This window comes from Ekhidna sp., assembly GCF_964218185.1.
Lineage (GTDB): Bacteria > Bacteroidota > Bacteroidia > Cytophagales > Cyclobacteriaceae > Ekhidna.
Genome location: NZ_CAXPLV010000008.1, coordinates 288,358 through 403,700 on the forward strand (window position 1 = coordinate 288,358; position 115,343 = coordinate 403,700).

At 40.7% G+C, this 115,343-nt stretch carries 112 protein-coding genes, 1 tRNA gene and 1 riboswitch (2 of these 114 only partly in view); of the genes, 74 read left to right on the forward strand and 39 right to left on the reverse strand.

Annotation, left to right across the window (positions count from 1 at the left end; translation table 11 throughout):
• The 6 genes from ACEQZT_RS14010 to ACEQZT_RS14035 form a co-directional block, all read left to right on the forward strand.
• On the forward strand, positions 1-15 hold the end of the coding sequence (locus tag ACEQZT_RS14010) for a DUF4270 family protein (RefSeq protein WP_370090077.1). Its footprint begins 1,350 nt before the window's first position; only the last 15 of its 1,365 coding nucleotides appear in the window; the start codon falls outside the window, past its left edge; the stop codon is at positions 13-15.
• A gap of 12 nt (positions 16-27) precedes the next feature.
• Positions 28-1,866 (forward strand): glutamine--fructose-6-phosphate transaminase (isomerizing), encoded by a 1,839-nt coding sequence (gene glmS / locus ACEQZT_RS14015; RefSeq protein ID WP_370090078.1) that lies wholly within the window; start codon positions 28-30, stop codon positions 1,864-1,866.
• Between the two features lie 9 nt (positions 1,867-1,875).
• On the forward strand, positions 1,876-2,253 hold the full coding sequence (locus ACEQZT_RS14020; protein WP_370090079.1) for a RidA family protein: 378 nt from the start codon (positions 1,876-1,878) through the stop codon (positions 2,251-2,253).
• Between the two features lie 71 nt (positions 2,254-2,324).
• A complete protein-coding gene (gene gltX / locus ACEQZT_RS14025) occupies positions 2,325-3,854 on the forward strand; it encodes a glutamate--tRNA ligase (protein ID WP_370090080.1) in 1,530 nt (509 codons plus the stop codon).
• A gap of 16 nt (positions 3,855-3,870) precedes the next feature.
• Entirely contained in the window at positions 3,871-4,053 is a 183-nt protein-coding gene (locus tag ACEQZT_RS14030; protein ID WP_370090081.1) for a hypothetical protein, read from the forward strand.
• A 62-nt stretch (positions 4,054-4,115) separates the two neighbouring features.
• A complete protein-coding gene (locus ACEQZT_RS14035) occupies positions 4,116-5,321 on the forward strand; it encodes an NAD(P)-dependent oxidoreductase (RefSeq protein WP_370090082.1) in 1,206 nt (401 codons plus the stop codon).
• 55 nt (positions 5,322-5,376) lie between these two features.
• Here ACEQZT_RS14035 and ACEQZT_RS14040 read toward each other — a convergent pair whose 3' ends face one another.
• Entirely contained in the window at positions 5,377-6,441 is a 1,065-nt protein-coding gene (locus ACEQZT_RS14040; RefSeq protein ID WP_370090083.1) for a hypothetical protein, read from the reverse strand.
• Between the two features lie 107 nt (positions 6,442-6,548).
• On the reverse strand, positions 6,549-8,138 hold the full coding sequence (gene rho / locus ACEQZT_RS14045) for a transcription termination factor Rho (protein ID WP_370090084.1): 1,590 nt from the start codon (positions 8,136-8,138) through the stop codon (positions 6,549-6,551).
• Positions 8,139-8,381: 243 nt separating this feature from the next.
• On the opposite strand from rho, the gene serS reads away from it, so the two are divergent.
• The 3 genes from serS to ACEQZT_RS14060 all read left to right on the forward strand — a co-directional run bounded on the left by serS (position 8,382) and on the right by ACEQZT_RS14060 (position 12,385).
• Entirely contained in the window at positions 8,382-9,665 is a 1,284-nt protein-coding gene (serS, locus tag ACEQZT_RS14050; RefSeq protein ID WP_370090085.1) for a serine--tRNA ligase, read from the forward strand.
• 73 nt (positions 9,666-9,738) lie between these two features.
• Positions 9,739-11,877: a prolyl oligopeptidase family protein gene (locus ACEQZT_RS14055; protein ID WP_370090086.1), complete on the forward strand. Its 2,139-nt coding sequence runs from the start codon at positions 9,739-9,741 to the stop codon at positions 11,875-11,877.
• A gap of 61 nt (positions 11,878-11,938) precedes the next feature.
• Positions 11,939-12,385, forward strand: coding sequence for an N-acetyltransferase family protein (locus ACEQZT_RS14060; protein WP_370090087.1), 447 nt, complete (start codon positions 11,939-11,941; stop codon positions 12,383-12,385).
• Here ACEQZT_RS14060 and ACEQZT_RS14065 read toward each other — a convergent pair.
• Positions 12,382-12,687 carry a DUF4286 family protein gene (locus ACEQZT_RS14065; RefSeq protein WP_370090088.1) on the reverse strand — a complete coding sequence of 102 codons (306 nt, stop codon included), beginning with the start codon at positions 12,685-12,687 and terminating at the stop codon, positions 12,382-12,384. The two genes, ACEQZT_RS14060 and ACEQZT_RS14065, sit on opposite strands and share 4 nt — an antisense overlap.
• Positions 12,688-12,780: 93 nt before the next feature.
• On the opposite strand from ACEQZT_RS14065, the gene ACEQZT_RS14070 reads away from it, so the two are divergent.
• The 6 genes from ACEQZT_RS14070 (at position 12,781) to ACEQZT_RS14095 (ending at position 17,708) form a co-directional block, all read left to right on the forward strand.
• Positions 12,781-13,671 carry a MerR family transcriptional regulator gene (locus ACEQZT_RS14070; RefSeq protein ID WP_370090089.1) on the forward strand — a complete coding sequence of 297 codons (891 nt, stop codon included), beginning with the start codon at positions 12,781-12,783 and terminating at the stop codon, positions 13,669-13,671.
• Positions 13,672-13,789: 118 nt separating this feature from the next.
• Complete coding sequence (locus tag ACEQZT_RS14075) at positions 13,790-14,296, forward strand: RNA polymerase sigma factor (RefSeq protein WP_370090090.1); 507 nt, start codon at positions 13,790-13,792, stop codon at positions 14,294-14,296.
• A complete protein-coding gene (locus ACEQZT_RS14080) occupies positions 14,286-15,788 on the forward strand; it encodes a phytoene desaturase family protein (RefSeq protein WP_370090091.1) in 1,503 nt (500 codons plus the stop codon). The genes ACEQZT_RS14075 and ACEQZT_RS14080 overlap by 11 nt, the downstream gene beginning before the upstream one ends.
• Entirely contained in the window at positions 15,785-16,627 is an 843-nt protein-coding gene (locus tag ACEQZT_RS14085) for a phytoene/squalene synthase family protein (RefSeq protein WP_370090092.1), read from the forward strand. The genes ACEQZT_RS14080 and ACEQZT_RS14085 overlap by 4 nt, the downstream gene beginning before the upstream one ends.
• Positions 16,628-16,667: 40 nt before the next feature.
• Positions 16,668-17,117 (forward strand): sterol desaturase family protein, encoded by a 450-nt coding sequence (locus ACEQZT_RS14090; RefSeq protein ID WP_370090093.1) that lies wholly within the window; start codon positions 16,668-16,670, stop codon positions 17,115-17,117.
• A gap of 99 nt (positions 17,118-17,216) precedes the next feature.
• Positions 17,217-17,708, forward strand: a complete 492-nt coding sequence (locus tag ACEQZT_RS14095; RefSeq protein WP_370090094.1) for an NUMOD4 domain-containing protein — start codon at positions 17,217-17,219, stop codon at positions 17,706-17,708.
• 140 nt (positions 17,709-17,848) lie between these two features.
• On the opposite strand, the gene rpmA is transcribed toward ACEQZT_RS14095, so the two are convergent.
• Together rpmA and rplU are read right to left on the reverse strand one after the other, a co-directional pair.
• Positions 17,849-18,109, reverse strand: a complete 261-nt coding sequence (gene rpmA, locus ACEQZT_RS14100; RefSeq protein ID WP_370090095.1) for a 50S ribosomal protein L27 — start codon at positions 18,107-18,109, stop codon at positions 17,849-17,851.
• Between the two features lie 6 nt (positions 18,110-18,115).
• Positions 18,116-18,427: a 50S ribosomal protein L21 gene (gene rplU / locus ACEQZT_RS14105; protein ID WP_348282004.1), complete on the reverse strand. Its 312-nt coding sequence runs from the start codon at positions 18,425-18,427 to the stop codon at positions 18,116-18,118.
• 415 nt (positions 18,428-18,842) lie between these two features.
• On the opposite strand from rplU, the gene ACEQZT_RS14110 reads away from it, so the two are divergent.
• The 3 genes from ACEQZT_RS14110 (at position 18,843) to ACEQZT_RS14120 (ending at position 23,096) form a co-directional block, all read left to right on the forward strand.
• Positions 18,843-19,835 (forward strand): ribonucleoside-diphosphate reductase small subunit, encoded by a 993-nt coding sequence (locus ACEQZT_RS14110; RefSeq protein ID WP_370090096.1) that lies wholly within the window; start codon positions 18,843-18,845, stop codon positions 19,833-19,835.
• A 36-nt stretch (positions 19,836-19,871) separates the two neighbouring features.
• Complete coding sequence (locus tag ACEQZT_RS14115; RefSeq protein ID WP_370090097.1) at positions 19,872-22,265, forward strand: ribonucleoside-diphosphate reductase subunit alpha; 2,394 nt, start codon at positions 19,872-19,874, stop codon at positions 22,263-22,265.
• A 138-nt stretch (positions 22,266-22,403) separates the two neighbouring features.
• On the forward strand, positions 22,404-23,096 hold the full coding sequence (locus ACEQZT_RS14120; RefSeq protein ID WP_370090098.1) for a hypothetical protein: 693 nt from the start codon (positions 22,404-22,406) through the stop codon (positions 23,094-23,096).
• Here the strand turns inward: ACEQZT_RS14120 and acs are convergent.
• On the reverse strand, positions 23,093-24,988 hold the full coding sequence (acs, locus tag ACEQZT_RS14125) for an acetate--CoA ligase (RefSeq protein ID WP_370090099.1): 1,896 nt from the start codon (positions 24,986-24,988) through the stop codon (positions 23,093-23,095). The two genes, ACEQZT_RS14120 and acs, sit on opposite strands and share 4 nt — an antisense overlap.
• Positions 24,989-25,145: 157 nt before the next feature.
• Between acs and rpsT the strand changes: the two genes are divergently transcribed.
• From rpsT to lysA, 9 genes are all read left to right on the forward strand, one after another.
• Positions 25,146-25,397 carry a 30S ribosomal protein S20 gene (gene rpsT / locus ACEQZT_RS14130; RefSeq protein WP_089357503.1) on the forward strand — a complete coding sequence of 84 codons (252 nt, stop codon included), beginning with the start codon at positions 25,146-25,148 and terminating at the stop codon, positions 25,395-25,397.
• A gap of 70 nt (positions 25,398-25,467) precedes the next feature.
• Positions 25,468-26,160 (forward strand): DNA repair protein RadC, encoded by a 693-nt coding sequence (gene radC, locus ACEQZT_RS14135; RefSeq protein WP_370090100.1) that lies wholly within the window; start codon positions 25,468-25,470, stop codon positions 26,158-26,160.
• A gap of 25 nt (positions 26,161-26,185) precedes the next feature.
• Positions 26,186-26,782 (forward strand): DUF1684 domain-containing protein, encoded by a 597-nt coding sequence (locus ACEQZT_RS14140; protein ID WP_370090101.1) that lies wholly within the window; start codon positions 26,186-26,188, stop codon positions 26,780-26,782.
• A 69-nt stretch (positions 26,783-26,851) separates the two neighbouring features.
• Positions 26,852-29,263: a phenylalanine--tRNA ligase subunit beta gene (gene pheT, locus ACEQZT_RS14145; RefSeq protein WP_370090102.1), complete on the forward strand. Its 2,412-nt coding sequence runs from the start codon at positions 26,852-26,854 to the stop codon at positions 29,261-29,263.
• A 1-nt stretch (position 29,264) separates the two neighbouring features.
• A complete protein-coding gene (locus ACEQZT_RS14150; protein WP_370090103.1) occupies positions 29,265-29,561 on the forward strand; it encodes a hypothetical protein in 297 nt (98 codons plus the stop codon).
• 16 nt (positions 29,562-29,577) lie between these two features.
• Positions 29,578-29,862 carry a cell division protein ZapA gene (locus ACEQZT_RS14155; RefSeq protein ID WP_370090104.1) on the forward strand — a complete coding sequence of 95 codons (285 nt, stop codon included), beginning with the start codon at positions 29,578-29,580 and terminating at the stop codon, positions 29,860-29,862.
• A 62-nt stretch (positions 29,863-29,924) separates the two neighbouring features.
• On the forward strand, positions 29,925-31,490 hold the full coding sequence (gene rny, locus ACEQZT_RS14160) for a ribonuclease Y (protein WP_370090105.1): 1,566 nt from the start codon (positions 29,925-29,927) through the stop codon (positions 31,488-31,490).
• Between the two features lie 26 nt (positions 31,491-31,516).
• Positions 31,517-32,041 (forward strand): hypothetical protein, encoded by a 525-nt coding sequence (locus ACEQZT_RS14165; protein ID WP_370090106.1) that lies wholly within the window; start codon positions 31,517-31,519, stop codon positions 32,039-32,041.
• A gap of 177 nt (positions 32,042-32,218) precedes the next feature.
• The gene (gene lysA, locus ACEQZT_RS14170; protein WP_370090107.1) at positions 32,219-33,427 is read left to right on the forward strand and encodes a diaminopimelate decarboxylase; all 1,209 of its coding nucleotides are present in this window, start codon (positions 32,219-32,221) and stop codon (positions 33,425-33,427) included.
• Positions 33,428-33,516: 89 nt separating this feature from the next.
• On the opposite strand, the gene ACEQZT_RS14175 is transcribed toward lysA, so the two are convergent.
• Positions 33,517-34,557: a bifunctional transcriptional activator/DNA repair enzyme AdaA gene (locus ACEQZT_RS14175; RefSeq protein WP_370090108.1), complete on the reverse strand. Its 1,041-nt coding sequence runs from the start codon at positions 34,555-34,557 to the stop codon at positions 33,517-33,519.
• Between the two features lie 147 nt (positions 34,558-34,704).
• On the opposite strand from ACEQZT_RS14175, the gene ACEQZT_RS14180 reads away from it, so the two are divergent.
• Together ACEQZT_RS14180 and ACEQZT_RS14185 are read left to right on the forward strand one after the other, a co-directional pair.
• Positions 34,705-35,046, forward strand: coding sequence for a TfoX/Sxy family protein (locus ACEQZT_RS14180; RefSeq protein WP_370090109.1), 342 nt, complete (start codon positions 34,705-34,707; stop codon positions 35,044-35,046).
• Positions 35,047-35,130: 84 nt separating this feature from the next.
• Positions 35,131-35,580 (forward strand): SRPBCC family protein, encoded by a 450-nt coding sequence (locus ACEQZT_RS14185; protein ID WP_370090110.1) that lies wholly within the window; start codon positions 35,131-35,133, stop codon positions 35,578-35,580.
• Positions 35,581-35,691: 111 nt separating this feature from the next.
• Here the strand turns inward: ACEQZT_RS14185 and ACEQZT_RS14190 are convergent, their stop codons facing one another.
• Both ACEQZT_RS14190 and ACEQZT_RS14195 read right to left on the reverse strand, forming a co-directional pair.
• Positions 35,692-36,891: an alpha/beta hydrolase-fold protein gene (locus ACEQZT_RS14190; protein ID WP_370090111.1), complete on the reverse strand. Its 1,200-nt coding sequence runs from the start codon at positions 36,889-36,891 to the stop codon at positions 35,692-35,694.
• Entirely contained in the window at positions 36,872-38,545 is a 1,674-nt protein-coding gene (locus ACEQZT_RS14195; RefSeq protein ID WP_370090112.1) for an alanine/glycine:cation symporter family protein, read from the reverse strand. Before ACEQZT_RS14195 ends, ACEQZT_RS14190 begins: the two co-directional genes overlap by 20 nt.
• Before the next feature lie 175 nt (positions 38,546-38,720).
• Here ACEQZT_RS14195 and ACEQZT_RS14200 point away from each other — a divergent pair, with 175 nt between their 5' ends.
• Positions 38,721-39,551 (forward strand): mechanosensitive ion channel family protein, encoded by an 831-nt coding sequence (locus ACEQZT_RS14200; protein WP_370090113.1) that lies wholly within the window; start codon positions 38,721-38,723, stop codon positions 39,549-39,551.
• A 65-nt stretch (positions 39,552-39,616) separates the two neighbouring features.
• Entirely contained in the window at positions 39,617-39,994 is a 378-nt protein-coding gene (locus ACEQZT_RS14205; protein WP_370090114.1) for a RidA family protein, read from the forward strand.
• Positions 39,995-39,996: 2 nt separating this feature from the next.
• Here ACEQZT_RS14205 and ACEQZT_RS14210 read toward each other — a convergent pair whose 3' ends face one another.
• On the reverse strand, positions 39,997-40,917 hold the full coding sequence (locus tag ACEQZT_RS14210) for an aldo/keto reductase (RefSeq protein WP_370090115.1): 921 nt from the start codon (positions 40,915-40,917) through the stop codon (positions 39,997-39,999).
• Positions 40,880-42,169 carry an NTP/NDP exchange transporter gene (locus tag ACEQZT_RS14215; RefSeq protein WP_370090116.1) on the reverse strand — a complete coding sequence of 430 codons (1,290 nt, stop codon included), beginning with the start codon at positions 42,167-42,169 and terminating at the stop codon, positions 40,880-40,882. The genes ACEQZT_RS14210 and ACEQZT_RS14215 overlap by 38 nt, the downstream gene beginning before the upstream one ends.
• Positions 42,170-42,277: 108 nt before the next feature.
• Here ACEQZT_RS14215 and ACEQZT_RS14220 point away from each other — a divergent pair, with 108 nt between their 5' ends.
• From ACEQZT_RS14220 to ACEQZT_RS14230, 3 genes are all read left to right on the forward strand, one after another.
• Positions 42,278-43,306: a helix-turn-helix transcriptional regulator gene (locus tag ACEQZT_RS14220; protein ID WP_370090117.1), complete on the forward strand. Its 1,029-nt coding sequence runs from the start codon at positions 42,278-42,280 to the stop codon at positions 43,304-43,306.
• Between the two features lie 81 nt (positions 43,307-43,387).
• The gene (locus tag ACEQZT_RS14225) at positions 43,388-43,921 is read left to right on the forward strand and encodes a hypothetical protein (RefSeq protein WP_370090118.1); all 534 of its coding nucleotides are present in this window, start codon (positions 43,388-43,390) and stop codon (positions 43,919-43,921) included.
• A gap of 88 nt (positions 43,922-44,009) precedes the next feature.
• A complete protein-coding gene (locus tag ACEQZT_RS14230; protein WP_370090119.1) occupies positions 44,010-44,609 on the forward strand; it encodes a hypothetical protein in 600 nt (199 codons plus the stop codon).
• On the opposite strand, the gene hutG is transcribed toward ACEQZT_RS14230, so the two are convergent.
• Both hutG and hutI read right to left on the reverse strand, forming a co-directional pair.
• Entirely contained in the window at positions 44,606-45,538 is a 933-nt protein-coding gene (gene hutG / locus ACEQZT_RS14235; protein WP_370090120.1) for a formimidoylglutamase, read from the reverse strand. The two genes, ACEQZT_RS14230 and hutG, sit on opposite strands and share 4 nt — an antisense overlap.
• A complete protein-coding gene (hutI, locus tag ACEQZT_RS14240) occupies positions 45,531-46,757 on the reverse strand; it encodes an imidazolonepropionase (protein WP_370090121.1) in 1,227 nt (408 codons plus the stop codon). Before hutI ends, hutG begins: the two co-directional genes overlap by 8 nt.
• Positions 46,758-46,823: 66 nt before the next feature.
• Between hutI and ACEQZT_RS14245 the strand changes: the two genes are divergently transcribed.
• Positions 46,824-47,597, forward strand: a complete 774-nt coding sequence (locus ACEQZT_RS14245) for a hypothetical protein (protein WP_370090122.1) — start codon at positions 46,824-46,826, stop codon at positions 47,595-47,597.
• Here the strand turns inward: ACEQZT_RS14245 and ACEQZT_RS14250 are convergent.
• The gene (locus ACEQZT_RS14250) at positions 47,594-48,862 is read right to left on the reverse strand and encodes a replication-associated recombination protein A (RefSeq protein ID WP_370090123.1); all 1,269 of its coding nucleotides are present in this window, start codon (positions 48,860-48,862) and stop codon (positions 47,594-47,596) included. The two genes, ACEQZT_RS14245 and ACEQZT_RS14250, sit on opposite strands and share 4 nt — an antisense overlap.
• 108 nt (positions 48,863-48,970) lie before the next feature.
• Between ACEQZT_RS14250 and ACEQZT_RS14255 the strand changes: the two genes are divergently transcribed.
• The 4 genes from ACEQZT_RS14255 to ACEQZT_RS14270 all read left to right on the forward strand — a co-directional run bounded on the left by ACEQZT_RS14255 (position 48,971) and on the right by ACEQZT_RS14270 (position 54,220).
• Positions 48,971-49,861, forward strand: coding sequence for a DMT family transporter (locus tag ACEQZT_RS14255; RefSeq protein WP_370090124.1), 891 nt, complete (start codon positions 48,971-48,973; stop codon positions 49,859-49,861).
• A gap of 50 nt (positions 49,862-49,911) precedes the next feature.
• Positions 49,912-51,825 (forward strand): tetratricopeptide repeat protein, encoded by a 1,914-nt coding sequence (locus ACEQZT_RS14260; RefSeq protein WP_370090125.1) that lies wholly within the window; start codon positions 49,912-49,914, stop codon positions 51,823-51,825.
• Complete coding sequence (locus ACEQZT_RS14265; protein WP_370090126.1) at positions 51,826-52,524, forward strand: LytR/AlgR family response regulator transcription factor; 699 nt, start codon at positions 51,826-51,828, stop codon at positions 52,522-52,524.
• Positions 52,525-52,621: 97 nt separating this feature from the next.
• Entirely contained in the window at positions 52,622-54,220 is a 1,599-nt protein-coding gene (locus tag ACEQZT_RS14270) for a T9SS type A sorting domain-containing protein (protein ID WP_370090127.1), read from the forward strand.
• Between the two features lie 58 nt (positions 54,221-54,278).
• Here ACEQZT_RS14270 and ACEQZT_RS14275 read toward each other — a convergent pair whose 3' ends face one another.
• Both ACEQZT_RS14275 and ACEQZT_RS14280 read right to left on the reverse strand, forming a co-directional pair.
• A complete protein-coding gene (locus ACEQZT_RS14275; RefSeq protein ID WP_370090128.1) occupies positions 54,279-55,295 on the reverse strand; it encodes a low specificity L-threonine aldolase in 1,017 nt (338 codons plus the stop codon).
• Positions 55,288-56,607 (reverse strand): HTTM domain-containing protein, encoded by a 1,320-nt coding sequence (locus ACEQZT_RS14280; RefSeq protein ID WP_370090129.1) that lies wholly within the window; start codon positions 56,605-56,607, stop codon positions 55,288-55,290. Before ACEQZT_RS14280 ends, ACEQZT_RS14275 begins: the two co-directional genes overlap by 8 nt.
• Positions 56,608-56,963: 356 nt before the next feature.
• Here ACEQZT_RS14280 and sucD point away from each other — a divergent pair, with 356 nt between their 5' ends.
• Complete coding sequence (gene sucD / locus ACEQZT_RS14285; protein WP_370090130.1) at positions 56,964-57,836, forward strand: succinate--CoA ligase subunit alpha; 873 nt, start codon at positions 56,964-56,966, stop codon at positions 57,834-57,836.
• Positions 57,837-57,893: 57 nt separating this feature from the next.
• Here the strand turns inward: sucD and ACEQZT_RS14290 are convergent, their stop codons facing one another.
• On the reverse strand, positions 57,894-58,355 hold the full coding sequence (locus ACEQZT_RS14290; RefSeq protein ID WP_370090131.1) for a MaoC family dehydratase: 462 nt from the start codon (positions 58,353-58,355) through the stop codon (positions 57,894-57,896).
• Between the two features lie 230 nt (positions 58,356-58,585).
• A riboswitch (SAM riboswitch) is annotated at positions 58,586-58,692 on the forward strand.
• 288 nt (positions 58,693-58,980) lie between these two features.
• On the opposite strand from ACEQZT_RS14290, the gene metX reads away from it, so the two are divergent.
• Both metX and ACEQZT_RS14300 read left to right on the forward strand, forming a co-directional pair.
• Positions 58,981-59,949: a homoserine O-acetyltransferase gene (metX, locus tag ACEQZT_RS14295; protein ID WP_370090132.1), complete on the forward strand. Its 969-nt coding sequence runs from the start codon at positions 58,981-58,983 to the stop codon at positions 59,947-59,949.
• Positions 59,946-60,923, forward strand: coding sequence for a homoserine dehydrogenase (locus ACEQZT_RS14300; RefSeq protein ID WP_370090133.1), 978 nt, complete (start codon positions 59,946-59,948; stop codon positions 60,921-60,923). Before metX ends, ACEQZT_RS14300 begins: the two co-directional genes overlap by 4 nt.
• A 54-nt stretch (positions 60,924-60,977) precedes the next feature.
• On the opposite strand, the gene lpdA is transcribed toward ACEQZT_RS14300, so the two are convergent.
• A complete protein-coding gene (gene lpdA, locus ACEQZT_RS14305) occupies positions 60,978-62,372 on the reverse strand; it encodes a dihydrolipoyl dehydrogenase (RefSeq protein WP_370090134.1) in 1,395 nt (464 codons plus the stop codon).
• Between the two features lie 137 nt (positions 62,373-62,509).
• Between lpdA and fabG the strand changes: the two genes are divergently transcribed.
• The 6 genes from fabG to ACEQZT_RS14335 all read left to right on the forward strand — a co-directional run bounded on the left by fabG (position 62,510) and on the right by ACEQZT_RS14335 (position 71,127).
• On the forward strand, positions 62,510-63,256 hold the full coding sequence (fabG, locus tag ACEQZT_RS14310; RefSeq protein WP_370090135.1) for a 3-oxoacyl-[acyl-carrier-protein] reductase: 747 nt from the start codon (positions 62,510-62,512) through the stop codon (positions 63,254-63,256).
• A 146-nt stretch (positions 63,257-63,402) separates the two neighbouring features.
• Positions 63,403-65,175, forward strand: a complete 1,773-nt coding sequence (locus tag ACEQZT_RS14315) for a DUF1800 family protein (protein ID WP_370090136.1) — start codon at positions 63,403-63,405, stop codon at positions 65,173-65,175.
• Positions 65,176-65,184: 9 nt separating this feature from the next.
• A complete protein-coding gene (locus tag ACEQZT_RS14320) occupies positions 65,185-66,888 on the forward strand; it encodes a DUF1501 domain-containing protein (protein ID WP_370090137.1) in 1,704 nt (567 codons plus the stop codon).
• On the forward strand, positions 66,857-67,720 hold the full coding sequence (locus tag ACEQZT_RS14325) for an outer membrane beta-barrel protein (RefSeq protein WP_370090138.1): 864 nt from the start codon (positions 66,857-66,859) through the stop codon (positions 67,718-67,720). The genes ACEQZT_RS14320 and ACEQZT_RS14325 overlap by 32 nt, the downstream gene beginning before the upstream one ends.
• Positions 67,721-67,830: 110 nt before the next feature.
• Entirely contained in the window at positions 67,831-68,973 is a 1,143-nt protein-coding gene (locus ACEQZT_RS14330; RefSeq protein ID WP_372530165.1) for a hypothetical protein, read from the forward strand.
• Between the two features lie 123 nt (positions 68,974-69,096).
• Positions 69,097-71,127, forward strand: a complete 2,031-nt coding sequence (locus ACEQZT_RS14335) for a hypothetical protein (RefSeq protein ID WP_370090140.1) — start codon at positions 69,097-69,099, stop codon at positions 71,125-71,127.
• A 7-nt stretch (positions 71,128-71,134) separates the two neighbouring features.
• Here the strand turns inward: ACEQZT_RS14335 and ACEQZT_RS14340 are convergent, their stop codons facing one another.
• The 7 genes from ACEQZT_RS14340 to ACEQZT_RS14370 all read right to left on the reverse strand — a co-directional run bounded on the left by ACEQZT_RS14340 (position 71,135) and on the right by ACEQZT_RS14370 (position 78,879).
• Positions 71,135-73,222 (reverse strand): carboxypeptidase-like regulatory domain-containing protein, encoded by a 2,088-nt coding sequence (locus ACEQZT_RS14340; RefSeq protein ID WP_370090141.1) that lies wholly within the window; start codon positions 73,220-73,222, stop codon positions 71,135-71,137.
• Complete coding sequence (locus ACEQZT_RS14345; RefSeq protein ID WP_370090142.1) at positions 73,219-73,920, reverse strand: tetratricopeptide repeat protein; 702 nt, start codon at positions 73,918-73,920, stop codon at positions 73,219-73,221. Before ACEQZT_RS14345 ends, ACEQZT_RS14340 begins: the two co-directional genes overlap by 4 nt.
• Before the next feature lie 53 nt (positions 73,921-73,973).
• Entirely contained in the window at positions 73,974-74,261 is a 288-nt protein-coding gene (locus ACEQZT_RS14350; protein WP_370090143.1) for a winged helix-turn-helix domain-containing protein, read from the reverse strand.
• Entirely contained in the window at positions 74,258-74,830 is a 573-nt protein-coding gene (locus tag ACEQZT_RS14355) for a hypothetical protein (RefSeq protein ID WP_370090144.1), read from the reverse strand. The genes ACEQZT_RS14350 and ACEQZT_RS14355 overlap by 4 nt, the downstream gene beginning before the upstream one ends.
• 103 nt (positions 74,831-74,933) lie before the next feature.
• Positions 74,934-77,495: an ATP-dependent Clp protease ATP-binding subunit gene (locus ACEQZT_RS14360; RefSeq protein ID WP_370090145.1), complete on the reverse strand. Its 2,562-nt coding sequence runs from the start codon at positions 77,493-77,495 to the stop codon at positions 74,934-74,936.
• Positions 77,496-77,638: 143 nt separating this feature from the next.
• Positions 77,639-78,256, reverse strand: coding sequence for a WbqC family protein (locus ACEQZT_RS14365; RefSeq protein WP_370090146.1), 618 nt, complete (start codon positions 78,254-78,256; stop codon positions 77,639-77,641).
• Positions 78,253-78,879 carry an L-threonylcarbamoyladenylate synthase gene (locus tag ACEQZT_RS14370; RefSeq protein ID WP_370090147.1) on the reverse strand — a complete coding sequence of 209 codons (627 nt, stop codon included), beginning with the start codon at positions 78,877-78,879 and terminating at the stop codon, positions 78,253-78,255. The genes ACEQZT_RS14365 and ACEQZT_RS14370 overlap by 4 nt, the downstream gene beginning before the upstream one ends.
• 200 nt (positions 78,880-79,079) lie before the next feature.
• Between ACEQZT_RS14370 and ACEQZT_RS14375 the strand changes: the two genes are divergently transcribed.
• Entirely contained in the window at positions 79,080-80,393 is a 1,314-nt protein-coding gene (locus ACEQZT_RS14375) for an inositol-3-phosphate synthase (RefSeq protein ID WP_370090148.1), read from the forward strand.
• Here ACEQZT_RS14375 and ACEQZT_RS14380 read toward each other — a convergent pair whose 3' ends face one another.
• Complete coding sequence (locus ACEQZT_RS14380; protein WP_370090149.1) at positions 80,394-81,128, reverse strand: NTP transferase domain-containing protein; 735 nt, start codon at positions 81,126-81,128, stop codon at positions 80,394-80,396.
• Between the two features lie 102 nt (positions 81,129-81,230).
• Here ACEQZT_RS14380 and ACEQZT_RS14385 point away from each other — a divergent pair, with 102 nt between their 5' ends.
• Genes ACEQZT_RS14385 through ACEQZT_RS14415 form a run of 7 tightly spaced genes read left to right on the forward strand, consistent with a single transcriptional unit; the run spans position 81,231 to position 87,287 of the window.
• Positions 81,231-82,436, forward strand: coding sequence for an aminotransferase class I/II-fold pyridoxal phosphate-dependent enzyme (locus ACEQZT_RS14385; RefSeq protein WP_370090150.1), 1,206 nt, complete (start codon positions 81,231-81,233; stop codon positions 82,434-82,436).
• 1 nt (position 82,437) lies between these two features.
• On the forward strand, positions 82,438-83,391 hold the full coding sequence (locus ACEQZT_RS14390) for an NAD-dependent epimerase/dehydratase family protein (protein WP_370090151.1): 954 nt from the start codon (positions 82,438-82,440) through the stop codon (positions 83,389-83,391).
• The gene (locus tag ACEQZT_RS14395; RefSeq protein WP_370090152.1) at positions 83,391-84,509 is read left to right on the forward strand and encodes a hypothetical protein; all 1,119 of its coding nucleotides are present in this window, start codon (positions 83,391-83,393) and stop codon (positions 84,507-84,509) included. Before ACEQZT_RS14390 ends, ACEQZT_RS14395 begins: the two co-directional genes overlap by 1 nt.
• 23 nt (positions 84,510-84,532) lie before the next feature.
• A complete protein-coding gene (locus tag ACEQZT_RS14400) occupies positions 84,533-85,312 on the forward strand; it encodes an SDR family oxidoreductase (protein WP_370090153.1) in 780 nt (259 codons plus the stop codon).
• Positions 85,309-85,752, forward strand: coding sequence for a 3-hydroxyacyl-ACP dehydratase FabZ family protein (locus ACEQZT_RS14405; RefSeq protein ID WP_370090154.1), 444 nt, complete (start codon positions 85,309-85,311; stop codon positions 85,750-85,752). The genes ACEQZT_RS14400 and ACEQZT_RS14405 overlap by 4 nt, the downstream gene beginning before the upstream one ends.
• Positions 85,753-85,755: 3 nt before the next feature.
• Positions 85,756-87,042 carry a beta-ketoacyl synthase gene (locus ACEQZT_RS14410; protein ID WP_370090155.1) on the forward strand — a complete coding sequence of 429 codons (1,287 nt, stop codon included), beginning with the start codon at positions 85,756-85,758 and terminating at the stop codon, positions 87,040-87,042.
• Positions 87,039-87,287, forward strand: coding sequence for an acyl carrier protein (locus tag ACEQZT_RS14415; RefSeq protein ID WP_370090156.1), 249 nt, complete (start codon positions 87,039-87,041; stop codon positions 87,285-87,287). The genes ACEQZT_RS14410 and ACEQZT_RS14415 overlap by 4 nt, the downstream gene beginning before the upstream one ends.
• Positions 87,288-87,291: 4 nt before the next feature.
• Here the strand turns inward: ACEQZT_RS14415 and ACEQZT_RS14420 are convergent, their stop codons facing one another.
• From ACEQZT_RS14420 to ACEQZT_RS14435, 4 genes are read right to left on the reverse strand one after another with little or no spacing between them, the layout of a single operon-like run.
• Positions 87,292-88,203 carry a CDP-alcohol phosphatidyltransferase family protein gene (locus ACEQZT_RS14420; RefSeq protein WP_370090157.1) on the reverse strand — a complete coding sequence of 304 codons (912 nt, stop codon included), beginning with the start codon at positions 88,201-88,203 and terminating at the stop codon, positions 87,292-87,294.
• 3 nt (positions 88,204-88,206) lie between these two features.
• Positions 88,207-89,139 carry a fatty acid desaturase gene (locus ACEQZT_RS14425; RefSeq protein ID WP_372530166.1) on the reverse strand — a complete coding sequence of 311 codons (933 nt, stop codon included), beginning with the start codon at positions 89,137-89,139 and terminating at the stop codon, positions 88,207-88,209.
• Between the two features lie 33 nt (positions 89,140-89,172).
• Positions 89,173-90,267, reverse strand: a complete 1,095-nt coding sequence (locus ACEQZT_RS14430) for a phosphatidylserine/phosphatidylglycerophosphate/cardiolipin synthase family protein (RefSeq protein WP_370090159.1) — start codon at positions 90,265-90,267, stop codon at positions 89,173-89,175.
• Positions 90,268-90,300: 33 nt separating this feature from the next.
• Positions 90,301-91,068 (reverse strand): DUF3108 domain-containing protein, encoded by a 768-nt coding sequence (locus tag ACEQZT_RS14435; protein ID WP_370090160.1) that lies wholly within the window; start codon positions 91,066-91,068, stop codon positions 90,301-90,303.
• A gap of 23 nt (positions 91,069-91,091) precedes the next feature.
• On the opposite strand from ACEQZT_RS14435, the gene ACEQZT_RS14440 reads away from it, so the two are divergent.
• Entirely contained in the window at positions 91,092-92,192 is a 1,101-nt protein-coding gene (locus ACEQZT_RS14440) for a glycosyltransferase family 4 protein (protein ID WP_370090161.1), read from the forward strand.
• Here ACEQZT_RS14440 and ACEQZT_RS14445 read toward each other — a convergent pair.
• From ACEQZT_RS14445 to aepX, 4 genes are all read right to left on the reverse strand, one after another.
• The gene (locus ACEQZT_RS14445) at positions 92,183-93,286 is read right to left on the reverse strand and encodes a fatty acid desaturase (protein WP_370090162.1); all 1,104 of its coding nucleotides are present in this window, start codon (positions 93,284-93,286) and stop codon (positions 92,183-92,185) included. The genes ACEQZT_RS14440 and ACEQZT_RS14445 overlap by 10 nt on opposite strands.
• A 104-nt stretch (positions 93,287-93,390) precedes the next feature.
• The gene (locus ACEQZT_RS14450) at positions 93,391-94,482 is read right to left on the reverse strand and encodes a 2-aminoethylphosphonate aminotransferase (protein ID WP_370090163.1); all 1,092 of its coding nucleotides are present in this window, start codon (positions 94,480-94,482) and stop codon (positions 93,391-93,393) included.
• A 4-nt stretch (positions 94,483-94,486) separates the two neighbouring features.
• Positions 94,487-95,605, reverse strand: coding sequence for a phosphonopyruvate decarboxylase (gene aepY / locus ACEQZT_RS14455; protein ID WP_370090164.1), 1,119 nt, complete (start codon positions 95,603-95,605; stop codon positions 94,487-94,489).
• A 2-nt stretch (positions 95,606-95,607) separates the two neighbouring features.
• Positions 95,608-96,900, reverse strand: coding sequence for a phosphoenolpyruvate mutase (aepX, locus tag ACEQZT_RS14460; protein ID WP_370090165.1), 1,293 nt, complete (start codon positions 96,898-96,900; stop codon positions 95,608-95,610).
• Positions 96,901-97,063: 163 nt separating this feature from the next.
• On the opposite strand from aepX, the gene ACEQZT_RS14465 reads away from it, so the two are divergent.
• On the forward strand, positions 97,064-97,783 hold the full coding sequence (locus ACEQZT_RS14465) for a phosphocholine cytidylyltransferase family protein (protein WP_370090166.1): 720 nt from the start codon (positions 97,064-97,066) through the stop codon (positions 97,781-97,783).
• Positions 97,784-97,814: 31 nt separating this feature from the next.
• Positions 97,815-98,663: an aspartyl/asparaginyl beta-hydroxylase domain-containing protein gene (locus tag ACEQZT_RS14470; RefSeq protein ID WP_370090167.1), complete on the forward strand. Its 849-nt coding sequence runs from the start codon at positions 97,815-97,817 to the stop codon at positions 98,661-98,663.
• Here ACEQZT_RS14470 and ACEQZT_RS14475 read toward each other — a convergent pair.
• Complete coding sequence (locus ACEQZT_RS14475) at positions 98,660-99,256, reverse strand: LicD family protein (RefSeq protein ID WP_370090168.1); 597 nt, start codon at positions 99,254-99,256, stop codon at positions 98,660-98,662. The genes ACEQZT_RS14470 and ACEQZT_RS14475 overlap by 4 nt on opposite strands.
• Positions 99,257-99,289: 33 nt before the next feature.
• Here ACEQZT_RS14475 and ACEQZT_RS14480 point away from each other — a divergent pair, with 33 nt between their 5' ends.
• The 14 genes from ACEQZT_RS14480 to ACEQZT_RS14545 all read left to right on the forward strand — a co-directional run bounded on the left by ACEQZT_RS14480 (position 99,290) and on the right by ACEQZT_RS14545 (position 111,784).
• A complete protein-coding gene (locus tag ACEQZT_RS14480) occupies positions 99,290-100,204 on the forward strand; it encodes a Stealth CR1 domain-containing protein (RefSeq protein WP_370090169.1) in 915 nt (304 codons plus the stop codon).
• A 74-nt stretch (positions 100,205-100,278) separates the two neighbouring features.
• Positions 100,279-101,892: a cyclic peptide export ABC transporter gene (locus ACEQZT_RS14485; RefSeq protein ID WP_370090170.1), complete on the forward strand. Its 1,614-nt coding sequence runs from the start codon at positions 100,279-100,281 to the stop codon at positions 101,890-101,892.
• A 9-nt stretch (positions 101,893-101,901) separates the two neighbouring features.
• Complete coding sequence (locus tag ACEQZT_RS14490) at positions 101,902-102,741, forward strand: DUF1647 domain-containing protein (protein ID WP_370090171.1); 840 nt, start codon at positions 101,902-101,904, stop codon at positions 102,739-102,741.
• Complete coding sequence (locus tag ACEQZT_RS14495; RefSeq protein ID WP_370090172.1) at positions 102,738-103,676, forward strand: hypothetical protein; 939 nt, start codon at positions 102,738-102,740, stop codon at positions 103,674-103,676. The genes ACEQZT_RS14490 and ACEQZT_RS14495 overlap by 4 nt, the downstream gene beginning before the upstream one ends.
• Entirely contained in the window at positions 103,667-104,413 is a 747-nt protein-coding gene (locus tag ACEQZT_RS14500) for a hypothetical protein (RefSeq protein ID WP_370090173.1), read from the forward strand. The genes ACEQZT_RS14495 and ACEQZT_RS14500 overlap by 10 nt, the downstream gene beginning before the upstream one ends.
• Before the next feature lie 106 nt (positions 104,414-104,519).
• A complete protein-coding gene (locus tag ACEQZT_RS14505; RefSeq protein WP_370090174.1) occupies positions 104,520-105,119 on the forward strand; it encodes a hypothetical protein in 600 nt (199 codons plus the stop codon).
• A 14-nt stretch (positions 105,120-105,133) separates the two neighbouring features.
• A complete protein-coding gene (locus ACEQZT_RS14510) occupies positions 105,134-105,649 on the forward strand; it encodes a 4'-phosphopantetheinyl transferase superfamily protein (protein WP_370090175.1) in 516 nt (171 codons plus the stop codon).
• Between the two features lie 32 nt (positions 105,650-105,681).
• Entirely contained in the window at positions 105,682-106,716 is a 1,035-nt protein-coding gene (mltG, locus tag ACEQZT_RS14515; protein ID WP_370090176.1) for an endolytic transglycosylase MltG, read from the forward strand.
• Entirely contained in the window at positions 106,716-107,126 is a 411-nt protein-coding gene (locus ACEQZT_RS14520) for an acyl-CoA thioesterase (protein ID WP_370090177.1), read from the forward strand. Before mltG ends, ACEQZT_RS14520 begins: the two co-directional genes overlap by 1 nt.
• 73 nt (positions 107,127-107,199) lie before the next feature.
• Positions 107,200-107,284, forward strand: a tRNA-Ser gene (locus ACEQZT_RS14525).
• Between the two features lie 209 nt (positions 107,285-107,493).
• The gene (locus ACEQZT_RS14530; RefSeq protein WP_370090178.1) at positions 107,494-107,979 is read left to right on the forward strand and encodes a nucleoid-structuring protein H-NS; all 486 of its coding nucleotides are present in this window, start codon (positions 107,494-107,496) and stop codon (positions 107,977-107,979) included.
• Positions 107,980-107,991: 12 nt separating this feature from the next.
• Positions 107,992-108,564, forward strand: coding sequence for a hypothetical protein (locus ACEQZT_RS14535; protein WP_370090179.1), 573 nt, complete (start codon positions 107,992-107,994; stop codon positions 108,562-108,564).
• On the forward strand, positions 108,561-109,397 hold the full coding sequence (locus ACEQZT_RS14540; RefSeq protein ID WP_370090180.1) for a hypothetical protein: 837 nt from the start codon (positions 108,561-108,563) through the stop codon (positions 109,395-109,397). The genes ACEQZT_RS14535 and ACEQZT_RS14540 overlap by 4 nt, the downstream gene beginning before the upstream one ends.
• Positions 109,394-111,784, forward strand: a complete 2,391-nt coding sequence (locus ACEQZT_RS14545) for a leucine-rich repeat domain-containing protein (protein ID WP_370090181.1) — start codon at positions 109,394-109,396, stop codon at positions 111,782-111,784. Before ACEQZT_RS14540 ends, ACEQZT_RS14545 begins: the two co-directional genes overlap by 4 nt.
• 5 nt (positions 111,785-111,789) lie before the next feature.
• On the opposite strand, the gene ACEQZT_RS14550 is transcribed toward ACEQZT_RS14545, so the two are convergent.
• The 4 genes from ACEQZT_RS14550 to ACEQZT_RS14565 are packed head-to-tail and all read right to left on the reverse strand — an operon-like array spanning position 111,790 to position 114,270.
• A complete protein-coding gene (locus ACEQZT_RS14550; RefSeq protein ID WP_370090182.1) occupies positions 111,790-112,578 on the reverse strand; it encodes an amidohydrolase in 789 nt (262 codons plus the stop codon).
• Positions 112,575-113,126, reverse strand: a complete 552-nt coding sequence (gene def / locus ACEQZT_RS14555) for a peptide deformylase (RefSeq protein WP_370090183.1) — start codon at positions 113,124-113,126, stop codon at positions 112,575-112,577. Before def ends, ACEQZT_RS14550 begins: the two co-directional genes overlap by 4 nt.
• Positions 113,123-113,536 (reverse strand): Holliday junction resolvase RuvX, encoded by a 414-nt coding sequence (gene ruvX, locus ACEQZT_RS14560; protein WP_370090184.1) that lies wholly within the window; start codon positions 113,534-113,536, stop codon positions 113,123-113,125. The genes def and ruvX overlap by 4 nt, the downstream gene beginning before the upstream one ends.
• Positions 113,536-114,270: an iron-sulfur cluster repair di-iron protein gene (locus tag ACEQZT_RS14565; RefSeq protein ID WP_370090185.1), complete on the reverse strand. Its 735-nt coding sequence runs from the start codon at positions 114,268-114,270 to the stop codon at positions 113,536-113,538. The genes ruvX and ACEQZT_RS14565 overlap by 1 nt, the downstream gene beginning before the upstream one ends.
• Positions 114,271-114,349: 79 nt before the next feature.
• Here ACEQZT_RS14565 and ACEQZT_RS14570 point away from each other — a divergent pair, with 79 nt between their 5' ends.
• Positions 114,350-115,343 carry the 5' portion of a S41 family peptidase gene (locus ACEQZT_RS14570; protein ID WP_370090186.1) on the forward strand. The gene runs 638 nt beyond the window's last position, so only the first 994 of its 1,632 coding nucleotides appear in the window; the start codon lies at positions 114,350-114,352; the stop codon falls past the right edge of the window.

Below are 115,343 nucleotides of genomic sequence, written 5' to 3' on the forward strand. Positions count from 1 at the left end.
GAAGTTGATCAATAATCCGAACATCAAATGTGTGGAATCGTTGGATATTTAGGAAAGCAGGAAGCATACCCAATTCTTATTAATGGATTAAGAAGACTTGAGTACAGAGGGTATGACAGTGCTGGAATTGCCGTAATTGAAAATAAAGAGATAGATGTCTTTAAGAAGCAAGGTAAAGTATCTGATCTCCAAGCAATCACCTCCAATCAGAGTTTGAAAAGCCATATCGGAATAGGTCATACGCGATGGGCCACCCATGGGGAGCCGAACGATGTAAATGCACATCCCCACCTATCCAATAGCGGTGAATTGGCTCTGATTCATAATGGTATTATTGAAAACTATGGTGCTATTAAGGAAGATCTTATTCATAAAGGATACACCTTCGAAAGTGAAACAGACACTGAGGTTTTTGTCAATTTTATAGAGGATATCAAGAAAAAGGAAGATATCCCATTGGAAGATGCCTTAAGAATAGCACTTTCTAAGGTCATAGGCGCATATGCAATTGCAATTATTTCTAAGGCGAATCCAAATAAAATGGTGGCTGCCAGAAAAGGCAGTCCACTTGTTTTAGGACTAGGGAAAGATGAGTTTTTCCTCGCTTCAGATGCCACGCCTATTATCGAACATACGAATGAAGTCATCTATTTGAAGGACGAGGAAATTGTCGTCATAGAGGGCAGTGAGTATCATATCAAGGATTCAAAGGACATTCCCCAAACTCCATACATACAGACGTTGGAATTAGAGCTGGAAGCCATAGAGAAAGGTGGTCATGAGCACTTTATGCATAAGGAAATCTTCGAACAACCAATCTCAATAGCCGACTGCATGCGCGGAAGACTAAATAGCAAAAGTGGAGAATTGGTTCTCGGCGGTATTCGAAACTATGCTAAAGCACTAGAAAATGCCGAGCGAATTATAATTATAGCATGTGGAACCTCATGGCATGCTGGGCTAGTTGCTGAATATATATTTGAAGATCTTTGCAGAATACCTGTTGAGGTTGAGTATGCATCCGAATTCAGGTATAGAAATCCGGTTATCAAGGAAGGTGACATTGTTATTGCTATTTCCCAGTCAGGAGAGACAGCCGATACATTAGCAGCTATAGAGCTTGCTAAAACTAAGGGGGCAATCGTATTAGGAGTTGTAAATACTGTTGGGTCCTCAATTTCCAGGGTATCCCACGAGGGAGCTTATCTTCATGCCGGACCTGAAATTGGTGTGGCGTCTACCAAAGCATTCACTGCGCAGCTCACCGTCCTTTATATGATTGCTCTTCGAGCAGCTAAAAACAAAGGCACTATTGCGGAAAGTAGATTCAGAGAACTGTTGACTGAACTTAGTCTAATTCCACAAAAAGTAGAAAAAGCCTTAAAGTCCAACGACCAGATTGAGGAAATATCAGACATGTTTAAAAATGCCAGCAACTTTCTTTATCTAGGTCGAGGCTATAATTTTCCTGTTGCCCTTGAAGGTGCCCTTAAACTGAAGGAAATATCTTATATCCATGCCGAAGGATACCCAGCTGCTGAAATGAAGCACGGCCCTATAGCCCTCATTGATGAAAACATGCCAGTGGTGGTAATTGCAACTAGAGACAGCAGCTACGATAAAATTGTCTCCAATATCCAAGAGGTAAAAGCGAGAAAGGGTATTGTGATTGCTGTTGTAACAGAGGGTGATTCATTGATTCCTAAGATGGCAGACTTTACTATAGAGGTTCCGGCAACTCATGAATCTTTAATGCCACTTGTTTCTGTGATACCACTACAGCTTTTAAGCTATCATATAGCTGTAATGAGAGGCGCGAACGTAGATCAGCCCAGAAATTTGGCAAAATCGGTGACAGTGGAATAACTTTCCAAAATGAAGGAAATTATTAACTCACAAAAAGCACCTGCTCCAATCGGGCCATATTCTCAAGCGGTAAAATCAGGAAACACACTGTATGTTTCAGGTCAAATCCCTATCGATCAATCGACCGGAAACCTCATCGAAGGATCAATAGAAGAAGAAACAGAACAGGTAATGATGAACCTGAGCTATATTCTGGAGGAAGCAGGGTTATCATTTGAACATGTTTTAAAATGCTCCATCTTCGTTTCCAGCATGGATAACTTTGCCCGCATTAATGATGTTTACGGAAAGTACTTCCAGAAAAATCCACCAGCCCGGGAAACAGTAGAAGTAAGCAAGCTTCCTAAAGGAGTTAATGTGGAAATCTCCTGCATTGCTACATTCTGAGTAATACATGCCGTCTGGCTTATCTTTCAGTCTTCTGATTCTTATTTTTGCGCTCCAATTCAAAAGTATAGATGGAAAACGTAAGAGTAAGATTTGCCCCAAGCCCCACTGGAGGCCTCCACATTGGAGGAGTTAGAACTGCCCTGTTCAATTATTTATTTGCCAAAAAAAATAATGGCACATTTATACTACGAATTGAGGATACTGACCAAACTCGTTTTGTAGAAGGCGCTGAAGATTATATAAAAAAAACACTGGATTGGTGCGGGATAGCTCCAGACGAAGGCCCTGATCAGGGAGGCGAATACGGTCCCTATCGGCAGTCTGAAAGGAAAGACATCTACCGAAAGTATGCAGAAAAACTCATCGAGGATGGTAATGCATACTATGCTTTTGATACACCTGAGGAACTCGAAGCAATGAGGGAGCGACTCAAAGAAGCAAGGGTCGTCAACCCACAATACGACACGATTACAAGAACTACCATGAAAAACTCTTTGACACTTGACAAAGAGGAAGTGCAACGACGACTGGACAATGGTGACCCTTACGTAATTAGAATTAAAATACCTAAAAAGGAAGAGGTCCGACTCAATGACATGGTTCGAGGTTGGGTCATGGTTCACACTGAAGTGCTCGATGATAAGGTCCTTATGAAATCAGATGGGATGCCTACTTATCATCTGGCTAACATTGTTGATGATCATTTGATGAAAATCACTCATGTTATACGAGGCGAAGAATGGTTACCTTCAGCACCACTTCATGTGCTGTTATACAGATTTTTAGGTTGGGAAGATGAAATGCCCCAATTCGCGCACCTCCCACTTATTCTCAAACCTGATGGAAATGGGAAGCTAAGCAAGCGTGCAGCTGACAAAGCTGGCTTCCCAATTTTTCCATTGAACTGGGTAGATCCTGAAACCTGCGATCTCTCTCGGGGATTTAAAGAGACTGGTTTTTTACCAGAGGCATTAATCAACTTTTTAGCATTTCTGGGATGGAATCCTGGAACGGAGCAGGAGATATTTTCGCTTGAAGAGTTGACCAAAGAATTTTCTGAGAAAAGGATTAACAAGGCAGGCACAAAGTTCGATTTTGATAAGGCCAAGTGGTTTAATCAACAATACATCAAAGCGACTGATTCCAATGTTTTCGCTGCTGATCTGGTTAAAGAATACAAGCAGAAATACAATATTGATTGCCCATCCGAAACAGCCATTCAAATTGTAGACTTACTCAAAGAGCGTGTCACTTTTCCAACAGAGTTTGCAGATGGAGGACTGGCTATTTTCCAAGCACCAACTTCTTTTGATGAGAAGGTGTTGAGTAAAAAATGGAATGAAGAATCGCCAAAAGCGTTGACTCTGTTTGCTGATACCCTCGAAAATCATGAGAATATCAGCGCCGAATCAGCGAAAACCTTGTTTTGGGAAACTCTTGAAAGTGCGGGATACAAGCCGGGTCAGTTTATGCAGACACTGCGCCTGGTTCTTACCGGCGAAGGTTCTGGTCCTGACCTAATGACAATGATTGAGATTATGAGCGGAAAAAAGGCCGCTTTGCGAATTAAATCGTCAATAGAAGCGTTAGAAAAGTAGAAAAGACTAAAAGGCTATGAGCAAAAAAGAAAAGGCCCGTGTACATAAGGATCTGGATGGACTAGAGCTAAATGTAGATTCATTTGGTGAAATCTCGTCCAATATGCCAATTGACAAACTCAACCAGTTTCTCAACAAAAATGTGAAAGATAAAAAACTGAAGGATCGAGATGATTTGGATGACATAAAAAAAGACTAGCAAGCTGCTTCATCAGCTACCAGCCAATTGACTAATTTCGCACCAATTACTACTAAGCGATTATGACTAAAATTGGCATTATCAAAGAGGGAAAAATTCCGATAGACAGGCGTGTACCTCTCACTCCTATCCAAGCAAAACAAATCACAGAAAATTTTGATGTTGAACTAGTCGTTCAATCCAGTGATATCAGGTGCTTTTCAGATGACGACTATCGAAATGCCGGTCTCAGAGTGGTAGATTCTATTGATGATTGTGATATCATTCTTGGGGTTAAAGAGGTGCCAATACCCAAGTTAGTTCCTAATAAAACCCACTTCTTCTTCTCTCACACCATTAAAAAGCAAGATTATAACAGAGATTTGCTACGATCCATTCTGGATAAACAAATCCGTCTGATAGATTGGGAAACACTTACAAATGAGAGTGGTAATCGAATTATTGCTTTTGGTAGGTGGGCTGGTATAGTAGGTGCGTATAATGGACTTTGGACCTATGGCAAACGGTACAATCTTTTTAACCTAAGAAGAGCTCATGAGTGCTTTGACTATGATGATCTGAAAACTGAGTTTAGCAAAATCAAACTTCCTAATATCAAGATTGCTCTTACAGGAGGTGGGCGTGTTGCCAAAGGAGCTATGGAAGTATTATTAGGTGCCGGCATCAGTCAGGTTACTCCTTATGATTTTTTAACTCAACGATTCAACGAACCTGTCTTCACTCAACTCAACTCCAGAGATTATAACAAACGAATAGACGGTGGCGCGTTTCATCGAAACGAATTCTATAAGAATCCTGAATTATATGAAGGTGATTTTTTAAAATATTCGAAGGTCACGGACATTTTAATCGCATGTGCATTTTGGGATCCGGCTGCTCCTGTACTTTTTCAAAGACAGGACATAATCCGAGACGATTTCGATATTAGAGTAATTGCCGATATCACCTGCGATATTGAAGGCTCTATTCCTTCGACAAAAAAGCCCAGCACTATAGACGACCCGATCTATGATTACAATCCAACTGATGATGAGGTAGAGCAGGCGCTTACGGATGAAGGAAACATCACAGTGATGGCAGTAGATAATTTGCCATGTGAGCTGCCCAGAGATGCTTCAGAAAGCTTCGGAAATGAATTGGTAAATAATGTAATACCTCATTTGCTCGGAAATGATGAGAAAGGCATTATTGAAAGAGCGACCATTACCAAAGATGGAAAGCTGACTGACAAGTATTCCTACTTGCAGGATTATGTTGATGGAAAATAAAAAACCATCCGCCATTGTCGGATGGTTTTTATTAAATGAAAGCTATCGCTATTTGTTAGTTTTCAAATTCTGCAAAGAGTTCTTCAATCTCAGCTAAAACCGGCTCCATAATCTCTTCAAGATTTTCAGTGCTGCCATCTGCATATTTTACATATGGCACATAGTCATTAAATCCTGGCTCAACTTCTTCCAACTCGAAGATGATATCCCCCAATTTAGAATTGCCGGAGTAAAGGTCTAGATTGATATAATCGTTAGGATCAGAATCATCGGTGATTTCACTCAGATCAACATTTCCAACGATTTTTAAATCTCGGTATTGAACATAGCCCTCAAATTCAAGTGGATTCTCTTTAGCATCAGATTCAAAAGTTACCTCTACATCAATTCCGACGATCACCTCGTCATCAATTGAGATACTGGTAAGGAGAGAGGTCTTATTCGCAAATGTGTTTTTAAAGTCCAGCACAAAAGTGAACGGCTTTATGAAAAGAGAAACTTCAGCCTCTTCAGGATTCCCAGTACTAGACCAGTTTGCTGCAAAATCAAGCTCTATAAGCGTAACGTCATCGACTTTAACATAACCCACAATGACCGTTGGCAACTCATATTGATCTACAAACTCTCCATGATCCTCTGTAATCGTAACAAACTCTAGTTGCGATATCTTCAGTTCAGCATTATTGGTTTCTGAACCTTCAGTAGGAAATTTTACTATGAAATATTCAGAAGCCTCCTTATCAAAATCCTGGGTTTCCGGATTCCACTCATACAGTCCTTTTATTTCATCAAAGGAAGTAGGTTCGGTATTATTCGTTCTTGCTGCCGGGCCATTCACGAAATATTGAATAATTAAATCCAATCGTTCCTTGGTCCAGGCCTTTTGACTTTTTCTTCCACCTATTACCGAAGACCCTTCGACTAAATTCGCAAAATCAAGGAGAGCATGCGCACCGTCTGATTCTACCAGTGCTATAATATCATCTCCCATCTTATCAGCCGTAGCATTGATAGCCGCTGATGCCTCTTCTGGTGTTAGGTCTACAGTTTGTTCATCATCATTTTGGCATCCGGTAAGAACAAAAAGTCCTAAAAGTGATGCAGCAAATAGTTTTTTCATAGTGATAGAGTTTACCTATTTAAAGATTTATTGTAATTATTCGTTGAGGCACATAAAAAAAGCCAGACCCCTAAGTCTGGCTTTAGATTTAATTTTTGTTCGACGAACTAGCCATTCATGCTGACCAGGAACTCATCATTATTGGCCGTACCCTTCATTTTGCTTAGCAAAAATTCCATCGCTTCATTGCTATTCATGTCCGACATGAACTTGCGAAGTATCCAAACTCGCTTCAGCTCTTCAGGATCCATCAATAGATCTTCACGTCTGGTTCCTGATGCAGGCACGTCAATCGCAGGATATACGCGCTTATTCGAAAGTTTTCTATCCAATTGAAGTTCCATGTTACCGGTTCCTTTGAATTCTTCAAAGATTACCTCATCCATTTTTGATCCAGTCTCAATCAATGCAGTAGCTATGATCGTTAGTGACCCACCATTCTCTACATTTCTGGCTGCACCAAAGAATCGCTTAGGTTTATGAAGTGCATTAGCATCCACACCTCCGGAAAGAATTTTTCCTGATGAAGGCACTACTGTGTTGTGAGCTCTCGCCAATCGTGTGATTGAATCCAGAAGGATCACCACATCATGACCACACTCCACCATTCGCTTAGCTTTCTCAAGTACCATGTTTGATACTTTTACGTGCTTATCAGCTTGCTCATCAAAAGTTGAAGCTATTACCTCGCCTTTAACCGAACGCGCCATGTCTGTCACTTCCTCCGGACGTTCATCAATAAGCAATACCATCAAATAGCACTCAGGGTGATTCTCAGCAATTGCATTAGCAACATTCTTCAAAAGAACAGTCTTACCGGTCTTTGGCTGAGCTACAATCATCCCTCTCTGCCCTTTTCCTATTGGAGAGAAAAGGTCAAGAATACGAGTTGAATAATTATCTGGCTTAGTGCTTAGGTTTAATTTTTCCTGTGGAAAAAGTGGAGTCAGGTACTCAAACGCAACTCGATCTCTTACTTCTTCAGTGGTTTTACCATTTACAGTCTCCACCTTTAAAAGTGCGAAGTACTTCTCACCGTCTTTCGGTGGTCTGATTTGACCTTTTACGGTATCTCCGGTCTTTAGGCCAAAAAGTTTGATCTGTGATGGAGATACATAGATATCATCCGGACTTGCCAGATAGTGATAATCGCTAGATCGAAGGAATCCGTAACCATCTTGCATGATCTCCAGCACGCCTTCGTTTTCAATTACACCATCAAATTCTTTGATTTCCTCGTTGTAAGCTTCTTTTTTTCTTCGCTTCTCCTGACGCTCTGCCTCACGCTCTGCTCTCTGGCTGTCTCTCTCCTGACGATCCTTGTTGTCGCCATCTTTCTTCTCTTTATCTTTATCGTCTCCTTTCTTATCATCGCTCTTCTTATCATCACGACGCTTATTATCAGGGCGATCTTTGCTTTCTTTCTTATCTGACTTATCGTCTTTCCTGTCCTTGTCAGATTTTTCCTTTTTAGGTGCTGCTTTTTTCTCAGCTTTTGGCTCCTCTGCCAATGCTCCGCCTAAAGTTTCATTCTTGATTTTTTTGATCTCGCCTTCCGGCATACTTGCCTGCTGATCGAGGATAGCGTAGATAAGGTCCTGCTTTGCAAGTTTCTTGTGGTTCTTAATTCCTAGCTTCTCTGCTATCTCCTTCAATTCGGATAGCAGCATTACACTAAGATCATCTAAAGTGTACATAACTGTGTATAAAAGTGGGTTTCAAAATTTAATTGTAAAATGATTCCGAAGAATACGTGGTAATCGCTTGTTTGCTTTGTTAAGCTGAAAAACCCGGATGAGTTTTTCGTGGATTGCTTCGCAATGATAGACTATCCCCCACTATTTCACAAATAGCAACTAAAAATTTACTAAATATAAAATCTGGGGTTATTTCAGTTCAAAATCATTTTTCTTTGCGACCTGAAAGAAAATTACAATCCAATGTTGCAGGTTGCTACTATAGAAAAAGATTTTGGTCGCTGTGTAAAAGGACTGGAAAAAAGAGGTATAGAGGGTGCTGAAATGCTACTCAAAGATGTACTAAAGCTTGATGATCAGCGCAAAAAACTCCAGGGCGAGCTTGATGAAATCCTGCACGAATCAAATAAGTTGGCTAAAGAGATTGGTCAGCTATTTCAGCAAGGAAAAAAAGATGAGGCAGAGGCTGCTAAAGCAAAAACCTCTGATCTGAAACAGAAAAGCAAAATGCTGGGAGAAGAACTCAGCGGTGTTGAGGTTTCATTATCTAAGCATCTGTATAATATCCCGAATATTCCTCATGAGTCTGTACCGGCCGGCAAATCTGATGAAGATAACGAGGTTGTAAAAACGGTTGATGATACTATTCCTGACCTTGGTGAGCACAAGAAGCCACATTGGGATCTGATTGAAGAATTTGACATTGTGGATTTTGAGCTTGGAAATAAGGTGAGCGGCGCTGGATTCCCTTTTTATAAAAAGCAGGGAGCCAGATTGGTACGTGGAATGATCAATTATTTTCTAGACAAAGCTGCCGAAGCAGGATATGAAGAAGTACAACCTCCTGTGGTAATTAATGAAGCTTCGGGTCTTGGTACAGGACAGCTACCAGATAAAGAGGGTCAGATGTATCATATGGAAGCAAACGACCTTTATTTAATTCCAACGGCTGAGGTTCCCATCACCAACATGTATAGAGATGTAATCCTGAAGGAAGATCAACTACCTATCAAGCATGCCGGACATACACCTTGTTTTAGGAGAGAGGCAGGATCATGGGGCTCGCACGTTCGGGGACTGAATAGACTTCATCAGTTTGACAAAGTAGAAATTGTTCAAGTGGTGGAGCCATCCAAATCGTATGAAGTACTGGATCAGATGGTAGAGCATGTTGAGGAATTGATTAAGTCTTTGGGGCTGCCTTACAGAATCCTTAAGCTTTGTGCGGGTGATCTTGGATTCACATCTGTGATAACCTATGATTTTGAAGTGTACTCTGCTGCACAGGAAAAGTGGCTGGAGGTGAGTTCTGTATCAAACTTCGAGACCTTCCAGGCGAATAGACTCAAACTCAGAATCAAGAATGCAGAAGGTAAAAAAGAACTGGCGCATACTTTAAATGGTAGTGCCTTGGCGCTCCCGAGAATTATGGCGGCACTGCTGGAAAACAATCAGGCAGGAGATCATATCAAAATGCCGGAAGTTCTGCATCCATACCTCGGATTTAAGGAGATTAGAAAAAGCTAGCAACCTCTGATGTAAAGTAGTTCGGTGATTTCTTAGCGGATGCTTAAATTCATAGCTCAATAAATTGAAAGCTATGAAAAAATTAACCTACCTAGTGGCGATTGCTCTTCTATGGGCTTGCCAACCACAAGAAAGACAGGCTCTTGATCTTAACTATCCGGAGACTAAAAAAACAGATACCACAGATATCTATTTTGGTACTGAGGTTTCTGACCCCTATCGCTGGCTTGAGGATGATACTTCCGACGAAACAGCAAATTGGGTGACCGCCCAAAATCAGGTAACCAACGCATACCTCAGCAATATCGATTTTAGGGATGAGGTGAAGGCGCGCCTTACAGAACTCGAGGATTATGAGAAAGTGAGTGCTCCTTTCAAAGGAGGAGATTATTACTATTTCTACAAAAACGATGGCCTTCAAAATCAATCGATACTCTATCGAGTGAAAAATTTTGAGGATGAGCCTGAAGTATTCTTAGATCCAAACTCTTTCTCGGATGATGGCACAACTGCTCTTGGTGGGCTTAGCTTTTCAGATGACTACAAATACACAGCTTACAGTATCTCAGAGGGTGGATCGGACTGGAGAACGGCATTCATCATGCATACGGAAACCAAAGAATTGCTAAGTGATAAAATCAAGTGGATCAAGTTTTCCGGAATGAGTTGGTATAAAGATGGCTTTTACTATCAACGATTTGATGAACCCAAAGAGGGCGATGAGCTCTCAGCTGCCAATCAATACGGGAAGGTTTACTATCACAAAGTCGGAACGGATCAATCGAAGGACAAATTGATCTACTCCAACCCTGATAATCCTGAAAATCGATTTGGCGCAAGTGTGAGTGAAGACGAAAGATTTCTTTTCATCTATTCTTACACAGGCACTAGTGGCAATGAACTATATGTAAAGGATCTCTCTGACCCTGCCAGTGACTTCCGGCCTATCATTACCGGATTTGAGAATGACCATTATATCGTAGACAATGATGGCGATGATTTGATTATCCACACCAACCTGGAAGCACCAAACAACAGAATTGTGCGAGTGAATTACAAAAATCCTACTTCGGAAAATTGGGTGGACATGATCCCCGAAACCGAAAATGTGATGACAGCTAGCACCGCAGGGGGAAATATTTTCACTTCTTACCTCATAGATGCTAAAACTGCAATTAAGCAATACGACTATCAGGGAAATTTGATCAGGGATGTGGATCTACCAGGCATTGGTACTGCAAGTGGATTTGGGGGTGCACTTGAAGATGAAGAACTCTTTTACAGCTTTACTTCCTTCACCGTTCCATATTCTGTTTACAAATACGATATATCAAGTGGTGAATCAGAACTACACAGAAGACCGGAACTGGATTTCAACCCGGACGAGTATGAAACCAAGCAAGTCTTCTACACCAGCAAAGACGGCACGAAAGTTCCCATGTTTATTGTCCACAAAAAAGGTATTGAAATGAATGGCAAAAATCCAACGTGGCTCTATTCTTATGGTGGATTCAACATTAGCCTGAAGCCTTCATTTAGTACTTCACGACTGGTATGGCTTGAAAATGGTGGAGTGTTTGCCATGCCAAATATCCGTGGTGGTGGTGAGTACGGTGAGGAATGGCACAAGGCTGGCACCAAGCTTCAAAAGATCAATGTGTTTGAAGACTTTATAGCTGCAGGCGAGTATCTGATCAATGAAGGATATACTTCTTCAGATTACCTCGCTCTTCAGGGAGGATCCAATGGAGGACTGCTTGTAGGCGCCACTATAAATATGAGACCTGACCTGGCCAAGGTGGCTTTCCCAATGGTGGGTGTGATGGATATGCTCCGCTATCAGCACTTTACCATCGGACGAGCGTGGGCGGCAGACTATGGCACCTCTGAAGACTCAGAGGAAATGTTTAAATACCTCTACTCCTACTCTCCTGTTCACAATATTGATCCTGATGCAACATATCCGGCAGTTATGGTAACTACGGCTGATCATGATGACAGAGTAGTGCCAGCTCATTCATTTAAGTATGCTGCTACACTTCAGGAAAAAAATCCTGACAACCCTAATCCGCTGCTTATTCGAATTGAAACTAAAGCAGGGCATGGAGCCGGGATGTCCACTGAAAAACGCATCGAACTGAATGCCGATATGTACTCATATGCCTGGTACAATATGGGTGTGATCCCTGAATTGGCTAAGAAAAAGATGTAATCGAAATTATCAGTACTCAAACCCTGCTCCTCACAAGTGCAGGGTTTTTTAATTTTATACCATGTTAGAAATCAGAAAAGGAGAAAAGAAAGATCTGCCCAAAATCCTGAACTTAATAAAGGAGCTTGCTGAATATGAAAAGGCGCTTGATCAGGTAGAAAATACAGTTTCAAGAATGGAAGAAGATGGTTTTGGAGACCAGCCTGTTTATGGATTCCTTGTTTGTGAAGAGAATGGCAATCTTATCGGAACATCAATCTATTACTATCGCTACAGCACCTGGAAGGGGAAGAGACTTTATTTGGAAGATCTTGTCGTGACCGAATCAAGGCGTGGCGTTGGAGCTGGCAAGCTGCTTTTCGATGCAACCTTGGAAATCGCCAAAGAAACCAGCTGTACCGGCATGATGTGGCAGGTGCTGGACTGGAACGAGCCAGCCATCAATTTCTACAAGAAGTACAATACCAGGTTTGAAGATGACTGGATCAATTGCAACATTGACTTTTAAACCTCTTCCAGCACAGTTCTGAAAGCAGCCATTTTCGTTCCATACCGAATGATTGATTTCTTTTGAATTTTTGGAGCCACCGTGTTTAAGTAAGTTTCCAAATGTCCTAATGTTTCTGCCATGTATTGAATTGCATAGGTAGCTCCAGTATCATCCTGACCTTCAGAAAGCATCTTCATCATGCGATGCTCTACAAAAAAACCTGTATCCATAACTTCAGGAATATGCGTTTCCTTCATCCATTCCACCCAGTCCTGCTCCACATCAGCATCTATATTGACAGTCACATTGTATAATATCATTCGTTGTTTTATTAGGTTTGGCAAAGTAAGGAAACGAGAAACTAACATATCTAGGTTTCAAACAATTTTATCTAACTGCTGGTTATTGTGGGCATGAGCGTCTATTCCATCAAAGACCTGGAGCATCTATCAGGCATAAAGGCACATACAATCCGGATATGGGAACAGCGCTATAATTTATTTTCGCCTCAGCGAACAGCAACAAATATTCGGTTTTATAATGACGATGACCTAAAGCTGATCCTAAACATAGCATCCCTAAAGAATCATGGGATCAAAATCAGCAAGATCGTTGCGTTACCGAAAGAGGCATTAGCCCAGGAGGTAGAAAAGATCGGAAGAGAGCAACTTTCTCATGAGGATCAAATAAGCGCACTCACCATAGCTATGATCGATCTGGATGAGCGAAGCTTTACATCCGTCCTTGATGAATGTATTGGCAAATTGGGCTTTGAGCGAGCTATGCTGGAGATAGTCTATCCTTTCATGAGAAAAATAGGGATTCTATGGATGATAAACTCAATCAATCCCGCACAGGAACATTTCATCTCTCACCTGGTTAGGCAAAAGCTAATTGTAGCAACTGACGAAGCTCAGGTAAATGAAAGTAGTCCCTTGTTTCTTTTATTCCTCCCAGAGGGAGAATTGCATGAATTGGGAATTCTCTATGCTAATTTTTTGCTTAGATCTCAGGGATTCAGAACCGTTTTTTTTGGTCAGACGGTTCCGTTAGAAGCACTGGAAGAAGTATATCACAAGCTCAACCCAGACTACCTAATGACGGCCATGACCACCGCGCCTGACCCCAATGAGGTGCATCAGTTTGTAAAGCAGCTTGGTGGTAAGTTTAAGGACAGCAAAGTATACATTACTGGTAGCCGTGTCATAGATGAAGAAATAGAACTTCCTTCAAATGTGAAAATCCTGCGACAATTTGAAGACTTATCTCAGCTCACCCGAGCAATCACTTTAGACGAAGCTTAATTAGTCACTTTTTTTCAGCTCTGTCAGATTTGAAATAATAATGTTTAACATTTTTATTTTTTTATTAAACAAAATATTCATAACTTCGTTTAATATTCTAATCAAAAAATTAAACAAAATGACAGCTTTAGAATTCGGATATAAGATTGAAAACCTAACAAGTTTGCTTAAGCCCTATGCTATGAAGTTGACGAAGGATACTGAAGAAGCCAATGATTTACTTCAGGAAACCGTATTCAAGGCTTTCAACAATAGAGATAAATTTCAGACAGGCACTAACCTTAAGGCATGGATGTACACAATCATGAGAAATACTTTCATCACCAACTATCAGCGAATGGTCAGAAGAAATACGTTTATCGACACTACTGAAAACAGTCATTTTCTAAATTCCTCAAGTACCGCAATAGAGAATAATGCAACTGGTAATTTTATCATGAGAGATATTAAAGGGGTAATGGATGAATTGAAAGACATGTACAAAGTACCTTTTAACATGTATTTTAGAGGGTATAAATATCATGAAATAGCCGATAAGCTTGGCATTCCTATTGGCACTGTTAAAAACAGAATCCATATTGCCAGGCAAGAACTCAAGAAGGGATTAAAAGTGTATGCCAACTAAAAATTTCCATAGTAGTAGAGTAGTTGTGATAGGGGCCGGGTTTTCCGGCCTTTCTTGTGCTTGCCACTTGGCAAAAATGGGCTATCAGGTTACACTACTGGAAAAAAATGACCAGCCGGGTGGAAGAGCCAGAAGCTATTCAGATGCTGGCTTTACCTGGGACATGGGACCTTCCTGGTATTGGATGCCAGATGTTTTCGAAAAGTTTTTTGGCACATTCGGAAAGAAGGTTTCTGACTATTATCAGCTCGACCGATTGGATCCCTCCTACAGAATCAAGTTCAAAAATGATGTTATAGACATTCCTGCCAGCATGGAGGAGCTTGAAGCACTTTTTGAAAAAATTGAGCCGGGGAGCAGCACTAAACTCCGATCCTTTTTAAAGCAGGCAAAATTCAAGTACGATGTTGGGGTCAAAGATCTTGTGTACAAGCCCAGCCGATCTTTGCTTGAGTTTGTTGATCTTAAGCTTCTGCTTGGAATGTTTAAAATGGATGTGTTCACTTCCATCTCCAAGCATGTAAGAAAGCACTTCAAAGATGAACGACTCATTCAGTTGATGGAGTTTCCTATTCTTTTTTTGGGTGCTACGGCAGAAAACACACCAGCCCTTTACAGCCTAATGAACTATGCAGACCTCTCTCTGGGAACTTGGTATCCAAAAGGTGGAATGAATTCCGTAGTAGAAGCAATGGTAAAACTTGCAACAGAACTTGGCGTGGATATGAAACTGGGTGAAGAAGTAACTCACTTTTCATTTCATGGAAAGAGAATTTCATCAGTAAACACTCCCCTTGCTTCGTATGAGTGTAATATGGTGGTGACGGGAGCCGATTATCACCACATCGACCAACATATTTTACCTGAGGAGTTTCAGAATTACACCAAAAAATATTGGGACTCTCGCGTACTCGCCCCATCGTCTCTTCTGTTTTATATTGGGGTAGATAAAAAGCTCCCAAACCTTGAGCATCACACCCTCTTTTTCGATGAAGACTTTAGGCAGCATGCCAGCGAAATCTATAACTCTCCTCAGTGGCCAAGTAAGCCTTTGCTCTATGTCTCTGCGACCTCTAAAACTGATAACTCTGTGGCACCAAAAGGAAAAGAAAATTTAGTTGTTCTGATCCCTGTTGCTCCGGATATTGAAGACAAACCGGAAACTAGAGAAAAATATTTTCAGCTGATCATGGATAAACTTGAGGCTTTTACTGGAGAAAATATTCGCGATCATATCTTGACCAAGCGCAGCTATGCACACAAAGAATTTATTGAAGATTACCATTCGTTCAAAGGCAATGCCTACGGACTTGCAAATACTCTCCGTCAAACCGCTATTCTAAAACCAACGCTAAAAAATCGGAAACTTAAAAACCTATACTACACCGGCCAGCTAACAGTGCCTGGGCCCGGTGTACCTCCCTCGCTTATTTCAGGAGAGGTGGTAGCGAAAGAAATAGGCAAAGATTTCCCTATTTTTAAAAATTCATGACGGATCTCTACACACAAACCGCTTTCGATTGTAGTAAGCTAATTACGAAAACCTATAGCACCTCATTTTCATTGGGGATACGTACACTGCATAAAAGATATCACGAGCCGATTTATGCGATTTATGGGTTTGTGAGATATGCTGATGAAATAGTAGACACATTCCACAATCACGACAAAAAAGAACTTCTTCAGCGATTTAAGACAGACACCTATAAGTCGATTGAAGAAAAAATAAGTTTAAATCCGGTACTTCACTCATTCCAAAAGGTGGTAAATCAGTATCAAATAGATCATGACCTGATCGAGGCTTTCCTGGTAAGCATGGAGATGGATTTAAGCAAAACAGACTATGCAGATCCTGAATATAAAAAATACATCTACGGAAGCGCTGAGGTGGTGGGGCTCATGTGTCTCAAAGTTTTCTGTGATGGAAATAACAAACAATACCAGGATCTCCTCACCCCTGCTAAGCATCTTGGCTCAGCTTTTCAAAAAGTAAATTTTCTACGCGACATCAAAAGTGATTATGATGAAAGAGGAAGAGTCTACTTTCCAGGAATTGATTTTCGAAGCTTTAGTCGAGAAGAAAAAAAGGAGATTGAACTAGATATCAAAGATGAATTCGACAAAGCATTAATTGGAATAAAAAAGTTACCCAAAGGAGTTCGTGCGGGGGTCTATTTAGCTTACATCTATTATTCTGTGCTTTTCAAGAAAATAATGAGACTTTCACCAGAGCGAATAAAATCCGAAAGAATCCGAATTCCGAATTTTAAAAAATTCTTACTTCTCATCAAATCTTACCTACTGCATAAACTAAACTTCATTGTTGGGTGAACAAGAGTACCTTTACCAAAGTTATTAGTGCAGACAGATAATGGGAATACTAATTAACATATTGATCGTAATAGGCACATTTCTATTCATGGAAGGGGTAGCATGGTTTACCCACAAATACATTATGCACGGACTTTTATGGAGCTGGCATAAGTCACACCACAAAGTCCACAATCATGCGTTGGAAATGAACGATCTATTTTCGGTAGTTTTCAGCATTCCGTCCATACTCACAATTTACCTTGGGTATAATAATTACGATGAATATTGGTGGTTGCTTTATATTGGAATAGGTATTCTTTGCTACGGCGTATTTTATTTCATCTTTCACGATGTGATCGTACATAGAAGAATTAAAGTGCCCTTCAAGGCTAAGAGCAAGTACATGAGGCGCATTATGAAAGCGCACTACGTACACCATGAAAAACATACCAAAGAAGGAGCTGAAGCATTCGGATTTCTATACGCTCCTAAGAAGTATCAAAAATAACGTTTCTTTATTATCATTTGATAATTTACGTAAAATCGTTACATTTGATCATCATTAAAAGAATCAGCTTCTTTTATCAAACCAAAAAAAGCGAGCTAAATGGCAGAACAGAAAAAAGAAGAAGAGTGGGGCCCTATTGAAGGGTTCTCAAATTACGAGATTTCTAACCGAGGAAAAATACGCAGTAAGAGCAGAAAAGTGTGGCATAAAGGAAGTAAAACGCACATGAAACTGCGTGGCAAACTTATGCGTCAGCGTTGGAATAAAATATGCAAATGCTACTTCCTTGATCTAATAGATGATAACGGAAAGCGAAGAACTGTTTATCCTCACAAAGAAACAGCGAAGGTTTTTGTGAAAAACAAGGATGCTGAGAAGACCATGATCATTCACAAAGACAACAATCCAAGAAACAACTACTTCGAAAACCTGGAGTGGATGACCCCATCCGAGCATATGAAGTGGCAGTTTGAAGTTGGAAATAAAAACAACTATAAAGTGTGGAAAACCAGGAAGAAGAGATATAAGAATGGCTTCAAGCCAGACACTGTACTTCCGGGAAGACCGAAAAAGAACAAAGCAAAAGCTTAACAGCGTATAAAGAGTAAGAGGGTTCCAAATGGAACCCTCTTTTATTCTCTAACTAACCTAACCTAAATCGCTTAACGCAATATCTTACTCATCCATCACATTCGCGATGGTGAAATCTCTTCTAAAAAAATGAATTGAAATTATTCAGCAGATGGCTCTACGCTCACGTAGGATCTGTCTTTTTTCCCTTTGTGGAATTTCACTACACCGTCAGACAATGCAAACAAAGTGTGATCTTTTCCAAGACCTACGTTTTCACCCGGATGGTGCTTTGTACCTCTCTGGCGAACGATAATATTTCCAGCTACAGCCTTCTGTCCACCGAAGATTTTTACACCTAGTCGTTTACTTTCCGACTCTCTTCCGTTTTTCGAACTACCTACACCTTTCTTATGTGCCATGAGATTTTATCCTTTAATGTCTTCGATCAAAATTTTAGAAAACTGCTGACGGTGACCATTCTTCACTTTGTAGCCTTTTCTTCTTTTCTTTTTGAACACGATCACTTTATCGTCTTTCACATGCTCAAGAATCTTTGCAGAAACTTTGGCTCCTTTAACTGTAGGGGCTCCTACTTTTACTTTACCATCGTTATCCACAAGTAGCACTTTATCAAAGTCTACTTTTGCACCCTCTTTACCTTCCATCAATGGAGCGTAAAGAAACTTGTCTTTCTCTGCTTTATACTGCTTCCCAGCAATGTCTACTATCGCGTACATTATTGTCTTCTTTTGAAAAAGGAGTGCAAAGATACCATTCTACTCTCAATATCCAAATAGGGAGTGTGGATAAAATGATAGAAAAATATTTTTTATTTTTTTTTCACTTTTTTTCACCCTCTATTCTGCGTGTTTTCCTCAAAGTACCAATTACAAAATTGGTTGCTAAATCTCTAAAATACAATTCGTTATAATAAATATTTAATATCCAAATTACACCTTCCGTACCCGTAATAACTGCTTGGATTTTCGCGTCATTTTAAACACATTTGTAGACAAGCCGCCGAGAAAAATAAACCACTCTTAGGGCTGTATCCCGAGACTTAAAAAGTTTTTAAAAAGCACACTTATTCGTGAGCTTAGGGACGTTTTATTGTTTATAAATAGACTAACACCTATTTGAATAACAGAAATTATGAGCGACGTAGCAGCACATGTAGAAGAACCAATCCTCAAAGAGAATAAAGACCGCTTTGTTCTCTTTCCTATACAGCATAATGACATCTGGGAGTTTTACAAAAAAGCAGAAGCCAGCTTCTGGACTGCAGAAGAGATTGACCTTAGTCAGGATTTGAAAGATTGGAGCAACACTATGAGTGATGATGAAAAACATTTCATCAAGCATGTGCTTGCCTTCTTTGCTGCCAGTGATGGAATTGTGAATGAGAATCTGGCTGAGAATTTTGTTGCGGAAGTACAATACACAGAAGCTAAGTTTTTCTACGGCTTCCAAATTGCAGTTGAAAATATACATTCTGAAACCTACTCCTTATTAATAGATACCTACGTAAAGGACCCGAAAGAAAAAGACTATCTCTTCAATGCCATTGAAACAATGGACTGTGTGAAGAAAAAAGCAGACTGGGCACTAAAGTGGATCGATGAAGGATCATTTGCAGAACGACTCGTGGCTTTTGCTGCCGTTGAAGGCATCTTCTTCTCAGGTAGTTTCTGTAGCATCTTCTGGTTAAAGAAAAGAGGCCTGATGCCTGGGCTGGCATTCTCTAATGAGCTTATCTCAAGAGATGAAGGCCTGCACTGTGATTTTGCATGCCTACTATATAACAACCATGTCAAAAATCAGCTTCCGAAAGAAACAGTACAGAAGATCATACAAGATGCTGTGACAATAGAAAAAGAATTTGTGACTGATGCACTTCCAGTAAAACTTATCGGCATGAACTCTGATCTTATGTGTCAGTATATCGAATTTGTTGCTGATCGATTATTGAGTGAGCTCGGATGCGAAAAAGTATATAACTCTTCCAATCCATTTGACTTTATGGAGATGATCTCCCTTCAGGGAAAAACCAACTTCTTTGAGAAACGAGTTGGCGAGTACCAAAAAGCAGGAGTGATGGATGGAGATAGTGGAAAATCTAAATTCTCATTAGACGAAGACTTTTAAAAAATATTATAGTAATCACCTTACCACGATAGCCCTATGTTAGTTGTAAAAAGAGACGGAAGACGAGAGTCAGTAAAATTTGACAAAATCACAGCTCGAATTGAGAAGCTGTGTTATGGTTTAAATGCAGATTATGTAAAACCTGTAGAAATTGCCAAAAAGGTAATTGATGGGTTGTACGATGGTGTTTCTACCATCGAGCTAGACAACCTTGCTGCTGAGACTGCTGCTACGATGACAACACGTCACCCTGATTTTGCCAAGCTTGCAGCACGCATCTCAATCTCCAACCTCCACAAAGTGACCGAGACTTCATTCTCTAATACTATGAAGAGAATGTATGAGTACATCAATCCTAAAACAGGTGAGAATGCGGCATTACTCTCAAAAGAAGTCTACGGTATCATTAGAAAAAATGCCAAGAGGCTAGACGATGCTGTGGACTATGATAGAGATTACAACTACGACTACTTTGGCTACAAGACACTAGAGCGTTCATACCTAATGAAACTCGACGGTAAGATTGTGGAGCGTCCACAGCATATGCTGATGAGGGTTTCTGTCGGTATTCATGGTGAGGATATTGATTCAGCTATTCAGACTTATAACTTAATGTCTGAGAAGTGGTTTACCCATGCCACTCCTACTCTTTTCAATGCTGGAACACCAAAACCTCAGCTTTCTTCGTGCTTCCTACTTTCTATGCAGGATGACAGCATCGATGGAATCTATGACACACTAAAACAATGCGCAAAGATTTCTCAATCTGCTGGTGGTATCGGACTTAGCATCCATAACGTGAGAGCAACAGGAGCCTACATTAAAGGCACCAATGGTACGTCAAATGGAATTGTGCCGATGCTCAGAAACTTTGATATGACTGCCCGATATGTAGATCAGGGCGGTGGAAAAAGAAAAGGAAGCTTTGCTATCTACCTGGAGCCATGGCATGCTGACATTTTTGACTTCCTTGATCTAAGAAAGAATCACGGTAAGGAAGAGATGCGAGCAAGAGACTTGTTCTATGCACTTTGGATTCCAGATCTTTTCATGAAGCGAGTAGAAGAAAACGGTGACTGGACATTGATGTCGCCGGACGAGTGTCCTGGATTATTTGAAGCGTACGGTGATGAATTTGAAGCACTGTATGAAAAATATGAGCGTGAAGGAAAAGGAAGAAAAACCATAAAGGCACAAGATCTTTGGTTTGAAATCCTTGAAGCGCAAATCGAGACAGGCACACCTTATATGCTTTATAAGGATGCAGCAAACAAAAAATCGAATCAAAAGAATCTTGGCACCATTCGATCTAGCAATCTATGCACAGAGATCATGGAGTACACTTCTAAAGATGAAGTGGCTGTTTGTAATTTGGCATCAATCGCACTTTCAAGATTCGTAATTGATGGCAAATTTGATCATCAAAAACTATATGAAATCACTAAGGTGGTGACACGAAACCTGAATAAGGTGATCGATGTGAACTACTACCCGGTACCAGAAGCAAGAAATTCCAACATGAAGCACCGCCCTATCGGTATCGGTGTGCAGGGACTGGCAGATACGTTCTTGCTTTTGAAAATGGCTTTTGAATCTAACGAGGCAAGAAAACTAAACAAAGAGATTTTCGAGACCATCTACTACGCTGCGATGGAAACTTCCATGGAGATTGCGCAAGAAGATGGAGCATACGAAACATTCAAAGGCTCACCAGTTTCAAAAGGCATTTTCCAGTTTGACATGTGGGGTGTGACTCCAGATTCCGGAAGATGGGATTGGATTGATCTAAAGCAAAAAGTGAAAAAGCATGGAGTGAGAAACTCATTACTTCTTGCCCCTATGCCAACAGCTTCCACTTCTCAAATCCTAGGAAATAATGAGTGCTTTGAGCCGTACACCTCTAACCTATACTTAAGAAGAGTGCTTTCAGGAGAGTTCATTGTGGCGAACAAGCACCTGATGAGCGAACTGATCGATCTTGGTTTGTGGGATGAGCGTATGATGAATAGAATCAAAGCGGAGAATGGATCTATTCAAAATATCGCTGAGATTCCGGATGACATCAAAGAGAGATATAAGACTGTTTGGGAGATTTCGCAAAAAGCAATTATTGATATGTCTGCTGACAGAGGAGCTTACATCTGTCAGAGCCAGAGCTTAAACATCCACCTTCAGGATGCAAACTTCGGTAAGATGACATCAATGCACTTCTACGCATGGAAGAAAGGATTGAAGACAGGCATGTACTACTTGAGAACAAAGGCAGCTACCGATGCAATCAAGTTTACCGTATCAAAAGAAAAGGAGGAGCAGCCAAAGGAAGCTACAGCCGCTCAGACGGCAGCAGCAACGCAAGCACAGATTGATCAACAGGCAGCAATGCAATGCTCGCTAGATGATCCGGAAGGATGCGAAATGTGCGGCTCTTGATGAAGTAATATTTTATAAGTGTAATTCTTGGAACCCTATCCGCTCACGGATGGGGTTTTTTATTATATACCTACCATAAATTATCCTATTTCATCTATATATATTTATGTAAATTGCTTTTCATAAAAATCACACACTATGAAAAAGCTTTTCACACTCATTTTCGCACTCTGCACGATTTCTGCATTTTCTCAATGCGACGATTCTTTTTTCCCATTCAAAGAGGGCGTAAGCTTCGAGCAAACGGCCTATGATAAAAAAGGGAAAGAGCAAGGAAAAACATCTAGCACAATACTTTCTGTAGAGGCTTCATCTGCCACCGTAAAGAATGTCTTCTATGATAAAAAAGGTGAAGAGGTTGCCAATGGTGACTACACGATCATCTGTGAGGGCAATACCCTAAAGTTTGATTTCAACAACTTCATTCCAGAAGAAATGCTGAATCAGTATGGTGATGCAGATGTAACCGTGGAGGGAGACTTCATTTCCATTCCAAATGATCTTCAGCCTGGTCAAACCCTTCCTGATGGCTCTGGGACAGTTACCATCAAAATGTCGGGTGCTGCGGGTATGACTATAAAGATGGACATGACCATTACTGATAGAAAAGTGGAAAAATCAGAATCCCTTGACACTCCGGCAGGCTCATTTGATACTTTTAAAATCACTCAAAAAACCATCGTGAAAATGAACATGATGGGAATGAACAAAACCACAGAAAGTTTTTCTGCTTCCTGGTTTGCAAAGGAGGTGGGAATGGTGAAAAATGAAAACTACAATCAAAAAGGTGATTTGATGGGTTATTCCCTTCTCACTGCATTCAAAAACTAAGAAGCTCCTTTTATAATCTCATCCACAACCTCCGGATTTAGCAATGTGGAAGTATCTCCCATATTGGAAGTGTCTTTGCTGGCAATCTTCCTAAGAATACGTCGCATGATTTTACCCGAACGTGTTTTGGGCAGACCTGAAACCAACTGAATATGATCGGGCTTAGCAATGGGTCCGATCATTTTACTTACTGTTGCTCTGATTTCTTCTTCAATTCCGTCTTCCTCTGCTATCACGAAAGCATAAATGCCTTGTCCTTTTATATCATGAGGAAAACCAACCACAGCAGACTCCACAACCTTCGGATGTTCATCTATGGCATTCTCTACCTCTGCAGTACCCATTCTGTGGCCCGAAACATTGATTACATCATCCACCCTTCCAAGTATTCTTAAGTAACCATCATGGTCTCGCTTGGCGCCATCTCCTGTGAAGTATTTGTTTTCATAAGTCGAGAAATAGGTCTGACGGCATCTTTCATGGTCACCATAAGTCGTCCTCAGAATTGAAGGCCATGGGAATTTTATGCACAGATTTCCCTCTACATTATTCCCTTCCAGTTCATTCCCATCCGCATCCACAATTACGGGTTGAATCCCTGGCAAAGGCAATGAGGCGTGTGCAGGCTTATTTGGAGTAATCCCTGCCAATGCAGAGATCATAATTCCACCTGTCTCCGTTTGCCACCAGGTATCTACCAATGGACATCTCCCCTTTCCAATATGTTCATGATACCAATGCCATGCCTCCTCATTAATTGGCTCGCCTACCGAACCAATAACAGTTAGTGTATCAAGTTTATGCTTTTGAACATACTCCAATCCATGTGCCTGCAAGGCTCTGATAGCCGTAGGGGCAGTATAAAACTGATTCACCCTATGTTTATCGCAAACCTCCCAAAAACGGCCGGCATCAGGATAAGTCGGCACTCCTTCAAACATAATGGTAGTAGCTCCGGCCAACAAGGGACCGTAGACAATGTATGAATGACCAGTAATCCACCCTACATCGGCCGTACACCAGTAGATATCCCCCGGCTTATACTGAAAGACATTTAGGAATGAATAATAGGTATAGACCATATATCCGCCGCAGGTATGTACCACTCCTTTTGGCTTGCCTGTAGAGCCTGAAGTGTACAGAATAAACAAAAGATCCTCTGCATCCATTTCCTCTGCGCCATGTTGCTCAGACATATCTCTAATTGCATCGTGCCACCACAAATCTCTTCCCACTTTCATCTGCACCTCGGACTTTGTACGTTGAAATACAATCACCTTTTCTACAGTATCACACTTTTCCAGTGCTTCATCTACCACCCCCTTTACGTCAATCGTTTTAGCACCTCGAAAATTTCCATCGGATGTTAAAACCATTTTTGCTTCACAGTCATTAATCCGATCGGCCAGGGCTGTAGATGAGAAACCGGCAAAAACAACCGAATGAATAGCCCCAACTCTTGCACATGCCAGCATTGCAACGGCTGCCTCGGGCACCATCGGCATATAGATAATCACACGATCGCCCTTTCCTACACCATTGGCAATCATTGCATTGGAAAACTGGCAGACTTTTGCATGAAGCTCTTTATAAGTTATAGATTGAGCAGGTTCGCTGGGCTCATTGGCCTCCCATAATATTGCAGTTTGATCTCCCCTTTCTTTCAAATGACGATCAAGAAGGTTTTCCGTGATATTCATCTTACCACCTACAAACCACTTTACATCCGGCTTTATAAAATCCCATTTCAAGGTTTGATTCCATTTCTTCTTCCACACAAAAGATTCAGCTATATCTGACCAAAATCCTTCAGGGTCATTTATACTTTGGTCATATGCTTTGGTGTATTCGCTTAATGATGAAATTCGATGGGGCTTTGTAAAGTCATTCATATTTTTAAATCTAACAAATGGTGAACTTTGCTACACATTTTAAGGAGGGATTTGACAGTATTGTTCAACTAATTTTCAATTCCGAAAAAAGCTTTTTCATTTAATAAGAAAACTCCTATCTTTGCCGTCCTAAAATTTTGGAACACAGATAAGCGTTATGGCAAACCATAAATCGGCACTTAAGAGAATTAGAAGTAACGAGGCGAAAAGGCTGAGAAACAGATACCAGCATAAAACCACTCGTACATTCATTAAAAGACTAAAAGAAACAACTGATAAAAAGGCTGGTGAAGAGCTTTTGACTCAAGTTATTTCAATGGTGGATAAACTAGCTAAGAAGAACATTATCCATAACAATAAAGCAGGGCATCTTAAGTCTCAATTGACTAAGCACGTAGCTGGCCTTTAAGTTTTATTAAAAGACATTTTTTTTACCCTGCACAAGCAATTGTGCAGGGTTTTTTATTTTACGGTTTCTTATGGAAGACAACCGTTTGACGATAAAGCGATGGGCAGAGGAAGATCGCCCCAGAGAAAAGTTGCTACTTAAAGGAAAGGCAGCATTGTCGGAAGCTGAGCTTATCGCCATTCTAATTGGGTCAGGAAATCGCGATCAAACAGCTGTAGAGCTTTCTCAATACATTCTCAACCAGTGTGAAAATGATCTATCCAATCTGGCTAGGCTCTCGGTAAAAGATCTTCAAAAATTTAAAGGTATTGGTGAAGCAAAGGCCATCTCCATTGTGGCTGCTCTTGAGATTGGACGGAGGAGAAAAAATTCCGAGCCTTTGAAAAAAGTGAAGATTGGCTCTTCAAAGGATGCTTTCCACCTTTTGCATGGCGATTTCATGGATTTAAATCATGAAGAGTTTTGGCTGCTTTTGCTTAAAAGAAATAATGAAGTCATCAAAAAAGAAATGCTCAGTAGAGGTGGAGTCTCCGGTACTGTGGTAGATGCCAAAATTATCTTTAAGAGAGCTCTGGAAGAAACCGCTAGCGGGTTAATCTTAGCGCATAATCATCCGAGTGGCAACCTGAAACCGAGTCAGGAGGACATCAACCTAACTAAAAGGATAAAAGACGCTGGTAAATCTCTAGACATCACTGTGCTTGATCATCTTATCATTACCGATCAGGGATTTTTCAGTTTCGCCGATGAGAATATGCTTTGAAGTATTTCAAACCTAAATTTGAAGCATGAAAAAGGCGTGGATACTTCTATTCCCTGTTGCGATTATTCTCTTCGTTATCACCCAATCCGGAGGTTCAAATGAAGCGTACACTCAGGAAATCAATGACTATTGGAAAGAGAGACATAACTTCTTCAGAACCTCTCAAGCAAGTCCCTTTGTACAAAAGAAAGTCGAGTATAAAGAAGTTGAATTTTTTGAGCCAGACGCTGACTATAAGGTTAATGCAAAGCTGAATCGCTTTACAAAAAGAGAAACATTGACACTCGGGAATAGTGATGGCACCACGACTACCTATCTCAAATTTGCGAATGTATCTTTCAAAATAAATGGACAGCAATGTTCACTGCTCATTCTTAAGGCTCTGGGTTTTGGCAATCAATATTTACTTGCCTTTGGGGATGCCACAAGCGGAGAAATCACCTACGGGGGAGGAAGATATCTAGATGTGGTGATTGGGAAGTCTGATCAGGTCACGCTCGATTTCAATAAAGCTTACAATCCATATTGTGCATATTTTGACGATTTCACCTGCCCGCTCCCGCCTCCCGACAACCTGCTTGAGATAGCGATTGAAGCTGGAGAGAAGAATTATCCTTATTAGCATCCAAAACCCGTTCTGCAGCTAAGTAGATTCCTTATTTTTGCTCACTTAATTCAGAGACGAGCAAGAATGAAGATTTCATACAATTGGCTGAAAGAATACATTGATTTTAAAGAGACTCCTGAGCAATTGGGGGATATTTTAACTCAAACCGGACTCGAAGTTGAGGTGATTGAAAAAGTAGAGAAGATACCGGGAGGACTAAAGGGAATTGTGGTTGGTGAAGTGATTTCTTGCGAACCCCACCCAAATGCTGACAAACTTAAAATTACCAAGGTAGATATTGGCGCTGAAAACTTATCTGATATTGTCTGTGGCGCTCCCAATGTGGCCACTGGTCAGAAAGTTTTGGTGGCTACTGTGAATTCTACCATCCACCCCACGAAAGGAGAACCATTTAAAATCAAGAAAGCTAAAATCAGAGGTGAAGTCTCCGAAGGGATGATCTGTGCTGAAGATGAATTAGGTCTTGGCACCAGCCATGACGGAATCATGATTTTGGATACAGACAAACCAAACGGAACACCTGCTATCGAACTATTCGAAACAGGAGAAGATCATATTTTCGAAATAGGACTTACCCCGAACAGAGGTGACGCAACATCTCACATGGGAGCGGCGAGGGATTTAAAAGCCTATTTCCGAAAAGAATTAATTACGCCTCAGCCAATAAAATTTGACATAAAAACTGACAGACCTATTTCTGTTGAAGTACTGGATAAGGAAAGATGCCCGAGATTTTCCGGCATTACAATCCGTGGGATGAAAGTTCAACCCTCACCCGACTGGCTACAATGGAAGCTACGATCCATCGGCCTTGAGCCGATCAATAATGTAGTAGACATTACTAACTATGTGCTTCACTCCATTGGTCAGCCTATGCACGCATATGACGCAAATCATGTGAAAGGAGATAAAATCATTGTGCAAACGTTAAAAGACAAAACATCTTTTACCACCTTGGATGGCAAGGAGCGAAAGCTTTCCAACGACGACCTTATGGTTTGCAATGGAGATGGAGAAGGTATGTGTATTGCCGGGGTGTTTGGTGGTCTTAAATCCGGAGTTACCGAATCTACAACCGACATCTTTCTTGAGAGTGCATATTGGAATGCTGACGGGATTCGGTCAACAGCTCAAAGGCATACCATTTCTACGGATGCATCTTTCAGATATGAACGTGGTGCCGATCCTGAAATGACTGTTTCAGCTATCAAGCTGGCCACTTCTTTGATTCTGGAACTTACGGGCGGATATGCCGCTTCAGAAATTATTGATATTTACCCTGCTCCAATAAAGAAAAAAGAGATTGACATTACGTTCCAGAATTTCCATTGGTTGATAGGGAAATCATTAGATAATAAACTGATCCTGGAAATACTCAATTGGCTGGACATTGAAACCAAGAACGTAACCGAGACTGGATTTAAAGCAATCGTTCCGGCATATCGCAGTGATGTCACACGCCCTGCAGATTTAGTTGAAGAGGTTCTGAGAATCTATGGGTTTAACGAAATCGAGTTGGATGAAGACTTCTCCACTGATTATCTGGCTGAGTTTAATGAGCATGAGCCTTATCGTGTGCAAGAAGACTTATCTAAATTTCTGGCTGGTAGGGGCTACTCTGAAATCTTAACCAATTCCCTCACCAATCCGAAATACTATAAGATGTTTCCTCTGGGAGGTGAGCCTGTAGAAATGCTCAATCCATCGAGTGAAGAGTTGACGATCATGAAAACGTCACCTGTTTATACAGCGCTGGAGTCTGTAGCATACAATATCAACCGCCGTAATCCAAATTTGAAGTTCTTTGAGTTTGGACGATCTTACAAGAAAGAAGATAAGGAGTATAAGGAAACTGAATGGCTATCATTTTACCTCACTGGCAACACTTCTGAGGCAAACTGGCTTGATGAGCCACGTAGAAGTTCCTTCCATGACCTGAGCACCACCGTGATGGGGATGCTAAAATATGCTGGCATCCGAAAAACTGAGATTATTCCTTCAGAGAAAGACACACTCTATGAATATGGTGTAGTCATTAAAAAAGAAGGTAAGATGCTCGGTATTCTGGGTAAACTCAAGAAAGAGTTGCTTTCGATTTACGGTATAAAGCAGGATGTTTATCATACTCAACTCAACTGGGAAACGGTTATTAGTCTATACAAATCAGACATAGCTTACGAGCCAATTCCTAAATTCCCAGAGGTGAAAAGAGACCTTTCACTTGTATTGGACAAGAGCGTTTCTTATTCTGACATTCAGCAACTTGCCTTCAATCAGGAAAAGAAATTATTGAATAGAATGAACCTTTTTAGCGTCTACGAAGGGGATAAAATAGAAAAAGGAAAAAAAGCTTACGCAATTAGTTTTTTTCTTCAAGATAAATTCAAAACTTTAACAGATAAACAGATAGATAAAAGTATGAGCGGACTCATGAGTTTGTATGAAAAAGAACTCGGGGCTGTGATACGAAAATAAGATGCCGAGCGAGAAACTATATCGTGAATTTCAAAATCTGGAGAGGCAGATTCAGCTGGTGCTTAGTGAAAACAAGCGCCTCAAAGATGAATTGATTCAAACCAGAAATGAAAACGGCATCCTGAAAGAGAAGATGAAAAGCCAGGAGGCGAATCTGAATTCTTTTCAAAACCAAATGAAAGTAAGTAAAATAGTAAATAACAAGGTAGTCAGTGAAGGGGATTCAGCACAGCTGAAGGAGACGATTGATGGCTATATCAAGGAGATAGATAAATGTATTGCCCATTTGGCAGAGTAAAAAATTAAGAAACCGAATGGCAGAACTATCCATAAAAATCAGAATTGGGAACAGGGAGTATCCCATGAGAGTGAAGGCAGAGGACGAAGAGCGAATACGTAGAGCAGGGAAATTATTAAATGAGAAAATAAAAAATTACCAAAACCAATTCGGCATAGATGATACGCAAGACTTGGTAGCCATGGTAGCTTTTGATTGTCTGGTAGAGAAATTAAAAAGAGAAGAAGCATCGGAAGCATCTGATGATTTTGCTCTAAGAGAAATCTCAAAACTTAACCAACTCATCGCAAGCACGATCTGATATTTTAGCCACTTGATATTGCACATCTGACTGTCCTGTTATTTAAAATAAATAACATACACATGGACACCACAATCGTAATAATCATTGCCGCCATAGGAGGAGTAGTTATTGGCATCCTCGTTGGTCGCGTACTTCAAGGTAAAACAGCCAGCAAAAAAGTAAAAGAGGCCGAAGAGCAAAGCAAGCTTATACTCAAGGAAGCTGAGGTCACAGCAGAAAGCATCAAGAAAGACAAGATTCATGAAGCAAAAGAAAGCTTGTTTAAAATGCGAAGTGAGTTTGAAGAAGAATCTGCTCGCAAGAAAAACATCCTGATTACCAATGAGCAAAAGCTGAAACAAAAAGAAGCTAACCTCAACAAGCAATTCGAACAGGTAAAACGAAAGGAAGATGAGCTTGAACAACTGAAGGAGACGCTTTCCAATCAGATGGAAATTGCTCGTCAGCGTAAAGATGAGTATGAAAAAATGCAAAAACAGCAGGTGGCTATTTTGGAGAAAGCCGCCAACCTACCAGCTGAAGAAGCAAAAGCTCAGCTGATGGAGGCTTTGAAAGATGAAGCCAGAACTAGTGCATCAGCTCACATTAAGGAAATTGTGGAAGAGGCCAAGATGACTGCCAATAAAGATGCTAAGAAGGTGGTCATAGATGCGATACAACGAACTGCAGCTGAAAATGCTATCGAGAATACTGTTTCAGTATTTAATATTGAGAGCGATGATATAAAAGGAAAAATAATCGGACGTGAGGGACGAAATATCCGAGCTTTGGAAGCGGCAACCGGTGTAGAAATCATCGTGGATGACACTCCTGAAGCGATCATTATTTCCGGATTTGATCCTGTTCGCAGAGAGATCGCAAGACTTTCGCTTCATAGACTCGTGCAAGATGGTAGGATCCACCCCGCTCGAATCGAGGAAATTGTAAATAAGACGGCCAAAAATATTGACGAGGAAATTGTAGAGATCGGTGAACGAACCGTGATAGACCTGGGTATACATGGGGTACATCCAGAGTTAATTAAAATGGTTGGCCGGATGAGATTTAGATCATCCTACGGTCAAAATCTTCTACAGCACTCCAGGGAGGTCGCCAACCTATGTGCAACGCTTGCCTCGGAGCTAGGCTTGAACCCTAAGCTCGCCAAGCGTGCAGGGTTACTTCATGATATTGGAAAAGTATGGCCGGATGAGCCGGAGAAACCTCACGCAATTATCGGGATGGAACTGGCTCAGAAGTATAAGGAAAACAAGGAAGTTTGCAATGCAATCGGTGCTCACCACGACGAGATCGAGATGACATCCATGATCTCACCAATTGTACAGGCATGTGACGCTATTTCCGGTTCACGCCCAGGAGCTCGGCGAGAGATCATGGAGCAATACCTCAAGCGATTGAAAGACTTGGAAAGCATTGCATTAAACTTTGAGGGAGTGAATAAATGCTATGCAATACAAGCCGGTCGTGAGCTACGTGTACTTGTTGATGCGGAGAATGTAGATGATAAAAAAGCCAGCGATTTGTCTTTCAATATTTCTCAGAAAATAGAAAAAGACATGCAGTACCCAGGACAAATAAAAGTCACTGTGATAAGGGAAACGCGTGCTGTGGCGTTTGCTAAGTAAAGATTAACTTTATTAAAAATACAATTATGAAAAAGATATTATTCTCACTCTCAATTCTCAGCATCTTGTTTATCACATCTTGCGGTAAAGATGATGGTGGGGATATTCAGATTGGCCTGAGTGGCACATTAACCTATGATGGCAATGCCATAAGCATAACGGATGGATTATTTGGTGAGCATGCAGAAGATGGATCGTATGCGGCCACCTTCTTTCTAGCTGACGGGCCATTAAGCTATGATGCATCGACAGATGAAGCTTCTTTCCAAGGAGAAATTCTAATTAGTGTGATAATTTTTTCCCAAGGAGACTCATTTCAGTCAGGAGTTTATTCACTTGATTTAAGTGGTAATAAAGGAGCCCTGGTGTTGGTGGCTGACGCCAATAATGCTGCTAATGGAGGAGCATTCGCATCGGGTGGTACTGTCAACATTACTGGATCTGGGAATGTTTATACATTAACATTTGACGTTGATATTGATACAGACATTACACTTACGGGCAGTGCAACTGGAGGGTTTGAAATAATAGATCTTTCATCCGTTCAATAATTCTTATTGTATATTTTTGAGGCCATGATCAACAACTGGACAAATAAGATTAAATCTGATAAGAAGTCTAAACGACTCCTGTAGGTCCGGCTATTGACAATATTTTCAAAAAAAAGATTTTTCAAAACCGGAGTTAGCGCTTCGGTTTTTTTGTTTAACAGATTTACAAATTTTAAAATGGAACACGCAAGCTTGATTCAAGCCACCGAAACCTACGGGTCACCTCTTTACATTTATGACGCCAACCAGATGAAGGAAAACTACAAACAGTTTACCCAGGCATTTAAGGTTGATAAATTGAAGGTACACTATGCTTGCAAAGCACTTAACAACCAAGCTGTTCTAAAACTCTTCAAATCACTCGGAGCTGGATTGGACTGTGTTTCCATTGAAGAGGTACAACTAGGCCTTCTGGCAGGATATCCCGCTGAGGACATTCTTTTCACCCCAAACAATATTTCAACGGAAGAGTATGAAGAGGCAATTGCCTTAGGAGTGAAAATCAACGTTGATAACCTCTACACTCTGGAGTATTTTGGGATGAATCATCCTAAAGTACCAATCTACATCCGCATAAACCCGCATCTAATGGCGGGGGGAAATCAGAACATTTCCGTTGGGCATATCGATTCAAAGTTTGGAATTTCAATCCATCAGGTCCCCAACATTGAAAGGATCGTAAAAAAACTAGGCATCAACGTGATGGGAGTGCATGTTCATACCGGATCAGACATCCTGGATGCTGATATTTTCATAAAAGCTGCCGAGTTGGTATTTAGTGTAGTTGAGAAGTTTGACACAGTGACTCATATTGATTTTGGAAGTGGATTTAAAGTGGCTTATAAGCCAGACGATCTCCACACCAACATTTCAGCATTCGGGAAAAAGTTTAGCAAGGCTTTTAATGAATTTTGTGAAAAACAAGGGAAAGAATACACGCTGGAGTTTGAGCCTGGAAAATATATGGTGAGCAATGCTGGCTACTTTGTTGCAAAAGCAAACCTAATCAAGCAAACCACATCGTGCACATTCGTAGGTTTAGATACAGGATTCAATCACCTTATCCGACCTATGTTTTATCATGCCTACCATCATATAGAAAATCTCTCAAATCCGGAAGGGGAAAAGAAGGTTTATAATGTCGTTGGCTATGTCTGTGAAACTGATTCATTTGCGTCTGACAGGATCATTCCTGAGGTGCGAAAAAATGATTTGCTGGTATTTAAAAATGCCGGAGCGTACTGCTCTACCATGGCTTCTAATTATAATTCTCGTCCTAGACCTGCCGAAGTTCTTTTTTATAAAGGAAAGGACTATCTAATCAAGCGTCGAGAGACAATTGAAGACATGATGAGTACACAAGTAGATGCGGAAATTGGCTTTTAGCACGTTTGTCATTCTGAACTGCAGTGAAGGATCTCTTTTTAATTATGAGATGCTTCTTACGGTAGCATGACCTCTTCTGAATTGAAGGGTCACTGATTTTCGAACTCATGCTTGAGCAACCACTGTTTGCGGTGGACACCTCCACCATAGCCAACAATGCTGCCATCTGAACCAATAATCCGGTGGCACGGGATAATGATAGAAATTCGATTTTCTCCATTAGCTCGTGCCACTGCTCTCACCGCTTTCACATCCCCTACTACATCGGCCTGCTGTTTGTATGATCGGGTTACACCATACGGAATTTTATTAAGCGCATCCCATACTCGTTGCTGAAACTCAGTACCAGGCACAACCAGAGGGATGGAAAATTCCTTTCTTTTCCCTTCAAAATATTCCTCCAGCTGTTTTTCTGTCTGATCTATAATGGGATGCTTTCCCGTCACCAATTCAGATTTCATACGCTTCTTCAACACATCCAGCTGAGTCTCTAGCATCTTTCTATCAGTAAATTCCAATAAACACAATCCCTCATCTGTTACTCCAATCATCATTGGACCAAGCGGGGTGTGAATACGATTGATAGTCACAATCTGACCTTGTTTGCCCGGAGAAAATCCTGTCAAATTTTTAAATGTTTCAGAAAAGCCACTCAGTGAGTCATACCCTTGTTCAAATGCGGATTGCGTCACAGTCTGACCTTCTTTTATCTTAAGAAATGCACCATTAATTCTACTCATCCGAAGATAGGCTTGAAATGTGATACCATGTGTTTTATTGAAATATCTTCTAATCCGAGAGGGGCTAAATCCCATCTGGGTGAGTTCATAATCCTTCCATTTCCTCTCTGGCTCAGCTTCCACTTCTTTCAAAAGAGGCACCAGCCATTCCGGAGCTGATTGATACTCTTTCATAGGTCTGCAAACTTTGCAAGCGCGATATCCATTGGTTAGCGCTTCTTTGGTGTGAGAGAAAAACTCAACATTCTCTGCTTTCGGTTTTCGAGCAGAGCAAGTAGGTCTACAAAAAATGCCTGTTGTTTTTACTCCTACAACAAAAACTCCCTCATATTGAGAGTTTTTGTCCAGAAGAGCTTGGTACATTTCGTCAAATGAGGGAAGAGTAATCATGATTCAAATGTAGAGTTGACCTGCTTAATCAAACAACCGAAAATTGAACAAGCATTTTTTCAGTACCCTATGAAGGCCATCATGTAGAAAAGAATTAGCTTCAATTTGAGCGTGCATCTCTTTAATCGCGATGTAAAAACTAAAAATATGGCATTCAACGAACAACTGGCTGATAAACTTAGGATAGAACTGGAGCGCAGAAAAGTTTCTTTCATAGAAAAAAGGATGATGGGTGGTCTTTGTATTATGGTAGATGACAAAATGTGCATCGGAGTTATCAAAGATGATTTAATGGCCCGCATCGGACCTCATGTATATGAGGAATTCCTAAAAAGACCCTCTGCTCGTGAAATGGATTTTACCAAGAGACCTATGAAAGGATATGCATATGTAAACTCAGAGGGATGGGATAATGATCATGAACTTGGGCTCTGGGTGGATCAATGTTTGGCGTTCAATAAAGAAGCTAAATCTTCGAAAAATAATTGATCATCAGTTAGTTAACTGATGATTTTCCACAAATACTTTTTAACTTTTAGAAAGCATTCCACTATTGACCTAAATATTAAAGCTATGAAGTACACCTGCGAAATAGTCATTGATAAACCTCGAGATGAGGTGATCAAGTTATTTGACAACCCTGATAATATGAAGTTTTGGCAAAAGGGATTTGTAAGCTTCGAACATATCTCCGGTGAACCTGGTAAACCCGGTGCTGAATCAATCATTAAATATGATTTTGGAAAACGAAAAATGGAATTGATTGAGACTATAACCTTTAGAAGTCTTCCGGATGAATTCCATGGAAACTACCAGACTAAAGGTGTGGTCAATATTCAGAAAAACTATTTCAAAAACGAAAATCAAAAAACAAAATGGACTTCTGAGACAGAATTTAAGTTCTCTGGATTTATGAAATTAATGGCATTCTTTATGGGCAAAGGGGCGTTTAAAAAACAAAGCATGTCTTTCATGGAAGACTTTAAGGCATTTGCTGAGGGGAATCCGAAGTATGGGAATTGAATTTGGTTTACTCGAATAAATTCAGGTTGCTTATAACTACTATTTACTACTAAATTATATGTAATTAGTAGGTTTTGCCTATTATCTACTAATCTTAAATCTGATTAGTAATTAGCTATTAAACGGGAAAAAGAACTCAAGCATATCATCGGTAGTTGCCTGCCACAAACCCCAGCTGTGTCCTTCAGGAAGCTCTTTCCAAAGGACTTCATAGCTATTCTCCTCGAGGTAATCCCTCACTCTTCGCATATTTGGCGGCAATGAACTCCCCTCGTATGTTCCCCAAATTGTAACCACTTTAATATCCTTTTTCACACCGTCCATCACTATTGAGTTGGTGTGAAAATCATTGGGCTGGAAAGCACCCGAATGGATTCCACAGTTTCCAAATATCTCCGGATTCTGAAAAGCTATGATCGCCGAAATATTTCCTCCGTACGAATCGCCAATTACAGCGCGTCCTTGGGCAGTTGAAATGGTGCTGTAGTTTGTATCGATATAGGGAACCAATTCACTTACAAAAAAATCCGAATACTTAAACCGGTCTTCAAAAGCATACTCGGTGTTTCGATTATTGGGCACCACAAACACCCCAATGGTTGGTTGAATAGATTTATCGGCAATTAAGTTATCAAGCACGTTTTTGGTACTAGCCAAATTGAGGTAATCTGCACCATCCTGAAAATATGCGACAGGATATTCATTAGCATCACCGTAGTTCGGTGGTAAATAGATATGTACCTGATAGGTCTTGCCTGTGTAAGAGCTCGGCAATTGAATTTGTGTAATCACCCCCTTATCGATACCATCTCTCGATAAAATTTCTGTAGGATGAATGTATTCTGGCATGGCCAATTCTGAATTTGGACCAAAACCACCTCCGATTTGATTAGGATTTTTTGGGTCTAGAATCCAATTTGTACCTACCACCAGCTTATAGTCAAGCCTGGCATCCTTTTCAAATACCTCCTTTCTATACCATAGATCAGTGTCTCTTAACCTTGTGAAGCTTCTTCCACCAGGATTCCAGCCAGTAAAGTCGCCAGCTACCTGAACACCGGATGCTTCACCATAATAAATGAAATAAACAACCGAATCGTCTTCGATATAGGGTGCCGTAGTTGTGTCCACAAACTGAACTACTAAAGCATACTGATCAGTAGAATCGGAAGACACCACGTCCTCGATCAGTTTTGAGAAGTTGTATATTTCAGACTCTTCCTTCTCAAGAGCCATTTGACGATCTTGTTTGCAATGAAATGCAAACAAGATCGTGCTTAAAGCAACAAGATTACTCAGGTGTCTTCTCATCAGGGAAATCCTTCTTGAATTTAACCCAATAATCATCTACCGTCTCTTTCATATCCTTTCTAAGCATAAGGATACCAAACAAGTTCGGAAGCGTCATCACCGCAATGGTAATGCCTGAGAGTGTCCATATAATGGTTGTATCGGCAAATGATGCAATGAAGAAAGCCACTACATACACCAATCGGTAGTACTTTACTGATTTGGTTCCAAATAAATAGGTCATGGCTCTGTCCCCGTAGTACGACCAACTAATAGCAGTACTAAATGCAAAGAGTAATAAGCCAATCGAAACAATGTACTTTCCTCCTTCACCAAAAAAGCTTCTCGTAAATGCTTCAGCCGTCAGCGGAGAACTGTGAACCAGTGAATTACCTTCAAAAACCATTAAAAGATCTTCCGGCTTTCCATTGATTATGTTTACTTCACCAGTCACCAATTGACCATTATTTTTCACTACAACATTCTCTGCAAGGGATCTTGCATTGATGATTGATACATTGTTTTGAATGACTCCCTCCTCAACCTGAAGCATTCCATCAAATAGTCGAAGTGGTGCCTTGCCACTGATATGTGCGGCTAACTCAGCCCGACCTTCATCAGTCTGATCTGTATAGGTGCCATCCAGTACCACCATATCTACGTAATCAAACTCATTATTTAATTTTTCTTGCCATACTCCAGAAGATAGAAGCACCAATGCAGTTACAGTACATATCACAATCGTATCAATGAACGGCTCCAAGATTGCCACAAATCCTTCCGATACAGGCTGATTTGCTCGAGCCGCTGCGTGAGCTATCGGAGCACTACCCTGACCCGCTTCGTTGGAAAACAAGCCTCGTCCTACTCCCTTATTAAATGCAAATGCAATGGATGCTCCCAGAAAACCTCCTCCAGCGGCAGAACCAGTGAAAATATCAGCGAAAATTGAGATGAACGATGGGATGATGTTTTCGTAATTGTAAAATATTACTGCAAATGCCCCAATGAAATAGATAATAGCCATGGCAGGCACGAGCCTGGAGGTCACAGCTGCGATTCTTTTGATTCCACCAATAATCACAAGTCCAAGAAGAACCGCAAGTATTCCACCCACTAACATTTCATCAAACCCAAATGTCGCATTTAGGGAGTCGGCTATACTGTTTATCTGAGGCAATGAGCCCGTACCGAACGATGATAAAACAGTAGCCCCAGCAAAAATTGCTGCAAGCCAGCCCATGTTGAGCTTATTCTTCATATAGTACATTGGCCCACCTGCCATGGTACCATCTTCAGCTTTTTGCCTGTACTTGTGTGATAGCGTTACCTCTACGAATTTGGTACACATACCTACCGCTGCAGTCATCAGCATCCAGAAAACAGCAGCAGGTCCACCGATATGCACAGCCAGTGCCACGCCTGCAATATTTCCTGTACCTACAGTGCCAGATAGTGCTGTGGTCAACGCTTGAAAGTGATTAGTATCTCCTTCGTTTCCTTCTTTGTCAAACTTTCCACGAACGACCTTAAACGCAAATCTGAAATAGCGTATTTGTGGAAACTTCAGGTAGATAGTGAAGAACAGACCGGTTCCTAAAAGAGCATAAGGAAACCATGGTGAGCTACCGATGTAGCTGTCGATTAAAGAAAGGAAATTATTTAATTCTCTCATGAATTATATTTTTCGGTTTTTCGCAATCCGACAAAAATAGCTTTTTTAATGAATCGTCAGTCATAAGGAACATTTCATTATCCAATGTGTTACATGAATTGAGCATCAAGTCTCAACACATTCATTTTTCGTATATTTCTTAAAACATTTTCAAGTTTTTAAAACCTAACAACAAATGGAAGAAGTAACCACAGAAGCATCTAAATACACTCAAATGGCAATAGACCTGGCGATGACATGGGGGCCAAAAGTTGTAGCTGCAATAGTCACATTGGTAATTGGTCTATGGATCATAGGCATGATCACGCGAGGAGTGGGTAAAACCATGCAAAAACGCAATGTCGATCCTTCGCTAAGACCTTTTCTAAAATCTTTAGTTTCAGCGGTATTAAAGGTTATGCTATTCATTTCTGTTATTGGAATGGTAGGCATTGAAGCTACAAGCTTTGTGGCTGTTTTGGGAGCGGCAGGTTTGGCTGTAGGTCTTGCACTTCAGGGAACACTACAAAATTTCGCTGGGGGAGTTATTATATTGTTGATAAAGCCTTTCAAAGTAGGTGACTGGATTGACACGCCTAGCCATTCAGGCACTGTTAGTGCGATACAGATTTTCCATACCATCTTAAAAACTCCAGACAATAAAACGATTATTATTCCAAATGGAGGTTTGGCGAATTCCTCACTTACTAACTATACCACAGAACCAAAAAGAAGAGTGGACTGGACATTTGGTGTTGGTTATGGGGATAGTGCGGACAAAACCAGAGAGACATTAATGGAACTGATCAAAGCAGATGAAAGAATTCACAGTGATCCAGAGCCTTTTATTGCACTTCATTCACTGGGTGACAGCTCAGTCAACTTTGTTGTGAGAGTTTGGACCGATGCTCCCAATTATTGGGCGGTATATTTCGATATGAATGAAAAGGTCTATAAGAAGTTTGCTGAGGTTGGTCTCAATATTCCTTACCCACAAATGGATGTGCATGTGCATAAAGATGCTTGATACTCAACAATTAATAAATGATCAAAAGTCCGGTTTTAGCGTCGGACTTTTTTATTTTTATAGTAATGAGAAAAAATATTTCATCAGGCGCTCCCTGGGAAAATCAGGTTGGGTACTGTAGAGCAGTGAGAATTGGAAATACGATAGAGGTTTCTGGTACGGCACCTGTGCGTGAAGGGAAAACTGTTGGGGAAAATGCTTACGAGCAGACCAAAGTGTGCCTGGAGATCATCAAAGAGGCAATAGAAAAGGCTGGAGGTAAAATAGAAGATGTGGTGCGAACCCGCATGTTCGTAACCGATATATCTCAATGGGTAGCATTTGGAAAAGCTCATGGAGAGGTGTTTGGTGATATAAAGCCAGCTACCAGCATGGTAGAGGTAAGATCACTCATTGAGCCTGACATGCTGATTGAAATTGAAGCTACTGCGATTATCTCATGAAATCAGCTTAGCAATTCTAACATTTTCTTTTGATGACTTTTGTTTGGCAATCTTCCAAGCCCAGCTCCCAAATTATCGCTCATATGATGTGCTTTGGAAGTTCCTGGAATAACACAAGTAACCGCATCATTGGCCAGCAGGTACTTCAGAAAAAATTGTCCCCAACTTTGACAATCGAATTCAGAGACCCAGCTCGGTAGTGACTTTCCATTGACCTTTCTGAATAGAGAGCCGCCTGAATAGGGTCGGTTTGTTAAGACTGCAACACCCCTTTCTTTCGCGGTTGGCAAAAGTGATCTCTCTGCGTTTCGATCCTTTATCGAATAATTCACCTGAACAAAATCAATTTGTTCTGACTTAATGATTCTTTCCAGATCGTCATGTGCATGATCTACATAATGCGTAATACCGATGTACCTGACCAATCCTTTTTCTTTCCAATCATACAAGGTTTTCAAATGTGTTTTCCAATCCTGAAGATTGTGAATCTGCATCAGGTCCATTGTATTAGCTTTCATTTTTTGCATTGATGCATTCATTTGATCAATTCCTGATTGCTCTCCTGATGTCCATACTTTGGTCGCGTAAAAAAGATCTTTTTTTATTCCAAGCTCCTCAGATAGATCCCCGACAACCATTTCTGAAGAGCCGTACATTGGTGATGAGTCAACAACACTTCCACCTCCCTCAACCAATACTTTTAGTACGGCTTTCAGCGGTTCTCGCGCTGATGAATTGGTTCCTACATCGAAGGTTTGCCAGGTCCCTAAACCTACGACACCAATCTTTTCACCCGTTGATGGCACAACTCTTTTCAATATTTGATTGGTTTGTGAAAGCAACAATTTTGGCATACTCATGGCTAAACACCCCGCAGCTATTTGTTTAAGCGCTTTTCTTCGTGACAACATCGTTTGATTCATAATAATCTAAGTTAATTGATCGTGAACTGAAAAATTTGCCAATTCTAAAACCAGTAACTGCCCATGCAAGACTCAGTGGAATGGCTATAAATGAAATGACCTGAAGAGAAGAAACCAATGAGGAAATCATGGTAAATAACCATCCACTTATGGCATCCCCTCCACGGTACAGGGCTGTATCAATAAAATTCTTGGCGTTGTATTTCTCCTGAACACTAACTTTGGTGAAGAGTATTTCTCTTGAAGGACGTTGAACGGAAAAATTAAAAGAACGGTATAATACCTGCACTGCCAGCAGTACCATTATCGACTGATTTAGTCCCAAAGAAAGAAATCCAAGTGAAGCAATTATCGGCACCAATGTCAGACAAAAGATAATTCCAACCTTGCGCAATAGACGCTCTGTTACAAAAAGCTGAAGGAATAAAGTACTGATATTGACAAGTAGATCCCTAAACCCAAAGTAGGCGGCTCGCTCTTCTGAAACCTCAAAAGCACTGGATATAATATGCGCTTGCTCAAAATATAAAAAAGTAGACACGCTGGTATAAAGAAGGATAAACAACCCAATATTTCTTAAATATCCTGACCGCACTACTAGCTTAACACCTTCCCATATACTTCCACGAATAGGGCCGATGATTTTTCTTTCTGATTGACTTTGCGAATGCTTCATTAGCTGAACAAGAAAGTGTGTTGCCAGCAAGAGGAAAAGAGCTGATAACAAAAGCAAATTGGTTACTCCAACATGACCAACCGTTGCAGTTATAATTATGGGTCCGAAAATAGCTCCAGAACTTCCCCCTGCTGCAATTGGCCCATACAATCTTTTAGCTTGCTCCGGAGTAAATATTTCGGAATTAAAACTCCAGAAAATAGAAATGACAAAAAGATTGAATACACTGAGCCAAATGAAGAATACAACTGAAATGAGAGGCGTATCGAAATAGAAGAATAGAAAATAAAAGGTCAAAATATTGAGACAGAAAAAGATATATATGCCCGGAACAAGCTTTTGTCTGGGGTACTTGTTTATCATATACCCGAAGATGGGTACAATTAAAAGCATGGTTCCAAAAGTCCCTGTGAACAGCCATTGCATGTTTTCAACTCCTGCCCGAATTCCCATTTCATCCCTGAGCGGACGGAGAATGAAATAGCTGCTCATCATAAAGAAGAAATAAAAAAATGAGGCTACAGCAAGATTCCACTCCTCATTAGCAATATTAAATATGCGTTTTATCAAACTCACCAAGCATTATATTTTGACTTAGAGCTATTTTACGATATCAAATCAGGTATGCCTTCCGTATTAATTAATTCGTTTGGTTTATTAATTAATTGATGTTTTTATCGCACTATGAATAGTCATTCGCTTTTGCTCATTCTATGCTGCGCTGGAATAATCCAAAGCCTCTTTTTAGCTATCTATATTTTCTCAACAAAAAGAATTCAGTTTGAAGAACGCCTACTGCTAAGTGGATTGCTTTTAGCCATTACCATTCGGTTGGTCAAATCTGTAGGCTGGTATTTCTTTGACATCACTGATCAAATATTCCTAAACATCGGATTTGCGGCCCAGGGTTTTATTGGGCCCTTGCTGGTCATCTACTTTGCTCGAAAATCTTCATTGTTAAAAAAATCAATCTACCATTTGATGATTTTGGCCCCAGCTATTTTGATACTTTTATTAGCCCCCTTTTTATCTCTTTCTAATTTTTGGTATGTGGGCGGCTATCAAGCGTTATTGTATTACACTATTTTTTCAATCGCACTGAGCGGCTATTATTTATGGATCATTTATATAGAAAAGAAAATATATTTTCCATGGTATAGAAACTTGTTTTTAGGCATTTCCATTTTCTGTATCTCTTACTTCACCAATTACATATTTGCTCTGAATCCGTACATCACCGGACCCGTCATTTATGCTCTGGTTATTTACCTGATCAGCTTCATTATGTTTTCCAATCATGAAATTTTCACCCCGCTAGGAGATAAAAAGAAATACAAAAACATCAACTTAACTCCTGACCAAATAGCACATCATCAGGAACGAATCGAACGTGTTATGGAAGTAGAACAGCCCTACCTACAAAGTGATTTTAATCTCACCGCGCTATCAGAGCTTACAGCCATTCCAAAATACCTTCTGTCAAGATTTTTTAGTGAAAACATGAATAAAAGTTTCACTGATTTTACGAATAGCTATCGAATCGAAAAGGCGAAGAGACTACTGGCAGATCCTAAATTTGATAACCATAAAATAGCCTATATCGCATATGAATGTGGGTTCAATTCGCTCTCATCTTTCAATTCTGCTTTTAGGAAAAACGTTGATACTTCCCCGTCAGAATACAAGAAAATGGTGCTATCAAACTTAGGGTAGTTTTCACAATTTATTACACCTGATTAATTAATCAAATAGGCTGGCAATCGATTTTAGCTGATAATAGCCAACAAAAAAAAGATGAAAGTATACATTTTTTCTTTGCTGACCCTATTTAGCTACTCTGTGTTTGCTCAGGATTCTTCAGAGCAATCAATTCAGGATTTAGAGTTCCTCATTGGTACCTGGAAGGTAAGAGAGGACAATAAAGAAAAGACCTGGTGGGAAGAAAGTACACGAATTGGAAGCTACATATTAGATAGTACATACATAGAGTTGAGTGCATTTGCAGTCACTTCAACCGGCAAAAAACGAACCTACCTTTGGTTAATTCACCACAACAAAAAAACACAGCAATTTGAAATGATATCAATGTTTAGCAACTGGTACAAAATGCAATTTGATAAGCTTAACTGGGATAGTAATAACCGAATATTGATCATTCAAAGTGGAGGAGATCCGGGTTCAAACGAATATCATGATAGATATGGTGAGCTTGTGTTTGATGAGGACTTTAATGGATATGTGTGGAACGGACGTAACAAGTACGGAGACGAAAGCAATCCAAGTATATGGGAGTATGTGGAAAAAGGGACTAAAGTAAAAAGTCCTTAAAGCCTTTTTGATTTAATTAATTCCTTCAATCAATTAATTAATTAACTGGATCAATAGTCAGATACCATTGATTATTGCCTAAAAAACTATGTTTAGATTCAGACTATTTTCAGTCATCATGTTCGTGAGCCTTTTTTTAAATGCTCAAGAAAAAAGTGAATTACCAACCGTTCAGAGTTTAGATTTCTTTACCGGCAGATGGGAGATCACTTTAGAAATTTACGATACGCACAAACCCAATACAGATCCAATCTTTATAGAAAAGGGATATCAGTTAACAAAATACGACCTTAGTTACAAAGGCATCCCAATGTTTTTGACAACAAAAGGCTATTTGGAAATTGTAGAAACAGACGAGAAGCGAAAGCATCTAATGGGGCGAACCAGAGAATTTCAGGAGTCTATTCGTTATGGAAAATTTGAGAACTCATTTGAGCGCGTTGGTTTATACAGCAATTGGCCGGCAACTGGAATCGAAACTTTGGAATATGATTCCATATCAAAAATGTTCATTATCCGTGGACAACTCAATGTTCAAAACAACATGTTAGAAAGATATGTCGATACCTATCAATTCAATGATGACTATACCTATTACGATCGTACCAACATTGCAAACTTCTCAGATATGCCCATTTCAGAGTATAACCTGACAGTTAAAGGGACAGGTAGGAAAGTAAAAGATTAGCCGTTATGAAGATTCACCACGTCATAAATAAAACTTGCTGCAAGTTTTGCGGTGCGGCCATCGTCATACTTTGGGCTCATTTCCGCTATATCAAAGCTCACTACTTTACCAGATTTTAAAACCTCATTCATCAAGGGTTTGATGTGATGAGGAAGAGCGCCATAAGGGTTGGCGGCACTTACACCAGGAGCTATCCCTGCAGAAAAAACATCCAGATCCAGTGTAATGCACACTTTATCCATTTCATCGACAAAAAAAAGAATTCTTGCCACAAGATCTTCCACCGGTTCACTTAAGAGTTCTTCCATGGAGATGAAGCTTTGATTCTTTTCCCTCATTAGCTCAAACATGGGTGCAATATTGACCGCTTCATTGATGCCAATAGGGAGGTAATGGAAATTCGCATATTCGTCAAACAATTGTTTTGCCCAACTACCGGAATGAGCGCCTTGTGGATATTGTCTTAAATCAAAATGAGGATCAAAATTGATCATGCCTATTTTTTGACCTTCGAATGCATCAAGAACTCCCTTCCCGTGAGCGTAGCTTATTTCATGACCTCCTCCTAGCAAAACAGGAAATGCTTTTTTGGATATCAACCTTTGCACATATCGTGCATATTCCACTTGGGCCGTCTCCAATTGATCCGCACTCACCACCACATCACCACCATCATGCAGTTTAAAACCGTCATCAAAATGAACGGCAAGATTCACCAATGCCTTTCTGATGGCGTCCGGTCCATCCACAGCGCCAGACCGGCCTAAGTTTCGCTTCACCCCCACATCTGAGCAGAAGCCGAGAAAGCAAATTCCTTCCTCGATTTCCTTGTTGAGATCAGCAGCTTGAACCACCTGATGCCATACGTCTCGTACGGATCCTTGGTCTTTCCTTCCTGTCCAAATTGATTGATTGCCTGGTTTATACATTTTCTATCCTATTCCCGTTTTTCCAGATCATAATAGGCTTGATCTTCCCTTGATTGTAAAGGATTTCTCGATAGTCATCTACAGGGAAGGAAATCATATCTACCTTCATTCCGGCTTTGATTCTACCTCTATCATGGAGGCCCAATGCTTTGGCAGCTCTAAAAGTGAGTCCTGAAAATATTTCTGCAGAAGAAAGCTTTTCATAAATACCCAAAATAGACGCCTGAACCAAAAGATCCCCCATGGGTCCGGATCCAGGATTCCAGTCGGTGGAGATAGCTAGGGATGCTCCCGCATTCAGTAGTTTTCTTGCTGGCGTGAATTGCATGCCCAAACCTATAGAAGCACCCGGAAGAGCCACAGCTACCGTATCCGATTTGGCTAAAATTTCAATTTCTTTTTCAGTGCTAGCCTCTAAGTGATCCGCACTCCTGGCTCCTAATTCTACGGCAATTTGGCTCCCTCCCGTATTAAACTGATCGGCATGAATGGTAAGGTCGAATCCAAGCTTCTTTGCTGCCAACATGTAACTCTTAGCTATCTCTACCGGGAAAGCTGAGGGTTCTACGAAGATGTCAACCCGATTGGTGAGGCCCTTAACCAAGAGCTTCGGCAAGAGTTCCTTCTCCAAATATTCGAGGAAAAGCTTTTTATCCTGAAATTCCGTCGGACAAACATGAGCAGCCAGACATGTTGGAATTAAATCAGCTTCAACTTCCGCCTTTCCAGCCTTTATTACCTCAAGAATTTTCAATTCATTGGCGACATCCAGCCCATAACCACTTTTCACCTCTATTGTAGTCACACCATCCTGAAGATGCCTGTTTGCACGCTTTATCAAACCAGATTTTAACAAATCTGCAGAAGCATTTCTGGTTTTTTCTACGGAATCAAAAATCCCTCCGCCCTGCTCCAAAATTTTCTCATATGATTCTCCAGACATCCGAAGGGTATAGTCTCTTGCCCGGGTACCACCCCATACCAAATGGGTGTGGCAATCAATCAGTCCGGGCATCAAAACCTGATCATCTCCTACCTCCTCAATCTCTGATGCCTCCATTGCTAAGTCACCAAACGCCCCAACTTTCAAAATTTTTCCATCTTCGATTAATACACCTCCATTCTGGATTATTTCTAGCTCTGAGTCGCTGAGCGTGCCTTTTTCCGGTGTATTTGCAAGTGTAATGACCTCCCTAAATGGGCCTATGAGTTTCGACATGGTACGAAAATTGAAATAAACCGAAAAGTTACGACTTTTGTCAATGTATCACGAACCACATTACTCATGAAAAAATCATTACTTACCCTCACTCTTTCCCTAGGTTTTGTTATCGCCAATGCTCAAATGGGGAGCCTTGCATTTTCGATCGGCCTCCCTCAAAATGAATTCAAAGCCAACACTGATGCAACCGGCTTTGGTGGTGATTTATCATTTGCATTTCCATTTCAAAAAGGAACCCCCGTTTATTTAGGTCTGGATATAAACTATATGGTTTATGGGAGAAACGACGAAAATTTAGATTTGTCTGCAGAGGTGAGGGATCAGAATGGAAATTTGATTGCCAGCCTACCCATCCCTCTTCGAGTAGTAAATACCAACAGTCTTTTCGGCACACATGCGTTCATAAGAGCAGTAGCTCCACTTGAGCTTATCCAGCCATATGGAGAAGTCCTTTTTGGATTCAGATATATTTCAACAAGTACTAGAATTGAAGACAGATCTGATGAAAGACGATGGGCTAAAGATCCTGATGATTCAAACCTAATATCAAGGCAGACGGTTTTAGATGATTGGATTCTGAGCTATGGTTTTGGTGGTGGGTTCTTGATTAAAGTAGCTCCAAACTTTTTCATCGATCTGCGTGCAGACTATTTCAAGGGACAAAGAGCTGAATATTTTGACAGTGAGGACACAGCGTCATGGACCGTGACATTGTCAGATATAAATAGTGATGATCCTGACTCAATTGATGGTGATAATCTTGGATTAGAAACTCAGCCAAGAGAATCAACTACAGATTTGCTTAACATCAAATTTGGGATTGCAGTTAAATTCTAATACCCATACTTATCCTTCCACCGGGTTCGCAGGAATTTTCTTAGTTCCTCCTCTCGGGCATTCTTACCTGGATCATACAGCTTGGTTTCTTTGATCTCGTCAGGAAGAAATTCCATTTCAGCAAAGTTCATGGGGTGATCGTGTGCGTATTTGTATCCTTTCCCATACCCCTGATCTTTCATGAGTTTTGTTGGTGAGTTTCTTATAGCCATCGGAACAGGTAAGTCGCCTGTTTTTTGAACCAACGCTTGTGCCTGATTGATCGCCATGTAGCTCGCATTACTTTTGGGAGAGGAAGCCAGATAAGTCACGCATTGAGAGAGGATAATCCTAGACTCAGGGTAGCCAATCATATTGACTGCCTGAAAGGCATTGGTGGCCATTACAAGGGCAGTTGGGTTGGCATTGCCAATGTCTTCTGAAGCCAAGATCACCAATCTACGAGCGATGAACTTTACATCTTCACCACCCTCGATCATCCTTGCTAAATAATAAACCGCAGCGTTTGGATCGCTCCCACGAATGGATTTGATAAAAGCTGAGATTACATCATAGTGCATCTCACCTTTCTTATCATACAGGACAGTTTTTCGCTGAGCTGCTTCGATCACCTTTTCATCAGTGATCATTTTTTGTTTTCCCTCATCACTTTTGATAACCAGCTCCAGAAGGTTGAGAAGCTTTCGACCGTCACCCCCAGATAGATTGAAAAGCGCTTCAGTTTCTTTCAAGACTACCTCTTCTTTTTTCAGATCTTCATCTTCCTGAAGTGCCTTTTCAACCAGCATCATCAAATTTTCCTTGGTCAATGCATTTAGCGTGTAGACCTGTGATCTTGAAATGAGTGCTGAATTCACTTCAAAACTTGGATTCTCGGTAGTTGCTCCAATCAGAGTGATTACTCCTTTTTCTACTGCACCAAGTAGTGCATCCTGCTGTGCTTTATTGAAACGGTGAATCTCATCGATAAACAGGATTGCTTTATTTCCTCTTCCTGCCAGCTGGATCACCTCTCGCACTTCTTTCACCCCTGCACTTATGGCACTTAAGGTATGAAACGGTCTTTTTACCTCGTTAGCAATAATATTGGCTATGGTGGTTTTGCCTGTTCCCGGAGGCCCCCACAGAATCATGGATGGAACTTGTCCTGAGTTTATCGCACGCCTTAGTACACCATTTTCACCAACTAGATGTTCCTGTCCTACCAAATCGGATAGTTTGGAAGGACGCATACGTTCAGCAAGAGGAGAGCTATCTTGAAACATGGCTTAAAATTACCAAGTATCCTAGGATGAAAATCCCTAATCAACTTGATTACTTTATTTCTTTGAAATTAAACTCCAAAAGCACTATCGCGATCTACTTTTGCCACAATGAATTCGTCTGCCTTCAATACATATTTGGCTCTTACGCTAGTAAGCCTCTTTTATGGTGTAAACTATAGTGTGCTAAAAATTGTGGTGCCTGACTATGTGGGACCGTACGGGTTCATCGTCTTTCGGGTCATCATCGCTTCAGGAGTATTCTGGATGATTCATTGTTTCAATCGTGAAAAGATAAATTGGAAAGAAGATGGCTGGACACTTGCACTATGTGCACTGACGGGGGTGGCGGTTAACCAGCTACTTTTTTACAAGGGTATCAGCTTAACATCCGCAGTAAACGGATCCATTATCATGACACTAACACCTGTTTTGGTGTTAATATGGGCATCTGTACTTATTGGTGAAAAAATCACCCGAACAAAAGTATTTGGAGTAATCCTGGGATTGATTGGAGCGCTTATCATTTTATATCAGCCAGACATTATCAAAACAACTGGAGATTGGCGAGGAGATATTTTGGTATTAATTAATGGAGCAAGCTACGCCTGTTACCTGGTCCTTGTGAAGCCCCTAATGAAAAAATATCAGCCCATGACAGTCGTTACCTGGGTTTTTACTATCGCAATTCTATTTGTCATTCCGGTTGGGTTCAGTCAGGCTACAGCTGTGGACTTTGGCTTATTGCCGGCAAAGGTTTGGTGGAGTATGGGCTATGCCATCATTATCGTCACGGTTGTCGTCTATTTTTTAAATGCATGGACACTGGTGAGAGTCAATTCATCTGTTGTGGGTGCATTCATTTACCTCCAGCCAATCTTCGCAACACTTACGGCCATACTTTTCTTTGATGAAACATTCCTGATCAAGCATCTGATTGCCGCTGTGTTTGTGTTTACTGGTGTTTGGCTGGTAACTAGCAATAAGAATCACAAGCGGTAAGCACTGCTTCATAAATTTCAAAGTGACCTTATTCGTATATTTAGGGTGATATGGTGGCAAAAACTACTAAAAATCACCTTTATCTAGCTCTAAAGTCGCTGTTAATATTAACGCTGCTTACTTGTCACATTTCAGCAGCACAAAATCAGAACAAAATTGACAGTCTAAAAAAACTCATTCATTCAAAAAATGATACCATAGCGATAGATGCACTTAATCGGCTAGGAACACAATATGCTCCGATCAATTTTGATAGCTCATTACATTATGCTAGCCTGGCACTTAATAGAGCCAAAAGGGGAAATATTAGTGATCGAATTGCTGAATCTTTTAATCAAAAAGCTTTGGCTTACGATTTCAAAGGAGCTACTGATACAGCGTTGATTTGGTACCAAAAAGCTTTTGATCAATATGCAAGCATTTCAGATAGCTCAGGGATGGCGGACATATTTTTGAATATGGGGGTGTGTTACCACTATGGCTCTCAAAATGATTCTGCACTTGCCTATTACATGAAAGCTGCCAGTCTAAAGGAGCAAATAGGATCAATAAAAAATCTGGGTTATATCTATAATAACGTCGGGATGATTTTTAGGCTTCAGTCTAACTACAAGCGGTCAATTGAATATTACAAGAAGTCACTGAAAACTAAAAGAGAAGCTGGTGATGTTCCCGGCATCATTACCACACTAGGCAACCTTGGTATTGCGTATCAGGGATTAAAGGCTTACGATTCAGCAGGTTACTTCATGGAGGAGGGATTGGAACTTGCTAAAAAACTTGACGACCAAACCTATGCCTATCGCATTTATGGCAATCTGGGCACTAATTACTACTACCTTGGCGACTATCAAAATGCACTTGATTATCAAACAAAAGCCCTAGACTGGCTTTACGACAATGGGGAGGAGCGCGATATTTTATTCAATGAAATCGCCCTAGCCAAAACTCTTGTAAAAATGAAAGCTTATGAAGCAGCAAAAGATCATCTTGGCACAGGGTTAGATATTGCTAAAAGATTAGAAATGCTTGAAGCCATGTCAAACATATACATGGTGTTGAGCGAGACATACGAACAGCAAGGAGATTCAGATAAGGCTCTATTTAATTATAAATTGTACGATAGCATATCAAACGTGCTTTTCGATCAAACAAAGGCTTCAGTCATTGAAGAGTTAGAACAAAAGTACCAGGCTGAACTGCGAGAAGAAGAGATTAATCGACTGGAATTAGAGAAAAAAGCATCATATAATCAGCGTAATATTCTATTGCTTATTGCCATACTTATTCTGATGATAGCGTTATTCCTTTTTGTGCTATTTAGAGGAAAAAGAAAAGCCAATCAGCTAATAAAGAAATCTCTGGAAGAAAAGGAAATGCTCCTCAAAGAGATTCATCATCGTGTGAAAAATAACCTGCAAATCATCTCAAGTCTACTAAGCCTGCAGTCAAGGTTCATCACCGATTCGGAAGCTAAAGCTGCTGTGGCAGAAGGACAGCATAGGGTCAAGTCGATGGCACTTATACATCAAAAGCTTTATCAACACGAAAACCTACTTGGAATTGACATCCAGGACTACATTACCAATCTCACACAATCACTGATCTCTTCTTACACTGCGAGTGACCGCATTTCACTGTCCTTAAATATTACTCCGGTTAAATTAGACGTGGATACTGTCATTCCTCTAGGACTCATTCTCAATGAGGTTATAACCAACTGCATAAAGCATGCATTTCCATCTGGTGATGGAACCATTAGTATTGTAGTAGGACTATCCAACACTCTGGATGTGACAGTTAAGGATGATGGAGTTGGATTGAAAGAAGGAGCATTACAAAATGAATCTTTCGGCATGCGGATGATAGATTCACTGAGTAAAAAATTAGATGCCACAACTAGTTTTACCAATGATGATGGTACCACCTTTAAAATGTCCATTTCCAATTATAAAGAAACCTAAATGACTACTCATATATTGATTGTGGAAGATGAACCACTCATTGCGGATGATCTTGGTTTTCATCTAAGAGATATGGGTATTCCCTCAGTTGACATTGCACTTAAGTATGAAGATGCAATCAATTTGCTGTCAACCAATTCCTATGACTTGGTTTTGCTTGACATTAACCTTTCAGGTGAAAAAGATGGTGTTGACCTGGCACACTTCATCAGGTCAAGTACTAAAAACTCTTTCATATTTATCACTTCCTACTACGACCAAGGGACCCTTGAAAGGGTAAAAGAAGTTGCGCCTGCGGCATTTATTATTAAACCATTTGATGCTGTCGATATTCAGGTAAATGTCTCATTGGCGCTTTCCAAATCCAGCCAAACCAGTTCAATAAATAAAAATCAATTCTTCGTGAAAGATGGAAGTAAAATGATAGCTGTCAATGCAAATGATATTGATTTTGTAGAAGGATTCGACAACTATAGCAAAGTACACATCGATGAAAATGAATATATCTTAAGTCATACGCTAAAGAGTGTAGAGGAAAAGTTGCCTCCCCAAATGTTCGTAAGAATTCACAAGTCCTACATTATCAATCTTACTCAAATAACCATGATTCAAGAGGGACACGTTTTTGTGAAGCAAAAGCATTTACCCATTGGAAGAGCTTTCAAAAAAACATTTATGGATCGGATTTCACTTCTTTGATGTCGATCCCTAAAAAAACTATGTCGATCCCTAAAAACCAATTGCAGCTCAAAAAGTAGAAGTCCAATTTGGTAGCTCAAACAAATTTCAAGCTGCCATGAAACGATTACTATTTCTTAATCTAATCTTCTTTATTTCATCTGTATCATTTTGTCAGCAAAATTACTATTGGGTAGGCGGAAGTGGCGATTGGTCAGATTTTGCTAACCATTGGGCAACAACCTCTGGAGGATCTGAATTCCATACCACTGCTCCTGACGAAACCAATGATGTCATTTTTGATGAAAACTCATTTGACTCTCATGGAATAGTTACTTTTCTCAACCATGCTACTTGTCGCACATTTGATGCTTCAGGTATTGATGTGACTGTCGATTGGGAAGAATTCAATAATGGGCTAAGGCTAATGATTCACGGTTCACTTTTATTATCCAATCAGGCTAGGGTTGGATTATCTACTATTGAAATGGAGGCAGATGACAGTGGTCATATCATAGATCTTGCAGGAGTTGCACTTGCAAACCTTTACTTCGACGGGCAAGGTAGTTGGGAATTGATGGATGATTTGGATGCAAACGCCCTAAGAATCAATGAATCCGGAATTCTAAACACAAACGATCACAACATCAACTTGACTACTGAATTTATAGCTCAAATACCAAGAGGAATTGGCGAGATTTTACCCGATAAAGATGAATTGATACTTGGCTCTTCTATTATTCAAACACCAAAATGGGAAGTGTTTGGAACATTATTATTGGATGCCGGAACATCAACAATTATTACGGAAGAGTTTTACCCAGGCTCAATTGGTGAGGGCAGCCCCCTAGATTACCATAACCTGGAAATGAATGGTGAAAATGGTTTCTTTTTTGGTTCTGCTAATTTCAACCAGGTTGAAATAGTCGCTGGGACAACTGTAGAATTTATTGAGGGAAGTACTATAGCAAGTAGTACCTTAATCTTAAATGGTACTGAGGTCGACTCCATTAAATTAAAGTCCATGACACTTGGGGCTGAAGGGCGCACCTCTTCGAATGAAGGTATTACCGAACTCCAGGTGACTTCTGGAGAAGTGAATGGGAGTTACTTGAGCTTAACCAATATTCACGGAACTGGTGGTGCAACATTCAATGCATATGCCTCAAAAGACAATGGAGGAAATGATGGCTGGAATTTTTTAAAGTTTGACCAAACGATAATTTTCGATCCATTACCTGTAAAAACATTTGGTGACGAAAACTTTGAGTTAATGGCTACTGGCGGAGGATCTGGCAACCCAATTACCTACACCTCTTCAAATGAATCTGTAGCTACTATTTCTGGCTCTACAGTTTCGATTGTAGGGGTGGGTAATACAATAATTACCGCAACCCAGATGGGCAATGAAGCCTATAATGATGCTACAGCTACGCAAGAGTTACAAGTCATGGAGAAGCCTCTTGGAATTCAAGGGGGTGTCAATTTCAAAATATACCCCAACCCTACTAGAGACATCCTTAAGATAATGTTGGATTTTGAAAAAGACTTTCAGGTAACAATTATTGGAATTGATGGGGGGGAAATCAGTCAACATCAGAGTAAAGAAGCTTTAAATGGTATTGAAATCGGAAATTTAAATTCAGGAGTGTACATCATTGAAGTTGCTACACCCAATATGCAAACAATAAGAAGCCGCCTGATCGTAGAGAAGTAAGGAACTCTGCGAATAGGCAGCAAAAAGGCTCTCTTTAATATAAGAGGGCCTTATTTTCTCAACCTATTGATGAAATTTTAGAGCTGAAAACAGCTAAATCATCATCACTAAAATCCAAATGGGTAACGAAGCGAATCAAACCTTTCCCAAAGCCCACTGCTAAAACATCTAGTTTTTCCAACTCCTCAAGTAACCACTTTTCAGATTTTCCATCCACTAGCTTCCCAATTACAATGTTGGTATCAACCGGCATTACCTCATCAATAAATGAACAATCTTTCAAAATCTGACCGATTTTTTTTGCTCTTTCATGATCTTCCATCAGGCGTTCTACATGATGATCCAGAGCATGAATACAAGCAGCTGCTAAATATCCAGCCTGTCGCATCCCCCCACCAAAAACTTTTCTAACCCGTCGTGCTTCTTTAATATCATTTTTCGTTCCTAATAAAACCGACCCTACCGGCGCACCTAGACCTTTTGAGAAACAGATGGAAATTGAATCAAACAACTGACCGAATACCTTGGGATCATCTCCAGTTTTTACAACCGCATTGAAAAGCCTTGCGCCATCCAGATGAAGTTTAAGGTCATGCTCATCGCATACCTTTCTGATTTTTTTGATTTCCTCAACATCATAAATAGATCCTCCACCTTTGTTCATGGTGTTTTCAAGTACCACCAGCCTGGACTTTGGAAAATGAATATCGTCAGGGTTGATACTTTCTGCCACCTGATCAGCTGTTATTCGTCCACGGTCTCCCTCTAACAGCTTAGGCGAAAGCATTGAATTGTACATCATTCCACCACCTTCATACATATATACATGAGAGTACTTGTGACAAATCACCTCGTCCTGCGGGCGGGTATGAATTCGCATGGCTATCTGATTGGTCATAGTACCCGATGGACAATAGATTGCATCCTCCATCCCAAATAGACCGGCGACTTTTTCCTGCAGCTTATTTACGGTAGGATCTCCTCCAAATACATCATCACCAACTTCAGCGGACATCATGGCATCCAGCATAGCTTTGGTCGGTTTGGTAATTGTGTCACTTCTCAGATCAATCATAAGAGTCGTAAGTTAATATCCATTCAGAATGCTTGAAGGGCTCCCAGGGAACGCTTGCTAAATCTACATTCCTGTCAATGAGTGCTACTCTTTTGTGCCCATTTAGAGAAACCTGGGCATCCACATACACCGCTATTTTTTTTCCTTCTCGAGCGTATTCCCTTTTCAGGTGCTGAGCAAACTGCCAAATCATATCGGGCTGCACAGAAACAGATGACCTTTGGTCAATAGTCAGGTAATCGCTCAGGTTGATCTTTGTCTCCTCACCACTGTGCTTGTCTACTATTTTAACTTTTAAAAAGCCAGATTTAGCCCGCAGCATCATTCGCCAGGATAGCCGGTGACCCTCCTCAGTGAAATTTACATTCCCCTCAAACAAGTGATTTCTAAGAGGTAGTAATATTTGAATGATAAAATAACATATCAAAAAATAGGTCCAGCCCATTGAAAGCTTTTTTCTGATGGGATATACCCTTTCTTTCTTTTTAAAGAATATGCTATGGATGGTTTCAGGAGGAAAAAAGAAAACCGTTAGTCCGATCATCAGGTATGGAAAGATTCCAATCTGAAAAACGAACGAATTAAAAAGGTTGAAAATGATCGAAAGGATAAACCCCAGCCTTCTGGTTTTAGGATACAAAAGAAGCCAAACAATCATTCCATCATAGACTACTCCCCCCCAGGCAATGGCATCTTGAAACCAACGCTCCTGAAGCAAAGAGCCGATAAGCCAGTAATTTGACTTATATCTAAACCATATCTCTAGTGGTCTGGCCTCCAGCCAGTCCCAATGCATCTTATGAAGACTGGCATATGAATAAACAATAATAATCTGAAGAATAAAGAACCAGTAACAAATCCTTGAACATGTTTCTTTTCTCATGGTCAATCCCCATCTGGCATCCAGTGAATGGCTTTTGTGTGCGGGGATGATCAGCATTGCTGCGCTTAGCAAGACAAGCAAATAGTAGTGGTTGTTATAATGAGTTTTTTGCATCATGTAAACCATCGTCCACATACTGAAAAAGGTGAAGGTGGATGCTCGGTAAAAAAGACCCAGCATAATGAACAGACCTGCTGTTCCCATTACCATGAAATAATAAATCATCCCATCGCCATTGAGTGGCTGCAGCCACTCAAAACCAATGACCGTGAAAGTGAACTTAGGCTGAATAAATGCTTTGTCTACCCAACCGGTAAGAATAGCTCCGTAGCTCTCAGCGGCAGCTAAAAACCCAAAGATCATTCTGAATAAAACCAGTGAGCTATTGTCTACTTCTGTCCCTAAAAATGTGCGAATGGAAGAAAGCATACTTAAGGTTTAGGGTGTGAAAATAGAAAAGGAGCTCGAAAGCTCCTTTATTCTAAACCTAAGTAAATATGAAGAGGATTAATTACTTACTAGATCATACGATCTTATCTGCCTGTGGTTTAGATGTTTAACGATCTTTAACTATTCGACAATCCAGTTCATCGAAAGTTTAATGCCACAAAGACAAAATCTGCGAAATCAAAAAGCGAAAAGCATGCCAAAGCCTAGCTGAATCAGAAGAAAATTTCATCCTGAAGTGTAAGAAAGCTGAAATTGGTTCATTTTATGAACGGCAAATTGCACAAGTAATTGGTAGACAGTTTTAATCGTATATTTTTGCGGAAAATCTAAAAGAAATGAGTGTTCTTGTAAATAAAGATTCCAAAATCATTGTACAGGGTTTCACAGGCTCTGAAGGTACTTTTCACGCCGGTCAGATGATCGAATACGGCTCCAACGTTGTTGGTGGTGTGACTCCAGGTAAAGGAGGCCAGACTCACCTTGACAAACCGGTATTCAATACCGTGAAGGAAGCTGTAGACAAAACTGGCGCTGATGTGACCATCATTTTTGTACCACCTGCATTTGCTGCTGACGCCATCATGGAGGCTGCCGATGCTGGCATCAAAGTGATCGTGACTATCACCGAAGGAATTCCTGTAAAAGACATGATGAGTGCAAAACCTTATGCCAAATCAAGAGGCGCGGTACTTATCGGGCCAAACTGTCCTGGAGTAATCACTCCTGAGGAAGCGAAAGTTGGTATCATGCCTGGCTTTGTTTTCAAAAAAGGAAAAGTAGGAATCGTTTCAAAATCAGGAACATTGACTTACGAAGCTGCTGATCAGGTAGTAAAAGCAGGCATGGGAATATCCACAGCTATTGGTATTGGTGGGGATCCTATTATTGGTACTTCTACCAAAGAAGCAGTACAGATGCTGATGGAGGATCCAGAAACTGATGGAATCGTGATGATTGGTGAAATCGGTGGTTCTTATGAAGCTGATGCTGCCAAATGGATCAAAGAAAATGGTAATAAAAAGCCAGTGGTCGGGTTCATCGCAGGACAAACCGCTCCTCCAGGAAGAAGAATGGGACATGCTGGAGCAATCATTGGAGGAAAAGATGATACAGCTGAAGCTAAAATGCGAATCATGGGCGAGTGCGGACTACACGTGGTAGACTCTCCTGCTGATATCGGAGCGGTGATGAAGAAAGCATTGTCTTAATTGACAATTAGGAATTTATAATGAATAAAAAAGGCCTCTATGGAGGCCTTTTTTATCCTATTCAAAGTGATAAAGGAAGATCATAGTAGCTTGAAAGGCCGGTTTCTTCTCTCCCTCAATCTCAAGGAGCGCATCTACCTCGGCTTTTGAAATTCCTCTTAGATTCGCCAGAGACTTAAGAGTAGCTGTTAGTTTAATCTTGTCATTCACCTTTACTGCTTGACCAAACTTCAACTTATCAATTCCATAATTCACTAACATCTTCACATTGTTGAACTCTGCAATTTGCTCCCAGAGGTACGGCATAAGTGAAAGAGTCAAATATCCGTGAGCGATGGTAGTGCCAAATGGACCATTTTTAGCTCTTTCTTCGTCCACATGGATCCATTGGTGATCAAGAGTCGCATCCGCAAACTTATTTATCTGATCCTGTGTGATTTGATGCCAATCTGAAACTCCCATTACCTTACCTAGCTGTGCCTCAAATTCTTCGTGATTGTTGATGATTAGTTTACCCATAGTTCTTCTGTTAGGTCGATTTTTAAGCGCTCAAAGGTATGACAGGATATTTAGAAAAATTCATTTTTGAATTCCAGAAAAAAAGAAGGGGCACTTCAAACAAGTTGAAGCACCCCATACATCACCACTAAAATTCGCTTAATACTAAGAATCTAAAAAATAATTCTTAAAACATTTGGAGAATCTGAAAATCCTCATCTACGTTTGCATCATCAAATCGATAAGGTATCGATTTATAAAGAAGCGCCGAGAGACAGGCTCTATGACGCGCTAGCAACCCCCAGCCAGATACTGGAACGGTGCTAATTCCTGAACGATAAATTGATTGCTATGAACACACAACATCTCATCGTCTCAAAAAGCACTGGCGAATATGCCGGGCAGGACTTTTACGTTTTCACACCTTTTCTCATGCAAGGCTGCTGTTGTAGCTGCTAAATCCAATTTGATCCATTTGGGTTTGTGATCATCTTAGGCATGAAGTGCGCTTCATCCAGAAAAATCCTTTCGCAGTTTAATATTCAGTTAATCGTGATAAATCCAACAATCAACTCCTTTTTGAGGGTTTCAGATGAATTCAAATACATAGATTCAAATCCGATTTTGAACAAGTTTTTAAAAGATTATGCAAACACGACATTCAGTTAAATCTTTTGGTTTTAAGGTTGAGGAACCTTTGGTCCTGGAGTGTGGAGAAACACTCCGGGATCTTAGGATCCAATACACCACCTGGGGTGAATTAAATACCGACAAATCCAATGTTGTCTGGATATTTCATGCGCTAACAGCCAATAGTGACCCCTCTGAGTGGTGGGAGAGTTTGTTTACAAAAGAAAGTCCAATCAATCCTGATAAGCACTTTATTGTGTGTGCCAACATTATTGGCTCTTGCTATGGAAGTACGGAACCAAAGCGTCTTGACTTTCCTCTACTCACCATACGTGATATCGTAGAGCCGCTGAAACTACTCAAACATCATCTTGGGATAGTCAAAATAAAGCTTGGAATAGGTGGGTCAATGGGCGGTCAGCAGCTACTGGAGTGGGCAGTACAAGAGCCAAATTTGTTTGAAACCATTGTACCGATCGCAACGAATGCCAAACACTCTGCTTGGGGCATTGCATTCAACGAAGCACAGCGATTGGCTTTAAAAGCCGATCCGGAAAATGGATTGGTAGCAGCAAGGGCGATAGCCATGCTCTCCTACAGACACTATCATACATATGAGAAAACTCAAACAGATAGTGATGGAAGAAGTGATGACTTTTCAGCGTCATCATACCAACGATACCAAGGAGAGAAGCTGAAAAAAAGATTTAGCCCTTTCAGCTATTACACCTTATCAAAGGCGATGGATAGCCACGATGTAGGGCGCCATTTTGGAGGGGTTGAAAATGCACTATCACGCATTGAATCAAAGACTATAGCGATTGGGCTAGACACTGATATTTTGTTCCCGGTCGCCGAACAAAAGTTTATCGCAAAAAATACCAAGCTAGGTTCTTTTCATGAGATTTCAAGCCTCTACGGACATGATGGATTCTTATTGGAAACCGATCAAATCAACACAATATTAAAAACTGAACTGTTATGAAAACACCCAAAAAAATCGGATTATTTGGTTTTGGGACTGTCGGAAAAGGTTTTTATGAAAACCTGAAAAAATATCCTCACATCTCTGCAAAGATTGCAAAGGTGTGTGTAAAACGACTTGATCTACCTCGTATAGGTCATGAATTGTACTTCACCGACAATCCCGATGAGCTGCTTTTGGATCCTCAACTGGATATCATTATCGAGCTTATTGATGATCCTGAGGCAGCAAAAACCTACATTCAAAAATCATTGCTTGCCGGGAAGGATGTGATTAGTGCCAACAAGAAAATGATTGGAGAATCGCTCCAGGAGGTGTCTTACTGGCATGATTCATTTGAAAACCGCTTTCTCTATGAGGCTGCTGTGGGTGGCGGCATTCCTATCGTACATACGGTTGATGGATTTTTAAGAGATCAGGAAGTAACGGAAATCAGGGGAATATTGAATGGATCTTCCAATTATATATTAACACAGATGCAAGCTAATAACTGGTCTTTCGAAAAAGCTTTGCGGGAAGCTCAACTAAAAGGTTTTGCGGAGCGGAATCCTACGCTGGATATCAGTGGGATAGACGCTGGCTATAAATTATCCATTCTTGCTTATCATGCTTTTGGAGAGGTGCCATCCATGAAAAGCTTTGAAATAGAAAGCATTGAGGGGGTGACCAAAGAAGATATTAAACGAGCCAAGGCGAAACGAAGAAAAATCAAATTGGTAGCCTCACTAAAGAAATCAAATCATGAAATCGTCTGCTCGGTGAAGCCGGAAGCTGTGGGAGCAAATGACGAGCTCTACTCGGTGGATTATGAAAATAATGCGGTGAGTGTGGAAACACTGATCAGTGGGAGGCATGTTTTCGCAGGCAAGGGTGCCGGATCGTTACCAACAGGTTCAGCTGTGCTGGAAGACTTGAAGAGACTCCTCGATGGCTACAGTTATCAGGTTAGTAAAAAGGTAAGGACTGTAGCATAAAAAAGCCCCAATCTGTCTGCCGACGGATGGGGCTTAAATTCTTTTCTCTGATGATTAAAGGTGAATCACCTCATCATATGCGGCAGCTGCCGCTTCCATCACTGCTTCACTCATGGTTGGGTGAGGGTGTACAGTTTTGATGATTTCATGACCTGTGGTCTCTAGTTTTCTGGCGGCTACTGCTTCGGCAATCATTTCCGTTACATTGGCACCTATCATATGTGCACCAAGCCACTCTCCATATTTCGCGTCGAATATTACTTTCACAAAACCATCTGATGCTCCGGCAGCTTTTGCCTTTCCAGAAGCTGAGAATGGAAACTTACCTACCTTAATTTCATAGCCCGCTTCTTTGGCCGCCTTTTCAGTATATCCTACAGAAGCAATCTCCGGTGAACAGTATGTACATCCCGGGATGTTGTTATAATCTAGTGGCTCTACGTGCATGCCTTTGATTTTCTCTACACAAATAATACCCTCAGCTGATGCCACATGAGCTAGAGCCTGTCCTTTTACAATATCTCCGATTGCATACACACCATCCACATTGGTTTTGTAGTAATCGTCAACAAGTACTTTACCTTTCTCAGTTTTCACTCCTACATCCTCTAAACCAAGGTTTTCAATATTGGTGGCTACTCCAACTGCTGAAAGCACAATATCACAATCAATCTGCTCCTCGCCTTTCTTGGTTTTCACGGTCACTTTACAACCTGAACCTTTGGTGTCTACTTTAGTCACTTCTGAGCTAGTCATGATCTTCATACCAGCTTTCTTATAGGTTCGCTCTAGTTGCTTGCTTACTTCCTCATCCTCCACCGGAACTATTCGATCCATAAACTCTACTATAGTCACTTCCGTGCCAATGGACTTATAGAAGTAGGCAAACTCAACGCCGATTGCGCCAGATCCTACTACCACCATTTTCTTTGGTTGCTTATCCAATACCATCGCTTCGCGGTAGCCAATGATTTTCTTTCCATCGATTGGAAGGTTAGGGAGTTCCCTTGCTCTTCCACCAGTAGCTAGTATGATGTGGTTAGCATCGTATGTAGTCACTTTACCATCGGCTGCTTTCACCTCAACCTTTTTACCTTTTTTCAAGGTTCCATATCCGGCAAGATGATCAATCTTGTTTTTCTTGAATAGAAACTGAATTCCCTTGCTCATTCCTCTCGCTACTTCACGACTTCTTTTCACCATGCCCGTGAAATCAGCTTTTGCATCCTTTACCTTGATCCCATAATCCTCCGCATGATTGATGTATTCAAAAACCTGAGCACTCTTCAATAGGGCTTTGGTCGGGATACATCCCCAGTTTAGACAAACACCACCAAGCTCAGCTTTTTCAACCACTCCTACTTTCATTCCCAGCTGAGAAGCTCTGATAGCTGCCACGTATCCTCCAGGTCCACTTCCGATTACAATAAGATCATATTTAGATGCCATATTCTTCGATTTAAATTGAGCCGCAAATTTAACCCGAAAAGTTGTGGAAACTAAGCCTTCATTTGTCTTCTCTCATCTGATTATCTTTGGCCACAAATTTTGAATCACACAACAGATCACTGAAGAACGAAAGTCAAATGAAACTACTAGAAGGAAAAACAGCACTCATCACCGGAGCATCAAAAGGAATTGGAAAAGCAATAGCTGAGCAATATGCTGAGCAGGGAGCCAACGTGGCATTCACATATTTATCAAGTGTAGAAAAGGGAGAGGCACTTGAAAAAGAGCTGGCCTCCAGAGGCATAAAGGCAAAAGGATACCGATCAGATGCTTCTGACTATCAGGCAGCTCAGGATTTGATCAACAGTGTGGTGGTGGATTTTGGTTCATTGGATATTCTTATCAACAATGCCGGAATTACCAAAGACAACCTTTTAATGAGAATGAGTGAAGAGGATTGGGATGCGATTCAAAACATCAACTTAAAATCTTGTTTCAATACAGTAAAGGCAGCTTGCAGAACCATGATGAAGCAACGTAGCGGCTCTATCATCAATATGTCTTCTGTTGTGGGAGTAAAAGGGAACGCTGGCCAGGCAAATTATGCCGCATCCAAGGCGGGCATTATCGGCTTCACAAAATCAGTAGCGCTGGAGCTTGGTTCCAGAGGTATCAGATGCAATGCTATTGCGCCCGGTTTCATTGAAACAGAAATGACGGATGCTCTGGACGAAAAGACCGTGCAAAGCTGGAGAGATGCCATTCCATTAAAGCGTGGTGGATCACCTGAAGATGTAGCAAATGCTTGCATTTTCCTTGGCTCAGATATGTCTTCTTACATTTCCGGACAGACTATTCAGGTAGATGGTGGAATGTTGACTTGATAGCAAGCCACAGAAAACAAACACAAACCCGTCAACTGGCGGGTTTTTTATTGTCTTAACAATTAGTTAAACTATTTGGAGATTTTTTATCACTTATTCTATAATAATTGATTTAATTTTAGTGTTCTATTATCAAACCAGCTCCAATGCCCTTAACTGCACTTACCAGCACACTAGGAAAAAAGCGAGCTGCTCACCTTCTTAGGCGGACGTGCTTTGGTGGCACTATTTCGGAAATAGACACCTTCGCTTCACTAACTCCAGCTCAGGCAGTTGCGCAGCTTTTCAACTCAGCCTTGCCTGACCCGGTTCTGCCCATTGATCCGCTAACAGGCAATGAATGGATTACTACCGGTGCTGCAGAAAGTGAAGAATTTGAGCTAGAAAGATATTTTCTTGCATGGCATCTGGGTCAGATGTTGGCAAATGGTGTCGAAGATTCCCTGAAACTGCCATACATATTTCGTGAGCGGCTTGTGTTCTTCCTTCACACCCATTTCACAACCAAAAGGTCAGTGGTTGGAAACTCTAGAGCACTTTACTATCAGCAGGCCCTCTTCAGGCTTTTTGCTTTCGATGGAGAAGACTTAAGCATCCCTGCTGAAGATCCAATGGATCCAGACATTGTAGTTCCTAGAAACTTCAAACAGTTGACAAAAAAACTGAGTGTAGACAATGCTATGCTTATCTTTCTCGATGGAAGATTCAATGTCAAAGGCAGCCCGAATGAAAACTATGCGCGTGAGCTTCTGGAGCTTTACTCTGTTGGTCGGGGATTGGAAGGGAATGTGCCTGAACCAGAATTTGAAGGTGACTATTTCTACTTTACCGAGGAAGATGTACAGGCTGGTGCACGAGTGCTATCAGGATTCAACGTCGATCCCACGTTTTCAAATATTGATGAAGAGACCGGATTGCCAAGAGGTGTGGTACGCGGGGGAACCATAGCAACCAGCCACGAAGAAGGTGTAAAGAATTTTAGCTCCAGAATGGGCAATGGAGCCGTGACCCCAGACGCTGACCTTCTACAAGCAGGCAATCCTACTGAAGAAAGCGTTCTCGATGAAATCAGTCAATTTGTGGACCTGATCTATGATCAGGCTGAAACGGCGAGAAGCATCTGCCGGGAGGTCTACCGATTTTTCGTTTATCATCAAATTGACCAGGCTCTCCAGGATGACATTATTCAGGATATGGCAGATATTTTCACAGCCAATGAATTCAAGCTTCAACCTGTTCTGGAAGCACTTTTAACAAGTGAGCATTTTTATGAAGCCGGCCCGGGAGACGATGACAATAATTTCGGAAGTATTATCAAATCTCCATTGGATGTGGTCTTAGGCTTTATGAGAAATTTTAACATCTCACTTCCAGACTATGAAACAGACCTAACCAATTACTACGATTTCACCATTGACCTCCTTGGAGAAATAAGCATTCAAGGAATGGATTATTACGAGCCATTCGAGGTGGCGGGGTATGCTGCATATCATCAATTTCCAATTTTTAACAGAAGTTGGATTACCACAAACTACCTGACAAATCGGTACAATTTTGTAAGAGGTTTGATTTCCAATGATCCTGCTCCTGAAATGCGTGAAGTGGATGTGGTTCAATTTGTTCAGGATAATTTTTCCACTGCCGCGCCTAATGCACGTGATCTCATCATCGCGATTTCGGAATACTTTTTACCCAGCTCGGAAAACCTCACGTTCGATGCTCCGGACGTAGGTGAGCTTACCGTGGAACGTTTGAATTATTTCCTTCAAGCATTTCTCTATTCACCGCAGTTTGACGCTGACCCGGAAGCTGCGTGGACGAATAGATGGACCAACGGCATTGACATGTCAACGGTGAGAAATCAGCTTGCCAACTTGTTCAATGCTATGCTTCAATCACCAGAGTATCAACTTATGTAATCAGCGGCTATGAAAAGAAGGAATTTTTTAAAGAAAATAGGTTTTGCGGCTGGTGCTCCAATCGCCTTTCAGGGTGTCCCCTTGAAGCTTCTCGCTTCTCATCAGGAGTTTCAGCATCTGGCACAACAAAGCACAAATGATCGGGTGCTTATCATCCTACAGCTTCATGGAGGAAACGACGGGCTAAACACCATCATTCCGATTTCAAATTACGATGAATACTATAGCCGAAGGGCAAACATTGCTATTCCATATAAGGTAGGAAACCGAACACTCATCCCACTGGACAGCACGGTAGCCAGCGAAGAGCAAGTAGGACTTCATCCGGATATGCATGATTTTAAAAGACTTTATGACTCTGGAAAAGCGGCTGTATTTCAGGGTGTATCGTATGAAAACAACAATGGCTCACATTTCAGAGGCCGGGATATCTGGTTTATGGGAGGTGATGCCGATGATTACTTCAGTTCGGGGTGGATCGGTAGATATCTTGGCAAAGAATATGAACCTCTCACCTACCCTGCCGATTTTCCCACTGAAGAAATGCCTGATCCGCTGGCATTGGAAATGGGGAATGATGTATCTCTCCTCTTTCATCAAGAGGGGAACATCCCTACTTCTATTTCGCTAGGCAGCAGCCCGGGAAATTTGGCTAACCTTATTGATCAGTTGGAAGGTTTTAATGACGAAGGAGTAGACCCACGAGGAAATCCACCTGCTTTCCTTAATAATTCACCTTATGGTCAGGAGATGAACTGGATTTTGGGATTGGAAGATAAATCAGAAACCTACATCCGAAGACTAGCAGAAATCTATGACTCAGCTGCAGAAACAACAGTGACCTATCCGGAGAACTATCCTTTTAATGCCCCTGCTGGAGCCAAAAGAAATCCTTTGAGTAACCAATTGAAATTGGTAGCAAGACTGCTTGCAGGGGGTGTGAAAACCAAAGTGTTTTTGGTGAAAATGGGGGGCTTTGACACACACGCCTCGCAAGTTGAGAGCTATGACTCTACCATGGGGGTTCACTCTGCTCTCTTGTATCATATTTCTTCTGCCATGGCAGCTTTTCAAAAAGACCTTCGTTCTAGAGGGCTGGAAGACCGGGCGCTTACGCTCACCATGTCTGAGTTTGGAAGAAGGGTAGGCTCCAATGGAAGCTATGGTAGCGATCATGGTACGGGTGGGCCAGTGATGATGTTTGGGCTGGGTGTAAAGCCCGGAATTTACGGAACTGTACCAGACGTTTCGCAAAGTAATGTAGGCATGCAGTTTGATTACCGTCAGATCTACGCAAACATCCTTTATGAATGGATGGGAGTGGAAAAATCGGTGATTGAAAATGATATCTTCTTCCGTGACTTTATTGATGGGTCAAATCCTGACGGTGGCAACTATGAACCAATGGACCTCATAAAAGAGGTGATTCTAGGTGATAAGGAATACATCCGAAAGAATTATAAAATTGAGTCAGTATATCCGAACCCGGCTTCAAATTATACACAAGCCAAAATTTTTGTGAATAATTATCAGGATGTAAACATCCAGTTGATCAATGTGCGGGGTGATATTGTTTCGCAAATCAATCGTCGGGTAGCACCTGGTTCACATACATTCTCATTCGTACTCGATGCGATGAGTCCGGGATTCTATTTTATTAAAGCAAAATCAGAAATGTTAGATGATACAAAAAGACTCATCATTCGCAAGTAAGTTAGCTGGACTAATAATCCTCATGCTAATAGCAGGAGGTGCATTCGCACAAAAAAAACCTGACAAAAATCCGCTCGAATCATTTCTGGATACCCAGTTTTGGCTTGGTCTAAAAATCGGAATGAACTATACTCAAGCCTACCCAGATGAAAGAAATACAGGTTTCAGCCCCATTGATTATTCAGCCGACAGTCTTCAAAAAAGTTACGATGACTTTGCCCTACCTGGAGCACACATGGGACTCGAAATGAATTTTTATCACAAGGGGTTTTCTGCTTCTTTTCAACCTGCGTATAAGCGAAGCAGGTATAAGTACAACAGCGCACTGGAATGGCGTGGTGAGCAAGCAAATAATCGATTTGAAACAAGATATGATGTGGAGCAGCGGCTCGACCTGATTGAATTGCCATTGATGATCAAGTATGACGTGATCAAGTCAGGAAAAATCAGACCATTCGTGATGGCAGGTGGGTTTCACAGCCTAATCTTATCAGCTCAAAAAGAAGTTGAAATCACCCAAACAGATTATTCATCGGGCAACCCGCTTCAATCGTCAGGCGGCACTACCACACTTGGTGTAAAAGATGCCTTTAAAAATTTTTGGGGAGTGTCTGGTGGTGCTGGTGTAAACCTTGACTATTGGAATATTCGGACAGTTTTTGAAGTGAACTATAAGCGATCTTTGACCTCTGCCACTAAGCCCAATGAACAACAAAACGAATTGGCCTCACTGGGTGAAGCCAATGACGAAATATTCTTAAGAGACATTAATGTGTCTCTGAGTTTTGTGTTTCCATTCCGATTTATTGACCAACAATTTAAAGCCTACTAGCAAGCGTGACGCTTGACCCATTCATTGAGAAAGTTATGAGCACAAAAAAAATCAAGTACCAAACATCAAAATCTTCTGCGTCGGTCATAGGTGTTTTGTTCCTATTGTTCATGAGTTTAATTAGTGGATGCTCCGATGATGAACCTTCACTGAGCGAGTCATTTTTCAAGATATATGACGATTCAAATTTTGACGTGAGCTATCGACCAATCGATGTAGTGGAAACGGTAGATGGGTATATCATACTGACAGGCACTGAGCTTTCCAATTCAGACTTCATGGGCGTGCGACTTATCAAAATCGACGAAGAAGGCAATTATGAATTTGACAATGAGCTTGACGACTATGTGGTTCCGATTGGGGAAATGTATCTAAATGAGACTGATAGCAACAGTTATTTTTTTGCTATGAATCCGACTTCACTAGAAGCAGTCTTGATCGGTGTAAACCCTCAACTTGAGGTAGAGGTTGAGTCTCTTATTGGTGGATTAAACTACCCGCTCTCATCATCCATCACCTCATCAGGAAGTCTCCTTCTTCAAAGCTACGATCCTATCACTTTGGAAACAGAAATCAGCGAAATAGGCCTTGATGGCTCTTTTCTTGGAGGTAACAGCTATACGATAGGGCCGGGTAGTGATGTGGAAGAGGAAATCATCAATCACTATCTCAATGCCTCGGAAAGGCCTTTGCCCTTTTTCTGTGGAGAGGTATCTCCCGGCAATTACTATTTTAATGGATTTTATAATTATAGCTTCTCTTTAGTTTTTACGAACTTTTCTGACTCACCAAGTGGTGTAGTTCAGGGACAATCAAGCAATGCAGGAATCAGAGGAGTAATGCCACTAAGTGGTAGCGAATTCGCTGTAGCTGGATTCCAATTCGATGATAATTACCAGTTGCCCTCAACAACCTTATCGATAGGGGGTATCACCTCAAGTGCGGATTTGTATCCGGGCAATATGGCTGAACTAAAACCATATACTCCAACAAAAATCATCTCATACGACACCTACTCTGTATTTGGAAGTGAAACCAAAGGCAGACAGATCCTTTTAAATTTTTATGCATCAGACGGTAGCGTGGCTGGCACTCATCGTGTCGGATACCTCAATCCATTCACATTTTCATCCATGAAAGTAGGAAGTGACAATTCCATTTTAATTCTTGGCACAACCTTCGTGGCAGGCAGATTTGAGCGAATTGCCCTGACTAAAATTTCGGCTGGCGAAATCAGCGGGTTCACTAATTAACCTCTCAACACATTATAGAATCTTAAAAAATTTCTAGTCGTATTGATCTTTTGAGTTAGATTTCTATTTCTGACACAAATGGATGTCTAGTGATCGCATTGGATCAAACCGAATTAACATTTAATGGATAGAAGTTTTCTTCAATTTGAATATTCCGGCTGGTGGATACCACTCATAATTCTAGTAGCTGCAGTTCTAGCCTATTGGTTGTATGCTAAGAAAAATGTTCCCTGGAGCAAAACTCAAAATTGGCTGCTTGCAACCCTCCGTTTTTTTGCAATCACTTTCTTACTTCTCCTTCTGCTCAGTCCTTCTGTTCGGAAGGTCATCAACCGCATAGAAAAGCCTGTCATTGCAATAGCTTTGGACAACTCCCAGTCTATTTTGACACGAGGCACTTCAGAGGAAGATGTTTTACAGAAAATTGATTATCTGGAAAGTGAGCTAAAAGATGAAGGGCTCGAGGTTTCGGTTGTATCCTTTGATGATTCTTTAAACTTTAAATCTTCAACAACGAACCTTTCAGACCTCATTAAAAAAGCAAATGAGAAATTGGATGAAGAAAATCTAGTTGGCTTAGTGCTCGTTACTGATGGTATTTACAATCGAGGAAGCTCTCCACTTTACAATAATTATCTCACCCCGGTTTTCACGATAGGCGTGGGCGATACCATTCCCCCAACTGATTTGAGTATCTCCCGAACACTGTACAATAAGGTCACTTTTAAAGGAAATGAAACACCCATTCGATTAGAAATAAGCCAATCTGGCTATGATAATCAGGAGGTATCTGTGCAGCTAAGAGAAAAAGGAAATCTTGTTGCAGAGCAAAAAGTCAGACTGAGAAATCCTATTCAGGAAGTAGAGTTTATCATTAAGTCTGAAGATGAAGGGTTGCGACATCTGGTTGCTTCCATATCCCAACTAAACAATGAATCAACGCTGGAAAATAATCGGTCAAATATTTTCACGGAGGTTATTGACGGGAGACAAAAGGTCTTAATTGTTGCGAATGCTCCACACCCGGATATTAAATCAATTAGGAGTACACTGGTTGAAACGGGTAACTACCAAGCGGATGTGTTCATACCCTCCATACATCCGGATAAGCCAAGCGAGATTTACGATGTGGTCATCTTTCATGGAGCTTTCACATCTGGCATCAACTTCAAACCGAAGGAAAATCCTGGGATCTGGTATATCCTAAATAATGAAAGCTCTATCACCTCCATCAATAAGGAACTTCCCTACATCTCCATCGAGCGCCGGGGCTCACAACCCGATAAAGTCTTCGGTTCGTTCAATCAGGCTTTCAGCAAATTCAAAATTGAAGATGTGTCTGCTTTTGAAGAATATCCACCCATAGAAGTCCCGTTTGGAGATTATACCATCACCGGGCCAACGGAAATCTTGATGTATCAAAAATTGGGTAGTGTGAAAACTCAAAAGCCCCTCATGGCTGTATATGATGATGGAAGTCAGAAAAGTGCTATTCTCGTAGGACAAAATATCTGGAGGTGGAAGCTTCAGGAAGCTGCCATCAACGGAAACTCTGACCAATTCAAAAATTTGATCACCAAGACCGTTCAGTTTCTGTCGGTAAAAAACGACAAGAAGCAATTCAGATTCTCCGTCAGAAAAAATAATTTTTCTGATTCAGAGCCAATCGTCTTTGACTCTGAAGTTTACAATGACATTTATGAACGGATATATGAAAATAATATTTCCATAACCATCACAGGCGAAGATGGCCAGTCGCAAAACTTCAACTTCACCGATTCGGAGTTTTTATCATCGTTTAAATCTCCTACCCTACAGCCTGGCATTTATCGGTTCCAGGCTAGCGTTAAGGTAGGTAATAAAACGCTGATCGATCAGGGTGAATTCTCCGTCCAAGACATCAATCCAGAATTTTTGAATCTTACGGCAGATCACCGGCTTTTAAAAAATCTTGCAGACAAAACAGGTGGGAAATATGCACACATAAATAACGCTGATGAGTTGGCTGTCGAAATCATTCAGCGAAATTTCAAATCAATTATCAAAAGTGAAGAAGATATCATTCCTCTGTATCGTGCCTGGTGGTGGTACCTTATCATCTTCACCCTCTTTTCCGCTGAATGGTTTTTGAGGAAATATTGGGGTGGGTATTAAGGAAGCGCTAAAAATTAATGACCGCACCCAGATATCCTGTTCTTTGAGAGAAAAGATTTTGGCTTTGCTCCGTGTAATCATAATTGTAAGTGAAATCTCTCACATTCTCTTTATCCAAAATGTTATTCAAGCTTGCAAAAGCAATCACATTCATCTTCTCAGAGATGGTGAAAATTTTGCTTACAGAAAGTCCAATGTTAGAATACGGAGATAGGCGAAGTAAACTCTCAGCAAAATCAGGTTCATATACATCTAATGAGTTGTCATAAGATGCTGATACCACCTCAGCAATTGTGGTGCCTTCCCTTGCTACCAAGGTGGATTCTATCGTCCAGAATCGGCCAGGTGAATAAGCAATGTTCCCCCGAATAAAGTAGGAAAGGTCATAAACGTAACCCTTTTGATCACTTTCTGCATCCAGTAAAGTGAGGGATGCAGTAGCATTCAATTTCGAAGAAAATCGAAATGCAGCAAACAGTTCTGCTCCCATTGCAGCATAGGATTTATCATTGATTTCGCCTTCCTTGTCAAAGAGGCTAAGAGCAATTTCAAGGTTGTTAACTTCCCTTTTGATGTCAACAGACTTTTGAGAACTTTCTGACTCAAATGGTTCTCCGGTGTTCTCCATAAGTCCATTCTTATGATAGTTGCCAGCTCCAATTGTAATTGTCCAGCCATCATTAGAATAAGCAATATTTGCCTGATTGCTTAAGTAACCCGGTATCTGATCCAATGGGATATTCTTCCTCATCCCCACGCCAAACGCGATCCTTTCTGACAGGAAGTATTTGAAATATCCAAAACCTTCCAATACCTTAATATCCGCACTTTCATTCATTAGCTCAGTGGGATGATTGGGGCCCAGTGCATAAGTCAATTGATGGAAATTGCCATTTATAACTGAATATCGATAGTCATAACTCACTCCAGTTTTAAAGCTAAAATTGGCATTAGACAACAAATAGTTGGCTCCTAAAAAGAGGTCTTTCTTCTTCACATTAAAGGCAACATTGGAATAGCCATAATCTCCATTGCTATAGGTCAATCCATTATTAAAACTAAATGTCCCCTTACCTAATGACTTATCGATACTGGTAATTAAAAATGTGCGTTGCTTGTGTTGATCAAATATTCCAGTAAAGCTTGGGTGCTTAAAATTGAACTGGTACCCTTCGGTAACAGAGTAACTCAAAATCTTCCAATTCACTGACTCACCAGCACCATACCAGTACAGTCCCAGATCGTTGGAGCTAAATGATTTAATGTCCTCCAAAGCTTTTTCATTGAGACTTTTTATAGGCCCGCTGGGTTGCCAATTGCTGAATAGCTTTAAGCTTTGCTTCTCATTGATCTTCTGCTCCCTCGAAAAGCCAATATTCGCCAGGCTAACGATGACAGAGTTGGCATTCCCTTCCAATACCCTATCATCTGTTTGCATTGAAATAATCCCTGAGGTAACATTTCCAAACTCCAATGGAGGATTGCCTGGAAACACAACAACGTCCTTTATAATTGCCGTATTGAAAATACTAAACGTGCCAATTCCATTGAGCTGAGAATAGCGTACCGCATCATAAATTGGTACGTTGTTTAAAAATATACCTGTTTCAAGCGGACTACTTCCTCTTAAGCTGATGTTTGCAGACTCATCCGTAGTTGTAGAAGAGGGCAGGGAGTTTACTGCCAAAATCGGATCAGCCTTAGCAGACGGATTTGTATATATATCAATCTTTTTGATCTCTATATACTTAAACTCCTCAGCAATCAATGGTTTCGCCGTGACCACAACAGTCTCTCCCTCAGTTTCTATCGCCTGAAGTGTAATTACTCCCACATTGGAAACAGGGATTAAAACCTCCTTGAATCCAACATAGGAGACAATCAAGGAGTCACTTAAATCTGATTTTTCAAGATCCAAGCTAAACTTGCCTTCAATGTCAGTAATCGCTCCCTTCCTCCAGTTTTTGAGGAGATAAACATGCGCTCCGATCAGACCCTCATTGCTCTGAGAATCTACTACCTGACCAGTGACTATCTGTTGAGCAGGTATGCAAATGGAAGCAAGTAAAAACCATATGGAGATAATGGCCTTCATGGATTTTTCATTTTAGCCAACACAGATTTAGCCCAGTGATACTGCGGTTCCATCTCAATGGCTCTTTCAAGAGTAGACTTTGATTTCTCCTTCTCCCCCATCTTATTGTAAGCCATGGCCAAGCCCATGAAAGTATCCGTGTAGAGCCAGTTCTCAGTGGTATCTCCGTCCTCAAAAAGCTCTATAGATTTCTCAAAAGCCAAAGCGGCTTTCTTTGTATCCCCGCCAAACATTTCTGGCGTGTACAGCTTAGATCCCCCGTATAGTTTTTGTACCAGTGGTGACTCTGGCTGAAGCTTCAATGCCTCCTCCATCAAGGATGAGCTCTTCATTCCGTAAAGCATGCCCTTCATAGGACTGTATGCCATGACCAATCCATAAACAGAAGAAAGAACAGCCCTTGCTTCACCATGATCAGGGTCTTTCTCAATTATCTCCTTTAGCAAATCTTTCGTTTGATCCACGTTCGCATCAAAGGTTTCTTCATCCTGAGTTGCCATGGTATTGTTTAATAAACCATACATGGCGATGGCCTTTTCAAAGCTATCCGCACCACTTTCCTTTTCAGCCAGAGCTATGCTCCGTTCCCACATGGTTTTACTTGCGGTTAAGTATGCAGCGTATTGTGTCTGCTTTGAAGTCTGTGCCAATGAAATCCCCGAGATCATCAGCACACAAATAGTTATTAAGTTTTTCATAATTGACACTATTTAAAGTAGTTTATTTTATAAACTATAAATTCAAAAAAAATTTATTCGATGTATTGTTTAAGGTTATTTACATAATCTTCAAATGCCTTGATGCCCACCTTAGTAATACTGCAAGTAGTTAATGGTTTCTTTCCCTTGAAAGACTTGGTCACACTTATATATCCGGCATTAGAAAGTTTATCCAATTGGACACTCAGGTTTCCAGCGGTTGCTCCGGTCTTCTCTTTGATAAAAACGAATTCCGCCGAATCCACCCCAATCAAAAGAGACATCACTGCCAGCCTAAGCTGTGAATGCAATAACGGATCTAACTGTGCAAAACCACTCATTTTTCTGCCTTTCTAAGTAAGTATCCTGGGATCAGGTATCCTGCTAAAATACCAACTGCTCCAACCAAATACTGATCAATTGCCGGTAAATTAAATGCAACAATACTGGCAACCCACAACGCCACTCCTCCCATGATCAATGGGCTAAATCTAAGTGCCTGACCAGAAATAAACGTTCCAATGCCTGCAAAAACTAAGATTATCGCGTTTACATTGTAGTTTACATCAGCCATGAAAAAAAGTATGATTAGTACTCCAATGAAAACTGATAGCCATATCTGACTATACAAACGATCCAGATGACTTTTGACAGCACTTTCCCTGCTCTTCTTGGCTCCATAAACCATAGAAGCGATGGCTGCCGGAATCGTCAAGACCCACACGATATACGGATGCTCATACCAGTTGTAAGTTGCAATAAGGTAGTGTCCTAAATTTGCTAATAGTACTACCCATCCCCAAAGCAGAAAATAGAAACTTCCTCCTTTGGCTACATTCCGTTTAGCCTGCCCAATCATATCGGTGATTAGCGCTAAACTCTCGTCTTTTGATAATTCTTTGTTACTCATGATTTTATAGATTTTACTATAAATACGAAACAAATATAAAATAGTTTATTTTATAAACCAAATGATAAAAATAAAAGGATGGAGTTCCATCCTTTTATTCAATTTACTTTTCTTTCTTATCAGAAGCCTTGGGAGCTTTCTTTTTCTTGAGCTTAATGCTCAACTCTTCTTTCTTTCCATCCCAATCTGCCACCAGAGTGTCTCCTTCCTGGATTTCTCCTTTCAGAATTTCTTCTGCCACAGGATCCTCTAAATGTTTCTGAATAGCTCGTGCCAATGGTCTCGCTCCATATTGCGGATCGAATCCTTTATCTGCCAGGAATTCTTTTGCTTTCTTGGTTAACTCTATGGAGTATCCCAAATCTGTGATTCTTGTAAAAAGTTTACCTAAAGTGATATCAATGATTTTGAAAATATCTTCTTTTTCAAGCGAATTGAATATGATCACATCATCAAGCCTATTCAGGAATTCAGGACTGAATGTTTTCTTCAGCGCATTCTGAATAGTGGACTTCATGATTTCATCCATGCTATCTTTTCTGCTCTGTGTTGCAAAGCCTATTCCAGCTCCAAAATCCTTCAAATCTCTAACTCCAATATTGGAAGTCATGATGATAAGTGTGTTTCGGAAATCAACTTTTCTACCCAATCCATCGGTAAGCACTCCATCGTCAAGCACCTGCAGTAGTATATTAAATACATCTGGGTGTGCTTTTTCTATCTCATCAAGAAGAACGACACTGTATGGTTTTCTTCTCACTTTCTCGGTGAGTTGACCACCTTCTTCGTATCCTACATATCCCGGAGGCGCTCCTACCAGTCTTGATACTGAGAATTTCTCCATGTATTCACTCATATCAATCCTTATCAGTGAATCCTCTTTATCAAAAAGGAATGTAGAAAGTACCTTAGCCATCTCAGTTTTACCTACTCCTGTAGGACCAAGGAACACAAAAGAACCAATTGGTTTTCGCGGATCCTTCAAGCCAACCCTTGTTCGCTGAATAGCTTTTGAAAGCTTTTTTATTGCTTCATTCTGACCAATCACATTACCTTCAAGCTCTTTACCCATGGTCAAAAGCTTAGCACTTTCGTTTTCAGCTATTCGCTTAGTTGGAATACCAGTCATCATGGCTATTACATCCGCCACATTGTCCTCTCCAACTTCATATCGTTTGGTTCTCGTCTCTTCTTCCCATCTGGTCTTTTCATCCTCCAGCTGAGCAATCAGCTTTTTCTCTTTATCTCTAAGTTGAGCAGCCTCCTCATACTTCTGGCTTTTCACCACCTTATTTTTTTCCTTCTTCACATCCTCTATCTGCTCTTCCAGCTCAGTAATGATCTTCGGAACATTGATGTTATTGATGTGAACCCTAGCTCCTGCTTCATCCATTACGTCTATCGCCTTATCCGGAAGGAATCGGTCTGAAATATATCGATCTGAAAGCGTAACACAAGCTTTGATCGCCTCAGGTGTATAATTCACATGATGATGATTCTCGTACTTGTCTTTGATGTTTTCTAGGATTTGATGCGTTTCCTCTGGAGAAGTAGCATCTACCATTACCATCTGGAATCGTCTGGCCAAAGCACCATCTTTCTCGATGTACTGGCGATACTCGTCCAGGGTTGTAGCTCCAATGCATTGAATCTCACCTCGTGCAAGTGCTGGCTTGAACATGTTGGAAGCATCCAGCGAGCCAGAAGCTCCTCCAGCGCCAACAATTGTATGGAGCTCATCAATGAATAGGATAACCTCAGGAGACTTTTCAATCTCATTCATTACCGCCTTCATACGCTCTTCAAACTGTCCACGATATTTGGTGCCAGCCACAAGAGAAGCTAAATCAAGTGTTACCACTCGTTTTCCAAAAAGTATTCTAGATACTTTCTTCTGGACGATTCTTAAAGCTAATCCTTCAGCAATGGCGGTTTTACCCACACCAGGCTCGCCTATAAGAATTGGATTGTTTTTCTTTCTTCGGCTCAATACCTGAGCCACACGCTCAATTTCCTTTTCACGACCAATGATCGGATCTAGCTTGTCTTCTTCGGCTAGTTTAGTAAGGTCTCTCCCGAAATTGTCAAGGACAGGAGTTCTGGACTTTTCATTTCCTTTTTCTTTACCTGAAGTGGATCTGCCTGATCCCCTCGGAGAGCTTGAATACAGCTCATCTCCCTCGTCGTTAGGATCATCAGTATCAGCAGAAGCCATTGGGTTTTCTGTCTGATATTCCAGCATTTCTTTCACCAAATCGTAGTTAACCTCAAATTTCTCAAGGATCTGAGTTGCCAGATTATCTTCATCGCGAAGGATTGAGAGCAACAAATGCTCTGTTCCAATCAGTGCGCTTTTGAAGATCTTAGCTTCTAAATATGTGATTTTTAATACCTTTTCTGATTGGCGAGTCAATGGAATATTCGCCAGATTTTTCACGTTGCTGGTTGCGGTTCCTTTAGTAGCTTGCTCAATTGCAGAGCGAAGCTCCTTCATTGAGAGACCTAACTTTTTCATCACGCTCACCGCCACGCCTTCACCTTCTCTGATCATCCCCAGCAGGAGGTGCTCAGTTCCAATATAGTCGTGCCCCAATCTAAGAGCCTCTTCTCTACTCAGCGAGATAACTTCTTTGACTCTATTTGAAAATTTTGCCTCTTTTGACATGCGTTTTGCCTTTCGCTTTTTAGTAAAAATATAGGATATACGAAGAAATATCCTTCAATGTAGGTGAAAAAACGTGAGCAGTTTCAGATTTGTTCAATATCTCATCGAAATACTTAATGCATCTCGATTCTGCTTTGGTTTGATCAATTTCTTCTATGTGAGTTGGTCAAAATTTGTGCCGCATTTGGACCTTCACACATTATCAAATCTACGATGCTCAGATTTGGAACAAAGGTATCACCAAAAAGCTGGGTGTATGGTGCTGGCTTATATATTTTTCGATCAGTAAACGGTTTTTTAGGGATAATCATATTTCTGAAATCATAAGAAGAACTGTGTGCAAAATCTTCTGTCAGTTTGACACTAGCAGATAGCTGCAGAATTTTGAACATTTGCTCATTGAATTTCAGATTCAAATCTATGAGATACTTAATCTGATTATCCCAAATGGTTCTAAAATCCTCTGAAAAATATTCGAAGAAGGGAGCTTTGCCGTAACCAGAATAAAATGCTCCCCAGTGATCTTTGACCCATCGTTGTGAATGGTCTATAGTTACATCTTTAGTGGGCATTCCATTTGAATACTTTACAGGGATAATTAGTGGTTGCACTTTGTTTGAAGTCAGAAAATACGCTCTGTTTCTATAGGTCTGTTTGGGAAAAGAGTCGTTGATCTCAAAGTGTACTTCATCATGCTGCGCAAGCAGCACATAATATTCGACGCTCCCTAAATAATGAGGCTCGATCAACAGCTGACTCATCCTATCAAATTAATATCGCCCATTCCTTCTCTCACAATGACTGGCTCACCACCTGTACAATCTATCACCGTACTTGGGTGGACATCACCAAATCCACCATCTATGATTACATCTACTTGATTGGCGAACTGATCATAAATAATCTCCGGATCGGTAGCATGATCATGAATATCATCATCATGGATAGATGTAGTAATAATTGGGTTTCCCAGTTCCTTCACAATTTCCCTGGGAATATTATTATCCGGAACACGAATACCCACTGTTTTCTTTTTCACATTTAAGATTTTAGGAACCTTGGAGGACGATTCCAAAATAAATGTATAAGGGCCTGGCAAAGCCTTTTTCATCAATTTGAAGGTAGGTGTGTCCAGGTGTCTGGTGTATTCGGAAATGTGACTCAGGTCATAACATATGAATGACAGGTTGAGGTGTTTGCCTTTTATTCCTTTAATCAACCTTATCCGCTCAATCGCCTTTTGATTAAAAATATCACACCCTAATCCATAAACGGTATCGGTGGGGTATATGATCACTCCCCCTTCTCTGAGGACGTTAGCTACCTCCACTATTTTCCTGCGCTCAGGATTTTCCTCATACAATTTGATAAACTCTGCCGCCATAAATTCCTATAACAAGTCTGTCCAGCTAAATAAGCTAAGAAAAGAGGTAAAAAGTACCTATTTCAAAATCAAATTATCAAATTATTAAGCTTATCCCATGTTGTTTAATTTATTTTGCGCAGAATTTCGGTTGTCTTTTAGGGAGGTGATGCTCTAAATGTGACTCACTTATTTTACGAATTCAGGTTAATTCAATTACAATGTCAGATAAAAAAACGATTCAAAAGCCAAACGGTAAACTTGGAATTTTAACCCCAGGGATGGGAGCAGTGGCCACTACTTTTATGGCTGGTGTTCTTAGTGTTAGAAAAGGTCTTTCTGAGCCAATAGGCTCTTTAACTCAAATGGGGACGATCCGATTAGGGAAACGAACCGAGAAAAGAAATCCATTGATCAAGGATTTTGTGCCATTGGCCTCTTTGGATGATGTGGCTCTTGGTGGCTGGGATGTTTTTGAGGACAATGCTTACGAGGCTGCCATGCATGCCAAAGTTTTGGATAAAGATCTTTTGAATGAGCTCAAAGATGAGCTAGAACAGATCAAGCCAATGAAGGCAGTATTTGATAAAAATTACGTCAAAAGGCTTAATGGCACGTATGTGAAAACTGGCGCCAACAAAATGGAATTGGCAGAAATGCTAATGGATGACATCCGAAATTTCCAAAAAGAAAATAACTGCGAGCGAGTGGTGATGGTATGGTGCGGATCTACTGAAATCTATATCGAAGAAGGAGAAGTACACTCCACCATTGAAAAATTCGAGGAAGGCCTGAGAAACAACCATCCGGATATTCCACCGAGTATGATTTATGCATATGCTGCAATCAAACTTGGTGTGCCATATGCCAACGGAGCTCCAAACCTATCTTGTGATGTGGATTGCCTAGTCGAGCTTGCGAAACAAACCGGCGCTCCTATTGCTGGAAAAGATTTTAAAACGGGCCAGACATTGATGAAGACGATTCTTGCCCCTGGCCTAAAGGCCAGATCCTTAGGAATAGACGGCTGGTTCTCAACCAATATTCTTGGAAACAGAGATGGTGAAGTACTTGACGATCCGGACAACTTTAAAACCAAGGAAGTATCTAAGCTTGGAGTACTAGAGCAGGTGCTAGAGCCTGAGCTTCATCCAACACTTTATGGTAACCTTTACCACAAGGTACGAATCAACTATTACCCACCAAGAGGTGATGATAAAGAAGGTTGGGACAATATTGACATTAGAGGATGGTTAGGCTATAAAATGCAGATCAAAGTAGACTTCCTTTGTAAGGATTCTATTCTTGCTGCTCCTCTTGTACTTGACTTGGCATTATTCCTTGATTTGGCTAAGCGATCAGAAATGAAGGGAATTCAGGAATGGTTATCATTCTACCTGAAGTCGCCGCAGGCCCTAAAAGGACTGAAGCCGCAGCACGACATTTTCGTACAGCTAATGAAGCTTAAGAATACACTGAGATATCTTGCAGGAGAAGACTTGATTACTAATCTAGGGCTCGATTACTACGATTAATCATAGCCTGGATTCATTCATTAACTTAATGGTACTTTGAAGGTCATCTGGATTGTCTACATCATTCCAGGTGTACCCTTCTACCAATACCGATTTAGCTTGCTTGCTGGCAATCAGCTTTGATACCGATTGAGAGATGGTGTACTCTTCCCTATCAAAGGACTGTTGAAACACATCAAACACATCCGACTTAAGTCTGAAAAGACCTGTGTCGTACCTATTGTAAGAATCGATTGTTTTTCCAATGGATTCTATAAAATCATGATCATCAACCAGCACCTTGGTCACATCATCAATATCGATGTGCTTGTTTGACTCCCCCGGCATATCTACTGCCAGTTGAAGGGTATTCTCCAATTTGGCTGATTTTTCCACAAACTCGCCAATGAATTCAGGATCAAAAACGTGATCTCCCATCGTCAGGAAAAAATCCTTCATTCCATTCTCCTCCACCCAATCCTTAGCTCTGAAAACAGAAAATCCATTTTCCAAATCATATCGCTTGTTATGCAGAATTTTAATATCTACTTGATGAGTGCTTTTTAGCTCGGGCAGTGCTTGCTCTAGATTTTCTGCACCATACCCACTGATAATGCAGAATTTTTTCACTCCATATTTTTTAAATAACCTGATATGACGCGACATTAGCGTTTCGCCGTTTAACTTCACGAGGCTTTTGGGAATGCCAGTATCTAATCGGGTATTTTTACCTGCAGCTAGTATTACAAGATTCAAATTGTAAGGATTTTTTTATAAATATGTCAAAAATGACACGGGATTCAATTCAAAAGTCAATGTTACGAAAATGTTTCCAAGTGATATAACTAAATTTGCGGAATGGGGAATTTTTTGAGAGAACGATTTTCAAGTTTCAAGCTTGCGGAGGATGCAAAAAAGAACGGATACTATGCATTTTTCCGAACGTTCCAGTCTAAGCAAGAGACGCAGGTAAAAGTCAATGGGAAGGATGTTTTAATGTTCGGATCCAACAGTTATTTGGGCCTAACAACTCACCCCAAAGTAATTGAAGCTGCCGAAGCTGCTGTTAGAAAATATGGTTCAAGCTGCTCAGGATCGCGTTTCCTTAATGGAACCACAGATATGCATGAACAGCTGGAAAATAACCTGGCAAAGTTCCTCAACAAAGAAGAAGCACTCGTTTTCAGTACCGGATTTCAGGTAAACCTTGGTGTGCTCCCTACCATCGCCAAGCAAGGTGATGCGCTTCTTTTGGATAGATTGAATCATGCCTCTCTTTATGAGGGCGCCAAACTAAGTGACGCTTCTACCGTCGTTTTCCGTCATAACGACATGAACGCACTTGAAAAAAAGCTTGCTAATCTTCAGGATGCAAATCACAGAATCATAGCTGTAGATGGAATCTTCAGCATGGAAGGAAACATTGCAAAGCTCCCTGAAATTGTAGCGCTTGCTAAAAAATATAAAGCGTCAGTCATGAGCGACTGTGCCCACGCCATTGGCGTATTGGGTGATCATGGCAGAGGTACCCCGGATCATTTCGGCCTAAATGACGATGTAGAGCTTATCGGAGGAACCTTCAGTAAATCTTTAGCATCACTTGGCGGATTTGTGGCAGGTGATAAAGAGACCATCCAATACATACGTCATGTCGCCAGATCACTGATCTTTAGTGCCAGCATGACACCTTCATCTACGGCAGCCACCATTGCGGCTCTTGATATCATGTCTACGGATGATTCGAGACGATTAAAACTTTGGGAGAACACCAATTATTCCCTTAAGCGTCTTAAGGAGTTAGGCTTTGACACAGGTTATGCAGAAACACCAATTATCCCAATCTACATTAGGGACAATGAGAAGGCTTATAAAATGACTATGCGCCTGTTTGAAGAGGGCGTCTTTGTAAATCCTGTAGTAGCGCCCGCCGTTGCACCTACTGATACGCTTATCAGATTCTCTTTGATGGCAACTCATTCCATTGAGCAAATAGATATTGCCATCGATAAAATCTTAAAAGTGGCAAATGAGCTAGATGTAAAACGTCAAACTGAGGCGGCTTAAGTTGAAAGTTGCGATTACAGGAGCCAATGGTTTTCTGGGTTCTTATTTGGTAAAAGAGTGCCTCCTTCAAAATTGGGAGGTTCATGCTTTTATCCGAAAAAACGCCAACACTTCTCTTCTTCCCCAGCATGATCTACTATTGATTCATCCGATCAATTATAATCAGGATGTAGCTCAGCAACTTTCAGAGATAAAATCTCAAGTTGGATCGGTTGATTTCTTCATTCACAATGCCGGCATGACGGTAAGTCTTAAAAATGAAGAGTATTATCAAGTCAATGTTGGCATCACAGAGACGCTTACGGATAGTTTAAATGCCTCTGGTTTTTTGAAGAAAGAGGGGAAATTCATCTACACATCCTCCTATGCAGCACATGGACCTGCAACTATCAAACAGCCGGTTTCGCATTACGGAAGAAGTAAACTTCAGGCTGAAAAAGTCATTGTAGAGCGTATGCCAAATCACTTGCTTGTAAGGCCAACAGCCATCTATGGTGGTGGTGATGAGGCTTTTCTTCCTTTATTTAAAGGCGCTAAGATGGGGGTTTATCCTGTGACTGATGCAAAGCAACGCATGAGTATGATTCATGCGGCTGATTTGGCTCGAATGGTAATTCAGGATATGCAGACATCCACTGGCATCCTCCATTACAACGACGGCAATACATATCTACACCAGGAGTTTATTGAAATCTTTGAAGAGCTTTTCCAGAAAAAAGTAAGAAAATTTCCTCTTCCTAAATGGTTGGCGAAGCTTTCCATGGGTTCGTCTGATCTGTGGCACAAAATCATTAAAAAACGCCCTGGGATAACTCTCGAAAAATTTGATGAAATCTCTCAACATTGGGATCTTCACACAACAGATTTAAAACACTCGTCTGTCAAACCTCAAATATCTTTGAAAGAAGGATTCAAGGATTCACTAAAATTTTACCAAGAAAACGACCTCATCTAATGTCGATTGAAATACGGGAAATCACCACAAAAAAGGAACTAAAGCAATTCATCAAGTTTCCTTTTGATCTCTATAAAGGCAATTCCAGCTATGTCACTCCGCTCATTGATTTCGAGATGAGCACACTACTAAAAGAAAAAAATCCTGCGTTTGATCATGCAGATGCAAAATATTGGGTAGCAGAAAAAGACGGCAGAATTGTAGGCAGAATAGCGGCCATCGTATTGGATCCTGAGCTGAAAGAAAAATCTCTGGCTCGCTTCGGTTGGATCGATTTTATTGATGACAAGAAGGTATCACATCTACTACTTGAAACAGCAAAAAAGTGGACAGAATCCAAAGGGGCAAAAGCCATTCATGGCCCAATGGGGTTCACTGATCTTGATTTTGAAGGGGCACTTACTGAAGGTTTTGATCAACTGGCAACCCAGGCAACCATATACAATCATCCCTACTATATCGACCATTATAAAGCCTGGAATATGGAGATTGCTGCCACCTGGGTTGAGCTAAGGGGCAAAGCTCCTGCGAAGAATCCGGAAAAGGTAAGTAGAGCGGTAAGAATCATTGAGGATCGGTTCAAAGTGAAAGTGAAGGAATTTAAAAACACCAAAGAAATACTCAAATATGCCCCAGGTGTTTTCGAAGTACTCAACGAAGCGTATTCAAACCTATACGGATACATTCCTCTTACCCAGAAGCAGATCGACTATTACGTAGAACAATATTTCGGGTTTATCAGAAAAGAATTTGTCTGCATCATTACCAATGAAGCCGATGAAGTGGTCGGGTTTGCTCTTACTTTGCCATCCCTTTCCAAAGCATTTCAAAAAGCCAAAGGGTCTCTTTATCCATTTGGGTTCATTCATGTTCTGAAATCATTCTATTTCAACGACACTGCTGACTTATTTCTTATTGGAGTAAAACCAGAATACCAAAAACTGGGCGTGCATGCACTCATTTTCGACTACCTTCAAAAGGTCTACGAAAAGAAAGGCATCAAATACATGGCTTCAGGGCCTATGCTTGAAAACAATAGCAATGTTCTGAATACCTGGAGTGAGTTTGATCTTGAAATTGGGAAAATAAAGCGAAGCTGTTTTATCAAGCATTTCTAATCGGACTTTAGTAGTTTCACCACATGGTATTGAAAGACAATAATGCACTCATCATAGGTGGCTCCAGTGGGATTGGATTAGCGACGGTTAAGAAACTAGCAGCAAATGGATGCAACATCACTATCATCCACAGAGATAGAAAACAAGGCGTTATGGACCTGGAAGATGTCATCACAGACCTTAACAAAAAGCACAATGTTTCAATCACCAATTACAACATTGATGCGACCAATCCTGAAAAAATCACCGAGGTAATTCAAGTACTAAAAGACTCGGGCATTTCTCAATATCATCTTGTTTTGCATGCAGTCTCTAGAGGGAACTTGAAGCCCTTTGTTTCAGATGGACCAAAGCTAAGCGCACAGGATTTAGCACTCACCATTGAGGCAATGGGGACAAACCTTAAGTATTGGCTAGATGCTCTATTAGAAGCAACCTTAATATCGGATGGATCTAAAATTCTTACACTAACCTCCGAAGGAAATGATCGATTTTGGGAAGGGTACGGTGCTGTTGCCTTGGCAAAATCAACCTTGGAAACCCTTTCAAAATATCTCGCCATTGAGCTAGCTCCTAAAGGCATAACCGTCAACATCGTGCAAGCAGGAGTTACAGATACTCCATCTTTGCGACTCATTCCCGGTTCGGGTGAACTCATAGAACAGACTAAACAACGAAATCCTTATGGAAGGCTGACCACCCCTGAAGATGTGGCCAACACCATCTATTTATTGGCCCAGCCAGAAGCTAAATGGATAAATGGGGCCTTGATTCATGTAGATGGCGGAGAACATTTGATATGAGCGACTATAGCAAAATCATAAGCCTACTTCCTTACAAACGACCATTCTTGTTTGTCGATGAGATCACATCCTTGAATGATGATGGAGCAATGGGAAGCTACACAATCAGAAAAGATGAATTTTATTTGGACGGCCATTTCCCAGGCCAGCCTGTAGTTCCCGGAGTTATTTTAACAGAGATAATGTGTCAAATTGGTTTAGTGTGTCTTGCTATGCACCTCATGAATCTCGACGAAGACTCTAAAGTACTTCCAGCCTTCACGAGTGCCAATGTAGACTTCCTCGCAAAGGTTTCTCCCGAAGACAAACTTATTGTTGAATCAAAAAAAGTCTATTTTCGCTTCGGAAAATTAAAATGTACCGTATCCTGCAAAAAAGAAGATGGAACTGTAGTGGCCAAAGGTGAGTTAGCAGGTATGGTAGTGAAATCAGAAGCTTAAATTTTGAAAAAACATAGAGTTGTAATTACCGGACTAGGTGTAGTAGCTCCAAATGCTATTGGGGTAGATAATTATGAGAAGGCATTGCGAGAAGGAAAATCCGGAATCAAGCATTGGGAAGAGTTAGATAAAATAAATCTAAGATGTCAGATTGGCGGAGCACCTGATTTAGGATCGATCAATCTTGGAGATTATCTTCCAAGACTACTTGCAGAGAAAATCACTAACAAAGGGGTGTTATATGCTATGCTATCTGGCGTGGAAGCATGGAAAGATGCTGGTCTCCAGCCAAACACAGAAGAAAGAGATTTTAATTCAGGGATGATTTTTGGAGCTGGTGATCTCAGCTTTGACAGCTTCATCAATCGTGAATTTCCTTCCTACCCTATCGATAATGGAGAAAGCAGAAAGCTTGGCTCCAGAACAATTTCTGAATGTATGAATAGTGGGGCTGCAGCCTACCTAAATTCGATTCTAGGCTTGGGTAATCGTGTTCAATCAAATTCATCTGCATGCATCACAGGCTCTGAGGCTGTCCTGATGGGGTATGAGTACCTTTCTCAAGGACGCGCTGATCGCATGATCTGCGGGAGTACTGAAGGAGATGGCCGATATATATGGGCTGCATTCGATGCAATGAGGGTGCTTTGCTCCGATTCAAACGACAAACCACACTTTGGCTCACGACCAATGAGTGATTCTTCATCTGGATTTGTGCCTTCTGGTGGATCTGGTGCTCTTGTATTAGAAACTCTTGAAAGTGCCCAAAAGCGAGGTGCTAAAATCTATGGAGAGATTCTTGGTGGGCATGTGAATTCAGGTGGCCAGCGAAGTGGGGGCACAATGACAGCTGCAAATCCTGAGGCTGTAGTAGATTGTATTACCAGAGCCATGCAAGATGCAGATATCAAACCTGAAGAAATAGATTTAATCAATGGTCACCTTACCTCGACTAAAGGTGATCCTGCAGAAATAAGAAATTGGGTTAAAGCACTTGGAAGGTCGGGCAAAGATTTTCCATTGATCAATACTCCAAAATCAATGATTGGACATGCGGTGGCCGGAGCTGGTTCAGTGGAGCTGGTAGCAAGTGTTTTGCAGATGAGTAAAGACTTTGTTCATGCCAATTTGAACGTTGAAAATATTCATCCGGAAATTTTATCAGAAATTTTTGGGGGTTGTATTCCTACGAGTTGCCAAAGCAAGGAAGTAAACACAGTCATTAAGGCAAATTTTGCCTTCGGTGACTTAAATTGCGCGCTCGTTTTACGGAAATACAAAGAAAGATGACAAGAGAAACTGTTAAAACCGACCTGATTAATATCATCAAGCCTTATTTACCAGAGGAAATCATGGAGAAAGAGGTGTCTGAAGACAAGCACCTAATTAATGATTTGATGATCAACTCGGCACATATCGTAGATATTGTTCTAGATATCGAAGATAAGTTTGATATCATGATTGATGATGATGTGATTGGAGAAATGAATACTGTTCAGGATTCAATCAATGTAGTTCTTCAAAAAACTGCTTAATTACTTAAGCTAATTCTTTAAGTAATTTCTGATCGTATTTTCTCTGCATTCTATTCAGAGGCCAGTATCCAAGCGTCCAAATAAGACTTGCCACAAGGAAAAGTTCAAAACGACCTAGAATAGCAAACATAACAGCTGCATTTCGGTGGGTGTTACTACCTCCAAGCCAAGCCCACCAAAAAAGCAGTTTCATATTGTACTTTCTATATAAATTATCAAATGCCTCACCTTTCGTCGCTGAAAGCTTTCGCATATCTAGTCGATCTTGCGGAGTTCGTGTAGAAAAAGTAATTTGTTTTCCGGTGTAATCTTTATTCACAAAGTAAATAAACCGGTCGTACCACTTGTCACCGGTTTTTTCTACCTCATCTTTATGTATAGCAATTTTTCCAGCATCTGATCTGCCAACTAGATAAAGGTATTCTGATTTATAAAACTCGTAAAGGGTCGCTTTGTAGCTGTGTGCCCAGACGGTAGCTGCTCCAAGAATTAGAATAGACCACCCGTAATCTTCCAAGAGATAGAGAGTGCCTCCGACATAAAATGAAAAGAAAACCAAGTTATCGATCATTCCGTCGATCATCCGTCCCATTTCGGAAGACTGACCTGTCATCCGAGCCAACTGACCATCAGCACTATCGAGCACTCCAGCAATGATTACTAAAAAACCTCCAATGGCAACAACCACAGTTTGATCCTGAAAGTAAAACAAAGCCCCTCCTATTACACCTACAAATAGGCTTATGAAAGAAACATGTGTTGGTGTCAGCCTCAGCCACTTAGCAATTTTGGCAAAATACAGTCCATAAAACCTGCTGAAATAGATATCAAATCGTTCTTCTATATCTATTAGCTTGATGGTGGAAAGTACTTCATCTAGATGATTCTGATACTTTCTTCTCAAATAACTAAACATGAATCAGACGTGTCGTTTGATTCTTGTGAAAAGCGAAATTCTATTGTCAAAGATGAAATTCCAGATCACTTTTGACAAACTTTTGTGAGCATATAAGTTATCATAATACTTACCTGCAATTTTCTTCAATTTAGGAAGTCTTGATCCCGGGATGGTTGGAAAATCGTGATGTTCGTTGTGGTAGCCTACATTAAATATGAGCTTATTCCACCAACCATAATATGAGTATGTTTCCTGACCTTCTTTATAAATAAAGTGCTCTGACACAAAGTGCCCAGCCATTGGGTGCAGCCCAGTTGCCAATGCTGTAGATAGACCTAGATAAAGGATTGCATAACCACCAGCTAAGTAATAATAACCGATCATTGCAGCAATCTGGACCACTGCATTAATAATTTGCCACTTGTCTGGCTTAATAGGGTGTACGAGAACAGGTCTTATTAAGTAAACAGGTATTTGAATAATTAACCATAGAAATTTACCTAATGGACCTCTAAAGAATTTAGCCTCCCATCTTACGGCCAGATCAGTATCCACTCCCTCTTTTCCTTGATGCCAGTGATGTTTTGCGTGATATGCTTTGAAAGCCATAGCGACAGGAAACACGAAAGGGAAATTAACCACGATTGCTAACCAGTTGTTTAACACCTTGTTTTTAAATGCTAGATTGTGCGTAATCTCATGAGTAGCAGGAATCAACATGTGTGTCAACGTGCCTCCAACAAAAAATACCAACAATGCAAAAAGCCAAGGGTTTTCAGGTAAGAAAAATACCGGAATAGCCAACTGAAGAAAGGCTATAAAAAGTGACTTGTAAATTAAAGATGGATCTGTGCCAAAAAGCTTTTTCACTTCCGGAAACTCTTCCATAATCACCTTCCTTCGGGTAATATGCGGTTCCTTTTCTTTGCTCCAATTAAAATCCTTTTCGTTCATATCGGCATAAATTTCTTCCAAGCGCAAAATTAACTAATGTGGTCGTAATAAAGTTTTTGATACTACACTCCCTATTTTATCCAGCAGATTCATCAGGGTGACTGCTTTCCATGTAGCTAATTTTGAAAATTGATCATTCACAGCTGGCTCACGCACTTCGGACAATACTTTCTTCTTAAAATCCTGAATAAGATCATTGTCTTGCGACACAAAAACCACCTCCTGCTCAAAATAATAACTCACCAAATCGTAATTGCTACTTCCAAAAATCAGCTTTTCATCATCTATCAAAATGGCTTTCATATGTGACATACCAGGGTATTCTTTCAACTCGAAATATCCCTTTTGTTGCTCTGACAAAATAATGTTTTTAAAAATCGATTTATTGTTCTCCTGAGGAGATACAATCGTAATCTTCACCCCATTGTCAGCCACCGACCTCAACACCCCCAATAATGGCTCGGAAATGTAGGGTGAAATAATTTGGACTGAATTTTTGGCGGACTTAATGTGGCCAAAAAAATCATCATATAAGGATTTGCTTTTCGATCCGTTGAGCAGGTATAGTTGTCCATCGTCTGTTTTAATGGCAGTAGATTGGTTGGTTCCATCCCATGTTTTAGCAAAATCCTGGGTCAGACTACTTCCAAGTTTGGCATCACTCAGTTCCACCATCATATCATGCCAGGCAAAGTTGTGATCACTAAAATTGATACCGCCCAAAAAACTGTGTTTGCCATCTACAACCACCATCTTCTTGTGATTTCGTAGCGGATATTTCTGCCCCAAAAAACCCACTGGATTGGTGAACTTTACTTCAATACCTGCTTCTCCCGCTTCATCAATTAGCTTTCTGGTGCTCTTAATCTCTTTTCTAAATTCTTTGTCTGCCAGGTATTTTTTTGATAGAACGAAATGATCGTTTATCACCACTTTGGAATAGCTATCAATCAACAGACGCTTATCTTTCGCCGGACTGGCTTTCATGACTTTGATTAGCCATTTTCCAGCATCATCTCCCTCGAAAGTCATGGCCTGCGCCAATAGAGACTCTTTAGCGGTTGATGCCACATCCTCTAGTCTTCGCATGAAGGATCCAGAGCCCAACAAGATTTTTGATTGTGCCAAAGGATAATTTTTAGCCAAAATTAACTGGTTTGTTCAATCCATGTACTCGACCTTATTCAGATCGAAAATGAATGAACCTACAGTCATATCAATTTCCAGTCGTAACGGAAACCTATTTTGATCGTCACTCATGATGACACGTCCTGTTTTACCATTATCAAAATACTCTCCTTCTGGAAATACCAACCCAAACTCCAATGCACGCACCTTTCTATTGTCATATTTATGAGTCGTGCTACTTCCTGGAAGCATCTTGAATTCGTAAAGATCATTGGAGAAAAAAGTGCGGACCTCTACTGTTTTAGCAAACTGTGAATTATGCCTGCTTCTTAGCCACATATACGTACTAAGTGCATCCCGAATGGGCACATTGCCTGATGGAAACTTATGATACCTCCATTCATCGAGATCTTCAATGTATGCTTTTACTGAAACTGAATCAGCATATGAAAAATAATCATGTCGAATATCAATAGACCCTTTACCCTCCATGTCACGATCAGACCTTAGAGGCTGAAGTTGGTTAGCTTCTATTAAAGATTCCATACAAACACTCAGCTTAGAAAACACTCTAAACCAACTTGCAGTGGTTACGGTAAATTGTACTTTGTAGTGAGGGCGCTTGCTTTTATCCGGATAATGAAACTCCGGATCCAACCAAAGTACTGCCTCTCCGATATTAAACCAGCCAAACTTCATGTTATATGTGAGTTTTTCCCCAGGTTTGAACGGATATGTTTTATTTTGAGCCCTAGATTGATAGCTGCCTAAAGAAAGGGCCACCCAAATAATTATCAACATCCAACCTCGAAAGATTGAGCTAAATGAAAATCGCGCTTGTATGTCCTTATGATTTTTCACGTCCGGGTGGAGTTAAGTCACACATTGTTAGTTTGGCAAAACATCTTGCAATGATAGGCCATCAGATTAAGATCCTGGCACCCAATATTAATGTTAATCTTGTCGAAGAAAAAAATGTGCATTTTTTTGGGCGGAACAGGTCGGTGAATATAGGTGGAACAAAGATAGATGTAAACATTGCACTTGGTGAAGAAAAGAAAGCACTTAAGAGCTTTCTTGAGAAGGAGAAATTTGATATTATTCATTATCACACCATCTGGAATCCACTTCTTCCATTTCAAGTCCTTCGCCACTCGAAAACAAAACAAGTAGCAACTTTTCACGACACCCCAAAAAGTCAGTTTGTTGGTGACTGGATTATGCCAACAGTGGCAAGAGGGATTTTCACATTTCTTGATCAGATTATTTCTGTATCGAAAAGTCAGTCCGGCTATATATCTCGATTTTCCAAAAGGGAAATCCACATCATTCCAAATGGAATTGACCTGGAAGAAATCGCGTCCATTGCTCCTGAAAAAAGCAGTCGAAATGATGAGTTTTTTCAATTGTTCTTTATGGGGCGATTGGAGCCAAGAAAAGGTGTGATGCATGCGCTAAAAGCCTTTCATCAATTAAAGCTTCGTTATCCTAAAATGAAGCTGGTAATAGCGGGAGATGGTGATGGTAGAGCAGAAGTAGAGAAATACATTGCTGATCATTCTTTGCAGGATGTGGAAATGCTTGGATTTGTGGATGAGAAAACGAAATACAGGCTACTAAAAGAATCTGAAATCTATTTAGCACCTGCACTGTATGGCGAGAGTTTTGGAATTGTACTTCTCGAGGCAATGGCTGTTGGTACTCCGATAGCAGGCTATGCCAATGCCGGATACAAAAATGTGATAACCCATGAAATGATGGATGGTTTTGCAGAACCTGAAAAACTGGATCAATTTGTTAGTTGCATTGAAAACCTGATTCCATCTCCAAAGCGTGAAGCGTTAGCAAAACATGGCCTAGAAGAAGTAAAAAAATATGATTGGGCTGAAGTTTCTAAGAAAATCAATTCAATATATCAAGCCTGAGCAGGAACGTATTTAAAATCAGGGTTACCAAACTTTTTAAGAACCCTGAAATGCGAAGCAACCGCCTCACCAAACGTTTCGTGACAATTGTAAGGCACTCCATGCTTTTTAGCGATTCGCTCCACAATCGGGCTAATTTTAGGATAATGTACGCTGCAAACATTGGGGAATAAATGGTGCTCAATCTGGTAATTCAACCCCCCGACATACCATGATAATAATTTGTTCTTTCTTGCGAAATTGTTGGTTGTGTACATTTCATGTATCACCCAGTGATCATCGATAATATTTTGCTCATTGGGAACAGGATGAGTTGTTTCTTCCACCACATGAGCCAGTTGAAAAACAACCCCAAGGATTATTCCTGCGGTGAGGTGTACGGTTAAAAATCCAATCAAAAATTGCCACCAAGTCACATCAAGAATCATCAATGGAAGCACGATTGCGTATCCATAGTATACCAACTTAGCTACCACCAGCGTAACCCACTCTTTAAGTGGATGTTTTTTGTTTTCGAATGGTCCAAGCGGAGATTTAAAAAAATACCAGTAGTCTTTGACAAAGATCCAAAATATCGTAGCAAAGCTATATGCCGGAAGAGCCAAGATGTGCTGCAAGCGATGGATGGGTTTAAACTCAGAATGCGGAGATAGCCTTATAAATTCAGCTACCTCAAGATCCTCATCATGCCCTTGAATATTTGTATACGTATGGTGAATCACATTATGGGTAATCTTCCATATATAACCATTTGCACCAACCATATCGAAAGATAATCCTATGATATAATTCACGGTTCCATTAGATGAGTACGATCCATGGAGTGCATCATGCGAAATAGAAAATCCAATTCCAGCCATTCCTACGCCCATTGCCACACACAATACCCACATAATCGGCAGTGAAAAAAGACCTGAAAGGATGAGTGCAAACGAGCCAAAGTAAATACTGAATATCAGAATGGTTTTAATGACCATCTCAGCATTTGCATGCTTAGATAAGTTATTTTCTTTAAAATAAGCTTTCACTGCAGCCTTCACATCCTCGCTGAATGCTTTATTGATCTTATTATTAAAGGTTACTTGCTTTGGCATAACTAGTTAATTAAAATACAAAGATAAACGCTTTATTTATCAATGAATAAACACTTCTGAGCACACATTGTGCTGATTACCAGTTACATCGAAAATTAGTGTGTTTACTTGAAGTAGGCTCTTACCTTCTCCATCACATAATCCATATCTTCTTCATAGAGCTCTCCAATTACCGCAACACGGAAGGTTTTGCTTTCAGGGATCACTCCTGGATAAATAGTAATTCCATTTGCGTAGAGGTAGTCATGGAAATGGTTAAAGTCCAACCCAGGTTTATCAAGATTTAGAGCGAGTAAGATTTTAGATTCCTGCTCCAATGGCAAAAAAGGAGTAAAGCCCAACTCAGTAAACCCATCATAAAGCTTTTGCCAGTTAGCTTGATAGCGCTTCCATCGATTCTCCAGTCCCTCCTCCTCGTGCTCTTTGATAGCTTCAAGAAAGGCATAACTTGTCTGTACGGGCGGAGTAAACCTAAGCTGATCTTTTTTCTGAAGATTATCCCATTGCTTATACACATCGAAATAAAAGCCTGTGCCATTTGCCTTTAATTCTTCGGTTCGGTCTTTATGAAAAATCACGAATGACAAACCAGCCATCCCATGAATACATTTGTTAGAGCTAGAGAATAAGTAATCTATTTCAAGCTCTGCCAAATCAATGGGATAAGCTCCAAACGAACTCATCGCATCTACAATGAATTTTACGTTTGTCTTTTTACAAATCTCAGCAACCTCTTCCAGCGGATCCATCATACCGGTAGACGTTTCGTGATGTACCATAGCTAGATGAGTGTAGTCACCTGATGCTAATGCTTTTTCAATTTTTTCTGGCACAGGATAGTCTCCAAATTCACACATGGCTGAGTTTTTCAACCCATAGCCATCACAGATTGCTTTCATACGGATGCCATACGCACCATTGGTGATGATGAGCACATGATCATTTTTTCCCAGAGCTGAAATGAGGCAAGCCTCCATGGCGCCTGTACCACTAGCACCAAAAAGTGAGACACGGTGTGTATTCATCCCATTCCCCACTTTCAGTATGCCGTCGCAGATATCATGCATCACCTGTCCGAATTCATTTTCTCGTGGACAAATGTCAGATACTAATTGGGCCTCCTTCACTCGCTGAGAAGTGGTGGCCGGACCGGGATTCAATAAAATCTTTCGATCAAGTTCCTTTTTGTGTAGCATCAATTTAATTGCTAAGGTTTTTCATAAAAGCCTCCTTGTTCTGCACCGGAGTAGTTGTTGGCCTGCCTAAATCTGCACGCGAAGATTCGGTCGTCCTTACCTCAAGAAGTACCGGACCATCAGCCGCCTGAAATTGATTCCATGCCGAAGTAAGGTCATCCATTTCAGTCACCAGCCAGGTTTGCTTATATCCGGAAGCTTCTGCTATTTTTTGGAAATCAATAGAGAACCCAACTGTTGCTTGCCCTCCAACTGACTCATGGCAGCCATTGTTTATCAGAATGTGCTTAAAGTTTTTAGAAGGTTGGTTTCCAATGATAGCGCCAGCACCCATATGCATGATAGTAGCTCCATCTCCATCAAGGCAGTACACCGGTCGATTCTTCTTACTTAATGCAATTCCAAGCGCAATCTGGGACGCATGACCCATGCCTCCCACAGTAAGAAAATCTTTTCCGTGCCCCATGTTATGCTTAGCACGAATCTCAAAGACTTCTCTGGAAGACTTACCTGTTGTAGATACCACTACGGCCTCATCCTCCATTTTTTGTAGCATCCACTCGATGACCTCCTCACGATTGATGGTGTATGGGTTTTCAACTTTAGTTTGAAGCTTATACTTGTCAAATACACCCTTTTTCACCAACAATGCAAAAGGAGCATTTTTAGATTTCATTGTCTGAAATGCATGTGCTAATTGTTCATCAGCTTCCTTTTCATCTTCCGATAGCACGGCATAATCAATCTCCATTGTCTGTAGAAGCTCCTCAGAAATTCGCCCTTGCTTAACATGCTGAGGCTCATCCTTAACGCCGGGCTCCCCTCTCCATCCAATCATCAGCAGCATCGGGATGGAATAAACATCCGTATCAGCAAGAGAGGTGAGTGGATTTACACAATTGCCAAATCCAGAATTCTGCATGTAAACCAGCGGAATCTTACCAGTCGCCAGATGATGACCCATCGCCAAAGCAATGGCTCCACCTTCATTAGCAGCTATGATATCTGAGCCTTCATCGGTAATGACAGAACAAAAATCCTTTAGCAAAGAATCAGGCACACCTGTGGTAAACTCTACACCCTGATTTCGAATTGATTTTAAAAACTTCTGAGGATCTAACATTGTTAGTTTGGAAGGATTGTTAAAATTTCTTTGATCGACATACAGAACTCGTCTGCTTCTTTAGATCGCTTGTGCGTAAGAATAGATTCCGCAGTTTTCTTCATCGCCGGGAAGGCTGCTCTCAAGAGGTGATTCGCATAAATTACAATGCTAAATCCTGCTTCGTGTAATTCCTCCTCAGTAAACTGATTGTATGAAGATGGTACGGAAACAACCGGCACTTTATATTCAAACTCCTGATATTTTTTCATAAACTCCATGATCTCACTTCCATCTTTATGACGGCTGTGGATCATGATCGCATCCGCTCCAGCTTCGATATAAGCCTTAGCACGAGTCAATGCATCTTCCATACCATGCTCCGCAATCAAGCTTTCCAGACGGGCGATAATCATAAAATCTTCAGTGACCTGAGATTTCTTTCCTGTGTTGATTTTCTCACAGAAACCTTCGATGGTATCCAGTTCTTGCTTAACTTCTGTTCCAAAAAGTGAGTTTCTCTTTAAGCCAACTTTATCTTCAATGATCACTGCAGAAACTCCAAGACGCTCAAGGTTTCTCACCAGCATCGCAAAGTGTTCTGTAACTCCTCCTGTATCACCATCTAGAATGATTGGCTTGGTAGTTACATCAAGAATGTCATTTATAGTGTTGAATCGTGATGTTCTATCCACGTACTCAGTATCTGGTTTTCCCTTTGCTGTTGAGTCTGTAAGAGAACTAACCCACATGGCATCAAACTCTCGAACTTCATTTTCGTCAGTCACAGTCGTTTGCTCCACAATCAGTGCTGAGATCCCGTTGTGAGCTTCCATCACTCGTACAATATCTTTTGACTCCAAAAGTCTACGTAGCATCCTTCTTCGGATATCAGGCGTTGTACCAACTTCCTTCATGGCTGCTCTTAATCCTGTCGAGGAAATGCCCGCTGTATACTCAGGCTCTACCAACTCACCACCCCATTCTGCAAGCAGCTTCACAACTTTTTCTCTTATGTGTTTTTGAGGGCCTGTCTTCCAGTCGCTTCCATGCACCACATAGTCAGGCTTGAGTGCCCTTAAGTTTTCTTCATAATCCAGCTCAGTTTGAGGGATTACTTCATTCACGCCTTTAAGATTCTCAAGAATCTTTTTACGCTCATCGTAAGACAAAAAAGGCGTCCTACTGTACTTGCTTACTGCTTTATCCGATAGCAAGCCTACAGTAACTTCTCCTAATTCACGAGCTACTTCAATTATATTAACATGGCCATGGTGAATGAGATCTGTGCCCATTCCTACATATACTTTCTTCATCTATTTTCGAAAATTTTATTATAAGTACGCATAATTCGATTCACCCCTAAAACAGAAAACTATTTATTCTGAAATAGAGCTCATTTCATTGCGATTTAGAATATTCTATCTTCGTGGCAAATTAAGCTTAAAGGAACGGAAACACCGTGTAAAATCTCAATAGATGACGCAAACGATTGAAACTGCAGTAATTCTAGCCGCTGGAAGAGGTACCCGTCTGCAACCATACACTTTTGATATTCCAAAAGGTTTTATGCCAGTTGGTGATGAGCGATTGATTGAACGATCAGTTCGCGTTTTGAAAGAAAAAGGGATTAAAAACATAATTATTGGGACAGGACACCTACATGAGCATTATGAGAAATTTGCAAAGGAAAATGGCTTGACCACCTTCTTAAGTCCTGACTTTGCGACTACTGGTAGTTTTCATACATTGATTTACGGATCCAAGCTCATCAAAGGAGACTTCCTTTTACTAGAATCTGACCTGCTTTATCATTCTGATGCTATCAAAGGGCTGCTGGAATCAGAGAAAAAAGATATAATCCTTACTAGCGGTTTTACTAAATCCAATGACGAGGTATATGTGGAAATAGCAGATGGAAACTTGAAAAATCTTTCCAAGAAAAAAGAAGAGCTGGGTTCGGTTGACGCTGAGCTTGTTGGGATTTGGAAGATTTCAATGGAGTTGCTTCAAAAGCTTCAACACTATCATGCTGAACATGCAAATGCGAGAAACATGGACTATGAGATCGCAATTTCAGAACTTTCTATTGAACATACCGTAAATGTCTTGAAGATTGACAACCTTGCCTGGTGTGAAATTGACAATCAAGAGCACTTGGAAAGAGCCAAGGAACAAATTCTTCCTAAACTGGATTAGCTGATCCAAAATTACAATACGGATACTTACAATGAAATCTTACATCAATCACCTCAAGATTTCGAAGCAAATTAAGTCTTTGATTAAGGGGACTAGCGTGGCATCTTTACTTTACTGGCATGACCAAAAGCTTAAGGATGTACTTGGCTGGCGAGGCGTTAAAAAATTCATCAAGTTTTCAATTGCCTCTAAGAAAAAAGATGAAATAGCTGGAAACTACAATGTTTCCAGATTGTATTATGGCAATCCGATCAGTGATGGTCTTTCCGCATCTGGAGCGACAGTATGGAACTATACCAGACTCAAAAATCCTCCAATCATTCAAAATAATGAGATATGCCAGTTGCTCGAAAAAAATGCAAATGCCATTATTGAGGAATACAAAAACAACATTGACAAAATTGTTACTCATCCGGATAACAATAGCCTGGCAAAAGGTGGTACCTGGTCAGGGATTTTTCTCTATGGTGTAGGAGGGAAAAAAGACGAACGATATCAGGAATACTTCAAAAAGACGTACGAACTTGTCGATCAGCTCCCTATTTCTAAGAATTTCGGTTTTGTACTGATCTCAAAGCTCTCAGCTGGAGTGAAAATATTACCCCATTGCGGGTCCAGTAACCTGCGCTTCAGATACCATCTGGGCCTGGATGTACCTGAACCAGATAAAGTCAAAATCAGAGTTGGTCAAACATGGCAACACTGGGGTACCGGCAAAGCTTTTGGGTTCGATGACTCATTCGAACATGAGGTGATACATGAAGGTGAAAAAGATCGTGTTGTGTTGATTGTTGATGCGTGGAACCCTGATTTAACAAAAGAAGAGATTGGCATTTTTGACAATCGTCTTTTCCATGATTTTGGAACACGAGTAAACTAAATTTTTGGTGGATGCCAAAGCCCGGTGGTTTCATCTCTAAAACCACCCGTTCCAAGATAACCATACATAAGTTCCAGATAGCCTTTTGAATCGAATGGAACAGAGACTTTTTCTCCAAGGAACTGAACGTCCTTTAATGGGAATACAAGATTTTTGGGAATGTGCTGCCGTTCATTTGGGTACTTTGCATCTACAAACTGACGAATAGTTTCACCTTCATCGTCATAGAAGAAAATATCAAAATCATACCCTTTGTATGAAAAGTAAATCTTGGGGCCAGCATGATTTTTAGAAGTATCATAAAACTTCAACCCCTTTGGCATCTTGCTTCTTAAATCAGCCACCTTCTCGTACGAGCTTTTCATCATTGCCACATCTATATCAATATCATGCGGAATGATACTGTTGGACCGATATTGTCCAAGCAAGGTTCCAAAATCTAACCAGAAAGGCTCACCGGTTTGCTTGAGAGCGGAGACTGATAGATGAAACATCTGCTCCAGTATTTGAAGCTTTCGCTTTCGATATTGACCGGGCAATGCGAATAAAACTAAATTTGCAACTCGCTGGATATACTGGCTGATACGTAGCATTTTGCAAAAAAACATATAAAAACTGATTCGCAGTTGAAGGATTCAAACAAAGACTTGCCCGTTGACTTGGTATATACCTGGGTCAATGGTGACGACCCTGAATATTTAAAGATCTATAATCAATACGCTGAAACACCGAAGGATATAAATCCGGAGCGGGTAAGAGATACCTATGATATGCTTAAATACAGTCTTAGGTCAGTAGAAAAGTATCTGCCATGGATACGAACAATCTATATTGTCACGTCCCGGCCTCAGATTCCCGATTGGTTAAAGCCAGATCATCCAAAAGTGAGGGTCATACATCATGACCAAATCATTGAAGATCAATATCTACCGACTTTCAACTACAATACAATAGAAAGTTACGTTCATAAAATTCCGAACCTGTCTGAATACTTTCTTTATTGCTGCGACGATTTTCTATTTGGATCTGATGTTCACCTCTCAGACTTCATCGATGATGAGGGTAAGATAACTGTCTTTGGAACCCTTTTTGGAGAGAATTTGAAATTCAGAATTTACGAACGAAAGTTGGATATTGTCAGTCTGGGTTTAGTGGAACACAATCCTATCTTCTTTAAGAAGTCATATATTGAGGAGCTCCAATCCCACTACAAAGATCTCTTTCATGCTACCAGGGAGGCTAAGTTTAGGCGCAATGACAATGTGACGATGCAAAAAGTGTATAAGCAATGGGTTCTAACCAATTATCGAAAGCTGGCTCACCCTATTAAAGTGACTGACTTAAGAAAAATTCATACGTTCCATAAAATCACCAATAACTTAAAGAAGCAAGAAAAAGCAATGAGTACGCTCGAGCAAAAGGCACCTAAGTTCTTTTGCATGAACGATGATCAGAGAGACAATCCAAACCAACAGGTAGTACAGCTGGTTCAGGATTTTCTAAATAGAAACTATCCTGCCAAGTCCAGTTTTGAGTTGTAATTTTGCACTCGTTTTAAAAAATCGTTATCAAAGCTCCTGAAATCCAAATTGATAGGAGGAAAAAATAATCTGAAATGCGTGTAATAAGACTCCTGCTAGGATCATCAAGAAAGTTATTTTTAGCCGCAGCTATTACTAGCGTTCTCACCGGACTGTTTTCTACATTGGTCATTAAAACAGTGCACGAATCGATCCAGGGTGATGATTTCCAGTTAATTCCGTTCCTTCAGAAGTTTTTTACATTTTGGATTATGTATGGCTTACTTTCGGTGATCTCTTCATATTCTATTTCAAAGCTTACTCAGAAAATCATACATCAGCTTAGGATTAAACTTTCGAACAGCTTTTTGAGAGCCAGTTTTGAAACAATGGAGCACAATCAGAAAAAAATGCTCCCAATCCTAACAGAAGATGTGAAAACAATTGCTTTCTCGATCGACAGATTACCAAATGTAACAACGGGACTTGCTTCTATCATTGGAATTTTAGCCTACATGATTTGGTATTCACCATTCCTTTCAGGAGCTACAGTTTTGATTTTTGTTGGTGTTTTTTTATTTACTAAGGTTTTGTTGCCTCATATCCGAAAGTATGAAGAACAATCCCGAACACATTTGAATGATATCTTCGATTACTTTCATGGATTGGTTTTTGGAATCAAGGAGTTGGTGCTAAATAAAGAATCGCAAAAAAGATTTCTAAAAGATTTCATCATCCCATCAAGTCACAAACAAAATCAAGCATACTTAAAAGAAAGTGTTGCTGCTGCTATTATGAACAGGGCAACAGATATGATTCTGCTTTTAGGTATTGCCGCACTCATAGTGGCTGTATTCAGCTATCAGTTTGTGACCCTAGAATTTTTTGGGCATTATCTCACACTCGTCTTGTTTACACTTGCTCCACTATCAACCGCAGCAGGTTTTTTTAGCGGCTTGAAGAGACTAGATGTGGCACTTGAGCAAATTGATAAAGTTGGCCTTGAGCTCAAACCTGATAGTGAATTCAATGAAGGACTGCAACCACTTGACGAGCCAGAAAATAACACCAAGGTGATTGAGCTGGAGCAAATGAGGCACAGCTATTATCACACTGATATCGACCAACATTTTGCAATGGGCCCTATTGATCTGGCCATTGAGAAGGGTGAGATGCTATTTGTGGTTGGTGGAAATGGTAGCGGTAAAACAACCCTCGCCAAACTACTACTTGGCCTCTATACTCCACTTTCAGGTAAGGTATTCTACCGTGGGCAAGAAATTACGGAGAACAATCTTTCATCTTACAGGTCCCGATTTTCTGCTGTTTTCGTTGACTCTTATTTGTTTGAGGATTTTCTCAATGTTGATAAGGAATATCTAGCTGAGCATGGAGAGAAGCTCATAAAAATGTTCAAGCTTGAGAATAAGGTGAAGATCAAAAATCACAAGTTCACCACAAAAAATCTCTCTGAAGGCCAAAAGAAAAGGCTGGCACTTATTATCTCGATTTTAGAAAACAAAGACATTTACTTGTTTGATGAATGGGCGGCAAATCAAGACCCATTATTCAAAGAGGTCTTTTATACAGAAATACTACCTTTTCTCAAGTCAATGGGTAAAACACAAGTTGTCATTACACATGACGATAAATATTTTGGACTGGCGGATAGGGTTCTTAAGCTCAGAGATGGCCAGATTTCCAACTAGCAAATACGCATGCCTGCAGGAAAAAATTATATCGTAACAGCCGCCAACAATACTTATTTCAAGAACTTTTGTCAGCTGATGTACAGTTTCATGCGAAACAAAGAGTATGAGAACAGCACGGTAATATTTTATGATTTAGGCTTGGATCAGAATCAAAGTGAAGCAATCAAGGCGAAGGCAAAGGCCATTTTTAAGTATGTTGAATACCGAGCTTTTGACTTTAATTCATACCCTGAATTTGTCAAACCAAAATACAACACGTATTCATGGAAGCCTTTAATTATCCATGAAGTATTCAACGAAAAAAAAGGAAATATCTTTTGGAAAGACAGTGCTAATCAGATTCTGAAAAACCTAAAGCCTATTTGGGACGAAATAAATCGAACGGGTACATATATTCCCTTTAGCGGTTCGGGTACACTGAAAGAGTGGACCATTCAGGCTACTATGGATTACCTAAGGGTGCCGAAAGAATATTATCAAGCTCGAAATAGAGCTGGTAATACGTGTGGATTTTCTTATTCAAATAAAAACGTTCGACAGTTAGTAGAAGAGTGGAAAGATTTAGCACTCATTAGAGAATGCATACGTCCAGAAGGTGCCAATAGATCTAACCATCGTGACGACCAATCACTGCTCACCATTTTATTGCTGATTAGAGATTATGGTCAATCGCTCGAGGTTACTCATGATGAAGTAGACATTAGTTCGGCCCACCCAACAACATATCTTAGTGTAAGAAACCGCTTCCCCAAACACTTCAAGTTGAAGGTCGGTGGGTTAGCTTATCACTATTTCAACTTTCTTAGATTTATAGATATTCTTTCAAATAAAATTCAACGGATTTGACTATAGTATTTATCATCATCGGAATCCTTCTTTTTCTTCTTCTAGGATATAATTATCTGTCAGGGAAAGCTTTGATCCGGGACTTCATTCTGCACCTTCAACTCAAAAATAAAAATCTCAAATCGTTGGATGAAAAATGGGGTAAATCCAACAAAAAATCGGATGTCATTGTGTCTTTTACGACCATTCCAGAACGTATCGAGAACATTGCTGGCACAATCAAAAGCCTATTGATCCAAAAGGAACTTCCAAAACGAATCAATATTTACCTCCCCTACAAGTCATTTAGAAATGGTAAGGAATATATAATCCCAGAATGGTTGCAAAATTTGCAATCAGTCAATTTGGTTAGGATTGAAACTGACTATGGGCCTGCAACCAAGTTTATTCCAGCTATCCTAACCCAAGATCCAGATCAAAAAATCTTGGTCACTGACGATGACAATATCTATCCATCAGATTACATAACTGAGCTAAACCAAGCATCTGATCAATATCCTGACAAAGTAGTAGCTGCAAGTGGCTGGCGAGTTCCTGAAGATCTGATTGACCGACCTACCACATTAATAAGTAATCTGCTAAAAAAAGCACCCACTCCTGTTCCAGGAACTAGAGTAACTAAACCATATTCCATTGACATACTGCAGGGATATTCGGCATTTCTATTCAAACCAAAATTTTTCAACTCTGATGAAGTAACCAACTATGAAGGGGTTCCTAACAATATCCGATTCGTGGACGATGTATGGGTAAGTGCCCATTGCAGGGTTGAAAAAATTGTGGTACCGATGAGTCGATATTGCTTTACACCATTCTTCGAGCATGACTTTTTCAAGTCTTCAAGCTTGGCCAAGATCAACAACTGGGGGAAAGAGGATTATTCTCAAAGGAATAACTCTATAGCAATTAAATTCTTTGAAGAGAAATGGAAGTAGATAAGAAATCTTTTAATCTCTTAGTTGCGATTATTAATCATAATCACAATCAAGAAGGCATTGCTTTAAAAAATGAATTTGGCCAGCTTGTCGACACCATATTGATTGATAGCGGATCAACTTTTGAAGGTGATGAAAGGGAGCACTTCGACTTTACCCTTCCAAACGTTTATTATAATGGACTGCTCAATCAGGCACATGTAGCGATGAAACCTGGGCATACTCACCTTCTCTTGATCACTTCGGATGTGGTGATTGAAGACTTTGATATTCTACTAACAAGGATGAAAGAAGTGTATACTCAGAATCCTAAAGTTGCTGTCTATGCGCCATCAGCTGTTCACTCGACACACCATCACATGAACAACCTGAAAAGTAATGATATTAGAAAAGTGACTTTTACAGAAGGATTTTGCTTCGCAATGCCGCGACCGTACCTAGATGAGATCTGTCCTATTGATTTGTCAATCAATAAAATTGGACATGGGATCGATATGTATATGGGTTACTTATCTATGAAAAACAATTGCTGGGCGGTCGTGGATGACAAAGTTGTAGTGGATCACCCTCATGGAAGTGGCTACAGTGACAAGCAAGCTCGCATTGAAAGAGATCGTTGGTATGCAACAAAAAGCACGGCTGCACAAGCGTATCATTATTGGATATCAAAGGATATATTGAAGAATAAGTTCGGTTATTTTGTATTGAAATTTATAATGAGATTTTATAGATTATAATTCCATCTTAAACAGAATACGAAGACATTTATTATTTGGCATTTTTTTTGAAAAAGCAACCCAAAATTCAATAGAGCATTAAATTTTTAAAAACTAAGAAATTAAAATGAAGACTCTCTTACCAATATTAATAGTACTTATACTAGTTGGATGTGGTAATACTGATTCAAAGACGAAGAGTGGCACACCTCAAAAAAAATCAACTCCAAAAAACTCTCCGGCAATAGTAAAAGCAGGACCAACGTATGAATCATTTTACGATACTTCCACTATCGAACTAGAAACCATCTCCTACTCAGGAAAAATTGACCAGGAAACAGCGATAAAAATAATATCTAATTCATGCGATGAGGTGAAGGCTGATTTTTTAAACTACATGATGGATGCATATAAGACTATAGAACCGGCTCCAAGTCAGATTGAACCCATGTTTGATGCAGAACATATAGGAAAGTTTATCGTTTGGCAATTGAAGAATAATGAAACTGATTGTTTTCCTGAAATCTTTTCTGCGCTTAATAAAATTTTTAGAGATGCGGATGAGGATGCTTTTATGCTGGCTAAATATGGCATCTATCAAATGATGATTTATGAATCTCGAAGGTTAGATGTCAATTATAATAGCGCGTTTAATGAGTGGTTAAATGGGCCCACAAGAGGGCAGTGGTTTCTACTTATAGATGAAATGGAGAGTGGAAGATCGTAAGCAAACAAAATATCATGCTAGGAATAGACATAGTTGACTTGAAAGACCCGCTGCTCAAAGAACGAACAGATCGTACGGTCAACATGATAAAAAATAAGGAGGATGTTCTCATTGAGCATCCTCATTTATTTTGGATATTGTGGGCTGCAAAGGAGGCAGCCTTCAAATGTCGGCGTGAGCCTCTAAACTTTGCGCCATCCAACATTCCTATCAAGATTTCTAAAAACGGAGAAGACATCTTGTTCTCATCAGGAGATCTCAATGGCCAAATCCAAGTTACCAATGAATACATCATTGCCATCTGCGGTGACCTTGAAAAGATTGGATTTGAGGTTTTTAATAAGCCGGATGAAAACTGGAGCGAAGGGATCAGAAAAATGATCGTCGATTTTTTCAAAACCAAAGGATACGATTTCCAAATCGGATCGGATGACCTCAATCTCCCAACCATTTTGCCCGCCAAAAGTGAAATATCCATTTCCCATCACGGACGATTTGGTGTGGTTGCTTTCCCACACGCTATACTCTAATTACAATTTTAAGCTTCAATTAATTTTGCACGATGCGTAAGAAAAATTTCATCGCCATTTTCCTGGTAGTATTCACGATGATGTTGTCATCATTCGCTTTTTACACCTACCAAATCCTCTACACCCCCAATGTCCTTATTGAAGAAGAGGATCGTTTTTTTGCGATTCCCAAAGGCACCACCTTCAAGCAGCTTCAAAATAAGCTAGCTGATGAGCGAATTGTTAACGATTTAGTCTCCTTCAGCTTTCTGGCCAAGCTAAAAGACCTGGACATAAACGTAAAAAATGGTATGTATCTCATCAAAGGAGATATGACCAACATCGAGCTGATCAACTTGCTAAGATCAGGATCTCAAACACCTATCCAGCTTACATTTTCCAATGCGCGGTTGTTGAAGCAACTCCCTAAGATTTTAACCCAAAACCTGGAAATAGACTCAGCGGATCTCGCTCCTATCCTACTGGCCGATACTACGGCGGCTTATTATGGGTTCAATAAGGAAACATTCATCAGCATGTTTATCCCTAACACCTATGAAGTATACTGGACCACCACTCCCAAGGGATTGCTGGACAGAATGAAGGCTGAGTACGATCGGTTCTGGACTGAGGAGCGGCTGCAGAAAGCCAAGAATCTGAACATGACACCTGTACAGGTTTCTACACTGGCTTCCATCGTACAGGGAGAGACCAACAAAATGGATGAAGCGCCAACTATCGCCGGAGTGTATATCAACAGGTTACAACGAAGGATTCCGCTTCAGGCCGACCCTACGCTGGTTTTTGCAATCGGAGATTTCAACATTCGTAGGATTTTGAATAAAGACAAGGAGTTCGATTCGCCGTACAATACCTACAAAAACCGAGGGCTCCCTCCTGGCCCAATCAACCTGCCAAGTATACCTGCCTTAAATGCGGTTTTGAATTACGAAGATCACAACTATCTGTATTTCTGTGCCAAGGCTGACTTCTCCGGATACCATGTTTTTGCTAAAACCTTAACTGAGCATAATGTAAATGCCCGTAAATTTCAGCGCGCATTGAATCAGGAACGAATCTACCGATAATGTACACACACGAAACGCAAGTCAGAGTACGATACGCCGAAACAGACAAAATGGGTTTTGTCTATTATGGAAACTACCCCGCCTACTATGAGGTGGCTCGTGTGGAAGGATTTCGAGCACTTGGTTTTCCATACAAGGAGATGGAGGATTCCGGTGTGGGTATGCCGGTTCTGGACATGACAGTAAAGTATCATGGTCCTGCTAAATACGATGATCTGCTCACCATCAAACTGATCATTCCTGAAATGCCAAGAGCGAGAATGCGTTTTTTGTATGAAATAAGAAATGAAGAAGGTAAGCTGGTAAATACCGGAGAAACGATTTTGGCTTTTATGAATATGGAGACCGGAAGACCTGTGAAAATGCCGGAAAGGATGGAAAAATCAATTTCTCCTTTTTTCAAGAAATAGAGTTTGTCTCTTTCTTAAAATCGGCTAGTTTTGCGTTCCGATTTTCGCTAAGAGCGAAATATTGCAGAGACCCAGAGGCGTGGCAGAGTGGTCGAATGCGGCGGTCTTGAAAACCGTTGTACCGCGAGGTACCGGGGGTTCGAATCCCTCCGCCTCTGCAACCAAAACCCTGATGGAAACATCAGGGTTTTTTTTGTTTCATTTCCCATTCCTACCATCCCATTCTCAAATCGAGAATTATTTTCATCAACAAAACTATTTCTTGAGGGTATTGCATCAATTGGAACACTATTTGAGTTAAAGGTGTAGTTCTTAAATGGAACGAAATCAAATAGAAGATCATTAAAAATTGATAATCAAAATGACAATGAAGAAGTATACATTTTCCCCACTCACGCTGGCATTTCTGCTTGCGTTGGTATTTGGGTTTTCTGCCTGCAAAAACAAAAAACAACTGGCAGACATGAGTGACACTGAAGCAATCAAAGAGCAAATGGCTCAGGAAGAAATGGAAGAGGAAATCCCGGTAGAAGAAGAGCCTGAAGAGCGAGTAGTGAAGAAGGAACCTTCTAAAGAAACCAGACTAAACAACTATTTTTCAGCCATTGCGTCCGCTTCATCCACAGCTTCGGCTAATTCCAGCATTCAGGAGGCGCTGACGATGTTTAGCAACTCAGAAGCACCCGTACTCATCGTCATCTATAAAGATGGCAGCAAGCCTGACTATGATGAGCCTACGACCATCGGCAAGTACCTGAATTACCTGAAGGATACGAAGAACAATAAAGCCAGAGTGGAAGAGGTGGTGTACGACACCAATGGCAAAATCAAAGAATTGGTACTAAGAAAATAAACTCAGACAGACATGAAGAACATAAAATATATACTACTATCCCTCAGTCTCCTTTTTGTATTGAGTGGGTACGCACAAACCAACGTAGACCCGGCTAGAAAGCAGGCCATTGATTCGCTCGCACTTGAAAAGGTGAAGGATCTCAGTAAATACATTAGCATTATTGGGAATAAGAGCACACAATTTTCGGAAGCCAAGCGTGTAATGGATCGGGCAGAGGAGCTTTTTGCAACGGATAGTGAAATGGGCGTTTCGTCACTCTCAAGCGAAAAAATCAACTACTACAAAGTAAGAGAATACTTTGAGCGGCTGATGGCGCTAAACTATGATAAAGTGACCATCAAGTGGTACGACATTCACTACGTAAGTGACCTGGAGCAGCAGCCTGACGGAACGTACGTTGGGGTAATCACCATCTATCAACGCTTTGAAGGTTCATCCAACGATGGGCTGAACTACAAGGACACCACGAAGAAGGATATCACCATCTACGTGAAGAAAAAAGAAACTCAGATTGCGGGTCGAATCATTGAATTCTGGGATGTACTTTTAGGGGACATCAGAGTAACCGAAACATCCGCATGAGGGTCATTCTAGGACTCACATTAATTATATCAATCTTTCATTTGTCGGTGGGGCAGAGCGGCCTCACCGATGAAATGAAGGAAACTGAAAATCAATTGTATGCTTCCAACAAGCAGATCAATCAGTTTTTCAGACGCTTCAATGGGGAAGAAGACGATCAGGGAAATCGCTATTATTCATCGGACAAAAAGTATCGCGACCCTTCCCTTCGTAAAAAATATCTACCTGCACTTTTTGATACAGAAACGAGCCAAATAGACTCAAGACTTGCTCAGGAGTTTGTAAAAAAAATCATCGATAAGAAGTCCCCTGTTTTTCTGAATTTTCATGAGGACGATTGGTTCGCAGAAGTGACAACTGACTTCATTTTCAAGGGCAAAAAAATATCGGGACTGCTCTATATGCGTCTGCAAAAGCAGGGGCAAGGGTACGAGTGGATTATAGATGATGTTGCTTTTGATCAGTTCCAAAACTTGTTTGATAAGGACACCTCCGAAACTAAAAAATTCATGCATCCGCTCAGTCATGAGCTCGACTTCATGACTTTGAGAAAAGCATTTCTGGGAAATAACCATGCGGAGCAATTCACAGGGCGGAAGTACACACCCGATTTCCTTACCATCTTCATTTATGAAATGAATCAAGGGAATCTGAAATTTGAGACTGTGAAAAATGTGAAGTTTCATTTTTTCTCCGTGCCTGGCTGGTACTTCTCGTTAGCCAATTTTAATCGCCCAGGCTACAATACCGGCTGGCTGATTTCCGGTCTGGTTCCTATCGAAAGTCCAGATCAGGAAAAGCAATTGAAAGACTATATCTACAATAAAAATTGAAACAGACTAAGCACCTTTTACTTCTGGCCCTCCTTTTCGCAGGCTTGCAAACCAATGCCCAATCGGATACCACCCGATATGAGGAAGTAAGAAGTTTGCTAAGTTTTTATGAATACATGCTCAACTCCATTGGGTCTGCAAAAACCACGACACGGGATAAGGAGGTGATCATTACCGAAAGCTACAAGAAGGTTTTTAGAGACGAGCGAGTGCAAATAGAAGATGATCTAATCGATGATCGGAAGGTCATTACCAACAAAGATGTGCCTGCATACCTAAGAGATGTCGACTTCTTTTTCAAGGAGATCCAATTTGAATTTAGTGACGCTGAGGTTAAAAAAATAGATCGGGATGGAGATGGAGGATATTATCTGGTTTCGTTTGAAAGCAGTATTCAAGGAATAACGATAGAGGGGGAGCCTTATCGTAAAACGCAAAAACGCTTCATAGAAATCAACCACAATGAAGAGGATGATGACTTGAAAATTGCGAGTGTGTACAGCACCAAGGTTAGTCGCGAGAAAGAGCTGAGAAACTGGTGGACAAACCTTTCCTTTGGCTGGCGAAGTGTATTTACCAAACTCGTGAATTTTGACAGTATCACCAATGAAGTTTTGCTGGAGATCGCATCCTTGGACAGCTTGAATCTGGAAGGTAATTCATTCATTCAGGATCTTGAGCCACTTGCCGCATTAAAAGACCTTAGATACCTCAACATCACAAACACACAAATAGAAAATCTTGAACCTTTAAGGTATTCCATGAATCTGGAGACGCTAATTGCTCGCAACTCAGCCATTCAGAATGTAAGCGCGCTACAATATTTCGATAAGCTGAAACACTTGGATTTATCCCATACCCGGGTAGATAACATTGAGCCTATTGCCAAATTGTCTAATCTGTCTTTTCTGGATTTGTCCAGCACCTATTCGTTTTCTTTCGAGACAATTGGGAAGCTAGGGAAGCTCCAACAACTGAACCTATCTGATACAGAATTCTCAAATTTCAAACTGTTAATTTCAAATAAGAACTTAAAAACTGTCCTGCTAGCACAGACCAAAGTGGTAGAAATTGAGGGTGTAGATCAACTGGAGAGTTTGGAAACACTAGATATTTCCGAGACGGGTGTTACCACATTGCCTGATCTGAGCAAACTCAAATCGCTTAAGAAAATATCATTTAATCGAACCGAAATTTCTGATCTCACCCCATTAAAAAATATCCCCGGAAATCAAAAAATTTATGCTGACTATACGGGCATATCTGAGCAAGTAGCCAGAGAGTTTATGGCCTCAAAATCCGGTACGCTTGTAGTCACAAACAGCGAGCAGGTTATGCAATGGTGGAGCAGTCTCCCTGCCAACTGGAAATTTCTGCTGAGTGAAATCATGGGTACTAAAACACCAGAAAAAGAAGATCTTGCCAGACTGATAAATCAGGATACGCTTCGACTGAATGAAAAAAATCTGTACGAGACAAATCCACTCAAAAAATTCAAGCGAGTGAAATACCTGGATGTGAGTAAAAACCTCTTTACCACATTTGAATTTACAGGAGAAATGTCTGAACTCACTGTCTTAAAAGCCGAAGATCTCCCTGTCAAATCAACGAATGGATTGGAGAAAAACATCAACCTGAAAGAAGCTCATCTCAAGGGCAGTCTGCTAAATGATATCAACTCACTTCGATTGCTCAAAAAGCTGGAATTTTTGGATGTAGATAAAAGTCAAATCGGGAAAAACGAGGTGGTGAATCTTTTAAATGCAAACAAAAACCTGACAGTCATCTTTCAAACAGAAAAGCTGAAAGCATGGTATGAGTCATTATCCACCGAATGGAAAAATGCATTACAAATTGAAACTTCAGACTCTTACATCCTTCACAAGCTGATCGAAAGCGAAGAAATTAAGATCGAAAACCAACCAATCAATTTTCTCAGTCCGCTCAATGAATTTATCAACCTGAAAAGTGTGACCCTCAATAATGTGAGAGTCACGGATTTGTCCGAACTCTTTACGCATAAGAGCCTAATTTCCATTACATGTACAAATGGACCTCTTCAATCTCTGGAAGGAATTTCTCAGCTGAAATCTCTTGAAAAATTAAACATCAATAACACTGCCATTGAAGATTTGAAGCCGCTAGAGGGGATGGAGTCAATCAAGCATTTGAACTGTGCCGGAACGAGCATTAAGAATCTTAAGGGTATTTCTGAACTATACAATCTGGAAAGTCTGGATGTAAGCAACACACGTGTATGGAAGCTCGAAAGACTTTATGGAATGCAAAATTTAAAGAAGCTGGTCTGTTATAATACCAGACTTAGACAACACACCGTCGATGACTTCAAGGTAGTTTTTCCAGACTGTGAAATCAATTTCTATTGAACCCCCTACTTTATTTCAAAATCATCAGCATCAAGCTGAAAAGGGAAGTTTGAACGATAATCTTGCAAGTCTTTAGCTGAAAGAGTCACAGTCATGATTTCTTCTCGATCTGCTGAAAAGGCCAATTCCTCACCCTTGGCAGAATAGGCACCTGAGTGTCCATTGTAGTTTTTAGGAGCCCCATCTTCCCCCACCCGATTTACACCAACGCAATAGGACAAATTTTCAATTGCACGAGCTTTCAGTAGTGTATCCCAGGCGTTGACACGTGTATTCGGCCAATTGGCTACATAGAGGAGTAAATCGTATTCGTAAGTGCGCTCTTCAGTCTTTCTAGACCTTGCCCAAACAGGAAATCGCAGATCATAGCATATCAATGGGTGTATCCTCCAACCCATGTACTCCAGGATAAGTCTGTCATTTCCCGGTGTATAATTCTCACCTTCGGAGGCCAGATTAAAGAGGTGTTTTTTATCATAATTAACAGCTAACCCATCCGGGTATACAAAGTATAGTCGATTGAAATAATCGTCTCCATCTTTGACGATGTAGCTCCCGGTAATCGCGCACTTCTGTTGAGTGGCCATCTGCCGCATCCATTTAAACGTTTTTCCCCCTACAGGTTCAGCAAGATTTTCGGCATTCATTGAAAACCCTGTGGTAAACATCTCGGGAAGAACGATCAGATCGGTTTCTTTAATTGCCCATATCTTCTCTTCAAACATTGCCAGGTTCGCATCTATTTGCTCCCAGTGCAAATTTGCCTGAATCAAGGAAATGGTCAAGTCTTTCATGGGCGAGGTACTTTCACACGATATTCAGCGTCTGTTTTTCCTTTGCTGATGTTTGCAAGCTTCCCTTTGATCAATCTCTTTTTGAAAGGCGTCAGATAGTCGGTGAAAAGCTTTCCCTCAATATGGTCGTACTCATGTTGAATCACACGAGCTTTCATGCCATCAAAGGTTTTTTCATGGAGCTCCCAATTCTCATCAAAATACTCGATTTTGATGGTTGGCTTACGATTCACATCTGCGCGCACTCCCGGGATACTCAGGCACCCTTCCTCGAAGGCCCACTCTTCCCCCAACTCCTCAATCATAATCGGATTTATGAATGCTTGTTTCAATCCCTCCTCTTCTTCATCTTCCATAGGAGTGGTATCAATGACAAAAATGCGCAACGACTGACCAACCTGAGGTGCAGCAAGACCAACACCCTGAGCCGCATACATGGTTTCATACATGTGCTCCACAAACTCCTTCACGGACTCATCATTCTCTTCGACTTCACTTGCCTTTTTCTTAAGGACAGGATCTCCGTACAGTACAATAGGAAAAATCATGAAATACTTTCTAAATACGATTGTAAAATTATGGTGGCGCTTATTTTGTCCACATTGCCTTTATTTCTTCGGTCTTTCTTCTTCATTCCCCCGGCAATCATTGCATCCAATGCCATCTTAGATGTAAAGCGCTCGTCGTGCAAAATTAATTCCATTGAAGGGAATACTTTTTTGAATCGGTTGATAAATGCCTGCACCAAAGGTGTTGCGTTGGTCGGGCTCCCATCAGTATTTCTTGGCATACCAATGATTACCCTGGATACATCTTCCTTTTCGAAATAATCTTTGAGAAATGCCTCTAGCGTATGACTGGGCACAACATCCAAGGCAGATGCGATGATGCCTAAAGGATCGGTTACTGCCAGACCTGTGCGCTTGGCTCCATAGTCAATGGCCAATATTCTTGGCATCAGTTTAGGGTACTCAGTACTTTGAGCTTTTTTGATACTTGCTCTTCCAGCTGTAGTGCTTTTGGGAAGAAAATGTTGTTTTCGATTTCTGCATGATAGATCATCTCCCGGTCAAAAGCCTGTATCTCATGAATCAACACCTGGCTATGGAGACAATCAGAAGAAATGTTTGCTACTATTTCTCTTATCGCACCAAGTTCATCATCATCCTGATGTTCCTCATACTCAGCCTCCAAAGAATAGTTTTCAAATTCAAGTAATTTGCTAAACGGAGCTTTTTCATGACCATTCTTTATGTCAGACAGTAGGGCAATGTATTTAAAGGTGGTATCCTCCTCTTCATAAATGTGCTTGATGAAGTCCTCAACGAACTCAGGCAGGAGGTCTTTCAAACCTGATTGCTGATCCCACTTTTTCACCAGATGGATAATGTATGGAAGCTTGTCCTTGATAAAGAGATGGTGGGTATGCTTTAAGTATTCGGTCAGCAGCTCAATTGGATATTTTTCAAGCTCACGAAAACTGAACCGATGGCAAGAATCAAACAGGTAAAAGCTTTTGATTACACGTTGTTTCGACAGTCCTCGCTCCTTACAAACCTCGTTTAATTTCTTATCTGGTGCCTCAAAAAAGTCCACTCCGAGATAGTGTAGAGCGCGTGCATACACGTAATTCTCATTTACAACCTGACCGATGGTTTTTTCGAAGACCATATACAAAAATAATCTCTTCATCGACTCTTGTCAACAGTTTGAGGGCCAATGCGTTTTATTCCTTTAAATAACCTTTATTTTTGAATTTCATCATTGACTTATGAGTACACACAAGAATTCAAATCGTGCCGTACGGCTTCCATTATACATTGCCATTACACTTTGCGTAGGTGTATTTATCGGGGCAAATATGGCGGGCTCCACTTCAGCGCCCACCTCCAATTTCATGCAGGGTCTGAATAAATTCAGACAGGTACTGACTCACATTGAAAACGACTATGTGGATGAGGTGGATAGCGATGAGTTGGTAGAAAGTGCCATTACTCAAATGCTGGAGGAGCTTGATCCACATACCTCCTATATCCCTGCAAAGGATTTGCAACTTATCCAGTCTCGTTTGGAAGGCAACTATGAGGGTATTGGCGTAGAGTTCAACATTTTCAAGGACACTATCCATGTAGTGAGTCCGCTGAGTGGTGGACCATCCGAGAAGCTTGGCATAAGGGCGGGCGATAAAATCATCAAAGTAGATGGCAAAACAGTTGCTGGGATAGGGATGACGAATCAAAAAGTAGTAGAGATGCTCCGTGGGCCGGGCGGGTCAAAAGTTACGGTCAGCATCAAGCGAGATGGCGAGGATGAGTTGATAGATTTTACGATTGAAAGAGATGTAATCCCTCAATATTCAGTGGATGTTTCTTATATGGTCGATGATAAAATCGGCTATATTAAAGTGGCACGATTTGCAAACTCCACATACCTTGAATTCAAAGAGGCGCTTCTCAAGCTTAAAGAGCAAGGCATGGAGAAGCTGGTTATCGATCTGACCGGAAACCCCGGCGGCTACCTCAACAGAGCTGTTCAAATTGCAGATGAGGTGCTGGCAGGAAGGCAAATGATTGTATACACGGATGGTAAAGAAAAACGATATTCTGAAGAACACTATTCTGGAGAAAAGGGAGATTTTGAAACAGGGTCATTAGTCATCATGGTGGATGAAGGATCGGCATCAGCTTCAGAGATTGTTGCTGGCGCAGTTCAGGATCATGATCGTGGAATTATCGTGGGTAGAAGGTCATTCGGCAAGGGCCTTG

Excerpts from the sequence above, each read along its gene's own strand:
- glmS (WP_370090078.1), top strand. The coding sequence starts at position 28 with ATGTGTGGAATCGTTGGATATTTAGGAAAGCAGGAAGCATACCCAATT.
- ACEQZT_RS14020 (WP_370090079.1), top strand. The coding sequence starts at position 1,876 with ATGAAGGAAATTATTAACTCACAAAAAGCACCTGCTCCAATCGGGCCA.
- gltX (WP_370090080.1), top strand. The coding sequence starts at position 2,325 with ATGGAAAACGTAAGAGTAAGATTTGCCCCAAGCCCCACTGGAGGCCTC.
- ACEQZT_RS14030 (WP_370090081.1), top strand. The coding sequence starts at position 3,871 with ATGAGCAAAAAAGAAAAGGCCCGTGTACATAAGGATCTGGATGGACTA.
- ACEQZT_RS14035 (WP_370090082.1), top strand. The coding sequence starts at position 4,116 with ATGACTAAAATTGGCATTATCAAAGAGGGAAAAATTCCGATAGACAGG.
- ACEQZT_RS14040 (WP_370090083.1), bottom strand. The coding sequence starts at position 6,441 with ATGAAAAAACTATTTGCTGCATCACTTTTAGGACTTTTTGTTCTTACC.
- rho (WP_370090084.1), bottom strand. The coding sequence starts at position 8,138 with ATGTACACTTTAGATGATCTTAGTGTAATGCTGCTATCCGAATTGAAG.
- serS (WP_370090085.1), top strand. The coding sequence starts at position 8,382 with ATGTTGCAGGTTGCTACTATAGAAAAAGATTTTGGTCGCTGTGTAAAA.
- ACEQZT_RS14055 (WP_370090086.1), top strand. The coding sequence starts at position 9,739 with ATGAAAAAATTAACCTACCTAGTGGCGATTGCTCTTCTATGGGCTTGC.
- ACEQZT_RS14060 (WP_370090087.1), top strand. The coding sequence starts at position 11,939 with ATGTTAGAAATCAGAAAAGGAGAAAAGAAAGATCTGCCCAAAATCCTG.
- ACEQZT_RS14065 (WP_370090088.1), bottom strand. The coding sequence starts at position 12,687 with ATGATATTATACAATGTGACTGTCAATATAGATGCTGATGTGGAGCAG.
- ACEQZT_RS14070 (WP_370090089.1), top strand. The coding sequence starts at position 12,781 with ATGAGCGTCTATTCCATCAAAGACCTGGAGCATCTATCAGGCATAAAG.
- ACEQZT_RS14075 (WP_370090090.1), top strand. The coding sequence starts at position 13,790 with ATGACAGCTTTAGAATTCGGATATAAGATTGAAAACCTAACAAGTTTG.
- ACEQZT_RS14080 (WP_370090091.1), top strand. The coding sequence starts at position 14,286 with ATGCCAACTAAAAATTTCCATAGTAGTAGAGTAGTTGTGATAGGGGCC.
- ACEQZT_RS14085 (WP_370090092.1), top strand. The coding sequence starts at position 15,785 with ATGACGGATCTCTACACACAAACCGCTTTCGATTGTAGTAAGCTAATT.
- ACEQZT_RS14090 (WP_370090093.1), top strand. The coding sequence starts at position 16,668 with ATGGGAATACTAATTAACATATTGATCGTAATAGGCACATTTCTATTC.
- ACEQZT_RS14095 (WP_370090094.1), top strand. The coding sequence starts at position 17,217 with ATGGCAGAACAGAAAAAAGAAGAAGAGTGGGGCCCTATTGAAGGGTTC.
- rpmA (WP_370090095.1), bottom strand. The coding sequence starts at position 18,109 with ATGGCACATAAGAAAGGTGTAGGTAGTTCGAAAAACGGAAGAGAGTCG.
- rplU (WP_348282004.1), bottom strand. The coding sequence starts at position 18,427 with ATGTACGCGATAGTAGACATTGCTGGGAAGCAGTATAAAGCAGAGAAA.
- ACEQZT_RS14110 (WP_370090096.1), top strand. The coding sequence starts at position 18,843 with ATGAGCGACGTAGCAGCACATGTAGAAGAACCAATCCTCAAAGAGAAT.
- ACEQZT_RS14115 (WP_370090097.1), top strand. The coding sequence starts at position 19,872 with ATGTTAGTTGTAAAAAGAGACGGAAGACGAGAGTCAGTAAAATTTGAC.
- ACEQZT_RS14120 (WP_370090098.1), top strand. The coding sequence starts at position 22,404 with ATGAAAAAGCTTTTCACACTCATTTTCGCACTCTGCACGATTTCTGCA.
- acs (WP_370090099.1), bottom strand. The coding sequence starts at position 24,988 with ATGAATGACTTTACAAAGCCCCATCGAATTTCATCATTAAGCGAATAC.
- rpsT (WP_089357503.1), top strand. The coding sequence starts at position 25,146 with ATGGCAAACCATAAATCGGCACTTAAGAGAATTAGAAGTAACGAGGCG.
- radC (WP_370090100.1), top strand. The coding sequence starts at position 25,468 with ATGGAAGACAACCGTTTGACGATAAAGCGATGGGCAGAGGAAGATCGC.
- ACEQZT_RS14140 (WP_370090101.1), top strand. The coding sequence starts at position 26,186 with ATGAAAAAGGCGTGGATACTTCTATTCCCTGTTGCGATTATTCTCTTC.
- pheT (WP_370090102.1), top strand. The coding sequence starts at position 26,852 with ATGAAGATTTCATACAATTGGCTGAAAGAATACATTGATTTTAAAGAG.
- ACEQZT_RS14150 (WP_370090103.1), top strand. The coding sequence starts at position 29,265 with ATGCCGAGCGAGAAACTATATCGTGAATTTCAAAATCTGGAGAGGCAG.
- ACEQZT_RS14155 (WP_370090104.1), top strand. The coding sequence starts at position 29,578 with ATGGCAGAACTATCCATAAAAATCAGAATTGGGAACAGGGAGTATCCC.
- rny (WP_370090105.1), top strand. The coding sequence starts at position 29,925 with ATGGACACCACAATCGTAATAATCATTGCCGCCATAGGAGGAGTAGTT.
- ACEQZT_RS14165 (WP_370090106.1), top strand. The coding sequence starts at position 31,517 with ATGAAAAAGATATTATTCTCACTCTCAATTCTCAGCATCTTGTTTATC.
- lysA (WP_370090107.1), top strand. The coding sequence starts at position 32,219 with ATGGAACACGCAAGCTTGATTCAAGCCACCGAAACCTACGGGTCACCT.
- ACEQZT_RS14175 (WP_370090108.1), bottom strand. The coding sequence starts at position 34,557 with ATGATTACTCTTCCCTCATTTGACGAAATGTACCAAGCTCTTCTGGAC.
- ACEQZT_RS14180 (WP_370090109.1), top strand. The coding sequence starts at position 34,705 with ATGGCATTCAACGAACAACTGGCTGATAAACTTAGGATAGAACTGGAG.
- ACEQZT_RS14185 (WP_370090110.1), top strand. The coding sequence starts at position 35,131 with ATGAAGTACACCTGCGAAATAGTCATTGATAAACCTCGAGATGAGGTG.
- ACEQZT_RS14190 (WP_370090111.1), bottom strand. The coding sequence starts at position 36,891 with ATGAGAAGACACCTGAGTAATCTTGTTGCTTTAAGCACGATCTTGTTT.
- ACEQZT_RS14195 (WP_370090112.1), bottom strand. The coding sequence starts at position 38,545 with ATGAGAGAATTAAATAATTTCCTTTCTTTAATCGACAGCTACATCGGT.
- ACEQZT_RS14200 (WP_370090113.1), top strand. The coding sequence starts at position 38,721 with ATGGAAGAAGTAACCACAGAAGCATCTAAATACACTCAAATGGCAATA.
- ACEQZT_RS14205 (WP_370090114.1), top strand. The coding sequence starts at position 39,617 with ATGAGAAAAAATATTTCATCAGGCGCTCCCTGGGAAAATCAGGTTGGG.
- ACEQZT_RS14210 (WP_370090115.1), bottom strand. The coding sequence starts at position 40,917 with ATGAATCAAACGATGTTGTCACGAAGAAAAGCGCTTAAACAAATAGCT.
- ACEQZT_RS14220 (WP_370090117.1), top strand. The coding sequence starts at position 42,278 with ATGAATAGTCATTCGCTTTTGCTCATTCTATGCTGCGCTGGAATAATC.
- ACEQZT_RS14225 (WP_370090118.1), top strand. The coding sequence starts at position 43,388 with ATGAAAGTATACATTTTTTCTTTGCTGACCCTATTTAGCTACTCTGTG.
- ACEQZT_RS14230 (WP_370090119.1), top strand. The coding sequence starts at position 44,010 with ATGTTTAGATTCAGACTATTTTCAGTCATCATGTTCGTGAGCCTTTTT.
- hutG (WP_370090120.1), bottom strand. The coding sequence starts at position 45,538 with ATGTATAAACCAGGCAATCAATCAATTTGGACAGGAAGGAAAGACCAA.
- hutI (WP_370090121.1), bottom strand. The coding sequence starts at position 46,757 with ATGTCGAAACTCATAGGCCCATTTAGGGAGGTCATTACACTTGCAAAT.
- ACEQZT_RS14245 (WP_370090122.1), top strand. The coding sequence starts at position 46,824 with ATGAAAAAATCATTACTTACCCTCACTCTTTCCCTAGGTTTTGTTATC.
- ACEQZT_RS14250 (WP_370090123.1), bottom strand. The coding sequence starts at position 48,862 with ATGTTTCAAGATAGCTCTCCTCTTGCTGAACGTATGCGTCCTTCCAAA.
- ACEQZT_RS14255 (WP_370090124.1), top strand. The coding sequence starts at position 48,971 with ATGAATTCGTCTGCCTTCAATACATATTTGGCTCTTACGCTAGTAAGC.
- ACEQZT_RS14260 (WP_370090125.1), top strand. The coding sequence starts at position 49,912 with ATGGTGGCAAAAACTACTAAAAATCACCTTTATCTAGCTCTAAAGTCG.
- ACEQZT_RS14265 (WP_370090126.1), top strand. The coding sequence starts at position 51,826 with ATGACTACTCATATATTGATTGTGGAAGATGAACCACTCATTGCGGAT.
- ACEQZT_RS14270 (WP_370090127.1), top strand. The coding sequence starts at position 52,622 with ATGAAACGATTACTATTTCTTAATCTAATCTTCTTTATTTCATCTGTA.
- ACEQZT_RS14275 (WP_370090128.1), bottom strand. The coding sequence starts at position 55,295 with ATGATTGATCTGAGAAGTGACACAATTACCAAACCGACCAAAGCTATG.
- ACEQZT_RS14280 (WP_370090129.1), bottom strand. The coding sequence starts at position 56,607 with ATGCTTTCTTCCATTCGCACATTTTTAGGGACAGAAGTAGACAATAGC.
- sucD (WP_370090130.1), top strand. The coding sequence starts at position 56,964 with ATGAGTGTTCTTGTAAATAAAGATTCCAAAATCATTGTACAGGGTTTC.
- ACEQZT_RS14290 (WP_370090131.1), bottom strand. The coding sequence starts at position 58,355 with ATGGGTAAACTAATCATCAACAATCACGAAGAATTTGAGGCACAGCTA.
- metX (WP_370090132.1), top strand. The coding sequence starts at position 58,981 with ATGCAAACACGACATTCAGTTAAATCTTTTGGTTTTAAGGTTGAGGAA.
- ACEQZT_RS14300 (WP_370090133.1), top strand. The coding sequence starts at position 59,946 with ATGAAAACACCCAAAAAAATCGGATTATTTGGTTTTGGGACTGTCGGA.
- lpdA (WP_370090134.1), bottom strand. The coding sequence starts at position 62,372 with ATGGCATCTAAATATGATCTTATTGTAATCGGAAGTGGACCTGGAGGA.
- fabG (WP_370090135.1), top strand. The coding sequence starts at position 62,510 with ATGAAACTACTAGAAGGAAAAACAGCACTCATCACCGGAGCATCAAAA.
- ACEQZT_RS14315 (WP_370090136.1), top strand. The coding sequence starts at position 63,403 with ATGCCCTTAACTGCACTTACCAGCACACTAGGAAAAAAGCGAGCTGCT.
- ACEQZT_RS14320 (WP_370090137.1), top strand. The coding sequence starts at position 65,185 with ATGAAAAGAAGGAATTTTTTAAAGAAAATAGGTTTTGCGGCTGGTGCT.
- ACEQZT_RS14325 (WP_370090138.1), top strand. The coding sequence starts at position 66,857 with ATGATACAAAAAGACTCATCATTCGCAAGTAAGTTAGCTGGACTAATA.
- ACEQZT_RS14330 (WP_372530165.1), top strand. The coding sequence starts at position 67,831 with ATGAGTTTAATTAGTGGATGCTCCGATGATGAACCTTCACTGAGCGAG.
- ACEQZT_RS14335 (WP_370090140.1), top strand. The coding sequence starts at position 69,097 with ATGGATAGAAGTTTTCTTCAATTTGAATATTCCGGCTGGTGGATACCA.
- ACEQZT_RS14340 (WP_370090141.1), bottom strand. The coding sequence starts at position 73,222 with ATGAAGGCCATTATCTCCATATGGTTTTTACTTGCTTCCATTTGCATA.
- ACEQZT_RS14345 (WP_370090142.1), bottom strand. The coding sequence starts at position 73,920 with ATGAAAAACTTAATAACTATTTGTGTGCTGATGATCTCGGGGATTTCA.
- ACEQZT_RS14350 (WP_370090143.1), bottom strand. The coding sequence starts at position 74,261 with ATGAGTGGTTTTGCACAGTTAGATCCGTTATTGCATTCACAGCTTAGG.
- ACEQZT_RS14355 (WP_370090144.1), bottom strand. The coding sequence starts at position 74,830 with ATGAGTAACAAAGAATTATCAAAAGACGAGAGTTTAGCGCTAATCACC.
- ACEQZT_RS14360 (WP_370090145.1), bottom strand. The coding sequence starts at position 77,495 with ATGTCAAAAGAGGCAAAATTTTCAAATAGAGTCAAAGAAGTTATCTCG.
- ACEQZT_RS14365 (WP_370090146.1), bottom strand. The coding sequence starts at position 78,256 with ATGAGTCAGCTGTTGATCGAGCCTCATTATTTAGGGAGCGTCGAATAT.
- ACEQZT_RS14370 (WP_370090147.1), bottom strand. The coding sequence starts at position 78,879 with ATGGCGGCAGAGTTTATCAAATTGTATGAGGAAAATCCTGAGCGCAGG.
- ACEQZT_RS14375 (WP_370090148.1), top strand. The coding sequence starts at position 79,080 with ATGTCAGATAAAAAAACGATTCAAAAGCCAAACGGTAAACTTGGAATT.
- ACEQZT_RS14385 (WP_370090150.1), top strand. The coding sequence starts at position 81,231 with ATGGGGAATTTTTTGAGAGAACGATTTTCAAGTTTCAAGCTTGCGGAG.
- ACEQZT_RS14395 (WP_370090152.1), top strand. The coding sequence starts at position 83,391 with ATGTCGATTGAAATACGGGAAATCACCACAAAAAAGGAACTAAAGCAA.
- ACEQZT_RS14400 (WP_370090153.1), top strand. The coding sequence starts at position 84,533 with ATGGTATTGAAAGACAATAATGCACTCATCATAGGTGGCTCCAGTGGG.
- ACEQZT_RS14405 (WP_370090154.1), top strand. The coding sequence starts at position 85,309 with ATGAGCGACTATAGCAAAATCATAAGCCTACTTCCTTACAAACGACCA.
- ACEQZT_RS14415 (WP_370090156.1), top strand. The coding sequence starts at position 87,039 with ATGACAAGAGAAACTGTTAAAACCGACCTGATTAATATCATCAAGCCT.
- ACEQZT_RS14420 (WP_370090157.1), bottom strand. The coding sequence starts at position 88,203 with ATGTTTAGTTATTTGAGAAGAAAGTATCAGAATCATCTAGATGAAGTA.
- ACEQZT_RS14425 (WP_372530166.1), bottom strand. The coding sequence starts at position 89,139 with ATGAACGAAAAGGATTTTAATTGGAGCAAAGAAAAGGAACCGCATATT.
- ACEQZT_RS14435 (WP_370090160.1), bottom strand. The coding sequence starts at position 91,068 with ATGTTGATAATTATTTGGGTGGCCCTTTCTTTAGGCAGCTATCAATCT.
- ACEQZT_RS14440 (WP_370090161.1), top strand. The coding sequence starts at position 91,092 with ATGAAAATCGCGCTTGTATGTCCTTATGATTTTTCACGTCCGGGTGGA.
- ACEQZT_RS14445 (WP_370090162.1), bottom strand. The coding sequence starts at position 93,286 with ATGCCAAAGCAAGTAACCTTTAATAATAAGATCAATAAAGCATTCAGC.
- ACEQZT_RS14450 (WP_370090163.1), bottom strand. The coding sequence starts at position 94,482 with ATGCTACACAAAAAGGAACTTGATCGAAAGATTTTATTGAATCCCGGT.
- aepY (WP_370090164.1), bottom strand. The coding sequence starts at position 95,605 with ATGTTAGATCCTCAGAAGTTTTTAAAATCAATTCGAAATCAGGGTGTA.
- aepX (WP_370090165.1), bottom strand. The coding sequence starts at position 96,900 with ATGAAGAAAGTATATGTAGGAATGGGCACAGATCTCATTCACCATGGC.
- ACEQZT_RS14465 (WP_370090166.1), top strand. The coding sequence starts at position 97,064 with ATGACGCAAACGATTGAAACTGCAGTAATTCTAGCCGCTGGAAGAGGT.
- ACEQZT_RS14470 (WP_370090167.1), top strand. The coding sequence starts at position 97,815 with ATGAAATCTTACATCAATCACCTCAAGATTTCGAAGCAAATTAAGTCT.
- ACEQZT_RS14475 (WP_370090168.1), bottom strand. The coding sequence starts at position 99,256 with ATGCTACGTATCAGCCAGTATATCCAGCGAGTTGCAAATTTAGTTTTA.
- ACEQZT_RS14485 (WP_370090170.1), top strand. The coding sequence starts at position 100,279 with ATGCGTGTAATAAGACTCCTGCTAGGATCATCAAGAAAGTTATTTTTA.
- ACEQZT_RS14490 (WP_370090171.1), top strand. The coding sequence starts at position 101,902 with ATGCCTGCAGGAAAAAATTATATCGTAACAGCCGCCAACAATACTTAT.
- ACEQZT_RS14500 (WP_370090173.1), top strand. The coding sequence starts at position 103,667 with ATGGAAGTAGATAAGAAATCTTTTAATCTCTTAGTTGCGATTATTAAT.
- ACEQZT_RS14505 (WP_370090174.1), top strand. The coding sequence starts at position 104,520 with ATGAAGACTCTCTTACCAATATTAATAGTACTTATACTAGTTGGATGT.
- ACEQZT_RS14510 (WP_370090175.1), top strand. The coding sequence starts at position 105,134 with ATGCTAGGAATAGACATAGTTGACTTGAAAGACCCGCTGCTCAAAGAA.
- mltG (WP_370090176.1), top strand. The coding sequence starts at position 105,682 with ATGCGTAAGAAAAATTTCATCGCCATTTTCCTGGTAGTATTCACGATG.
- ACEQZT_RS14520 (WP_370090177.1), top strand. The coding sequence starts at position 106,716 with ATGTACACACACGAAACGCAAGTCAGAGTACGATACGCCGAAACAGAC.
- ACEQZT_RS14530 (WP_370090178.1), top strand. The coding sequence starts at position 107,494 with ATGAAGAAGTATACATTTTCCCCACTCACGCTGGCATTTCTGCTTGCG.
- ACEQZT_RS14535 (WP_370090179.1), top strand. The coding sequence starts at position 107,992 with ATGAAGAACATAAAATATATACTACTATCCCTCAGTCTCCTTTTTGTA.
- ACEQZT_RS14540 (WP_370090180.1), top strand. The coding sequence starts at position 108,561 with ATGAGGGTCATTCTAGGACTCACATTAATTATATCAATCTTTCATTTG.
- ACEQZT_RS14550 (WP_370090182.1), bottom strand. The coding sequence starts at position 112,578 with ATGAAAGACTTGACCATTTCCTTGATTCAGGCAAATTTGCACTGGGAG.
- def (WP_370090183.1), bottom strand. The coding sequence starts at position 113,126 with ATGATTTTTCCTATTGTACTGTACGGAGATCCTGTCCTTAAGAAAAAG.
- ruvX (WP_370090184.1), bottom strand. The coding sequence starts at position 113,536 with ATGCCAAGAATATTGGCCATTGACTATGGAGCCAAGCGCACAGGTCTG.
- ACEQZT_RS14565 (WP_370090185.1), bottom strand. The coding sequence starts at position 114,270 with ATGAAGAGATTATTTTTGTATATGGTCTTCGAAAAAACCATCGGTCAG.